This window comes from Paenibacillus silvestris (assembly GCF_009882985.1).
GTDB classification, from domain to species: domain Bacteria; phylum Bacillota; class Bacilli; order Paenibacillales; family NBRC-103111; genus Paenibacillus_E; species Paenibacillus_E silvestris.
In genome coordinates this window covers 1-115,343 of record NZ_WTUZ01000038.1, presented here as the reverse complement: position 1 = coordinate 115,343, position 115,343 = coordinate 1, and the positions used below count along the sequence as shown (strand labels likewise).

Below are 115,343 nucleotides of genomic sequence, written 5' to 3'. Positions count from 1 at the left end.
GATGCCCTGGAGCCAAATCCAGCTATTACACAGCTAATAGAGGGGTATGGGCTTGGCGGCGTTATCTACTTCAGGCGCAACGTGAAAGATGCGCATCAATTGGCACATTTGTCTGCAGAATTGCAAGAGATGAGCCTGCGCAGCGGTGGACAACCGTTATTTATCGCGGTGGATCAAGAGGGCGGTATGGTGTCCCGGATTGAAAAAGGAGCTACTTTGCTGCCAGGGAATATGGCGCTTGGTGCTGCTTTTGCACCGGCAGGGGTGTACGCCAGCTCCAAAATCATGGGCAAGGAACTGCATCAAATGGGCGTGAACATGAACTTTGCTCCATGCCTGGACATTAACAATAATCGCTTGAATCCAGTTATCGGCGTACGCTCCTATGGGGAGACCGCGGCCATCGTCGGCGACATGGGTACGCATGCTGTGAAAGGTTTGCAGGATATGGGCGTTATTGCGACGGTCAAACATTTCCCGGGTCATGGGGATACCTCAGAGGATTCGCATCACGATCTGCCGATTGTTCCGCATAGCATGGAGAGGCTGATGGAGCTGGAGCTTGCTCCTTTCATTAAAGCGATAGAAGGTGGCGTAGACGCCATTATGACCGCGCATGTTGTGTTCGCTGCGTTGGAACAAAACGGTGTGCCCTCAACGTTATCCTACCGGATTTTAACAGAGCTGCTGCGGGAGGAACTGGGCTTCAAAGGGCTTATTGTGACCGACTGTTTGGAAATGAAGGCGATTTCTGAAGGAATTGGAGTAGCTGAAGGTGCGGTTCGTGCCATTGAGGCTGGCTCGGATCTCATTCTGGTTAGCCATACGCTGGATCGCCAAGTAGCTGCCATGGAAGCCGTGATCGCAGCCGTCCAAAGCGGACGTATTCCGGAGTCTCGAATTGATGAGTCTGTTCTGCGAGTAATGACTCATAAATATAAACGAGATATTCAGTTTGACAAGCTGGCTCCGGTTCCTGAGGGTCCTATTTCAACGCCAGAGCACCAACTTTTGGCTAAGGAGCTAAGCCGTAAAAGCATTACGTTAGTGAAGGACGAAGTAGGCAAGTTTCTGGATATGAACGAGTCGCCGCTTGTGATTTGGACGGAAGTGCAGACGGGAACGGAAATCGATGAAGTCGTGGAGCGACAGGGAACACTAGGCAGCACATTGTCTGAACTCACGGGGATACATGCCCAAGAGGTGTATGTGGGATTATCTCCTTCTGAGTCGGAGATTGCTGCGATTCTGGAGGCTGCGGAAGGCAAGAAGCAGGTGGTTATGGTGACTTATAATGCTGCTTTCTCGCGAGGACAGACTCAGCTGGTCAAGGCTTTGGCGAAGAAAGATGATCGGCATCTCGTCGTGGCTGCAGGAAGGAATCCTTATGATTTACTTGAGTTTCCTGAGGTGAAGACGTATTTGGCTTGTTATGAGAATCGTCCATTGGCGATGGTATCTCTGGCGAATGTGCTGCTGGGGCGTGAGAAGCCAGTTGGTCGTCTGCCTGTTACGTTGTCGGAACAATACGCGATTGGATGGAGGCAGGAGGTATGAGTGAGGAGATGGAATGGACGGAGGAAGTCATAACACAAGACGTGTTCCTGCAGGAGTACTATGTTGGAGTGGACCTTGGCGGCACGAAGATGTTGGCCGCGCTCATTAGCAGCGATGGCCGCATCATCGCCAAGGAAGAGATCCCTACCCTGGCGCAGCAGGGTGAGGGAGCTGTACTCGATCGGCTCGGCAGCCTGATCGAGGGACTGCTCGCGACCGCGCCCGGTGGTCGCGGCGTACTCCGCGGGATTGGCGTCGCCACCGCGGGCACGCTGGATACGGCGAACGGTGTCGTCACGTTCGCCACCAATCTCGGCTGGCGCGATGTCGCCGTCGCCGCTGTGCTGACTGACCGCTTCGCTTGCGCGGTCAGGCTGGAGAACGACGCCACCGCAGCAGCGGTCGGCGAATGGCTGGCCGGCGCCGGTGAAGGTGCGCCGGACTGTGTGTTCGTGACGATCTCCACGGGGATCGGCGGGGGCATTATCTCCGGCGGGCGCCTGATCGCCGGAACGAATCACAACGCAGGGGAGCTCGGTCACATTTCCATTGATGGAAATGGGCCGCTCTGCCCCTGCGGGAATGTGGGGTGCCTGGAGCTGTATGCGTCAGGCACTGCCATTGGCCGCAGCGGCGCCGATCACGTGCGCCGGGCTGGCGAGGGCGCGGCGGGCGCCCTCGTGCGGCTCGCGGGAGGCGACCCGAACCGCGTGGATGCGCGGTTGGTCGCGGCCGCAGCCGCGGAAGGGGATGCCGCAGCCAGCGGCATCCTGCGCGAAGCGGGCCGAGCCCTCGGCATCGGGCTCGTGAGCATCCTCCACCTGCTGAATCCGCAGGTGGTCATTCTTGGCGGCGGCGCGTCGCATATCGGGGAGCCTCTGTTAGGGCCGATGCGCGAAATGATCGAGGAGCGCTGCTTGCCTTCGATTCGCGGACCGGTCCGGTTCGCAGCATCTGCGCTCGGTTCCTCCGCAGGAGCCGTTGGAGCCGCGCTGCTTATGTCTCAGTCACGCTGAGGGAATTAGGATGTTACTGGTCATATGACCTATGTCACTAGACGATAGGCACCTTTTTCGTTAAAGTAGAAAAGGTTTATGAAACTTTTTTTCTTCTTGGCACGTAAGAAGAAGGTCCTGTTTTATAAGACTATCTTATTAACGAAGGGGTGTTTTTTTTGTCACAAGCAATAGCTTCGGATACGCCGACGATGCGCTCGTTTTTTGCCAATCGTTTCGTGCAATCCATCATGCTGTCCGGTCTTTTCTTACAAATCGGAATTTGGGTTCGTAACTTTGCGATACTTCTCTATGTCACAGACATGACTAATAATGATCCTTATTCGGTTTCTTTAATCTCGGTGGCTGAGTTTGCGCCAATTTTTATTTTCTCGTTTATCGGTGGTGCTTTCGCGGACCGCTGGAGACCCAAGTTGACGATGGTCTGGTGTGATATTCTCAGTGCTGCGTCTGTGTTTGCCATTATGGTGACACTGTATTATGGCTCTTGGAAAGCAATTTTTTTCGCCACGTTAGTCTCCTCAATCTTGTCTCAGTTCTCGCAGCCGTCCGGGATGAAGTTGTTCAAGGTTCACGTCCCTGAATCCCAAATGCAAATGGGCATGTCGTTGTTCCAATCGATGATGGCAATCTTTATGATCCTAGGTCCTATTATGGGGACATTTGTTTACTATCATTTTGGCATTGAAGTGGCGATTGCCATCATGGGCGTTTGCTTTGTGCTTTCTGCGCTTGTGCTCACGTTTCTTCCGGCAGACCGCAAGAATGAAGAAGGAGCAGAAAAGCGATCCACACATATTTTTACCGAAATGGGTCAAGGTTTTAAGTATGTCATGAATAACAAAATGCTCGTCACTTTAGGCGGCTGTTTTGCAGTAGCAGGTCTGGCGATTGGTTTGATCTCCCCGCTTGGTATCTTCCTTGTAACTGAAAATCTTGGACTGCCGAAGGAAGATCTGCAATGGTTCATGGCAGCCAACGGGATCGCGATGATCGTTGGGGGCGGAGCGACTATGGGCTTCTCCAAAAAAGTGTCCTCGCAAGCCCTGCTAATTATCGGGATGTCGGTAAGTGTCGTGACTTTTGCCGTCATGGGATTGACTCACTTGGTGTGGCTGGCGCTTTTGATGCAATTCTTCTCTGGTCTCGTAATGCCTGCGATCCAAATTGGAATCTCCACCATGATTCTCGGTAACACGGAGGAGTCTTTCGTTGGTCGTGTGAACGGGATTTTGAATCCGCTGTTTATGGGAGCGATGGTTCTAACCATGAGTTTGGCCGGCAGCATCAAAGCCTCCTTCTCATTGGAGTCCATTTATGTCACTTCAGCCGTACTCTTCCTGATTGGCGTGTTTATTATGCTGCCTACTTTGAAATACAAAGTAAGTGCTGCACCTAAGCCGAGCAGCGAGGAAGTTAAAGCTGGATAGGTCTTAGTAAATAGCTTTTGTGAAAAGGTGACTCCTTGAGAGGTCTTTGTGGACTTCTCAGGAGTCTTTTTGCTGTTGGTAGATTGGTCAGCCTGACTCGTCTGGCTTTCACAGTTTAGAGGGAACTATAATCCGCTAATTCCCTGAAAAGACGATTGTATCAATTGAAAGGGAACTACAGTTCGCTATATTACCGATTTGCTCGAAATATGTGGTATGAAGGACGAATAAGACCTTGTAGTTCCCGTCAAAATAGGAAACAGCTCGTTTTCCTCGAATTAGAGGACTCCAGTTCCCTTAGGATGAGCTTTAGCGAAATTTTCACTAGGTTTTTGAAATTTGTTTTTTGAAATTTATTATAGGCCCGGCTGGTGAAGTTGACGTTGAAGTTCAAGTTGTAGTTGAAGATGGCGTAATGGTGAGCAGCAGGAGGGGGCATTACTGCAAGCCCTCGCGATTTCTGTTAGGATAACGGTATGAGAATGCAAAAGGTGTGTGAGTCATGCTTCAACTGATTCAATTGTTCGTTGATATGATGGAACGGGTCGGCTTTCTGATAGCGCTTGCGTTTGCGTTTTCCCGCAGTCGCTGGATGCGCAGCTATATGAGCTATCAAGGCGACAGGACGTATCAATGGCGCTTTCTGTTCTTTTTCTCCGCATATGCGATTCTGGCCACTTATTCGGGTGTGACCGTTTCTGACTACACCTACAGGCCGGCACCTTGGATTGGCGAAGTGTCTCCAACTGCGGCGATTGCGAATGCGCGTACCGTTGGTGTCGTCATTGCGGGGCTGCTTGGAGGTGTCAAAAGCGGATTTATCGTCGGCATCGTAGCCGGCGTGCATCGCTACAGCTTAGGTGGATTTGTAGCTGTTGCCTGTATGATTGCTCCTATTCTGCAGGGCATATTGGCAGGGCTGTGTCGTAATGCGTTCAAGAAACGCTTTCGGAAGATTGCCTCAGTACAGCTCGCATTTCTCGTTGGATTCATGGCAGAAGCGTTGCAGATGATTCTTATTCTTGCCTTGGCCAAGCCTTGGGAGGATGCGTTCAACTTGGTGTCACTCATTGGTTTGCCCCAGACGCTTGCCAATAGCGTTGGCGTCGCTCTCTATTTCGTGTTATACAACACGATGGAGCGGGAAGAGGCCAGAATTGGCGCGGAGCATGCGCATCAAGCGCTGCAAATTGCGGATATGACGATGCCGCTTTGGCGGTTGGATTTCGATAAGGCGGTAGCGGAGATTTCGAAGGTGTTGAATGAGGAAATGAAGTCGGTAGGCGCCTTTTTCAGCAAGGATGGCATGTCATGGATTGCGGAGGGGAGAAAAACGCAGCACTGGAACGATCTCATCATCCGTGTTCCGAATCGGCCCCAGGTTGGGCAATTCCGGCTGTATTATGAGCGGGAGCAGGATGATAATCCGTCCCGCAGACGCATGCTTTCCTCTCTAGCGGAGCTGCTTTCCCAGCAGTACGCGTTCGTCGAGTCGGATCGGCAAACACAGCTTTTGGCGGATGCAGAGATTCGCTCGCTGCAGGCGCAGATGAATCCCCACTTCCTGTTTAATGTGCTGAACACAGTCAAATCTTTTATCCGCACCAAACCGGAAGAAGCTCGTCAGATGGTGATGCATCTGTCTAAGTTTTTACGCAAAAATATGAGCCACGGCAACCAGCGCTTAATCACCATACGTGATGAATATGAGCTGGTTATGTCTTATCTGAGCTTGATCAAATCCCGTCTAGGGGATCAGATGGAATTTTACGCTGAGATTGACGAAAGGCTGCTGGATCATGCGATTCCTCCTTTTACGATTCAGCCGCTGATCGAGAATGCCATTGTGCATGGTATCAAAAACAAGCCCGGTATCGGTGTCATTCGACTTTCGGTGAAGGAGGAACTCGATGAGGGGAAGCTCCATGCGCGTATTACTGTACAAGACAACGGAGTTGGTCTTGAAACCGCTGGAACCGAAGGTCAGTCGGAACACGCCGGGCTGGCTTTGCGGAATATCGAGCAGCGTCTGAGTTATCATTACGGGAAAGAGCATCCTTTGGAGATTGAGAGCAAGCCAGGGGAAGGCACAACCATTAAATTTTGGGTGAGGTGAGGGCTGTTGGGTTGGAATATTGTCATTGCGGATGACGAAGAGCCGGCTAGAGAAGAATTGATTTATCTTTTGGAAAGCAGCGAAGAGGTGGATAAGGTCACCGCGGCAACTGGCGGCATGGATGCCATCAAGAAGGTGAAAGAATTGGCGCCGGATGTGCTGTTTCTCGATATGGATATGCCGGATCTTAGCGGCCTGCAGGTTGCCGAAATCGTAGGAGAAATGAACCCGCAGGTGAAAATTGTTTTTTCCACAGCGTATGATCAATATGCCATTCATGCGTTTAAGCTGCGTGCTTTTCATTATATGCTTAAGCCTTACGATGAGGAGGATATCGCGATGGTGTTCAGGGAGCTGCGCAAAATACAGCCTCAGAACAGTGCCGCAGCAGCTACGGCCCTTGGCCAGTCTGCATCGATTAAGACGAGTGTAAAGCTCGCCTTAGAGTTAGAAGAAGGGATCAGATATGTCTCTCCGAAGGATATTATGTATATCAGCAAGGAGGTTAAGCATGTAGAGGTTCACCTGCATGATAAGGCTTATATTGTCTCGTATACCTTGTCGGAGCTGGAGCAGAAGCTGGAGCCGTATGGATTTTTCCGCTGCCACAAAAGCTATCTCGTTAACCTCGCGGCGATCTCAGAAATGAAGACCTGGGTGAATGGCGCGTACAATCTGCTCATGGAGGATGCTGGGCGAAGCACGATACCCGTCAGCCGAAATTATGTGAAACAGCTGCGTTTGAAACTAGAAATTTAACATCATGGGGCTCGAAAATGGCATGTTGCGCTACAGGTATTCCGCTTGTTCCCCAAACAAGCTATACTCCTTGTAAGCGCTAACAAACATGTTATCTGGAGGGTGATCATAGATATGTCACTATTAAAAAACAAATTTGCTTCCTATGTGATCTGGGGGGTCATTGCCCTGCTTGGCGCGTCAGGCTTCGCGATGCTCGCACTTTCGAGAGGCGAAAGTATTTCTGCGATTTGGTTAATTATTGCTGCCATTTGTACGTATTCTTTCGGTTATCGATTCTACAGTCGGTTTATCGCTCGCAAAATTTACGAGCTTAGCGATAAGCGAGCGACACCTGCTCACGTTCTTAACGACGGCAAAGACTTTGTGCCCACAAACAAGTATGTCCTCTTTGGTCACCATTTTGCCGCGATTGCAGGGGCAGGGCCGCTGGTTGGTCCGATCTTGGCTGCGCAAATGGGATACTTGCCAAGTATCCTCTGGATTATTATCGGAGCGGTGCTTGCGGGCTGTGTACAGGACTTTGTAACCTTGGTAGGTTCCATGCGCCGTGGCGGTAAGTCGCTTGGGCAGATGGCCAAGGATGAGGTTGGCCCATTCAGCGGTACTTTAGCTTCTATTGCAACGCTTGCCATTCTCATTATTATTGTCGCTGTACTTGGGCTAGTTGTTGTGAAAGCGTTAGCAGAATCCCCATGGGGCATGTTCACCATTGCGATGACGATGCCGATTGCTATCTTTATGGGTTTTTATATGCGCTATATTCGCCCAGGCAAAGTTATCGAGGGCTCCATCATTGGTTTTGTTTTGTTAATGATCGTGCTGTGGTCAGGTCAGTTTGTTGCAGAAAGCCCGGCTTTAGCTAGCATGTTTACGTTCACTGCTCCGCAAATTGCGGTTCTGATGGTGATCTACGGTCTTATTGCTTCCATTTTGCCAGTTTGGGTACTGCTTGCTCCGCGGGATTATTTAAGTTCATTTTTGAAAATCGGCGTCATTCTTCTACTCGCTGGCGGCATTATGGTGATTTTACCTGAGCTAAAAATGCCTGCCGTAACGAAGTTTATTGATGGAACTGGCCCCGTATTCTCAGGCAACTTGTTCCCGTTCTTGTTCATTACGATTGCGTGTGGCGCGGTCTCCGGGTTTCACGCATTGATTTCCTCAGGTACGACGCCGAAAATGATTGATAGAGAAAGCCATGCGCCTTTCATCGGCTTTGCGGGTATGGCCGCCGAATCTTTCGTTGCCGTTATGGCATTGATTGCGGCATGCTCCTTGGAGCCTGGTCTGTACTTCGCGATGAATTCCTCACCGGCTGTTATTGGAACCGATCCTGTTGCTGTTGCTGCCAAAATTTCATCATGGGGCTTCACGTTGACGCCTGATCAAATTACGGGCACGGCCAAAGAAATCGGCGAGAAAACGATCCTCTCCCGAACGGGTGGAGCACCAACACTTGCCGTAGGGATGGCTGAGATTTTCTCTTCCTTTTTAAATGGGGCCAAAGCGTTCTGGTATCATTTCGCGATCTTGTTCGAAGCGGTCTTTATTCTGACTGCTGTTGATGCGGGGACACGTGTCGGCCGGTTTATGCTGCAAGATTTAGTCGGCAACTTCTACAAACCTTTTGGCCAAACCAAGGATTTTAAATACAATTTCATCGCTTCTCTGATCGTTTGCTTGGCTTGGGGGTACTTCCTGTATCAAGGAGCTGTCGATCCGTTTGGCGGAATTAACTCTCTATGGGCGCTTTTCGGTATTGCCAACCAAATGCTGGCTGCCATCGCTTTAGCCGTAGCGGTTACGATTATGATCAAAATGGGCAAAGCCCGCTATGCCTGGGTAGGCATGATTCCTTTCGTATTCCTGGCCGTGACGACGTTGACCGCGGGTTACCAAAAAGCCTTTTCACCGAATCCAACGATCGGCTTTCTATCGGCTGCCAGAAAATATCAAGAGGGAATTGATAAAGGCCAAGTCATAGCGCCTGCCAAAAATATGGACATTATGCACCAAATCGTAACGAATAACTATATCGATGCGGGGTTAACGATCTTCTTTGGCATCGTTGTCCTTCTGATGATCATCATTTCAATACGTTTGTGGTTCAACATTATCATTCAAAAACAAAAGCCTCAATTACAAGAATCGCCGTTCGTCCAATCCACGTTTGGAGGGTGATCCCGTGAGAAAGATTACAAGTTTTTCGCACAAGTTTAATAAGACGATCAAAGTCATTTTCAACATCCCAGACTATGACAAATATGTCAGGCACCAGCAGGAACAGCATCCGGGTCATCCCATTTTGACGGAAAAAGAGTTCTACATGCAGTCTCTTCATGAGCGTTATGAGAGCGGTAAAATTAATAGGTGCTGTTAACATGAAAAAAACTCGATCCCCGGTGATAAGCCGAGAGGTCGAGTTTTTCTTTTTAGAGGAAGGGGGCGCCGGCGTCTTTGAAGGCTTCCTTCATTTCTGGCGTTATTTTGGAATCGCTAATAATTCCGGTCGTTTCCTGTACTTCACCGATAACGAATAGGGAGCTGCGACTGAACTTGGAATGGTCTGCCACGAGGTACGTCTCCATGGATTGTTTCATCATGCGGCGATTCGTTTCGGCTTCCAGCTCATTGTAGATCATCATGCCGCGAGTTAAGGAAATGCCGTCTACGCCCATGAAGGTTTTGCGGATGCTGAGATTATCGAGTGTCGCATTGGCGAGTGGTCCCGAAAGTTCAAACGTTTGCGTGCGAATCACGCCGCCGGTCAGAATAAGCTGCAGCCCTTGCGTGCCGATCAGCTCGTAAGCGATATTCACCGCATTCGTGATGACGGTGAGGTTCTTGAATTGGTTTAGCTTCTTGGCGATGAACGTTGTCGTCGTGCCGCCGGTTAGGCCGATAATATCGCCGTCTTCGATGAAGTTAAGCGCTTTGTCGGCGATTTCTTTTTTTTCTTCTGTATAAAGGTCCATTTTGTTGAAAAAGGGGACTTCCACCTTCAAGCTTTCCAGCACGGCGCCTCCGAAGGTGCGGATGCAGCGTTTCTCTTGCTCCAGAATCTCAAGATCCCGCCTGGCTGTTGCTTCCGATACGCCAAATTGCTGAACGATATCGATCAAGGCGATGGAGCCTTTATCTTTGATGGCTTGCATAATGGCATCTCGGCGAATATCTGTCTTTCCCATGGAACCTCCTAAAAAGCTTTCCTCATGGAAAGCTAGCTAACGATGTAAGTAGTGCTAGCTTCTATCTTATCATGTGGATGGATAAGCCGTCCATTGGGTGGAGGGTGAGGAACAGGTGTGGTTGCTTGCTTGATGCTGGCTACGAGAGGAGATCCTCAACAACTGTGCCTTGATGGAAGGAGGAGCCGAGTAATAAGCTGATCAATTTGTCAGCTGTTGCATGGGGGGATGTCAGCATGCCGCGATCTTTTACCATTTTAAAAATATCAGGTGTATTCAATGCCTCGGTGCTTGTGTTCCTTGCCTGTTCTTGTAGACCTGTATCGATCATGCCCGGGTAAACCGAAACGATCTTGACAGCCGTTGATTCAGTACCCTGTTCCAATCCCACGCATGTTGAAAAAATATCGAGACCAGCTTTGGCGGCCGAATACGCACTCATTCCTGGCAGTAACTGTTTGGCAGAGGCCGAGGAAATGTTCAATATGCGCTTTTCTAGCGGTAGGTGCTGCGTTAGGCCAATAAAGCTGGAGGTAAGCGCGATCGGGGCGAGTAGATTGATATGCAAGTTGTCCATTAATTCTTGGGAGGTAGCCTGCTCGATTCGGGAAAAAGGCGTGAGGACGGCCGCATTATTGATGAGATAGATGCCTTCGGCGTTAGCTAGATCGATCTTCTGGAACACTTGATCCATCAGAGCCTCAATTTCGTTTACGTTTCTTAGGTCGAATTCGTAGTAGTCTAGGCTACTACTAGCGGCTATTAAGTTATCGTTCTTTGTTCTAGAAATACAGATCAAGTGATGATCAGGAGAGATGAGCTTAAGCGCCATCGCTTCTCCAAGACCACGGGATGTGCCGGTGATCATAAAATATTTCATTTGGACAACTCCTTATTTAGAGTAAGTGGGGCTAGGCAAATTTATGGAAGGTGGGACACACATAGGTAGGGGGGGGCTGTATGCCTTCGCAGAGCATGAGTCCCAGTTATCTGTCGTATCTCCAAACTTTTTCGGCGAGTGAGGACTATAGTCCTCTATTTCATTCCTTGCCACTCAGTAGCCCAGATTCGGCATCTCAATCGGAGGTCCCTTTGGCACTGGGTGATGTAATCCGGTCATTAACGCCGATTACTCCTGCTATTTGCTACAAATGATGCTGATTTTGGGTAATAACTGGAATTTCTCCGGTTAATATTGGCAAATCAATGTGATTTCGGCCAGCTGCCGACGATTTAGCTGGAGTTTCTCCTGCTAATCTGTTTCCTGCCACCCAGCAAGGCGGATTAACGCCAGTTTTTCCACCTATTTTATTGGAAACATCTCAATCGGATCTTCTCCCTGTCGTAGGGCTACGCTGGGAGGAAGTGAAGCATGTGTGGAGGTGGGGAGTAACTTAGGTGGGAGGAGGATGAATAGTGGTGGGGAGCAACTTGGGTGGGAGGAGTGATGAATAGTGTTGGAGAGTAGCTAAGGTAGGAGGAGTGATGAATTGTGTTGGAGAGTAGCTTAGGTGGGAGGAGTGATGAATAGTGTTGGTGAGTAACTTAGGCGGGAAGAGTGATGAATAGTGTTGGAGAGTAGCTTAGGTGGGACGAGAGATGAATAGCGGTGGGGAGTAGCTTAGGTGGGAGGAGAGATGAATAGTGTTGGAGAGTAACTTAGGTGGGAGGAGCGATGAGTAGCATTGGATTCCTATACTCGACCGTGAGGCAAGGTCGAAGAGTCACCGAGTCTGCTGATGACACGGTGACAGACAACGTGAAAAAGCCCCGGCAATACCCGCCGGGGCTAACCTCATGCAGCTACACCGTAGCCGCAGTCAAATCAAGCCATGCCAACTCCTGCGGAGTGAGCACAAGCTCCGCGCCGTCGCGGCATGAAAGCATTTCGGCCTCGTTGCGCGGTCCGATAAGCGCGCAAGCCGGGAACGGCTGGCTCAGCACATAGGCGAGCGCGATCTGAATCGCGGTTACGCCTTTTTCCTGTGCCAGTTGTTCCGCGCGGTGCAACCGCGACCAGTTCTCGTCGCTGTAGAACACGCGAACGAGATCAGCGTTGTCGAGCACGTCCGGCGAGTACCGGCCGGTGAAGAATCCGCGCGCCTGCGAAGACCAGGACAGCAGCGGCAGCTGCGTGGATTCGTGCCAGCGCAGAGCTTCCTCGTCGACGGAGACGCAGCCACTCCAGAACGGCTCTTTCGCTTTCGCGAGGCTGAGGTTCGGGGAGCTGAAGCTGAAGCCGACAAGGCCGTTTTTCGCTGCGTAGTCGTTCGCTTCTTGCAGACGTGCGTGCGTCCAGTTGGAGCCGCCGAATGCGCGAATGCGTCCAGCTTCTACATGTTCGTTCAGCGCTTCCAAGATGACGCCAACCGGTACGGCTGGGTCATCGCGATGCAGCGCGTAGAGGTCGATGTAGTCGGTGCGGAGACGCTCGAGTGATGTGAAGAGGTCGCTGCGAATCGCCTCTGCGTTCACGCGTGGACCGTTTTGATCATGGTGCGCACCTTTTGTGAAGATGTTAATGTCATCGCGGTTGCCCAGCTCATCCATCCAAATGCCAAGCGCTTGCTCGCTTTGCCCACCACAGTAGATAAAAGCGGAGTCAATGGTATTGCCGCCAATTGCTAAATAATGTCCAAGAACGTCACTGACTTCCTGACGGTTGTCCAGACGGAAAAAATCAGAGCCCATAATCAGTTTGGAAACAGGTTTATCTAAGCCTTTAATTTGAATGTGCTTCATCGCAGTCATCCCAACCTTTCGTATGATAAGTCATTATGGATAGATTACAAAACAATGCGCGAACGCGTTCTTGCTGACTCCAGACAAGCGTCAAGTACTTTCATGTTAAGGATGGCATCATTAGCCGGATAGTTCGGCTGCTTCTCGCCCCAAGCGGCATAAGCCAAGTCGTCAACTTCTAACGCGTATTGGTTCAGGAAAGGAACCGTTTCTACCCGACGCTCATTACGGGAATGGACAATGAATTGACCGGATTCATCCGTAGGGGTGACAAAGGCAGAAGGGACTTCAATACGGCCTGTCGCTCCGACGATTTCAATGGTATTACGGAAACCAGCCCACATGCCGCAGTCAAAAGTTAGTGCAACATTGTCGCTGAATTCCACAAGTCCGGACATCATCATATCGACATCATCATGCTCAGGAGAGAAGAAGGCGTGCGTCGTAACCGCTTCAGGCTCACGGCCTAGAATCATTCTCGCTGCGCTGATTGGATAGCAGCCAACGTCATATAACGAACCGCCGCCCCATTCACGTTTGAAACGGACATTTTTACTGTCGCCAGGGTTGCTGAAGGTGAATGCGCCATGGATGCCGCGAATATCGCCGATTTCACCGGAATCAATGATCTCCTTAATTCGCGTGTATCGCGGATGATGGCGGTACATGAACGCTTCAGCAAACTGAACGCCGGCCTTCTCACAGGCAGCAACCATTTCTTCCGCATCAGCAGCAGTAAGGGAAGCGGGCTTTTCGCAAAGGACATGTTTCCCGGCTTCAGCAGCACGAATTGTCCACTCTTTATGAAGATGGTTAGGTAGAGGTATATACAAAGCGTCAATATCCGGATCGGCAATTAATTCCTCATAACTGCCATAAGCTTTTGGAATATTAAGCTTCTCTGCAACTTCTTGTGATTTCTGCAAATCGCGACTTGCTATAGCGCTTACAATACCAGTTTGTGACTGTACAATTCCGGGAATACACGCCCTAATTGCAATACCTGCACAGCCTAAAATTCCCCAACGAAGCTTTGTCATGACGTTATGATCTCCTTTGAAAAAAATATTTAATAGCGTTATATTGTTATTATAAAACGAGTTATTTAAAATGAATATGATAATATATTGCATCAGATATCGGAATATTGTCATTGAGGGAGGAGGGCTCGACGAATGAAAAGACAAGTCATGCTGCCGAGGCTGCAGCAATGCCCTTATTTTATTTTTCCAGAATCGGTTGGCTGGTATCAGGATTTTCCCGACCATTCGATTTATCGGCAAGAAGGTTATTATGATTCGTACAGCATTCATTTTATCTTGGCAGGCAAAGGCTATGTGGAGATTGAAGGGGAGCAGCATGTGCTTCAAAAAGGCGATGCTTTTCTTTATTTTCCATTTCAAGAGCAGCGTTATTACTCCTCCAAGGATGATCCTTGGGACGTTCGTTGGGTTCACTTTTACGGGAGTCATCTGAAGGAGTTTATGTTGGAAAAAGGCTTTTTGCGTACGTTATGGACACTCAAAAGATGGAGCGAACTGGATGAGGCGTTTCACGAGCTGCTGTTAGAAGCGGAATCGCATAGCATTCTGAAGCCGACGAATCTCTCGACGTTATCCTATAAGATTCTGAGTGAATTCATGAGCTATGCGGCCCCGTTAACGAGCAACCGAGGGATAGAGTCCGTGGACCGGATTCTGGCTATACTTCCAACCATGCAGCAAAAAGCCTGCGAACCGTTCATTCTCGAAGAATGGGCGGAGCTCACAGGCGTAAGTACTTATTATTTCTGCAAATTGTTTCGCAAAGCGACCTCGATGACACCGCTCTCCTTCATTACGCTATGCCGCATTCAATTTGCGAAGCAGCGTCTGATTGAGAAGGAGAGCTTAGCGATCAAAGATATAGCGATTCAAGCCGGCTATGCCAGCGCCAGTTATTTTAACCAGCGCTTTCAGGAGCAAGAAGGGATGACACCAAGCGAATTTCGAAGCTTGTATGGCAAAGGTTTATTTGAATAAGCGCGAGCGAATCGGTTCTCCGTCCCAAATGATTTCGGTCTCGGCTTGACGTTCCTTGACTTCCGGTTCTTCAAGCAGGAGGAAGAAATTTTTGGTTGGCAAATCACCGAGCCCATGTTTGGCAGAGAGCATGTCCAGGAAGGGGCGCATATTGTCTAGCTGGCCTGACATGTTGCTGGTGCCTTGCTGCGCAAAAGCGTAGAGGACGCTCGCAATGGGCGCGCGCTTCACACGAAATTTCTCAGCAGCTCTTAAGAAGAAATCCCAGTCCCAATAGTGGAACACTTCCGTATCAAAAGGTCCCAAAGCTTCAATCAATTCAGGACGGAATATGCAGCCTGATGAGAAAAAGGTAGAAAATCTGCGCATCGCCGGCACATCAAATTCATAAGCGAAAACGAATCGGTTCGTGATCGAGCGGGCGTTATTTTCATAGACATAGTCGAAGATTTCGACATCGGGATACACAAGATCATACCCTTCAATTTCTTGCAGCATACGTTCAATATGAATGGGGAGCAGCAGATCGTCATCATCGCAGAGCATGATGTAATCGCCTTTCACCTCTTGCAGGCCGCGGTTTCGGGCGTGAACATGCTTGAGGTTTTGCGGCATATTAACAATTTGAATGGCGAGCTCCGGGTACAGCTCCTGAATGAAATCTACCGAAGGACCGGCATCGTTGACGACAATGATTTGCAGGTTTTTGTACGTTTGGCGGTATAATGATTCTGCGAGCTCAGCAAGCTCAATGCGGCGATTATACGTCGGGATAATAATGGACACCAAGGGTTGATCAGACAACATAAAGCACCTCCGATTTATCATAGAGTAAGCTTACCTCAAATTCGTCATACTTCTCAAATACATTTGTGCAAGTTGCTGCTTGCGCCAAACGCGAAGGAGGCTCGTGATGCCAAAGGAACCGCATATTCCGATAAGTTCGACTGATCTATTTTTATGGGAAAAAGATCGTTATTTGAGCGTCTTAGCTGGGAAACTACAGGATATTCGGCTATTAAGTCTGGACATTTTTGACACGCTGCTATTTCGTACTTGTGCGAATCCGTCAGATGTATTTTCGGCAATTGCCATGCAAGCCCATCCTAACGGTTCACTGAAAACGCATGTATCCCCCGAAGCCTTCAAAGAAATGCGTATTCGTGCTGAGCACAAAGCGCGTGCAAAGCAAGTCGCTCGAACGGGCTTCGGTGAAGTGACGCTGGAGCTTATTTATGAAGAAATACCGGAAGCGATTTGCCGTAGAAGCGAGCTTGTTCGGCTGGAAGTGGACGTTGAGGCGGAATTTTGCTATGTGAACCCTCACGTAACTTCTTTGCTATATGCCTGTAAAAAAGCGCGGATTCCGGTGGCTTTGTTATCGGATATGTATTTGTCGTCAGAGCAGCTTCGGCGAATTCTTGCATCAGCAGGGCTTGATCTGTCTCAGGTGGATACACTGCTCGTCTCATCAGAGGAGCACGAAGGGAAGTCGTCAGGGCATCTGTTTGCTAGGCTCAAAGAGTTTTATCCACAAATCGAAAGCCAATCTATTGTACATATTGGTGACAATGTGGCAGCAGACGTGGAAGGTGCAGCCAAAGCAGGGATTAGAGGGCTGCACTATCCTGTCATTCTGGAGCATTTTGAAAGCATCCATCATTGGGAATTTGTCAGACACGGGGATGTTCTGCCGGAATGGAAGTCATTGCGGAAGCTGGCTGCCGCTTCGGATTTGGCGGTTGGAAGCCAAGAATACGATCGGACCTTATACCAATTTGGCACGGATGTGATCGGACCCTTCCTGCACACCTTGTGTGAATGGGTGCTTGATATTTGCGCCGAGGAGGGCATCACTTGTGTGAATCCGCTGATGAGGGAGGCGTATTTGTTAGCTCCGATGCTCGAGCAAGCTGCGCATATCAGAGGCGTGGAGCTTCAAGTAAAGCCGATTTATGTGTCTAGACAAGCAACTTTTATGGCGGGGCTGGAGCATTTTGGGGAAGATGAGCTTGCTTATTTGTTAGGGATTCAAGGTTTGAAAGTGGGAGAGCTTTTCGACGTATTGGGTATTGGGTTGGAAGAAGGGCATTTCGAAGCCTACACGAAGGAATCAATTGAAGCATGTAAGTACATAGCTGGTGATAATGGCTTAACTATTTATGATTTTCTGCGCGATTATCTACGAAGTGAAAGAGGACAGAGTAAGCTCTTAGCTTCGATTGAGCGTCATAGGCAGCTTATGGTGGGCTACCTGGCACAGGAGTTTGGTTCCCCGGAACGGTTAGTGACGATTGATATTGGGTTTCAGGGAACGATTCAAGGGGCCTTAGAAAAGATTGTGAGACTCGCAGGAAAGCAGCCGGAAATGAAGCATTTGCTTGCCGTTGGCACGAATCGGCTGGATGAGCTCCGTCTTCAAAGTATGGACATTCGCAGCATGCTCCGTTCAGGCAGTGGTGGAAGTGAGATGGGGAGGCGGATTGCGAGGACGCCGGCTTTTTTGGAGGAGCTAATGATGGGCGGTTTCGGCTCAACGCTGCGTTATGCGGAAGACGAGTCTGGCGGAATAAGCCCGGTGCAAGCACAATTGCACAGAGCGGAGGAAGAATACGCAGGAAAACAAGCGTGTCAAAAAGGAGCGCTCGCCTTCCAAGGCTACTATGCGTACCTGCTTCAGCAGAAAAAAGGACGACTGCCACGAGCGTCCAAGCATCCGGAAGAGTGGAGCAAGCCGCTGCACCGCGTTCTAGCTATGCCGAAGCCAGAAGAGGCAAGAGTTTTGGGGGATTTAACACATCAGGACAATTTCTGTACGGAGTACATTGCCCCGATTTGTGGAGCTGTAGACGAAGAATGGTACCTGGCGGGCCCGGAGGCCTTTCTGAATAGCTGCAATTATGCGCCGTCGGTTTTGAATGTGAATTGGCCGCAGGGGTTGGTAACCAGAAGGTTCCCATACTATTTGTATCATTATTATTTGCAGCTGGCGGATGGATTCGGCAGTCAGGCCATGATTTTCGATACCCTTCAGCGGGTGAAAAAAGACGGTGTTCGCTCCCTACTGCTGTATGGAACAGGTGCATTTGCAGAGCAGGTGCTCAAAGCTGCTTGGTTTCACGGGATCCATATTCCTTATTGGATCGATCCGGTTGTAGGGGCTAATACGGCTCCTTGGGGCCGTTTTACTTATCAATCATTAGCTGAGGCAAGGGCATTGTCAGAGGCGTCCGGAGAGACTGCGCCTGCCTTCCTGATTGCGACGCTATCCGAGCTAGAAGCTTATCCGAATCAGATTCTGCAAGCTTTTGAAGGCTCAGAAATAACACCAAAACTTTACCAGCTGCGTCCTTAAATTAGGTTCAGTACTACATAAAGTTAGTACTTTTGGAAAAGACTGTGGCGAGATAACCTAAGTTTATAAGCTAAACTAGGGGGGCTCAGTCATGAAAGAGAAGGAAAACATCGGGCAGAAACAAGCAAGAACCTTTGGAGCGAATTGGCCTTTGCACGCGATGATCGTCATTTATACCGGATTGTGGATATGGATGGCGATTGCTCCTTATAGCAGGTTCGATTGGGTATTGGAAAATCTGTTGATTTGGGCAGCGCTTATTGCCCTCATCAGCACTTATAAGCTTATAACCTTCTCCAATTTTTCTTATGCATTATTTGGCTTGTTCCTGGCGCTTCATACTGTAGGAGCTCATTATTCGTATAACGAGAACATCGTGGATGTTTGGATGAAGCTGATGTTGCATTCAGAACGCGATAATTATGATCGCTTGGTGCACTTTAGTTTTGGGCTGCTGCTCGCCTACCCGTTAAGGGAAGCTATGAGTGCGTGGACACAGCTAAGCCGCAGATGGCTTTATGTGATGACCTGCGTTAGTATATTGGCGCTGGGAGCTTTTTATGAGCTGATTGAAATGTGGGTAGCTACTCTTGTTGCTCCGGAAATTGGTACGTTATTTCTTGGAACACAAGGTGATCAGTGGGATACGCATCATGACATGGCGCTGGCGCTCTATGGGGCTGTTATCGCTATGGTGGTGACGGCTGTACTTGGGCGCAGGAGAGAGCGGAAGTTCGAGTAATATATTAAACAAATGGAGGCTGATCACTATGTCAATGGAAGAACAGAAAGATTTGTATGGCTACATAGGTTCGTACACGAACGATGTTCAAAAGACGGGAATTACCTTATTTAGGCTCGATAGGCTTAGTGGAGCAATTACATTGTTGGACACGTATACTGATTTGCCCAACGCTTCGTTTCTTGCGCTGAATGCGGACCGGACTGTCTTATATGCAGTTAGTGAGACAGATACTTATCTAGGCGGCTTCGGAGGCTCAGCCGCGGCATATGCTATCGAAGCTGGAACTTGGAAGCTGACGAGATTAAACCAGCAGGCCACTGGCGGGACTGCTCCTTGTTATATCAGCGTTGATCAGACGAACAGCGCTGTTTATGTAGCCAATTATTCAAGCGGAAGTGTGACTTCTTATAAGATTGAAGAGGGTGGAGGGCTGAGCGAGCCTACGCAGTTGGTCAAGCATGAAGGTACTTTAGGGCCGCGAACGGATCGCCAGGAGCGTCCGCACGCGCACTCGATTGTGTTGGCGCCAGACAATCGGTATGCGATTTCCGCCGATCTGGGCCTTGATCGGCTGATCGTGAGCCGCGTTGACGCGGAGGGCGGCACGCTTCAGCCGCACGGTGAAACAGCGGTGAAGCCGGGCGCGGGCCCGCGGCACTTGGTGTACAGCGCGGACAGTCGCTTCGTGTACGCGGTTGGTGAGCTGGACAGCACAGTGACTGTGCTGGCCTATGAGGCGAGCGCGGGAACGCTGACCGCGCTCCAAAGCCTTTCGACGCTGCCGGAAGGCTTCAGCGGCGAAAGCACATGCGCGGACATCCATCTCTCCAGAGATGGCCGGCATGTGTATGTCTCGAACCGCGGACACGACAGTATCGCGGTTTATGCGGTTGACGGACAGAGCGGCACGCTGTCCGTCGTGGGTTGGCAGGCGACGCTGGGGCAGACGCCGCGGAACTTTGCCCTGACGCCGCAGGGAGACTTCCTGCTTGCGGCGAATCAGGGCTCGGACAGCATCACGGTTTTCCGCGTAGACGCGGAGTCGGGGATGCTGCAGGAAACCGGGCAGGCCGCGGCGGTATCGCGGCCGGTTTGCTTGAAGTTTCTCTAAGCGTTGAGCTTCTAAGCTCTAGGCTTAAGGCAATGAGCCTACAGCCAATTGTAATGGCCCCCACGGGCGCTATTTCCAATAAAATAGCCTGATTGTTGAGCTAACGGACACCAGAAGCGTTATTACACCTTGAAGCAGCGGAAAATGCTGCCAACAAGGTAAATAGCGGCTGCTGTGTCCGTTAGATTTTTTAAAGTGCTCTAATTCATGAAATAGAGGCACCTGAGTCCGTTAGCGCGAAAGCAGACGGCTCCATCTCTCGTCGAGCTCCTCCCCACTTAATGCAACAAAAAGCATTGACTTCTCAAGAACAGTTGTTAAAATAGAACTTTGTATGTACATGGTGAACGCGTGTACACAATAATGTTAAGAACAGGAAACCGTTATGGAAACCGCAAAGAAAATGACGTTATTCGGGCTTGTATGGCCGATAATGATTGAATTATTTCTGCAATTTATGATTGGTACGGCGGATACGCTGATGGTGAGCCGGATTTCGGACGATGCGGTAGCTGTCGTTGGGATCAGCAATCAATTTTTCCAAGCTGTCATCATGCTGTTCGTTCTTATTTCCAGCGGAGCGGGCATTGTCATCTCACAGAAACTGGGAGCAGGCAAAGAAGAAGAAGCTCGGAAAGTGGCTTCGATGGCTTTTACATTAACGCTGGGGTTAGGCGTCGTTGTTTCATTGCTGCTCTATTTCGGTGTGGATTTGTTCGTATATTTCCTCCATGTCCCTACATCACTTCATGAGATGACACGGCAGTATATTCAAATTGTGGGCAGCGGAACGATCGTCATGGCTGCCGTATTAACTTTGAGCACAATTATCCGCAGCACAGGAAATACGAAAGGCACGATGCTTGTTGCTATAGGTATGAACATCATCCATATTATCGGCAATTATGTGTTTATTTTTGGTGCTTTGGGGTTACCAAAATGGGGACTGTTTGGCGTTTCCCTTTCAACTGTGGGAAGTCGTGTGATAGCGCTATTTGTACTTTTTTATATTTTCCGCAAAACGTTCAGCACACTGATTACTTGGAGTGACCTGCGCGAATTCCATCGGGGATTATTGAAAGAGGTAGCAAAAGTCGGCCTCCCGATGGCTGTTAGCTCTGCTTCGTGGACCTTGTCCCAGGTCGTCCTTTTTTCGATGGTCGCCACGATGGGCGCAGAGCAGCTAACGGCGAGAACGTATTTAAATACGATGGAGTCCTTCTCCTTCCTGGCAGGCTGGTCATTTGCGATGGCGGTCCAAATTCAGGTTGCACATTTATTCGGTGCAGGGCAGATGGAGAAAGCTTATCGCAGCCTGTATAAAGCATTATTCTGGGGCGAAATAGTCGTGGTTGCCAATACGCTTCTATTATTTTTATTCGGCAAACATATCGTAGGGGCATTCACGGATAATAACCAAATTATCACGATTGTTGCTGGTGTCATGGCCATGAATTTAATTCTGCAGCCGCTCAAAATGTGGAATATGCCGCTCAATAATGCCCTTAACGCCGTCGGAGAGACGAAATTTGTGATGTATGTGAGCATTGGCGTTATGTGGATCTTTGCAGTTGGAGGCACGTACGTATTTGGTCTAAAATTTGGATGGCTGCTCCACGGCGTCTATATCGCTATGATATTTGACGAGGCAATCCGCGGATTCCTCGCTCAGCGACGCTGGATGGCGCGCAAAAAACTGCCGAAAGCCGTTGTTTCTACAAGCTCGATAACCGCTCATTTGTGAGCAACAGCAAGACAAGGCCCCCTAAAAAGGGTCTATTTTAGCCGAAAAATTGGTTGCGCATGCAACTAATCGAGCGTATGATGAATTAGTGGCAAGTGCAACGATTCGGTCAGTCCCATTCATTTTTGCAGGAAGGAAGGAGATAGGATCATGATTGATGCCCGAAACAGCATTCCCAGGTGGATTTCACTGTTATACCGGTATGGACAAATGTACATTGGTGAGCATCTGAAAGAGTACGATATCGGCAAGGGGCAGCATATTTTCCTCAATGCGCTTTATAAGGAAGATGGTTTGACGCAAGAAGATCTGGCGGACTATCTGAAAATCGATAAGGGTACGACGGCGAAAGCACTGAAAAAGTTAGAGGAGCAAGGCTACATAACGCGCACGGTCAGCGAAAAGGATAAGAGATGCAACGAAGTTCATCTGACGGAGAAGGCTCTTTTGATCAAGGAGGATGTGCGTAAGGTACTAACGGATTGGCGGGAGCGTTTGACCGATGGTCTGTCGGAAGAAGAGAAGCAACTGGCACTAACCATTTTGGAGAAAATGGGCAATAATGCAGCAAAGTTCGCAGAGGAGGCGTAAATCAGAATGAATATGAGGGCAGCAGGTTCGGTTTTTATTGATCGACATTTCCATGCGCTAACTCATCGTAATTATCGATATCTTTGGACAGGGCAATGTGTATCGCTTATCGGGACATGGATGCAAAATATCGGGCAGTCCTGGCTCGTTCTAACGCTTACAGGTTCGCCGCTCAAGCTTGGTTTGGTCACGGCTTGTCAATTTCTGCCGATCCTTTTATTTTCACTATTTGCGGGTATTATCGTAGATAAATTTCCTAAGAAGAATATCCTTTTGGTCACGCAGTCGGTTTCCATGATTCTTGCTTTTTCACTGGCGACGCTTGTTTTGACGAACACGGTGAGGTATGAGTATATTATCGTGCTCGCCCTCTTGTTAGGGCTTAATAATACGCTCGATATGCCGACCAGGCAGGCTTTTAACATTGAAATCGTTGGAAAAGAAGATCTGATGAATGCCATTGCGCTCAATTCCACGACGTTCAATATGGCTAGGATTGTAGGTCCTTCCATAGGCGCAGTGATGATGGCTTGGCTTGGTGCAGGCTGGTGTTTCTTGTTAAATGGAGTCAGTTTCATAGCCGTGTTGTATGGGATACTTCAAATTCAAGCAGCGCCTTATGTCCGGAAGAAAACCTCGCGAGAGGGCGTTTTGAAGGAGATTAAAGATGGAATCGTATACATCGCAAGAGATCCAGTATTAGCTCAAACGATCTTGCTCGTTACGGTGATTGGCACTTTAGCATTTAATTTTAACATCCTCATTCCAGTTTTCACGAGAAATGTCTTGCAATTGGGAGAAACCACATACGGTACCCTGATGTCCTGCCTTGGAATTGGCTCTTTTGCAGGGGCGCTAACGATGTCATTTCGCAGTAAGAGAGGCCCAAAGGTCAAAATAAGTATTATGGCTAGCCTAGTGGTTGCCAGCTGCTTGATTCTCAATGGGCTTAGTACGTCAGTTTGGTTGTGTGGTGGGATACTGGCTCTAACAGGATTTTTCAATATTATGTTCGCCACGAATAGCAATTCCAATCTTCAAATGAATGCGAAAGAGGAGTATCGCGCGCGGGTTATGAGTGTCTATGCGCTCGTATTTGCCGGTTCTACACCGTTTGGCAGCTTATTTGCGGGCTATGTCGCAGATCGTTTTGGAGCGAATGGGGCCTTTGTCGTATGCGGGTTACTGACGGGTATTTTATGTTTAATTATTATCTGGAAATTTCGGAAAACAGGCGAGAAAAAATCGCTTGAGGTCGCATAACCATTTTATCCATATTTTGGATTGTCAATTAGAAGCGTTTCCATTACAATATGATTTATATTCATGTCGTTATTGGGGAGGTAATCTTGTGCTAGGGTTTTTGAAAAGATGGATGTATTCACCTAAACATATGCCAAAGCAAGATCCTGCAAACGCTGTGGATTACAAAACGATGGAGATTGACGTGGTTATCAAGTGCTTTGTGTCGGATAAGGACAGGCCTTTTCGTGTCATCTTCAAAGTAGAGAAACAAGGCTCTTTCTTTTCCAAAGATATCTTTGTGCAAAATGTCGATGCTAAGACACCTTACGAGTTGGTTCATAACTTTTCCACGCTGGGTATGAATTATGAAGAGCTGAAGAAGTACGGAAGCACGGATTATGCGGAGTACAGCTTTGCTACTTTGGAAGAAGCCAAGAAGGTAAAAGATACGACGGTGGAATACATACGTTTTCTGATCCGCGAACATCAACAAGAGACACTTGCTCAAATCTCATAGCAGGACCACATAAAGGAGTCAGCGATTTGATCGCTGGCTCTTTTTTTTTGCTCGTTGGTGGGTGGCGGTGGTTGTAGCGGAATAGCTGGAAATTCTCCAGTTAAAAATAGCCCTGAAAGGGGCTACGGAGGAATAACTGGAGTTCCTCCAGCTAATTCGGCTGCTGCGTCCGAATATAGGTGAAACTTGAGGAATTAGATGGAGAATTTCCATCTATTCGCCTGGAACCAGCTGAAATGGACAAATTAGCTCCGTTAGTTCCTGTTAATAATTATCCCCTTCCTCCACAGCCGCAGAAGCCAAGTACTGGCAGACGTACCAAGAGGCCGTGACGGCAACGCCCGAACATCCCACAACAAAAAAGCTTAGCCAGATCCCCAACATGGATCTAACTAAGCTTTTTTGTTGCTGCCAAGCGGCGATTACTTCTTCGCTGCTTCCGCTTTGTGCTGCTGCACAATCTCTTTCAAACGGTATTGGCGAAGTTTGGTAACCGAAGTGTATTTGGAATCTGCTCCTTTGACCTCAAAAAACACTTTGCCATCTTGAATCTGAACAATTTTATGTGTGTTCACATAGCAATCTGTATTCACTTTGAAAAAAGCGCTGCCCGTTGTAATCTCTATAATCTGCTCAGTGGACATCCGTTTTTTGATGTGAAAATTTTTCCCATGAAAAGAGACCAGCCCATGTTCTCCGACCCGGAAGTACATTATATCTTTCTCCAGTACGAAATTTTCATAGCTGTTTCTTGTTTCGAGCGCTACAGTCATTTTATTATCCCCCTTTAAAATGATAACGCTTACAATTGAGAACGTTTTCATTATACCGCATTTATCTGGTTTTTTAAAGTGTTTTTCATGTAAAAAACGGACCTCCATTTGAAAAAAAGGAGATCCGCAATCGTGTATTTCCTAGGAAATATTTAACAGCATTAATGCTTATTTGATTCGTTCGAGCACGTTGCGTGCCACCCATACGCCAGCCGCGCCGGCTTGGGCTAATCCTCTTGTAATCCCTGCACCGTCACCGCCGCAGAACAGGCCTTTAACCTCAGTTTCAAAGCTTTCGCTGAGCTTCGGTCGAGCGGAATAAAACTTCGCTTCAACACCGTAGAAGAGGGTATGTTCAGCCGCAATCCCTGGGGTTACCTTTTCAAGAGCGTGAATCATTTCAATTAAGCTTTTCATTGTATTGTAAGGCAGCACGAGACCTAGATCGCCAGGAACAGCTTCCGCCAAAGTCGGCTCAAGGAAGCCCTCGCGAATTCGATCCGCCGTAGAGCGGCGTCCCCGCATGATGTCTCCGAATTTCTGTACAATGACGCCGCCGCTTGATAAATCGTTCGCATGCTTGCAAATTTCCCGCGCATATTCGTTCGGCTTATCGAACGGCTCAGTGAATTTGTGGGAAACGAGCAGAGCGAAGTTCGTATTGCTGGAGCCAAGGGCCGGATCCTTGTAAGAGTGACCGTTCGCAGCCATTACGCCGCTATGATTCTCAACAACAACATGACCGGACGGATTGCTGCAGAAGGTGCGTACCCGTGTGCCGACAGAGGTATTGTAGATGAATTTCCCTTCATACAAGTGCTCATTGATTTCACGCATCACGACATCTGAGGTTTCTACACGCACGCCAACATCGACTTGGTTGTTGTACATTTTCAAGCGGCGTTTTTTCAGGACTTGTGTTAACCATGCGGAACCGTCCCGTCCGGGAGCTAGCATCACATGATCACTATGGATCTCCGTGCCATCTTTTAGACGGATGCCTTGAATGATATGTTTGTCTTCCCGTTTGACCGTTATGATGTCATCGACTTCAGCTTTGAACTGCATGTCGATGCGTGTTTTCAAATGTTCGTAGATGGATTTCAGAATCATTAAGTTCTGTTCGGTGCCTAAATGCCTGACCTGCGCGCGAAGCAGCTTAAGTCCTGCCGCGTAGGAACGCTGCTCAATATCTTTCACAGCTTCGGTCGTCGGGTCCGTGATGTTCTCCGTAGCACCATGCTCTAGATTAATACGGTCTACATACCGGATCAAATCAATTACCTGGCTAGGAGGTAATATATCCGTCATCCAACCGCCGAATTCCGTGGTGATGTTGAACTTGCCGTCGCTATAAGCACCAGCACCTCCGAAGCCAGCGGTAATGGAACATGCAGGCAGACAGCCTGAGAACTCCTTTTTACCAGCTGGGGGAGGACATAACTTGATTTTGCTTTCCAGTATCGGGCAACTGCGATGGTAAATATCATGCCCTTTGTCGACGAGCAAAACTTTAGCGGCAGGGTGAAGCAGTGTCATTTCATAACAGGCGAAAATACCGGCAGGTCCTGCACCAACTACGATCAAATCATAAGCGTTCATTGCGATCTCCTCTGGAACATTCATTTTTGGACGCAAAAAAACCTAGCCACACGGGTATGCAAAAGCAAGAACCCGTCGTAGCTAGGAAGTTATGGCTTCCTCTAGAGACCCTTAAGCCAATTCTCAAGGATATACGAACGATAATGACGTATGTGGCAGTTTCTTATTGCCTTAAACATCATAATACGAACAATTTATGTTGTCAATCGTATAATGTTCGTCGAATCATTTAAACTTCAATGGTAATTGTAAAGGTTGTTTCGCTTTCCGTTGAGCTTACCCGAACGGTTCCATCATACTTGTCGACCAGTTGTTTGACGATACTTAGCCCTAAGCCAGCGTGAAGGTCATCTGGATTCTTGGTCGAGAAGCCAGGCTCGAAGATTCGTGCGAGAAGTTCACTGGGAATCTGTGCCCCATTATTGATAACAAGGAAGATTAGAGAATGTCCATCCGCATAACCGACTAGACGAACCTGTTTGTCCCCTTCTTTATTAGGCAGGGAGACGGCATCGAATGCGTTATCAACCAGGTTGGAAATGATGCGAACCAAGTCCGTTGCCTTCACGGCTCCAAGTGGGATATCTTTGAGATTGGCAACATCATGCTGAAACGTAATTTTACGCTCAACGGCTTGAATGACTTTGGACTGAACAATGGCTGATAGTGCTGGCACATTGATTTGGATAATATCGTTCAGAGCGGTCGTTTCACCGATCAGTTCAGCGGTATAGCGGCTCAGCTCCTCGAACTCTTTGAGATGGACAAGTGAATGAATCGTCGATACATGGTTATTAAAATCGTGCCGTTGCTCCTTCATGGAACGGAATAGTGATCCGATATGATCAACATATACTTCTTGAACGCTTTCCGCGGTAGCCTCGCGATTGCGGTTAATGAATCGAAAGCTCAAAATGACCAGAATGAAGGCAAGAATAGCGGTTGTGGCGATAAGAAGCAGGAGGTTTCTTTGCTGCTGATTCAGGGAATTTTGCACTTTCTCATAGTCGGCCGTAAGTCCAATTACGACAGGGATATCCAGTTGGAGCGGGATGAACATTTTGAGGTAGGATCTACCGTCAATGTTGGTGAGCAACCGCTGCGTCTGTTTTGATTTTAAAACCGATTGCACCATGTCTTGATCGCGCTTATCTTTCATGGTGTAGGAGCCAAACAAGATTTCCCGGTCAGTGAACCAGGTATAGCCTTCTTTCTTGTACTGTTCCTGTTGTCCAAGGAAAATGGGCGGGTTAAAAACGGCAATTTCTTCGGCGCCATGGTCGGTATAGCCATGGATCATTTCATTGATAACGGCATCCACGCCCGTTTCCCGTTGATAATCACGAAAGAAGGTATCGTGAACATAAGGATCAAGGATGTAATTCGTGCGGCCATCATAATAATAACCCCATTTGTCCACATATTGCGGGTCTGACATGGACGTATTCATCGGTCCCGACCAATAATTCGGTAAGGCCTGGCCAGTTTTGACATTGGTTTCTTTGGTATCTAGGAGTTGATTGAAAGCTTTGAACCAATCTCGGCTCCAGTTCTTGGTGCTCATATTGATTTCCTTCGGCTCCGTAGATTTATAGCCAATGATGTCATCGCCGCTGCGTTTCATGAGTGTAATATGATCGACCATCAGCTCTTTGCTGAGAAGGACAAGCTCTTCATTGGTTACTTTTTCGATGTCCGGATCAAGCTTGTACTGCAAAGCTAAAGAAGCTGTGCGCAAATTTTGCCCGATCAGATTTTCCACATATTTCTCGCCAGCCTTGGAATGTTTAATGGAAATGGCTATGGTATCAGCAATTAACTCCAGTTTGGTTTCAAGCTCCGATGACAGCATCCGCTTCGAGTATGTGTAGAATACGCTGTCGGTTAGTAGTACAATGATTAACGAAATCATGAGGATGAAGAGCGAGGAACGCAGTTGGATTTTTGGCTTAGGTTTGTGCGGTGAAGGTGAAAGTGAAAGCATGATGTCCTCCTAATGACAATTTTCTACAGGTATCATATTACATATTCCTTGGCAATAGCGTATCAATTTAACGGGACTCTGAAGGGAGGCGTGTAGGATGAAATTAACATTTTTGGGCTGTGGTGATGGCTTTAGTGTCGAGCAAGGCCATAACAGCGCTCTACTCACGTTGGGAGATACCAATCTGTGCATCGACTTTCCAGAGTCGAATCATGCAAGTTTGCGTCAGATGGGCATGAAGCTCAATGAGGTTGAGCATATTTTCGTCACCCATTTGCATGAGGATCACATTAATGGCTTGTCGAAGCTGGCGTTGTTTCATCGGGTGTATCCCGGCAAAACCAAGCCGAAGCTTTACGTGCCAACAGGCCTGCTAGCTGATCTATGGCAGGTTTTGCGTCAGGGGCTGGAGCTAACCACGAGAGGGAAGCGGGTTCTTGAGGACTATTTTGACGTGGAATGCGTAGAAACTGCTTTTGAAATCGCGGGTGAGCGGTTCGAGCTTATTCGTACGCAGCATGTGCCGGACATGCTTAGCTACGGCCTGTTTTGTAAGCCATATTTCTATTTTAGCGGAGATACGAGGTTGGATGAGACGTATTTAGCGGAGGTTGCCGGCGAGGTGCAAACGATCTTCCATGAATGCCATATGCAGGAGGATCAGTTGCCGTCGCATACGTCACTTGATGAGCTGCTATCTCTCCCAGCGTCCATTCAGGAGAAGATGCTGCTCATGCACTATGTGGATGATTATGTGCTCGCGGATGCGCGTGACCCGTTTCATGTCAAGCATAAACTTCGTTTGGCTGAGCCATTGCAGGTGTATGAGTGGTAGGACCGCGGGGGTGAATAAGAGTCTCCAAAGACGCTTATCAAATAGCAGTATTGAAATGAACCTAGCGGATAATTCTCCGCTGGGTTTTAATTCATTTACCCTCGCGAAACCCGCGGGAAATAAAGCTTTTTGTCGAATGTTTGGGTTTGTTTTTTTGTGTTGACACTTGGTAATGCAATCGATTACACTACGTTTGTAATCGATTGCATAGCTTGCACGACACAACTGGAAAGGGTTCGTTTATGGCTAATATTTATGACATTGCAAAGTTGGCGAACGTATCCGCCGCCACGGTCTCAAGGGCGCTGGCTAATAACGAGAAGATCAGTGCCGCCTCCCGAGAGAGAATACAGAAAATCGCAGAAGAACTGGGTTATCGCCCGAATCTTGTGGCAAGGAATCTCCGCCAAAAGTCATCTTTGATGATTGGCTTAATTTTGGATGACGTGTCCGATGAGCTTAGTGGATTTATCGCGCGAGGTGTCGAGGATGAAGCCCGCAAGAACGGCTTTAGCGTTCTGCTTTGGAATATTCAGCACGAGCTCGAAAGTGAAGTTGCTGCTCTTGATTTTTTTACCAATTTAAAGCTGGATGGTGTTATTCTCGCCGATACGACGCTGAATGCGGTGGAGGAGTTTCCACACTTGAAGATGCCCACTGTTTTGATTAACCGTACGGGAAGCGATGAGGAATCGATTCATAACGTGCTCACGGATGATTATGCCGGCGGTTATGATGCAACAACGTATTTATTAAACTTAAATCACACAAAAATTGCGTTTATCAACGGACCATTCGATTGGCACGCCAGTGCAAAACGTTTGAACGGTTATTACGATGCACTGAAAGATCACCATGTGGAGCCTAGGGAAGAATTCGTCAAGCATGGAGATTGGTACGAAGAATCTGGATACAAGCTGGCGAAGGAATTGCTGCTTCTAGAGGATCGGCCGACCGCCATTTTCGCCTCAAGCGACATGATAGCTATTGGTGTTATGGATGCGGCGAGAGAGCTCGGGCTAAGCATTCCTGATGACATTTCGATCATGGGGTATGATAACCGGATTATCGCCAAGTATGCTAGACCAAGGCTGACGACAATTTCGTTGCCTTTGTATGAAGTAGGGATGATGGCAGCTAAGACACTTTGCGAGATCATTCAAAACCAAGCTCATAAGGATAAACAAGTGAATTTGCTGGTCAAAGGGAATGTGATTGAAAGAGAAACGACAAAAGCGATCCAAGTTGATTCAGGAATAGATTGAAGCGGGTGAGAGGGAAAGGGGAGCGCCAAGGAAATGAGCTTATATGTGAAGCCCTACTCAGGCATGGTGATTACGGAGGATGTTATCTTCGAGCCTGGCGAGTATGTGTTTAGTGATGGCCTTGGCCTTATCGTCGCTGGGGATGGAATTAGCATTGATGGAAACGGCGCAATCATTCGCGGCCGTGGACGGGAAGGCAATATCCATACGTATAGTGGAATTGGCCTTTTGGCGAGCGGGATCAGCCACGTTACCGTGAAAAACACGACCATTCGCGGTTTCCAAACCGGGATGAAAGTCATGAATGGGTCCAATTGGACGATCCTGAACAATGATTTGTCCTACAACTACTCAGACCCAGACTATGGTTGGGGAGATGGTGAGCCGTTTGGTGCCATACACCTAGAAAGTGTGACACATAGCACGATCAAAGGGAATAAAGGCAATTATAACTGGAACGGTCTTCATCTCAAAAACTGTGAGATCAACGTTATCGAGCATAATGACATGTCTCATTGCACGAATGTGTGCCTGAAATTGTGGCGCTCCTCCAATAATACATTTTCCAATAATAATTTTAGCTATGGCATTCGCATTGCTCCAGGAGAAGTACATGCCAGAGATTCTACATCAGCACTCATTGAAAGCGGTTCCAATAAAAACAGATTTTATGCAAATGATTTTACATATGGAGGCGACGGCGTATTTATCCGTTCATTAAACGGTTGGGTCTCCACAGATAATTATTTTGAAGGCAACGATGCTTCTTATGCGCACAATAATGCGTGGGAGGTATGGGATCCGGGAAACACGTTTGTAAACAACAAAGGTAATCATTCGAGCTATGGCTTCTGGCTAGGGGGTTCCTGTCATGCCGTGCTGATAGGGAATGAAGCAGCCTACAATGGCGTGCGGATTGCGAATGCGCCAGAGCCTTTCGGGAACGCAGGGATTGCGGTCGTGAACGGTTCAAGCAGTCATTTTATCATGCGCAATAATCACATCCATCACAATAAGAGCGCAGGTCTCGCCATCGGGTTCAAGCAAGGGTACGAAGCGTATCACTGGATCATTGAACAGAATGAGATCACGGATAATGACACCTATGGCATTTATATGAAGCATGCGGAATGGATCAACATATCTGCCAATGTGATGGCGAATAATCGGCTTGGCGACGTGCATCCGGATGTCAATGTGAAGAATGTTGCGATTAGCTCCGAAACGACCCAAAAGGCAGCGCCCCAAGCAAAAGTAAATCTATTGACTTCTCAGGCAACAGCAGGGCAGCCTATTTCCTTTACTGCATCTGAAAGTGTGGACGTTGAAGGCGGAGCTCTCGTTTACAGGTGGGAGATGGGTGACGGAACGGTTCAAGAGCAGCCGGAGATCACGCACATTTACGAAAATCCGGGGTTCTATCGCGTTGCTTTGACCGTTTCAAGCGGCCTCTTATCAGACCTTGCTTGGTATGACCTGTATGTGCTGCCTCATCCGGATACGGTCCTGCTTGCTGTGGATGCAGCCTTAACGCAAATTACGCATGTAGTGCCTGATCAATTCGCTTCCATAACGCAAGATAGGGACAATGCTGTTCAAAAGGGGCAATCCGTCTACCTGCGTTCCGCTTCAACACTGACGCGAATTCGTTTGGATATAAGTACGCCAGATAGGCAGTTATTTCAGCTTAATCAGGCGACACAGTTCGCCTTCTGGATGAAGTACCACCATGAAATGTGGGGTGGTTTCACGCAAGACGGCTTGAAGCTGCGGTTCATGCAAGATGACCAGAACAGCATCCATTACCTGTGCAAAGCACCTATCTTCAATTGGAGCAAAATTGCTTCTGAAGCCAGATACGGGTGGTCGTATTTTCAAGTTCCTCTGGTCACGGCGGCAGATGCGCAGACTTTCAATGAGAGCTCAGACACCTGGCACGTCAAAATCACTGGAAATCCTCAGTTCAGCAAGCTGCAAAATGTGGTTATAGAATACTCTTCTCATGGCGGACAGTTTCATGTATGGCTGGATGAGATTGTATTTTTATAATAATTAAAGACGGGGAGTTGGTAGGTTATGGTGAAGACTTCAACAATCGTATTAGCAGGATGTTTGGCTTCAGTGGTTGCCTTATCGGGTTGCAGTGCAGATAAAGATAGTGCAGCAACGACCAGTGGAAAAAGCGGAGAGAAGGTCAAATTACGCATTTCTTCCGGCGCAGCAGTTGAAGAAGCAACAGCGGAACAAGCGGCGATCAAAGCTTTCATGGACAAAAATCCGAACATCGAAGTAGCCTACGAACCGATTCCAGGCGACGACTCTAACCAGAAGCTGCTTGCATCCGTCGCATCCGGCAATGCACCAGACGTATTCTTGATGGATTCCGTCGTACTCCCCCAATTTATTGACAACAATGCCGTGCTGGATATGGGTCCATATGCCAAAAAAGATTCAACGTTCAACAAGGATGTCTGGTATGAAAATGTGTATAATATCGGCGTTCGCGGTGATAAAATCTATGATCTTCCTCGTGGTTTCACACCGTTAGTCGTGTATTACAACAAGGAAGTGTTTGATAAAAGCGGTGTTCCGTATCCCAAAGAAGGCTGGACCTGGAACGATTTTCTTGAAACAGCGAAGAAATTAACGAAAGCAGGCGCAGATGGCAAAACCGAGCAGTATGGTTTCACAGCTGATCCCTACTTCTATAAGTCGGTTCCATTCGTATGGCAAAACGGCGGTGACGTTCTTAGCAAAGACGGTAAAACCGCCAAAGGCTTCCTGAACAGTCCGGCAACTGTGGAGGCCTACCAGTTCTACACGGATCTAGTAACCAAACATAAGGTTTCTCCGACACCATCGGTGAAGAAAGCATTCGGCGACCTTTTCTTCCAAACAGGCAAAATCGCGATGAATATCAGCGGTCACTGGACGTTGCTTGGTTTGAACGATACAGCTAAAGCGGGTAAGTTTAACATCAATAATTTGGGTATCGTTGGATTGCCGAAAAGTAAAGAGAACGTTTCCGTCATGTATGAAGCGGGTTGGGCAGCATCGGCAAGCACGAAACATCCGCAAGAAGCGTATCAATTGGCGAAATTCATGGCGGAGTCGGAGGTAGGCCAGAAAATGCGCATTCAATCCGGCCTCGAGCTTTCAGCCGTGAAATCGGTATCCGAAGAATACGCGAAGGATAAACCGCTGGAGCAGGCATTCGTGAAAGAGGTTCAGTACGCGCGTCAACCTTGGGGCTCGATTCATCCGAAATGGGATCCGATTGAGAAAGAAATCGACAAAGCCATTGAACAGATCATCGTGAACAACACGCCAGTTCAAAAAGCGTTCGACGACGCTGTTCCCAAGATCGATAAAATTATTAACGAGTAGTTAGCTTCGTGTCAGGAAAGGAGAGACACTATGGAAAGCGACGCTGCGGTAAGCCTCCCTTCATCCAAACAGGTCACTAAGCCGAGTTTCTGGAAAAAACTTAGAGGGCAAACAGCTAGCGATGAGAAGCCAATCGGTTATTTATTCATCTTGCCTGCCTCTTTGCATTTGATCGTTTTCATTATTTATCCCATATTGTTCGCTTTATATCTTAGCTTTCATAAGTGGAGCATCCTGAAGCCGGATAAACCCTTCGTTGGCCTAGGCAACTATACAAAACTGCTCGATGATACCGACTTCTGGATTGCCATGAAGCATACGTTTTATTTCGTGGCAGGCAGTGTGCCGACGGGGATTGCTGTTTCCCTCATCGTCGCCATCGTGCTGAATCGGAAAATGCGGGGAGTCTATTGGTTCAGGACGATCTTTTTTCTTCCCGTTATCTCCTCGACCGTAGCTATTGCGATGGTTTGGCAGTGGATTTTGCAGCCGGAGTTTGGCTTATTGAACTTCCTGCTCGCCAAAGTCGGCATTACAGGCATCAAATGGCTGCTGGACCCGAATTGGGCCATGATTGCCGTTATCATGGTATCGGTCTGGAAAGGGATCGGATATCAAATGATCATTTTCCTAGCTGGTTTACAGGGCATTCCCGATCATCTGTATGAAGCAGCCAAAATCGATGGTGCTTCCAGATGGCGCATGTTCTGGTCGGTCACGGTGCCACTGCTGACGCCGACACTCTTTTTCCTGGCCGTAACTTCGGTTATCTCTTCATTTCAAGTGTTCACGGTCGTCTATATGTTGACTGAGGGCGGCCCGCTCGGCTCAACGGATGTAGTTGTCTATCATATTTATGATCAGGCATTCAAGCGCTTTAACATGGGCTATGCCTCGGCGCAGTCATACGTCCTGTTTGCGGTTATTTTCACGGTTACAATGATTCAAATCAAAGTCATGAAACGATTTAATTATGAATATTAAGAGGGGGGAGTGCGAGTATGGCTGCTGTATTAACAAGTAGGAGAAAACCGGTCAACGTGACTCACCTCCTCGCAGGCACACTGACCTACATCATGTTGATTATTGTTAGTTTATCCATGTTGTACCCGTTTATCTGGATGTTTACCACTTCGCTGAAGCAGGAGTACGCTGTTTTCGAATTCCCGCCACGGTTCATACCAGAAACTTGGGAGTGGGTGAACTATGCAACGATTTTTAAAGCAGCCCCTTTCATGACGTTTTTGAAAAATACGGTCTTCGTTACGGGCATGGTTGTTGCCGGGCAGCTATTGGTCTGTTCGCTTGCGGCCTATGCATTTGCCCGTCTTTCCTTTAAGGGTCGGGATATTATTTTTATTATTTTTCTATCAACGATGATGATTCCATCCGAGGTTACGCTCATTCCGACGTATGTGATGGTGTACAAATTCGGTTGGTTGGATAAATATGCGGCCCTCATCGTACCAGGACTAAGCAGTGCCTACGGCATTTTCATGCTAAAGCAGTTTTTTCTGGGGCTGCCAAAAGAAACGGAAGATGCGGCCAGGATTGACGGCTGCAGCGAGCTGCGAATCTACTGGAACATCATTGTCCCCTTATCGAAACCAGCATTGGCAACACTTTCTGTTTTTACCTTTATGGGAATATGGACCGATTTCTTATGGCCTCTGCTTGTGACGAATACGTCTGAAATGAGAACGCTCGAGGTTGGGCTTTCCATTTTCCGCAATGTGTACACGACGAACTGGCCTCTGCAGATGGGTGCTTCTCTTCTAGTGATTTTGCCGGTGCTCATCGTCTATATTTTTAGCCAAAAATACTTCGTTCAAGGAATTTCATTGACAGGAATGAAAGGGTAAAGCATACACCATTAACCCAGAGAGAGGTCGGATAGGATGAATAGCATGGTGCAAAATAATTCACTTTCCACGCATAAGCTGCCATTTCAGCAATTGGCTCAGGTACCATTTACGCAGGTTTTCATAGAGGATAAATTTTGGTCTGCCAGGATGAAAGCTTTGCAAAAAACGACCTTGAAAGCTTGTCTGACCCAGTGTGAACAAACAGGAAGAATTTCGAATTTCGCCAAAGCCGCAGGTTTGATGGACGGTGAATTTGAGGGGATTTTTTATAATGATTCAGATGTATACAAAGTTCTTGAAGGGATCGCTTATTCCCTTATGAACGAGCCGGATGCCGAGCTGGAGGCAGAAGCCGACAAGGTAATTGATTTCATTGCCGCAGCTCAAGAGGAGGATGGATACCTCCAAACCTATTTCACGCTGGCTGAACCCGACAAGAAATGGACGGATATGAACAAGCATGAGGAGTACTGTGCAGGACACCTAATTGAAGCGGCGATTGCTTATTATCAAGCAACAGGAAAGCGCAAGCTGCTGGATGCTGCCATAAAGTTGGCTGATCATATCGATGCTTTGTTCGGACCGAATAAACGTCACTGGGTTTCTGGACATCAGGAAATCGAGCTGGCACTTGTGAAGTTATATCTGGAAACCAAAGAAGAGCGGTATTGGAAGCTTGCTTATTGGTTTCTGGAAGAAAGAGGACATGGGCATGGTGTCGGCTATAGCTGGGATCGGGCAGATTGGGGCGCTGCGTATTCACAGGATCACCTCCCGGTGCGTGAAATGTCAACAGTGACAGGACATGCGGTGCGTGCCGTCTACATGTATGCAGGGATGACTGATGTGGCAGCTTTGACTGGGGATGAAGGTTACTTGGGCGCGCTGGATCGACTCTGGGACAATGTTGTGAACAAAAATATGTACATCACTGGCGGTATTGGTCCTTCCAAGGACAATGAGGGCTTTACGTCGGATTACGATTTGCCGAATCAAAGCGCATATTGTGAAACCTGTGCTTCTGTGGCGATGATCTTATGGAACCATCGGATGAACCTGCTGCATGGAGATAGTAAATACGCCGACATCGTTGAGCGCGAAATGTATAATGGCGCATTAGCAGGTGTTTCCTTGTCTGGCGATAAGTTTTTCTATGTGAATCCGCTCGAGACGGACGGCAGCCATCACCGCGTGGAATGGTACAACTGCTCTTGCTGCCCGACACAAATTGCAAGATTTATCCCGTCAATCGGCAATTATGTGTATGCCGTCAATGAAAGACAAATTGTGATCAATCAATATATTGCTGGGATAGGGTCTTTGCAAGTTGGTAATGAAGGGGTTACGTTGAAGCAAGAAACGAATTTCCCATGGGACGGAACTGTGACGATTCGAGTAGAAGAAAGCGGTGAAACGCCTTATGATTTGCTGTTGCGAATTCCAAGCTGGTGCAAAAACTTCACACTGAAGGTGGACGGCGAAGCGCAGACTCATCCAAGCATGCATAATGGGTACGTAAAGTTATGCCGGGCATGGAAGGCTGGCATGGAGATCGAGCTTGTTCTCGAGATGCCGGTTCAGAAGGTGTATGCGCACCCACTAGTGATTGAAAACACGGGCAAGGTTGCTCTACAGCGCGGTCCGATCGTCTATTGCATCGAAGAAATGGATAATGCGGCGGCTTATGAGCAGACGATTGTGTCGCCACATACACGCTTCCAAGCGGTGTTCGAGCCGAATTTGCTCGAAGGTGTTGTCACCTTATACGCTGTGGGGGGCAGTCCGACCGACACGTTCCAAGCGATTCCGTACTATACGTGGGATAACCGTGATTCAGGGAAAATGCGTGTATGGCTGCCAGAGGCTAAAGTCGAGGCGGCGCTGTACGAGATTCAGTAAATTTAGTTTCTGAAGGATCGGGTGACACACATGACGGATATGAAAATGAATATGCCAAAATCAGTTGACCGTATCAGTTTAAACGGTAAATGGGAAGCCAGCATCGATTTTGCACATGCGTTCAGGGAAGACTTGAATGCTCATACGCAGTGGCGGGACATAATTGTCCCGGGCTGCTGGGAGCAGATAGAGGCTAACAAACAGGCGGACGGTCCTGTGTGGTACCGAAGATCCTTTGATGTGCCATCAGAGTGGATGGGCCGACGAGTGGCATTGGATTTTGGCGGTGTGAACTACTATTGCGAAATCTATGTAAATGGTGGATTAGCATGCAAGCATGAAGGAGGCTGGAGCGGATTCCAGGCTCGGGTGGAGGGACTGCTCGCCTTCGGAGCAGAGAATGAGCTGTTGATTATGGTATACAAACAGGGTGTGAGGTTCCCCCTGCGGGCGAGCCTCGCAGGGTTTTTACCTGATGTTGGCGTTATTTTCGGCGGGATCTGGAAACCGGTGCACTTGCAGCTTGTTCCTGACGTAGTGATACGAGATGTTTTCGCGAAACCTCGCGTTCTTCATCAAGCAGTCGAGGTGGAATTTACTCTACTGACAGTACCTAGTGACACCGAGTGCTCCGTTACCGTAGCGGCCGAAATCAAAGATAAACACGGCAAAGTCGTAAGCCGCAAAGAACAAACGGTTAAGATTCCATCCGCTGTGGAGCGGGTGGAGGATAAGCTATGGTTGATGTTTGAAGACGCGATCTCCTTATGGAGCCCAGAGTCACCGACACTCTACCAGCTGCATGTGGCTGTTCTAGGGGATACCTGCGAAATAAGCAGCCATGATTGTCGATTCGGTATGAAAGAGCTGGAAATTTACAGGGATCAATTTCTCTTGAACGGAAAGCCGATCTACTTGAGAGGCGTGCTCCACTGGGGCTGGTATGCCGATACCATTGCGCCGATACCAAGCAGAGATGAGATTCGCGAAGAACTGAAGCGTGTCAAGGAGAGCGGGTTTAACCTTGTTAAACACTGTCTGTATGTACCTGTGAAGGACTATTATGAATTGGCTGATGAGATGGGGGTACTGTTGTGGCAGGAAATGCCGATGTGGTTACCTGAGGTAACGCCGGAGTTCAAAGAACGTACGTTCGCTCAGTTTGAATCCATTCTTCGTGAAGTGCGCAATCATCCATCGCTCAGCATCTGGACACTCGGCTGTGAATTGGATCAATCCGCGGATTCAACCTTTCTGCAAGAGCTTTATGCCATGGCGAAAAGCCTCACGGATCAAGCCATCATCCGTGATAACAGCGGCTCCGGCGAGTGCTATGGCGGGCTTTTGAAAGAATATGCAGATTTCTATGACTATCATTTCTATACAGATTTTCATTTCTTTCCGGATCTGCTAAGTCAATTTGCAGGGTCATGGCGAGAAGACAAGCCATGGGTTTTCGGGGAATTTTGCGATTATGACGAGTTCCGCAATCTAGACACAACGTTAGCGGATCACGGCGGCGAGCTGCCATGGTGGCTTCAATATGATGAGGCTGTCAACCCCGTTGCCAAAGAAGAGCGTTGGCAGTACAGCCGGCAAGCAGAGAAGCTTGCGAAGCTTAATTTGCCTTTTAGCCATGCGCAGCTGTGGAATAATGCGAACAGAAGCGCTTTCGTGTACCGCAAAGCAGTACTTGAGTTTGTGCGTACATATGCCAAAATTAGCGGATATGTCATCACCTCGATCAAAGACAATCCGATCGCTACCAGCGCTGTTTTCGACGATAAAGGGCAGCCGAAGCAGCTTCCAGAAAAATTCCGGATGATGAATGATGCCACAGTTATGACCCTGACCTGGGATAATCGCCGCAGCTGGATCGGTGGAGGGGACAGACTTGTCCGCTGGGATCCGTTCAATTATACGGCTGGCACGTTCATACGGCCGCATTTGATCATCTCCCATTACGGGAGTAGTCCTCTAGAGGACGGTTTGCTCACGTGGAAAATGGTTGCTGAAGCCGATGGAAACGTGCTTGGCGAAGGCGTGCTTTCCTCCGTCGTTGTACACACCGGGGAAGTTAGAGAGATCGGTGTGCTGGAGATCGCTGCACCGGAAGTTGAGACGCCATCTGCGGTTACGCTCCGTGCAACGTTAACGATGGCGTCAACTTCGGATGAAGCTCCTGTCTGCAACGCGTGGACATTGTGGGTATATCCGAAGCCTGCGCTGACGCTGGAGGAGCAATCGATGCTGGTGCTCGACGATCCCTTCCATGTTTTCGCAGGGCTGAGCACGATATATCCCGGGATTCGTACCCAAACCGGCCTACAAGACAACACGCGAGTGGTTATCACTTCGCAGCTGCTCCCTGAGCATGAATCGTTCATGGAGCAAGGCGGCAAGGTACTCTTCGTACAGAGGAGTCAATACGGTCCTTTCGCCTTGAAACAGCTGTCGTTTTCAAGAGAATCGCTGCAATTGTTCCATGACCATCCGGTGATGAATCGTTATCCACACGAAGGGCATACCTCACTGTCGATGTTCGGTTTGGCGACAGACACCGTGTTTGATTATGCTTCCCTGCCTGCACATCAACCACTGATGGAGCGGCTGGACGCTAGATTGTTTGAACGCGCCGGATATATGTTCGAATCAGCCCAGGGGCAAGGAACATTGATAGCGACTACCCTTCGTTTCGAAGGCGGGCTAGGCGCGCAGCCTCAAGGCATTGTCAACAATACGGGGGCGCGTTATTTGCTTGACACGACGATCAAGTATTTATTGGAGGGATAGGGCTACGATGGAGGGGCATGGACGTTTTACGCACATTGGAAAAACTTACGGGCTAGGCGTCATTGGACTAGGGGAAGGGAAAGGATTGATCAAAGGGCTTCATGGTCATCCGGAGCTAAAGGTAATTGCTATCTGTGATGTGAACGAGACTCTAGTCCGAAAAGTTCAAACGGATTATGAAATCCTGTATGGTTATGGCGATGTGTTACAGATGTTCTCACGGGAAGATATCGATATCGTGGCCATTTATACACCAGATCAGCTTCATTTGGCGCATATCGAAGCTTGTTTTCGCGCAGGGAAGCACGTCATCTGTACAAAACCGTTGGTCAATTCTTTGGCGGAGGCCAGGCAGGTTATGCAGCTAACGGCAGCCTATCCTCACACCAAGCTGATGGTTGGCCAAAGTTCGCGTTTCTTCGGACCGATGCAGGAACAGCGCAAAGCTTTTGAAGCTGGGCGATTGGGTCCGATTTCGTTCATGGAAACTCATTATGTGCATGATATGCGTTGGTTTTATGGTAATAGGCCTTGGGCGATGGAGGGTGGTTTCGATCTTCTTTTTGCCTGCTACTCGCACCCTATTGACCTGATCAAATGGTACATGGGAGAGGTGGAGGAAGTATCCGCGTATGCTAGCCGTTCGCTGATCGCTGAGCAGGCAGATTTCCAGGGAAATGATACGTTCATCATCAATCTCAAATTTACCAGCGGCCGCATTGGCCGAGTGCTTGGTTTATACGGGTTAGAGCAGCCGCATCAGTGCCGGCCATGGATCGAAGTTGCAGCATACGGAACATTAGGAACGTTTATCGCGAAATATCCACAGCTGGAGGCGGTCGTGAAATACAAGGGCGAGCATGAGCATGTGGCGTCTTATTTCGAGGATACGTACCACTACTTTCAGTTTGAAGGGGTCAACCATCATGCCGGTGAATTCGTGAATTACACGGAGCACTTTGCTCGTTGTCTTACGGAAGGCACATCAGCGCAGCCAGATGCTGCTGACGGTTTCACGACGATAGCGACATTAGAAGCGATTCGCGCTTCCATCCAGCGAGGTGTTCCTGTGAGAGTGGAGCGGGTGTAGTGCTTGGAGTTATAACTAACGCCGATTTCTCCTGCTAATTACTGCAATTATTCTACTTCTACCCAATTAACTGGAATTTCTACGGTTACATTCGCTGAATTGAGCAAATCCTGGCCAGATACCTGCGAATTAGCTGGATTTTCTACCGCTATTCCCTTCCCTGCCACTGAGCAGGTGGAGAATAACGGTAGATTTTCCGGCTATTTCGGCTGCGACGCCTGAAAAGTCACCCCATCAAAGAATTCTCGATGATCGTCGTAGAAAGCTGCCTCAACACCATCGAAACGCCTCCATGGGCAACGCCGAGCTCGCCTAAATCAGAACAATAGATCTCCAGACCCAGCAGAAACCGCGCAGGAATCATTTCGCGCAGCGTGTTCCAGATCGAATTAATCAGCGTAGGGCCAAGCAGCGCAAGAAGCCCTCCAATACAGATCACCCTTGGGTTGTACGCATTGATCACGTTGGCTAGGCCGATACCTTGATAATGACCAAGCTCGTGCACGCTACTAGTGATTCTAGAATCACCACGCTCAATACCTGCTACAATGTCTGCAATTGTCATCTCCTGAGGTGTTGTTTCCAATAACTCGTAAAGCGCTTTGATGGAAGCATACATCTCCCAACAGCCTCTGCTGCCGCAGGTGCATTTCTTGCCGTTCATATGAATGGTGGAATGTCCTAGTCTCCCCGCAGTACCTGTCGTACCGGTGAACAATTCTCCCTTGCTGTAGACGCCAACGGACAAGCCCCAAGAGCTTGTTACATAGACTAAATGATCCGCTGCTTTGGCCCCTCCAAAATGAACTTCCCCCATTGCGCCCGCATAAGAAGCAGGATTGACATGAACGGTAAGCCCAGGGACTCGTTTGGCAAGCTCGCTTCGCAGAGGGAAATCGTTCCATTCCTGCAGGTTGGCGCTGTAATCTACGACATCAGTCCGGATATTGTAGTAGCCCGGAATGACAATTCCAACACCTACAATGCCTAACTGACGTTGCGCATGATCCTTTTCTAACTTTCTCAAAATTCCCGAAATCGCATCCACGAAAAAGAAGGGATCTTTGCTTTGAAGCGGAATAATCATGCTGTCCAGCTTTTTCCCGAGCAGATCCGTGACGAGCACGGTGAACTGGTTGATCTCAACATCAATCCCAACACAGATGCCTGCTTTCTCATTCAGATCGACCAGCGTAGGCGGGCGTCCTCTGGAGGTTCCCGTTGTGCCGAGTTCTACGACAAAACCTTTCTGTACGAAGAGATCGACGCAGCTTGAAACGGTCATCTTGTTGAGGCCTGTAAGAGAGGCAATTTTGGCACGAGATAAGGGGCGATATTTCAAAATTGTAGAGATGGCGTGTTCCATATTTATTTTTTTAACAAGATCATAATTTCCGATAGGTCCGTTCGAATGCATAGGGCTCACAACCTTACTTCCTGCAGGGTAGTTATTTAGTATGAATGATATACAAAATAATGAACGGTGTCAAAAAAAATATGACGGTATGCAAAAAATACCGTGCTTTTAATTAGTATAACGTATATACTAAATACCAAGATATTGAAAGCGCTTTATATATTATAGTGGTGGCGTATGGGCTAAATAAGGGGAAAAATTAATTTTTGCAAGAGCTCAAAACTCATTCTTGACTTATTAACGAATAGACTTTAAATTAATATCAACTAAGCCTAGTATTTTACTTGGTATTACGTTTATACTAAATAAGTTGAAAAGGGAGTGTTCTGTTTATGAAAAGAATGAGACTCGCGAGTTATTTGCTGATAGGCCTGCTTCTGCTTTCCGCATGCTCCGCTCAGACTCAAAGCACTACGGCAACCCCATCTAGCGATACAAAAGCGGCCGCCACGCAAAAGCCCGAAGAGGTCACAGGTGAAATTTCATTCTGGTCCTGGTCACCCGAAGATAATGTCTGGCAACCTTTAATCAAAGCTTTTAATGAGAAATATCCCAAAATTAAAGTGAATTATGTGCGCACACCATCGGCGGACTATGACAAGAAAATCCAAGTCGCCATTCAAGGCGGCGAGGTTCCAGATGTTATGGCATTCTCCAACGGGCCCATGATCAAGAACTATTCGCCTATTCTCGAACCATTAGCGCCTTTGGCCGAGAAATCGTTAGGCAAGGATTGGCAAAAGCTATTCAAATCTACGCCAATGGAATCTTCCAAGAAAAACGATTATAAGACGATACCAACAGGAGTTGCGGTGACGCCGTTCCTTTCCTATGATGTGGACCTGTTCAAGAAAGTAGGCGCAGAGCCACCTAAGACGTATGACGAGTTGAAACAAGTCGTGAAAAAGTTTGAAGAGGCCAAATTGCCGGGCATCGTGCCTCGTTTGGGCTTCGCCGGCGGTAAAAGCGCAACGGTAACGGATGTTTTCTACACACTGGTCAACCAGATTGCACCGGGCAAATTGTATGAAGCAGATGCGGGAAAAGTGAAATTTACCGATCCGGTGTTCCTTCAAGCGACGAATGCGTTCAAACAATTTTATACCGATAAACTCTTCCAAGACGGCAACCTGACAACCAAATTCGACCCGGATCTTCGCGATATGTATGAGCAGAAGAGACAACTTCCAATGATTCTCGTTGGGGCATGGATCATGACTGACGTAGCGAATAAGGATGGTTTGAAAATTGGCGACCGCACCTTCGGATTAGTACCGATGCCAACAATTGCTGGCGGCAAAACGAGTGTCCTTATCAACGGCGATGTTCCCCTCGGCATTAGCAAAGATTCCAAGCATAAAGAGGCAGCCTGGAGATTCGTAGAATTCATGGCTACTGGCGAATATCAGACGATTTTGAGCAAAGCACTGCAATTCCTTCCTGTGAAAGAGGGGCTGTCCATGGACAAATCCGCGCTCAAAACCGACATTGAGAAGCAATCCGTTGATGTGGTTCTGAATACACTTACGAATAATGTAGGCGGCATCCGCTTCCTGGATAATGCTTCTATTGAACAAGCGCTTTTTGCTAATTTACAAAAGGTGGCGACCGGAGCAGTGACGCCTGAGCAAGCGATGGCCGACGTGCAGAAAGCTTCAGACGCCGTGAAGCGCTAAGAGGGTGAGGAGGAGATAGCTATGAAAAAGAAAACGATACTCGCCATGGGCAGCTTGTTACTCGCGTCTGTGCTGTCCGTTTCTACCTTTATCCCCAACGCTAAGGCGATAACACCGGATGAATACGTACAGTTGGGCTTTGGATTTTTCCCACACTATGGATTAAACACGTACACGGGTACAGCCGGCGGCGAGGGGAACCCGCAAAACTTCCCTTCCACGCTGTTTGCACCGACAGATTTTGATGCGAATCAGTGGGTAGCGGCAGCGAAAAACGCCGGAATGGACTACGTGATCGCCGTGGCCAAACATCGTTACGGCTGGGCAGCCTGGGATAGCGCGTATACAACCTACGATATTGCCACCAGCTCTGCGCCGAACCTCGATGTCGTCAAAGCCATTGCCGATGCATGCAAGGCGTACGGATTGAAGTTTGCCATCTATTTTAATGCGGATGACAGGTATCATTTTCCGAATGGCGTGATGGGGAATAGCGCGTATACCGATTTTGCCAAAAATGAACTGACTGAGTTATTAACGAATTATGGAGACGTGATTGCGATCTGGTTCGATCATGCCAAAGCGATCAATAACAGCCAAGCGGCTCAGTTGGAAGCTCATGTGAAATCGATTCAGCCGAATACGCTCGTCTTTTTCCATGATGATGATAAAGCAGCTGATTCCGATGTGCATGTGACTGAATTAGTGAATGGCGACCCGCCGGTTGGCAACAGCACTCCGTGGGAAGAAGCTTGGAGTCTCTATACAGATTATTGGTCCTTTACCAATAATGAGTCACCGGCGGCACCATGGAGCAGCGCAGCGTATACAGCAAACAAGGTGCATTATTACAACAAAAGGTATGCCTCATTTGCCGTAAGCGTGCCACCTGGTCCGAATGGGAAAATTTCGCAGGCAGGGCTGGATCTGATGCACAATATTGGATTGATTCCAAGGTGGAAGCAAACCGATGATCGAAGTCCGCTCGTCACCTACAGCGGCACATGGGATGATCAGAGCAATTCCAGCTACTTCAAAAGCACAGACCGAAACAGCGGTCAAGCCGGTGCTTCCGCAGAATATACGTTTACGGGCACAGGCGTAAGGCTGATTACGAAAAAGAACGTATCGACAGGCATCTTCGATGTTTATCTCGATGGGAATAAGGTCTCGACCTTTGATTCCTATTCAGCATCAGCGGACTTTGATGTTGTTGCTTATGAAGCAACGTCGCTCACGAACGCAACACACACGATCAAAATGGTCGCAACAGGCACCAAGAATCCTAATTCAAGCGGCGTTAATGTGAATTTGGATTTGTTCGAGTATTTGGGTACTCCCGTGCAGACTCAAACGGATACAATTGTTGATGATACGAATGCAGCCATCACTTACAGCGGCACTTGGAATCACATTTCCAGGGCTGCAAGCTATGATGGAACGATTTCGTACAGCAGCACGCAAGATGCGTATGCCGAGTACGCTTTTAATGGAACAGGCGTTAAGCTGTATACCCAAAAGGGAGCAGGCGGAGGCAAGTTCGATATCTATGTAGATGGCGTCCTCCAGACGACTTTCGACTCCTATGCGGCGTCGCAGCAGAATAAAGTGCTAGCAATCGATAAGCAAGATTTGGCGGCAGGTAATCATATCATTAAAGTAGTCGTGAAACATACGAAGAACCCGAATTCGAACAACTATTTCGCTCATTTGGACTACATTGCGTTTCATTAATTAAGCTTACATTCATGAGAAGCGGGCCTCTGTGATCTGCAGTTTGGCAGGAGGAGGCCTTCCCTCGTGAAGGTTGTGAGGAGGAGCCAAGTGGATATCGCGTTAGCGGCAACGAAACCAGAAACAGCCAAATCGAAAAAGAAAAAGCGAGGGCGCTTCACAGGCTTATATTTTGCTCTGCCCTTATTGCTTTTTGTCTCGGTGTTCACGTTTTTTGGCATTTTTTATAATGTATATATCGGATTTTTTGAGTGGTCGGGCATTGGCAGCAAAGCGTTCATTGGTCTCGACAATTATGTGAGTCTGCTTCATGATCCTAATTTCTATCAAGCACTTGGCAATACGCTCTATTTTCTAGTTATCACAATTCCGCTCTCGATGGCGCTTGGACTCCTGCTTGCAACCTTGCTTAATGGTGTTTGGGTAGCAGATGGGCTGTTTAAATCGATTTTCTTTTTGCCGCACGTCATTGCTGTTGTCACGGTAGGGACGACTTTCGCCGGCATTTATGAGCCGAATTTTGGCTTGCTGAACACGATACTGCGGTTTGCCGGTGCGGAAAGCTGGGCGCATTCCTGGTTGTCTGAGCCAGCTACAGCGCTGAATGCCATTGCTGCCGTCTACATTTTTGCCAATACAGGATTCTACATGCTGATTTATTACACCAGTCTACTAAATATTGACCAGGAAATATTCGAAGCCTCCAAAATCGATGGGGCTGGGGTTCTGAGGCAATTCCGCCATATTATTTTCCCCATGCTCAGCGGTACCCACATCACTTTACTCATTCTAGGCATTATTCATGCACTCAAAGTATTCGACTTAATCTGGATTATGACAGAAGGCGGCCCGGGAGGAGAGACGGAGCTCATCTCTACTTTCTTATTCCGGGAGTCTCTTCTCAAATATAGAACGGGATACAGTGGAGCGGTTTCCGTTGTTCTGCTGCTTATCGCCTTTGGTTATACGGCTTTCCAGCTGCGCGTCTATAACAAGGTTAGGAGGTAAAAAGATGTTCGGTCGCATGCAACGCTCTGAGAAGATCACGATGAATCTTCTACTCCTAATCCTGGCTGCTATCTGGGTGATTCCTATGGTTTATCTGGTGATGTATTCGTTCGAGGGTGACCAGTGGGGAAATTATCAAGCCGTTGTAAGTTTGGACTTATTTCCGCATTTTCTAATCAATAGCTTCATTGTATCGACTTCGGTCGTGCTGCTGCTGCTTATCGTAGTATCCTTGGCGGCGTTTGGCTTCAGCAAGCTGAGATTTCCTGGGGATTCTTCTGTGTTTGCGATCTGTTTGATTGGTCTGATGATCCCGCCAGTTGCGATGCTCGTTCCTTTATTCCAGACGATTAAATCCTTTCATTGGATGAATACGTATCTGTCCTTAATTGGCCCAGAAGTCGCGATGAGCATTCCTTTCTCCTTGCTGCTTGCTCGTAACGCGTTCGATGAGGTACCTGGCGAGCTTCTGGAAGCAGCAGAGATTGACGGTTCCAATGCGTGGGGAAGATTCGTTCACGTGATGCTGCCTCTGGCCATACCGGTGCTGACAACGATTGGGATTCTTGCTTTTTTAAACTCCTGGAATCAGTACGTACTTCCGCTTGTTTTCATTAGCAAGGAAACGATGTTGACGGTGACCATGGCTCCCAAATTTTTCATCAAAGAGTATACCTCTGATTATCATAAAGTGTTTGCAGCACTTGTTTTAATTACGATTCCGGTCGTGATTCTGTATATCTTCGGTCAAAAGTACATGCAGCGTGGCTTGACGAGCGGCGCCATCAAATAAACATCTGATTCTGGAGGTTACTATGAGAGAACATGAAAATCGGGACAAAAAGCCGAATCTTGTATTTTTAATTGCGGATGATCATCGATTCGACGGGATCGGCGCTTACGGGAATCAGGTTATACAAACACCCGTTCTGGATAGCCTTGCAGCTGAGGGAGTGCGGTTTACATCCATCTACACGATGGGGGGACAAACGGCTGCACTCTGCGTACCAAGCCGAGCCTGTCTTTTGACGGGGACGAATGTGTTTCAAGCAACGATAACGGAGAAGGAAGTTAAGCTGGGTGAGACGGAAAATCAGCAGCTATGGGCGATTAATCCGGCCCTCCCGACATGGCCGGAAGTGTACCGCAGAGAGGGCTATCGGACTTATGGCATCGGCAAGTGGCACAATGGTAAGGAGAGTTTTGCCCGGAGCTTTGCGGACGGGGCGAATATTTTCTTTGGCGGAATGGGCGATCATATTGGCCTGCCGATTCATGAATATGATCCCACAGGCAAGTACCCTGCGGATCATGCGGTACCAAGCGAGAAGTTTTCGACGGAGCTTTTTGCAGAAACAGCCATTGATTTCATCCAGAACTATAAGGAAGAGGAGCCGTTTGTCTTGTACGTGGCTTTTACAGCGCCGCATGATCCACGGACTCCGCCTCAAGCTTATTTGGATCTCTATACGAGAGATCATATACCGCTGCCAGACAATTTCATGGCGGAGCATCCTTTTGATAATGGTGAGATGCATGTACGTGACGAGAAGCTGGCATCTATTCCGCGTAGGTCAGAAGAAATTCGTCAGCATTTAGCTGAGTACTATAGCATGATTACGCAAATGGATGAGCAAATCGGCCGTATTGTGCAGGCACTAAACCAAACCAATCAGCGCGAGCAGACGCTCATCGTATATACGGCCGATCATGGCATCGCTTTGGGGCAGCATGGGCTGATGGGTAAGCAGAGTTTGTATGATCACAGCATCCATATTCCCCTCATCATGCAGGGTCCCGGGATTCCGCAAGGAGTGGTGGCCAGCGGACTTGGTTGCCAAATGGATATCTTCCCGACTTTGTGCGAGCTAACGGAAACATCGCTGCCACAAACGGTGGAGGGTAAAAGCATGATCGGTATGATATCCGGTGAGAGATCGGAGTCAAGAAAAAGTGTGTTTGCTGCTTATAAAAATGTTCAGCGCATGGTGAGTGACGGACGCTGGAAATTAATCCGCTACTTCCGCAGGGACGAAGTGGGGACGAATCGGACGCAGTTGTTTGATTTATCTGATGATCCATGGGAAACACATGATTTGGCGGAGGATTCCGCAAAGCAGGATCAGCTGCAGCGATTGGAACAGGAGCTTCTAGCTTGGCAGCAAAGTGTCCAAGATCCAATTCTTCATGAACGGGAGAAAAGAGGATGAGCCGTCCCAACTTTCTGTTTCTATTTCCAGATACGCATCGTGGAGATTGGATGCCTTACGCATCGGCTGTTGTCGGGGCTCTGGGCATGGACGATTTGCCAATCAGAATGCCGCATATAGAAGCATTAATGAAGCAAGGCGTCACCTTCACGAAGGCGATCACTTCATCGCCCTTGTGCGCACCGGCCCGGGCCTGCCTGGCATCGGGATTACGATACAATAAGCCGGAAGTGACCGGCAATCATCACAATTACGATTTGTCACGTCAAACGTTCTACTCGGTCTTGAAAGATGACGGCTACCGTGTTGGCGGCGTCGGCAAGTTCGACCTGCACAAAGCCACCCACTGGTGGGGGTTAGATGGCTGGATCGATGAGTTAAGCCAGCTTGGTTATACAGATGCCATAGATAATGCTGGCAAGATTGATGCGATTATTTCGGGCAAGGAGTCTCCGAAGGACCCCTATATGAAGTACTTGTATCAGGAAGGGTTAGCTGACATTCACCTGCGGGATATGCAGGATCGCGGCCAACGAACGGATGCCACGGACTTGCCGGATGAGGCGTATTGCGACAATTGGCTGACGCGAAACGGCGTGCAAATGCTGGAGACATTCCCCGCTGACCAACCATGGTTTCTTATGGTGAACTTTGTTGGCCCGCATGAGCCTTGGGATATTACGCACCGAATGAAAGCGGATTGGGAGCAGGTTGAGTTCCCAGCGCCGAACAACAGCAGCGTTCCGGAAGAAACCTGGCATGGGATTCGGCAGAATTATGCCGCCATGCTTGAAAATATCGACCGCAATATCGGTCAGCTTCTTGATGCGGTCAAGCGTAGGGGCGACTTGGCGAACACGGTAATCATTTATTCCTCGGATCATGGCGATATGCTGGGGGATTTCGATAAATTCGGCAAATGCAAGCCTGAGCGTGGCTCCGTGCACATTCCGCTGGTGATTAGCGGGCCCGGCATTCAGAAGGGGCAGTACAGCGATGCGCTGGTGGAGCTGCAGGATTTGGCAAGCACGATTCTGGACTTGGCGAGTCTCACCATGGAAGAAGCGAAGGATTCCATTTCGCTGAAAAGCGTGTTGCACGGGGAAGTGACGTCCAGTTTGCGTGACGTTCAAGTGTCTGGCTTGGACGAAGGACCGCAGCACCCTAGCTCGTGGCGGGTTGCTTCGGACGGAGAGTGGAAGCTGATCGCTGAGCGGGATCGAGAGGATCGTCTGTATCATCTGCGAAGCGATCCTTGGGAGAATCGGAATGTTGCGGACGATTATCCGGACGTGACGGTTAGGCTTAAAGCTGTGCTTCAGGGATTGTGAGTGGAGCGTAGAGGTATAAGAGGTTAACTTACAAGTAGAGTGATTCTGCTTGGGGGTAACCTCTTTTTTGCGTTGGTTAGGGTAGTCTGGCCTGCTGTGCCCGGCCCGGCCCAGCCCAGCTCAAGATAAACCAACCGCCGCAGTAACACGGACGAACTCCGTCTACAGTAGCCAACTAGTTAAAGGTCCATAATCCCCACCAATAGCCGCTCAATCACCAACACTTCAAGTAGCCACAGCTCTGCAACGGACTTAGCAGCCGCTATTCGGCTTCATTACAGCGATAATTGAGGTGCTATCGGACTGAGATGACGTTATTTATACATTTCACCGTTGTTTTAGGCAACTTTACAGCCAATAACGGCACCTGAGTCCGTTAGAGCCTAAACCTTACCCAAAAGCAGCAAATAAGGCCCACTCAGTCCGTTAGCCGACAGCTGCTGATCACACAAGATAAACCAACCGCCACAGTAACACGGACGAACTCCGTCTACAGTAGCCAACTAGTTAAAGGTCCATAAACTCCACCAATAGCCGCTCAACCACCAACACTTCAAATAGCTACCGTTCTGCAAGCGAATCGGAACTACAGGGCGTTATTTTGAGAAAATAGGACTATTTTCGATTAAAACGGAACTACAGGGTCTTATTTCACAGAAAACTCCAATTTTCCGCCGAAAATTAACAAATAAGAGACCGCAGTTCCCCTCACCTAGCTCAAGCACCACTTTTTAGGCAAATAAGGGATCATAGTTCCCTCAGCGCACGCTGTCCCGAGAGTTTGTTGCGAGTAGATCTCCCCTGACTGGGTTTGACAGCCGCCATGTGGTGGTGGCAGCAACGCGCGTCTGAGTTTGGTTTTTCATACATTTTTACATTATTTCTGTATAAACAAAAGCTGATATAATTGATATCATTGTGAGTAAGAGTGATAGCGATTTCAAGGTTGAAAGGAAAGGTGGTGGGCAATGTGTCTGTCGCCCCCGTACGCGTGCTGATCATTGATGACGAATTGCCGTTAAGACAAGAGCTCAGGTCTATGCCATGGTCGACATTTGGTGCTGAACTGGTTGGAGAGGCGGAGAATGGGGAAGAGGCTTTGGAACTCTGTATAGCTTTGGTGCCTGATCTTGTTATCTCAGATATTACGATGCCCATCATGGATGGAATGGAATTATTTCGCAGTGTCAAAAAAAGATTCCCGCACATCCAATTTGTCCTGTTAACCTGTCATAGCGATTTTCATTATGCCCAAGAAGCGCTGAAGTTAGGAGCCTTGGATTATTTTACGAAGCTGTCTTTTGATGAAGAGGATATGAAGACGGCGATTGAAAAAGCGAGAACAGCGATCAGACGTGAAGTCGATCTCAAGCAATATGAACAAGAACGGATACGCAAGGAGGTGGCCAACGCGCCAAAGTCAGGGACGAGTGACGAGCGGAAAATTCGAAAAGAAGTCCAGCTTGCCCAGAGGATCATCGAAACTAAACTGGGTGAGCCCATTACGCTGACCTCCGTCTCGGATGAAGTGGGACTCAGCTCATACTATCTTAGCCGGCTGTTTCGGGAAGAAACCGGGGAGTCCTTCAATGATTATGTAACCCGCCTGCGCATGGAGAAGGCCGTGAATCTGCTTCAGAACACGCAGCTCAAAGTGTATGAAGTTGCTGAACAGGTAGGCATTCCGAGTTACCGTTATTTCTCGCAGCTTTTCCGAAATTGGACCGGCGTTGCACCTACAGATTATAAAAAGGGATGATACCAAAATGAAAGCGCTTATCTCGTGGTTTGGCAGCTGGAGCATGTTGGCCAAGCATTTTTTATTTTTGTCCCTGGGAACACTTGTGCTGTTAGGGGGGCTCGGCTACATCAATTTGCGCGAAGCGGAGGGACTGTTTCGCAGGCAGGTCGTTTCCGACGCCCAAATTATTATTGACCGAACCAATCTCTACATGAATGCCTATCTGGACAATGTGCAGAATATCCTTTTACTTATTTCAACCCGTGAAGATCTGTTAAATGTGGGCATGGAAAAGGAGGCCTCGGGTGTTCTGCGCTCGTATGCGAATATGAACAGAACGCTGTATAAGTCGCTCTATTTGGTGGGGGTAGACGGCCATGTCATTTCCGACTCGCAAACCACTTTTGATATTATTGGAAATCCGGAGATCCCCAAGCTGCTGGAGAAAGCCAAGCAAACCTACGGCATATTTATCACCGAGCCTTATCAATCCCCCATGTCAGGTAAAACAGTCGCCTTCGTGCTGCCCATTCAATCCTCTTCGACGAAGTCATTAAAGGGGATTGCCGTCGTGGAAATCGATCTCGTTCAATTAACGAATATGATCGCGCAATTCATGAATACGAAGAATCAAACCTTTGCTATCCTCACGAACAAAAGGAATGTTGTCCACTCATTTGATGTTGGATTACCGCTTAGCTCCTACCGGCTGCTTCCTTATCATACGTCTGTGTATCCGCCGGAGCTGGATGAAGGGTTCGTCGATCAAGTATCAGATCTTCCCCTCGGAGCATCGGAGATTGCGGGCCCAGAAGGCGATTTGGTTGCGGTCAAGTCCGGCATGAATAATCTTGGCTGGTATTTTATCGCCTTTTATGAGAATAGCTTCTTCTATCAAAATATTGCCAGTCTATATCGAAATTTCAGCACAGCAGGCGTTTTCTGGATTTTCCTCGTTTTGGCCAGCACTTACATGATCAGTCGATATATTACGCTGCCAGTACGCACATTGGTTGCTAAGATGGATCGGGTGCGAGACATGGAAGTCCTTCACACCATACACGCAACTGGAAATGATGAAATTGGCCGGTTGGCGCGAAGCTATAATGCCATGATGGAGCGGATTCATCATCTCATGCAGGAAACGAAGGAAGCGGAACGTCGCAAGAAGCATTTTGAGCTGAAAATGCTGCAGAGTCAAATTGCTCCACATTTCCTCTATAACACCCTTGCTTGCATCAGTTCTTTGGCCAAACAGCACAAAATTTACGAGGTTCGGGAGACGATCAAAACCTTGGTTGGTCTGTTGTCTTTCAGCTTTGATAAAAGCACGGAATTCGTTACTTTAGCGGACGAACTGGAAGGATTGCGCATGTATGCCTACATTCAGAAGGTGCGCTACGGGGATAAGTTCACGATGGAGATTGACGCAGCACCTGTCACGCTATCCAAAACGATCCTAAAGCTGACCCTGCAGCCGCTTGTGGAAAATGCTATTTTCCATGGGATTGTTCCACTCAAACGTGAGGGAATCATTCGTATACGGGCTAAGTCCGTGAAGGATAAATTGGTTATTACAATTAGGGACAACGGGCTCGGAATGAACTCTGAGGTCCTGAACAGTCTGTTCGAAGAGCGGCACAAAGCACCGAGCAAGCATAGATTCACAGGTATCGGGATTATGAATGTCCATGAGCGAATTGGTCTCCATTTTGGAACGACATATGGTCTATCGATTTTCTCCTTGCCCGAAATCGGAACGCTGATTCGAATCGAGCTTCCGGCAATGGAACATGAACGGACAGAAAAAAACAAATAAAGCGTTTGCAAGAATTCGAACATTTTCGCAGGATCACTGTATATTTTCCAAAGAAAGCGCTTGCTATACTTAACTCAACCCGTTAGGAAGCGAGTGATCAGATGGAAAAGAGGTGGCCTCATGGAACAGCAAGTCGTAGTAGGGCAGGATGTAAAGGCGGGTAGAAAAACAAAAGAAGCGAGGCTTAAATTATCTGCGAAGCAGATTTGGGCCTTTCGGGCTTTTTATCTCATGCTATTGCCTGGTGTTATTTATTTCGTTATTTTCCGCTATATTCCCATGTATGGTGTGATTATTGCATTTAAGGATTTTCAAATATTGGATGGCATTCTCGGCAGTGGCTGGGCTAATCCCTGGTACAAGCACTTTGAGACGTTTTTCAATTCCCCGTACTTCGGGCAGCTGATGGTCAACACGTTCGTCATTAGCATTTATAAGCTGCTATTTGGGATGGCACCGCCAATTATCATGGCTTTGCTTCTCAATGAGTGCAGGCTGCGATGGTTCAAAACGGTTGTGCAAACGCTAACGTATATGCCGCATTTCTTATCTTGGGTCATCATTTACGGTATTCTCGTCGCGCTTCTTTCCCAGAACTCCGGGATCGTCAACCGATTTATCGAAGATGCAGGCGGACAGTCGATTGGCTTCATGACTTCGATTGATTACTTCCGGACCATTCTGGTCAGCTCAGAAGTTTGGAAGGACCTCGGCTGGGGTGCGATCATCTACTTGGCTGCGATGACAGCCATCGATCCAACCTTATATGAGGCAGCACGTGTGGATGGTGCAAGCCGTCTGCGGATGATCTGGCACATTACGCTGCCAGGCATTCGGAATGTCATTGTGCTTTTGCTCATTTTAAAACTGGGACATATTATGGATGCTGGATTCGATCAGATTTATATTTTGTATAACATTCAAGTGTATCAAGTTGCGGATATCTTGGATACCTGGGTATTCCGGACAGGGCTGCAGCAGCTCAACTTCTCACTGGGGGCCGCCGTAGGATTATTCAAATCCGCCATTGGACTTGTCTTGGTACTAGGCTCCAATCATTTATCCAAGAAATGGGGTGATGGCATATGGTAAGAGGCTGGGAAGACCGGATCGTCAATACGATCGTCGTTGTCATCCTCGGGCTTGCTGCACTGGCGGCAATTTTACCGCTGATGTATGTGTTTGCCGTGTCCATCACACCGTTCTCCGAGGTACTGAAGAATGGAGGTTTCATCCTCATTCCCAAGTCCATTACGTTTAGCGCATATTACAAGCTTTTTACGGAAACGAATATTCCAAAAGCTTTCTGGGTGACAATTTTCATTACCGTCGTCGGTACGATTGTGAACCTGATATTGACTTCGCTCATGGCTTATCCGCTTAGCCGTCGCAATCTCCCAGGCCGAAGCTTTTTCCTTCTTATGGTTGTGTTTACCATGCTGTTCAGTGGAGGGCTGATTCCAACTTATTTAGTTGTGAAATCCTTGGGGCTGTTGGATTCCGTCTGGTCGATGATTCTGCCGAATGCCATTTGGGCTTTTAACATTTTGATTATGAAAAGCTTTTTTGAAAGCCTTCCTGAAGAGCTGTTTGAATCGGCTCGGATGGATGGGGCGAAGGAATTCAGGATTCTCTGGCAAATCGTATTGCCGCTCTCTATACCGTCTATGCTCACAATTGGGTTGTTCTACATGGTTGGCCACTGGAATGAATTCTTCCAAGCGATTATGTATGTGACGGATCGAGATTTGTTCCCCTTGCAGGTCGTTATTCGCGAAATTCTCATGCTGACCCAGCAACCGCTGGAGAACGCCGAGAATATGCTTCCTACCGAAACGATGCAAATGGCGTCTGTGATTGCCGCAAGCTTACCGATCATTATTGTGTATCCGTTCATTCAAAAGCATTTCACCAAAGGAATGCTGATGGGCTCCGTCAAAGGTTGACCCCGCTCAGTGCATCAGGACTGCAGCCTGATTCGTTCTGTAACGGCGACAATAGAAGCAACTTTTATTTTAAAAGAAAGAAGGGGTATCTATGAAAAAGAAATTGCTCGTACCAATTCTTCTCGCCATGACTTTCGCCGGTGGAACGCTTCTTGCCGGCTGCGGTGCAGCACCTGCTGCGAATAAGCCTGCTGACAAAGCTGCGGAAAGCAGTAAACCGGCTGCTAACGCAAAGCCCGTTAAGCTTGACATTATTGAAATAGGCAGCGGCCTTCCTTCACCTGATCAGGACATTATTAAGCAGGAGCTGGATAAAGCACTGGGCACAGATCTCAACTTGACTGTGTATGCATCCGGCGATGATTACAAAAATCAGTTAAACGTACGTATGTCTTCAGCGAACTTCCCAGATCTATTCGCTGTAGATCGTCAGCAATTAAAGCAATTTACTGATCAGGGTCTTCTGCTTGATCTCACGCCTTATTTGGATAAACTTAAGCCGGTACAAGATTTTATTGGGGCTGACAGTTTGAAGAAGGGGATGCTGAACGGCAAAACGTATGCCATCGCGAAGTCACCGCAAGTTCCCTACAACACGTACTGGATTCGCCAGGATTGGCTTGACAAACTGGGTCTGAAAATTCCAACTACGCCGGAGGAAATGCTCGAAGTTGCTAAAGCATTTACAGAGAAAGACCCGGATGGGAATGGAAAAAAAGATACGTATGGCCTTACCGGCGGCAAACTGGGAGCTTTTGATACCATTTTTGGAGCCTATGGCGTTGGGATGGATGGCGGCACACCTACAGTCTACGTGAAAGATAATAAAGTGGTGAACTCGCTGTATGATCCTGGGATGAAAGATGCGCTTGCTTTTATTCAGAAAATGATTGCTGCCGGTTCTGTAGATCCCGAGCTTTTGGCTAACTCAGGCCTTCAGCATCAACAAAAAGCGATTAAAGGGCAAGCAGGAATCGTCTATCTGGATTGGCCGAATGTGACGAAGGACCAATTTGTTGAGCAGATCAAAGCTGTGAATCCGAATGCCAAATGGGTGCAAGTTGATGCTCTAAAAGGACCTGGCGGCAAATTCGCAAGCGCCTATGACATTGGTAAGGCAGCAGCATTGTACGCCGTACCGAAGTCCCTTGAGAAAAATCCGGAGAAACTGCAGAAAGTCATCGACTTGCTGAATTATGTTTCTTCGAAGGATGGATCTTTGTTAGTGCAATACGGGGTGAAAGGCAAACACTTCAACCTCGATGGCAGTAAAGTTGTTCCAACAGACCTGATGGGCAAAGAAGGCGGTTACTTCTGGCTATACCAATTCGCAGGTCGTCCGGAAATGGAATATTTGACAGTGAAATTCGGTCCGCAGGCGAAGTATATGGAGTATGCGAGCAAACAGCCGCACATTGATGGTTTGGCTGGATTCGTCGATATGCCGAATGGATATAATGCCGCAGATGCGAGTCGCTATATTGAAGAAGAGTTCTCCAAATTCTTGTACGGCAAGCGTCCGCTCAGTGAGTATGACAGCTTCCTTAAGACTCTGGAAAGCTCCATGAATTATAAGGCCTTCTTAGATGCTTCAGATAAAAGGATTAAAGAGCTTGGCTACGTGAAGTAGAAGTTGTAGTTGAGTTGAAGTTGAGGGAGCAGTTGAGGGAACAGCGTGCGGAAAAGGAAGGAGAAATGGGCTTCCTTTTCTTTTAAAAACACTATTTACACGTGTAAATTAAATGGTTACAATTACCATATACAACTAAAAATCGAGGAGTGTGTTCACATGACACAAACAAAATTAGATATTCCTGCACTTATTCAGCAGTTTAACGAAAACGGTTATTTGATCCTGCCAGGCGTTTTGTCAGCAGAAAAAGTTAATCGTTTGAACGCTGCCATCGACCGAGTTGTGGCTGAAGAACCGGATTCATTAGCTTATAACATTTATAACAGCATTGAGAGGGACGATGAAATAGCTTCCCTGATCGATGAACCGACGCTGCTTCCTCTGATGGTTAATCTGCTCGGATATAACATTCAGCTGCATATTTCACATTTAACCGTACGTAAACCGAATCCCAACGATGTGAAGACCGAGTCACACAGCTTCATTAACTGGCATCAAGATGGTCCGCATCCACAGTTTCCGAAGCAAGCTGGCATCACCTCTACCTATTACATTAAAACATGCTATATCTTAAGCGATATGTCCCAGCCGGATCGTGGTAATACCAAAATCGTCCCTGGCTCGCATAACAAGCCGTTTCATCCAGAGAGTCAGGACGTAGATGGTCAGGTGGCAGGGGAAATACAAGTATGCGGCAAGCCTGGTGATGTATTCATATTCCCGCAAAACCTCTGGCATGCCGGTGCGCCTAATCGCTCGGTATTTACACGTCGACAGTTGTTTCTAGGCTATAGCCCGATCTGGATGAGACCAATTGACTACCGCACGGCATCCGATCGACTGCTGGAAAACGCGTCTCCTTATCGGAAGCAGCTTCTGGGGGTCATTGATGAGAATCCGTTTAAATATTATGTTCCTTCCGAATCTATGGTACCATTAAAGGAGCTGTACAATCAGGATGCTGGTCAAAGCATCTACAAATAAGCTCACTTGGAAGAGGTGGATATCTTGGGTTCATCAACAAGATTAGAAGGAAAGATCGCGCTTGTAACCGGAGCATCACGCGGACTGGGGCGTCATATCGCAGCTGCACTTGCAGCAGCAGGAGCGAATGTTGCTGTTAACTATGCATATAGCGTGCAGGATGCAGAGGAAACGGTTCGGCTGATTACTTCCGCAGGAGGCAGCGCTTTTGCTTTTCGCGCTGACATCACCAGCGAGGGAGAAGTTAGCGAGCTCATCGAGCGAGTGGAGAAGCATTTTGGCGGGAGTATTGATATTCTGGTCAACAATGCGACAGGCCCTCAGCCGATGCTATCCATTGAAGAGAGTACATGGCAGACTTACTTGGATCAACTTGATTTCTTCGTGAAAGCGCCTTTACTGCTTGCGAAAGCGGTGCTCCCGGGGATGAAGGTGAAGAGAGAAGGAAGTATTATTCATATCGGCAGCGAAGTCGTGCAAATCGGGAACGCCAACTTCTCCAGCTATGTCACGGCCAAGGCATCCATGGTAGGCATGACGCGATCATGGGCAAGCGAGCTGGGACCGCACGGAATCCGGGTCAATTTGGTTGCACCAGGTTGGATACCTGTGGAGCGCCATGAGGGAGTCAGCACGGAAGGTTACCAAGCAGGTGTGCCATTAGGGCGAGTTGGCGAGCCGGCGGATATTGCGAATGCTGTCGTGTTCTTGGCGTCGTCAGAATCAGGCTTTGTTACCGGGCAATGTCTCTCGGTTAACGGGGGCAACACGTTTGGAATTTGATCACGTTTGTTAGGGTGAAAGCGAATGGTAACTAGGAAGGATGTAGCCGACCGCGCAGGAGTTTCCTCTGCGGTCGTTTCTTATGTATTGAACAATCGGGAGATTGTGAAGGAAGAGACGAGGCAGAAAGTGCTGGAAGCCATTCGTGAGCTGGGCTATCAACCGAATTTGTTAGCGCAAAGTCTGAAAACGAAAAAGTCGCGACAGATTGCCGTGCTGATTAATTACCTCGGAAATCCATTCGAGGCAGGTTTGTTAATAAGTATCGAACAGCATGCGAAAGACAGAGGGTACTTTGTTTTTTTCCAAACCTATAAACAAGAGGAAGAAGATCAGCTCAAGAGCTTGTTCATGGGCAGAGTAGACGGCATTTTACTGCTCGGGCAAGCGCTGAAGCCGCAGGTGGTGGAGCATTTTCAGACGCTCGATATGCCGATTGTCTCCGTTTTGAGGCCGGCGGGGTCGGGCATGAGATCGGGATCGGAAGCTTCTGTAGCCTATTTGGATTTGGATTGGGAAGCTGAGATGAGTAAGCTGATCCGTCATTTGCAGCAGCAAGGCCATACTCGGATTGGCTTCATGGGCAGTGGTGAAGCTGGTCAGCATTATGAAGTGAGGCTGCAGGCTTTTATTCATGTGTTGCGGGAAACAGGTTGTACTTGGTATTCAGAGGATTTGTTGGATGGGGAAGGCAGGTTTGAGCCGGCTGAACGGGTATTGCATGCTGAATTGATGCGTCAGTCAGCTCTCTTCACAGCATTGGTTTGTGCCAATGATTTGATGGCCGCTGGCTGCCTCGCCGCTTGTCGCAAGGCTGGTGTCGGGGTGCCGAGTCAGCTGGCTGTTGCTGGTTGCGAGGATATTCTGATGTCTTCGCAAACCGATCCGCCGCTCACAGCCATCCATTATCCTCGTCCGCAGATCGGCGAAGCCGCTATGAAATTACTGCTGGACACAATAGAAGGAAACACGGCTGAGACGCCTCTCTTTTCAGGAGAGCTGGTTGTTCGGCGTTCTACGGAAGTTTGAGTATGGCCCTGCCGGGATTGTCGGCAGGGCCTATTTACTTAGTTGATGGATGATATGATCCGTCGTCCGGATCGCTAAAGCAACCGTTGTTAATGTAGGATTGGCAGCACCACTGTAGGGTATTACGCTATTGTCAGCCACGTATAGGTTCGATATGCCGTGTATACGGCCATATGGATTCGTTGCCGAAGTAGAGGGATCATTCCCCATACGGTAGCTCCCCATTTCGTGGTAATCTTCTCCCGGTACATAGAAAGATAATTCAGGTTGGCGGTTTTTTGCGCCAATTGTTCCTAGCAGACTGGCGACCATATGGTTTGTGGCCTGCAGCATTTTGCCAATAATGGCCTTATCCTTCTCGCTATAGGAGAAACGAACCTGTATGTCAGGCACCCCATACGCGTCCACGCTAGCGTGGTTTAGAGCGATATAATTTTCAAACTGCGGCTCGACAACACCTAAAGTTTCAATACCGATATCAAATTCCTTGAGGACTTCTTTATTTTCAAAAACGGGGTACCATAGATATCGTTCTAGATCAGGACCGTATAGGATCATTTGATAAGGCTCAATAAGGGTGCGAGGTTTCCATATAAAAAGCGTTCCCAGCACCTCCGGGAAATAGCTGCGATCAATTTTAACAGTCGCCACGATTTTGGAGTGATTCATTAAATAATGACCAATCGCTTTTCCTGGAATGCCGGAAGATAGGAGAAGGCGCGGGGTTTCCCAAGTGCTTGCCGACACGACAATGGTTTTTGCCTTGATGACATAAGACTTCTTATCGGGAGACATGACTCTTAGACCGGTTGCGTTTCCATTTTCGGACAGGATTTGAACAGCTCTTGCATTAACGGCTAAATCAAACGGTCTTTGATTTAAAGCTGAACCCAGAAAGGCAATGGAACTAAACAAAGCGTTGGAATGGACTTGACCGAACTTCGTTGCTGTAAGATCGATGGCTGTCGGGAGCTCTGTAATTTCAGGAAAACCGCTCCCTCTAAGGATTTCGAGCATCATCGTAGTAATCGTGGAATCTTGTGTATATCCTTTCGAAATATTCATTACGCGCTCAGCGATGTTATAGTAAGGGGTCAATTCTTCGTAAGAAATCGGCCATTCGTTAAAGTCGGCGGGATGCATGCGAGGTGAAGCCGTTGACCAGAATAAGGTTTTGCCTCCTAACGCGAAAACTTGTGAGGCTCCTGGATATTCGGGTTGGGATTTGCCCAGCGGGTACGAGATATTTTTGTAGAAATCCCGTTTGCGCGATGCATTTAATGTAGGAATATTCATACTGTGCGTGGGAATTAAGAGATCGCCCCTCTCGACGATGCCAATGCGTTTACCGTTTAGTCCCCACTGCTGGCATAATCTCCATAGAACAGCAGGCCCCCCCGCACCAGCACCAACAATGAGCACATCGTATTCGGTTTGTGACATCTCTTCTAGTGAAGTTAAAGGAATCCACTGTTTTAGATCGGTTTCTGGAGGTTGAGGTGCAGCGATGGGAATATGAATCATTCTTACTAAATTCACTGTCTGTCCAGCTATGTAAGTATCGGGATTTGGAATGTGGGGATTGAGAGATAGTAGTTTTTGTATATCCAGACGCATACGATAGGCGACACTTCTTAAGGTCTCGCCAGTTTGTGCCGTGTAGGAATCCATTGCATGTCACATCCAATCTGCAAGTATGTATATAGCTTATGAGTAGGAGTTCTATTTATGAGGATGGATTTCGCATTTGTTGAAGAGGAGTAGAAAGGGAACATGAAGTAGTGATGATTGGCGCGGAGCTGCTGGGTTCACGAGATTTGTAGAGGTGGTCTTATGGGGGATTCTGCGGAAATAGATGGAAAATCTCCCGCTAATCTGCGCTGTAGAGTGGCTGGGAGTGGAATAGCAGGAGAAGCTCCAGCTAAATCGTCGGCAGTTGGGCGAATCCCCCTGATTACATGAGAATTAGCAGGAGAAAATCCAGTTAGTTGGCCAAAAGTGGAAGAATCGCGGGAAATAGATGGAGAAATCGGCGTTATTTGCAAAAGTAATGAATCTACTCAACTGCCCAGAAAAGGTTAAATTCCTTGGATTATAGTAGAATTTTATTGGTTTTGTTCTATATGAATGCGTTTTCTGGCCAGCAATGGTCGCATTTCTTAGGTGGGCTCGATCTGAGTTATTTTATCTTTTAGGCCCGTATGCGAGTTGTTATACTCATCAGTGAAACTGTGGTTTCAATTTATGTTGAGGGGTGGCTAGATGTCGGCAAAAGGCAGTTTCGTGATTCAAAATGGCACGATCGTGACAGCAGACAGGCTGATCCCGAATGGACTCGTTCACATCGAGAATGGCTGGATCGTCGGTGTAGGAGAAGCGGGCAGCATGGAAGTGCCGACGGGGTGTGAGGTGCTGGATGCGGCAGGCGCCTATATCGCTCCAGGCTTCGTTGATATTCATTGCCATGGCGGTGGCGGAGTGTGGTCGTGGGAGCAGCCTTATGAATTTGCACTTACGCATCTGAAGCATGGGACGACCGCGATCCTTCCTACTTTTACATACAACGAGAGTCGGGAGCAAGTACGGGACGGACTTCGAACCATACTGGCAACGATGGAATCGAGCAAGCCATTTGTGGAGACAATCGTAGGCATTCATATGGAGGGACCGTATATTAATAAAAAATACGGTGCCATCACATCCCCGATCCGTCCGGTTGATCCGCAGGAATATGGTGAAATACTGAGGGCAGCCGGTGATCGAATCAAGGTTTGGACGTTGGCGCCTGAACTCGATGGTCAGGATGTTTTTGTAACCGAAGCGGCCAAATACAATATTTCCTTGTCTGTCGGTCACTCCGAGGCGACTGCGGAGCAGATCTTCCGTTTTGTTCCTCAAGGATTGAGAATCGGTTGTCACTGCACCAATGCTTCTGGCATAACGCCCTCGCCCTCCCGCTACGGAGGGACGCGTGAAGTTGGCGTCGATGAAGCTGTTCTTGTTCATGATGACATCTATGCCGAAGTGATTCCAGATGCCGAAGGCATTCATGTCCGCCCTTTGATGCTGAAGCTGATTCACAAAACAAAAGGGACGGATCGTGTCATCATTATTACGGATGCGATGCCGGATGCCGGCGTTGATAAGGGAGATGCCTCCGACGTGAATTGGAACCATCTTGGCCACTTGGCCGGCAGCCGGCTGACGATGGACAAAGCCGTACGTAATATGATGGTTCATGCGGGTGTCGGAATTGTGGAGGCTTTCCGGATGGCTTCACTCAACCCGGCAAAGGTCATTCACATGGAGGGCCAGATGGGGAGCATCGCGCAAGGCAAACGGGCCAATCTTCTCCTTATTGATGAAGAAATCCGTATTCAGCAGGTTATTTTACATGGCCAAACCGTAAATCTTTAGGGAAAAAGGCGGTGAAGGGATGAAATTCGAGGCGAACATGGATACGCCGGCAATTGTGATTGATTTGGATCGGCTGGATGCCAATCTGAGGCGTACGGCCGAATTAGCGTCCAACGCAGCCGTACGTTTACGGCCACATACGAAGACGCATAAGAGTATTTGGATCGCACAAGAGCAGCTGCGGCACGGAGCCTCCGGCATAACGGTAGCAAAATTAGGCGAAGCCGAGGTTATGGCGAGTGGAGGCATAGACGATATCCTAATCGCCTACCCGATCGTCGGCCGTATTAAGCTTGAGCGACTCGGGCGATTGCTGCAGCAAATCAAGGTATCTATCAGCGTAGATAGCTACGAAGCGGCCAAAGGGTTATCGGAGCTTGGTGAACATCTGAAACTGCGAGTTCCACTCTATCTGGATGTCAACAGCGGCTTGAACCGGTGTGGGAAAGAGCCTGGGGAAGAGACGGCTGAGCTGGCTGTAGAAATAGCGAAGCTTCCTGGCATCCAGCTTGCCGCATTGATGACGCATGCGGGCCAAGCGTACGGCAAAAGCCGTGCCGACGATTGCTTGGAGGTCGCCTTGGCCGAGGCGGAGGCGCTGCTGGAATCGCAGCGCACGCTTAGGAGGCTCGGCGTCGATGTGCCAGACATTAGCGTCGGTTCAACTCCGACGTCGAAGTTCATTGGCGCACTCGCCGGCAGCGGAGTCACTGAGATGCGACCGGGAGCGTACGTGTTTGGCGACGGCTCCCAGCTGTACACAGGGCTGATCGGCGAAGAGGAATGCGCAATGCGCATCTATGCAACTGTCGTCAGCACACCGAGACCGGGCACTGTGATCGTCGATGCCGGCTCGAAGACACTATCGAATGACAGCAGCGCCCATCGCAAAGGTTTCGGGATGATCACGGAATGCCCGGATATCTTCGTGGAGAGGCTCAGCGAGGAGCATGGCATTTTGACCGTTCCAGCTGGTGTTCAATTACAGATTGGCGACACACTCGCCATCATTCCGAATCATTGCTGCGCCGTAACCAATTTGCATGATCAACTGGTGGGGGTACGGAAGGGGCAATTGGAGCGAATTATCACGGTGGATGCTAGAGGCAAAGTGAAGTAGCAAGAACGAACACTGAAATAGCCATATAAAGGAGAATGATACGCATGTCAAAGCACATTCATACGAACCTTGCGCCTGAATTCCCACTTCCTTTTTCCCAGGCGCTCCGAGCTGGCGATTTTGTCTATGTGTCAGGCCAAGTCGGCGTGGACCCCGCTACTCGTGAAGTCGTAGGCGAAACGATTGAGGAACAAACGGTTCAATGCTTGCGCAATATTGAGATCATCTTGGAGGCGGCTGGACTTTCGCTTGACCATATCGTGAAAATCAATGCTTTCCTTTCCAGACAGGAGGATTTCCCTGGTTATAACAGAGCGTATGAAAATGTTATGAAGAAGCCTTTTCCTGCTAGAACATCTATTGGATGCTCCATCGGCAGCTATTTAGTGGAGATTGATGCTATCGCTTACGCCGCTGCGCGTTGCGGAGAAAGCTTTGAGAATGAGTAGCCGTAAGCTGCGGATTGCGGTAGCCGGTATTTTGCATGAGACGAATACGTTCGCTCCGGGTGTAACGGATCTGTCGCATTTTCGCGATCAGTGGACAGTTGGGTTGGAAGCATTTACCTCACGGTACGCGGGAACAAGGACCTCCATGGGCGGGGTGATCGCTGCGGCTGCAAGTCATGGGGTCCAGTTGATTCCAGGGCTGTACGCAGCGGCGACACCTAGCGGAATGGTGGAAGCGGCTGCAGGAGACGCGCTGATCGATGAACTTGTGGAAAGTGTCGACAGCAGTGCGGCGGGACTTGTCATCATCATGCACGGCGCCATGGTATCCGAGCAATATGCTGATTATGAAGGCGAATGTCTCAAGCGTCTGCGAGCGAAACTGGGGACCGATTATCCCATCGCAATGACACTTGATCTGCATGGCAATATTAGTGAGGAAATGGTACGTCATGCGGATCTGATCGTCGGTTACGATACGTACCCACATGTAGATATGTATGAACGGGCTGTCGAGGCCTTTGATTTGCTTATCCGTAAAATCCGAAGGAATATTCGCCCGGTACGGGCATTGGCGCATACGGGAATGCTGGTCGTACCACAAGGCATGCTGACGGATGAGGGCAGCATGCAGCAGCTCATGGAACTTGCGTTCAGCATGGAGCGCATCCCTGCCGTCCTCAATGTGACAGTGGCAGGAGGCTTCCCCTACAGTGATGTGCCTGATGCAGGCATGTCGTTTGTTGTGACAACAGACGGAGATGCGGAGCTAGCCCATCGCTGTGCTTCGGAACTTGCGCAGATGGCCATCGACCTCAAGGCTTCGTTTAATGTCAGCTATCTGACACCACGCGAAGCCGTAGCTGAGGCTCTTGCCCAGCCGGAAGGTCCCGTCATTATCGCAGAAGGCTCCGATAATGTTGGAGGGGGGGCACCGGCTGATGCGACTCATGTGTTAGCAGAGCTGATCACTCACCTGCCGCATAAAGCGTTGATCGTGATCCGCGATCAGGAAGCGGTGGAAGCTGCTAGACACGCCGGCATCGGAGGCGAGTTCGAAGGCTGGGTCGGCGGTAAAAGCGATACGCTGCACGGCAAGCCGGTCCGGGTCAAGGGGAAAGTCCGACTGCTGTTCGACGGGCATTATCGGCACGCCGGGCCTTATATGACAGGGCAACGCGCGGAGATGGGCTTCACGGCCGTGGTCGAATGCGGACAGCTGACGCTTATTTTGACGGAAAAGCGGGTGGCCCCGTGGGACGTCGGTCATGTGCGTTCGGTCGGGCTATGGCCGGCTGATTATCACATCATCGTGGCCAAATCGGCGCTGGCATGGCAGACAGCCTTCGGATTATTCGCCAAGCATGTGATCAACGTGGATTCACCGGGCTGCTGCAACGCGAATCTGGTGCATTTTGACTATCAGAGGGTTCTACGTCCTGTTTATCCGTTAGATGAGACGATTGCGCCAATACCGAGATTCAGGGTGTTCGATGAAGCATGAAGTATGGAATAGGGAGGATTCACGATGAAGCAGGTCCAGAATTCGAAGATGAAATATACGGAATCACAAGCTTACTTGGCTGGCGGAGTGGCAAGCTCCTTGAGAAGTGCGATGAAACCCACACCTTTATTCGCCGCAGGAGGATCAGGTCCGAGAATTCGAGATGTGGACGGTAACGAATTTATTGATTACTTGCTCGGTTATGGACCCTTGATTCTAGGCCATGCGCATGAAACAACTGCCTCACGTGTTTATGAAGCCATGCAGCGCGGGATTACCTTCGGACTTCAGCATGAAGGAGAGATCGCGTTAGCCCGTCGTTTAACAGAAATTTTACCTTGTGCAGACAAGGTAGCATTAAGCGGCTCGGGCACAGAAGCGGTCATGCTGGCGCTCCGATTAGCTAGGGCGCACACGGGCAAGCGCAAAGTCGTCCGCTTTCACGGTCATTATCACGGGTGGTCAGATACGATTTTCACCTCGTTTCCAAGCTCGGATATGCGAAGGTCTGATGCAGCAGCCGGCGCTGTGGAGGATAAAGTCAGTGTCCCGGGTACTGGCGGACAGAGCGAGAGGGCGCTGGAGGAAGTTATTTTGCTGCCATGGAATGACGCTGCCGTGCTGGAGGCGGCGCTCCGTGAGCATAAGGATGACATTGCGGCGGTCATTTCCGAGCCTGTGATGTGCAATTCGGGCTGTGTGCTGCCGAAGCCAGGCTATCTGGAGCGCATGCAGGAGCTGACCCAAGAGCTAGGCATCGTCATGATTCTGGATGAGGTGATTACTGGTTTCCGGCTTGGTCTCAGCGGCGCGCATGGGAGATTCGGGCTAAAGCCAGATTTGATCACGATTGGCAAAGCTTTAGGCGGAGGGATCGCGATCAGTGCTGTGGCCGGCAGGCAGGAAATCATGGCGCTGATTGAAAATGGGACGGTCAGCCATCTGGGCACGCTGAATGGGAATGGCGTTGCGACGGCAGCTGCTCTGGCAACTATTGCGGAACTGTCGCAGGAGGAGGGGGCGGCTTTTGCGAGAATGGAAACGAACGCAAGCAAGCTGGTCGAAGGGATTCGCAGCTTACTCGCGAAACACGCGATTGCTGGCCTCATCAACCATATTGGGCCTGTATTCCATATGATGTTTACGCAGGAGCCGAAAGTAGACGATTTTGCTTCCTTTATGAAGCGGGATGCGGCTAAGTATACCGAGTTTTCAGGGTATATGTTGGAGGAAGGTGTGCTCGTTCGATCCAATGGACTGTGGTACATTTCTGCTGCACATGGCGCACAGGAAATCGAAGAGACGTTAGCGGCTGTTGATCAGGCGCTGGCTCGCTTATAAGGGGGAATCCGGATGAGAATGACAGATAAGATTGCGCTTATCACCGGCGGTTCAACCGGTATCGGGAAGGCGACGGCTGTCCGTTTTGCCGCTGAAGGAGCCAAGGTGGCTATCACCGGGAGGGAGAAGGCGGCACTTCAAACAGCAGCCCAGGAAATTGCTGAACTGGGCGGGCAAGTTATCTGGATTGATGGCGATGTGCAGTACAAAGTGGATGTTGACCGTATGGTAGATACGGTACTAAGTCATTGGGGCACGATTGACGTATTGGTTAACAATGCGGGGATTTGCAGCCCGGCATCCTTTCTGGAGATCGAGGAAGCGGAATGGGACCGGCATATGGCGATTAATTTGAAAGGAACATTCCTCACGGGGCAAACCGTTGCGAAAGTGCTTGTCAAGCAAGCCAAAGGCGGCTCAATTATTAACATGTCCAGTGTGAATGGCCTCGCTGCGGAGAAAGATCAAGCGCACTATAATGCAACCAAAGGCGGCATCAACTTGCTCACCATGTCCATGGCTATTGAGCTTGCGCCGTTAGGCATTCGCGTTAACGCGCTATGTCCGGGCTTTATCGAGACACGGCTAACGAAACCTCTGATTGATAATCCGGGCGCTTTTGGGCCGTATCTCCAAACGATTCCGATGGGACGCGCCGGGGTGCCGGAGGAGATTGCAGACGCTGCGCTTTTTATGGCAACGAACGATTCCCGTTATATGACGGGCCACTGCCTCGTGGTGGATGGCGGGCAGCTCATTAAGCTATCTTAACGAAGGAGAGCGAACCTACCTATGAGCATGGATGTAAGTCAGAAACAGGAACGCTACACCATCCAAACGATTGACAAAGCGTTGGATTTGCTGGAGCTGCTGGCTGAACATGGTTCTCTGAATTTGCTGGAGCTGACGGATCTGCTCGATCAACCCAAATCATCGACGTACCGCATCATTCTGACGCTTGAACAGCGGGCCTTCATCAGTAGAAGCGACGACAACGGCAAGTATTGTCTCGGCTACAAGCAATTAATGCTGACACGAGGGCTGTTGGAGCGCAACACACTAAGAGCATCTGCGATGCATGAAATGAAAAAACTCTCAGAGCGCTATGGAGATACGATTAATTTAGGTGTTTTAGTGGATGGTGAGGTGCTGTATGTGGACATCATTGAAAGTACGCAGCCGCTTCGGATGACGGATACGGTTGGTTCCAGATCCCCCTTTCACGCAACCGCGATGGGAAAAGCCATGACAGCTTACTTGCCGGAGGATGAAGTTATAGAGCTAATCGCACGTCATGGACTGCCGGCGATAACCAAACATACGCTTACTTCCCCTGAATCGATACTTGCTGAATTAATTCAGGTAAGAGAGCAAGGATTTTCAATGGATGATCAAGAAATTGTAGAGGGTGCGCGTTGTATGGCTGCTCCAATCTTTAATATGTACGGGACTGTTGAGGGTGCAGTCAGCCTATCCGGGGCGATGCACCGATTTGCACCAGACGTTGTGCCCGAAATGGCAGAAAGCATCAAGGCGGCTGCGCATCAGATCTCCCGTAAGCTGGGTTACCCCTATGCACCAACCGTAATCATTGATAAATGAGAGGAGAGCTCCTCATGCAACCCTTGCGTATTGCGGTTCTCGGGATGGTGGATGGGAATGGTCATCCTTATTCCTGGAGTGCCATGTTCAATAACTATGATAAAGCAGCGATGGCAGATTGCCCTTATCCAGCTATTCCGGTCTATCTTGCAAAAGAACCGAATGAAAAGCTGCAAATTCCAGGCGCGTCTGTGACGCACATCTGGACTGATGATCCTAAAGACGCGGAGCACGTGGCAAAAGCGTCCCTCATTCCTCATGTCGTGAGCAGGCCGGAGGATGTGATCGGGCACGTAGATGCTGTGATGATTACGACAGATAAAGGCTACGAGCATGTAGAACGCTGTCGGCCCTTCGTCGAAGTGGGAATTCCTATTTTTGTTGATAAACCATTGGTCGATAATGAGTCTGATCTTAGGCAATTCCAGCGATGGGTGCGGGATGGCGCCAGAATCATGTCCTCCAGCTGTATGCGTTATTGCAAAGAATTTATGCCTTACCGCACTTCAATTCATTCTCTAGGAGAGCTTCGTTATACAAGCATCACGACTTGCAAAAGCTGGGAGCGCTACGGCATTCACGCTTTGGAGTCCATTTACCCCATTCTAGGCCCCGGTTTTCTTTCTGCACAAAACGTAGGAACCAAGGAACGAAATATCGTGTTATTTAAGCATCGCACACATGGCGATGTTGCTGTAATTGCGATTGATGATCTATATGGTTCGCATGGTCTCTTGCAGCTGTGCGGCACGAGTGCTAGCGCTACTGTTAGTTCCCAAGATACGTTTTATTCCTTCAAAACTCAGCTTGAAGCTTTTATCGAATACTTGCATACAGATGAGCGTCCTTTTCCATTCAGTGAAACAGAAGAATTAATGCGTATGGTCATAGCCGGCATTCGAAGCCGGGAAGAAGGGGGAAGCATCGTCCCTCTGGAAGAAATCGCTGCGGACTAGATCCGCTTTTCGCATACACATGAAGGAGGACGAAAGGATGACAAACCAGTTTCATATGCGTCCGAGTCGAGTTTTACGCAAGCTTAGATCTGGGGAAACGGCAATTGCACTGAAGTTAAATCTCGCTGACCCTCGAATTACGGAAATGGCTGCCAGGATTTCTGGTGTGGACTGCCTCTGGACGGACATGGAGCATGTCCCCAATGATTGGGCTGTGATTGAGCGGCAAATCTGGGCTGCGAAAGCCTATGATGTGGATGTTCTTGTGCGCGTGGCCAGAGGCAGCTATAGCGATCTGATTCGCCCGCTGGAGATGGATGCGGCGGGGATTATGATTCCACATGTGATGAGTCTGGCGGATGCGAAGCAAATCATTCATCACACGAAGTTTCACCCGATCGGCCGCCGCCCGCTTGATGGCGGGAATGCCGATGGCGCTTTCTGCAATTTGGAGCTGGGCGATTACATCTCACAGGCGAATGAGCAGCGTTTCAATGTGCTGCAGATTGAAGATCCGGAGCCGCTCTCTGAGCTCGAGGAGATCATTGCACTGCCTGGACTGGACATGATCTTCTTCGGTCCCGGGGATTTCAGCCAAGGCATAGGTGCACCTGGCAAGTGGGACCACCCACTGCTGCTAGAAACACGCCAATTGGTCGCGCGTCTTGCGCAGAAGCACGGCAAATTCGCAGGAACGGTAGGCAGTCCAAGCAACCTGTCAGAGCTGACGGCAATGGGCTACCAATTTGTCAGTGTGGGAGCGGATGTCGTTGGATTTGGCCAATATTTAAGCGGAATTGCCACAAGCCTTAACCGCGTGTCTGGAAGCGGTACGGATTCTGTGTACGGCTCAACGAAGAGCAATTAAGGAGGCCGGGAGATGTATACGGATCTATTCTCTTTACAGCAAAAAAGTGTCGTGATTACGGGAGGTTCTGGTTATCTCGGTTCGGCGCTTACGGAAGCGCTGCTGGCTTTTGGCGCCGATGTCACGGTGGCGGATCTGAACTTCCGTACCCATTCAACGCTGGAAGCCGCAATGGAGGAAGGCCGTCTGCGTAACATTGTCTGTGATGTTTCGGATACGGCTTCCATCCAGAATATGCTGCGGGAACACTCCGCTGCCAGCGGACGGTTGAACGTGCTGGTCAACTGTGCTACTTACGGGGCAGGTTATGGCAAAGGGGCAGAGCTGGAATTCATGACAGATGAAGTCTGGCATAAAGGCGTAGACGGAACGGCAGGAACGACGTTCCGCTGTATCCGGGAAGCCATTCCATATTTAAGAGAAAGCGGAGGCGGCTCGATCATTAACTTTGCCTCGATGTACGGCATCGTTTCGCCTGATCCTTCTATTTATGGCGATAGCGGTGCAAACAACCCGCCGAATTACGGCACAGGGAAAGCGGGTGTTGTCCAGCTGACCCGTTACTGCGCCGCACACTTGGCGAAATATCGGATACGCTGCAACAGCGTATCTCCGGGTCCTTTTCCGAACGCTGTCATTGGTCAGAATGACGCATTTCTTGAGCAGCTGCAAGCGAAGACCATGCTCGGCAGGGTAGGGAAGCCTGAAGAAATGACAGGGGCTGTCATTATGCTCGCCTCCGATGCCTCCAGTTATATGACCGGATCGAACCTGATGGTAGACGGCGGATGGACGGCTTGGTAACGATAGGGAAAGCGGTGCTTCCACAAGGGACAGGAGGAATTCGAATTGAATTCGCATGTGATGCAAAGTTTCTCGCTAGTCGGCAAGACGGTATTACTGACAGGAGGCGCTGGGCTCTACGGCACGCAGATTGCGACCGCTTGCGCGCAGGCCGGAGGCAGCGTGTATGTAACGTCTCGGGATGAATCGCGTCTTGAAGCGATTGAGGAAAAGTTCAGGCAAGATGGGTACACGGTGCATGCCATCCAATTTGATCAAGAGAATCTGTCCTCGATTGCTGCGATCCGTGATAAGCTGGAAGAGCGAGAAGGAAAGTGCGATGTCCTCATTAATAATGCGGTTGCTCGCACGATGTCGCACTATAATGATTCACTTGAAAGCTTCGCGCGCAGCATGGCGGTTAATGCGACAGGGCTGTTCGAAATCACGCGCGTCATCGGAGATTGGATGTCCGAGAAGGGATCGGGTTCGATCATTAACATCGGCTCGATTCAAGGCATGGTTGGACCTGATCCTACCCTTTATGAGGGGCTTCCGCTAAACGGCTTGGTCCCGGACTACTTTTTTCACAAAGGCGGCATGGTGAACTTCACCCGATTCATCGCCAGCTATTATGGTGCGCGTCAAGTCAGGTGCAATTGCATCTCGCCGGGAGGCTTCCAGACGGAGAAAAATCTCCCTGAATTTGTTCATCGCTACAACGACAGAACCATGTTAGGTCGCATGGCGAAGTCGGATGACATCTGGGGGCCGATCGTGTTCCTGGCCTCCGACGCTTCCCAATATGTAACTGGCACGAACCTTCCGGTAGATGGAGGTTACACAGCGAAGTAAACACCCATACACAAACGGCATCGACGCATGGTGCCGTTTTCGCGTACCCGCGGTTATGTCAATTTTGGCCTAGAAAAATAGATATTATGGGGGGTGAAGGTTATGAGAAGCTCTATAAATGGGTTCCGGGTTTTTCACGATCTAAAATTGGTAAAAAAGCTGTGGTTATCGTTCTCTCTTGTTACGCTTATTGCGCTCATAATCTTTGCGATGCTTTCTTCAACGTATATCAAACGATTTATGACGGACCGGGAAGGCAATGCGATGCTGCAAAAAATAGAGTATTTCACCGGCAGCATGGATAGTTACATTCAAAGTATTGAAAAGTCCTCACAGCTCCTCGTGTACAATGAAAATATTCAAGACCCCTTAAGCGCTAATGCAGCGAATTTGAACGGCATGAATCGGATACAAGCTTACAATTACATCTATGATCAATTAAGGCAGTTATCTGCCAGGTTTTATGGTATTGAAGCTATTTATTTGGTGGATAAATACCAGAACGTTTATGACAGTGGTGTTGGGATGAATTTCACGCCCAGCTATTTGGTCAGCGATGAGTTCGTAAAGCAAGGCTGGTATGACAAAATGGCGAGCAATAACAGCAGCAATTCGTTATGGTCGTTCATCAAATGGCGTGACAAGCAGACATCCATTGTCATGTTCAAAACGATTTACGATAAAAATAATTTGCAAATCCTCGGGTATCTCATCATTTCCATTTCTCCAACGATCCTTAACAATTATTTGGCCTCATCTAATCTCGACGAAGGTACGAATAGTATCGTCGATTCTAACGGTTTTATTTTCTCCGCTGGGAGCGGAGCAGAGAATCCTCACATTGACATTGCCCGAATGACGGGTACGAAAGGGCATTATACCGAAGAACGTGACAACTATGTTGTCGCTTATTCGAAACACCTTTTGACGAACTGGACGTTTGTTCACACAATCCCAGAGAGCTTGCTGCTTAAAGATTTGAAACGAATAAACAATTTATGGATCGCTTTTCTAGGGCTGTCCCTTGCGCTCATGGTGATTGTTTCGGTGTTCATCTCAAGGACGATTTCTATGCCGATGCGCAAAATGATTCGCATGCTTCGGCATGTCGAGCAAGGTAATTTGAATTTGAAATTTCAACCTTTATATAAAGATGAGCTTGGTGACCTTGGCCGTGCGTTTAATCATATGATTGATAAAGTTCGTGAAGGCGAGCCGCTCATGCGGGAGAAACTGGTTCGTTCTCTTATAGAAGGGAGCATGACGGAGTCAGAAGCGCAGATGTTCGAGGAGCGGCTTGGTTTCCGCCTCAGCAGCACCTCGTTTCGAGTTGTCCTGTTGCATGTGCATGGCGGTAATGACAAAGAGGTCCTGGATCGGGCGGAATCAATTATCCATGAGTTCGAAAATTGGCATGAGATGATTAGCATTTATTTATCGAGCGAACAGTACTGCTTGATTTTTAACGGCACCAATGAAGAAGTATTTAATAAAATCAATGTGCTGATCGCCGTGCTGAAAGAAAGGCTTGGCCTACAGATGTATGCGTTCGTCGGTAACCAATATGAGCATGTGAATCTGATCAAAATTTCGTTCGAGGAAGCCAAGACATTGCTCAATTATCTGGTTGGCGAAAGAATGGATGAACAGACCCATGTCTTCTTCGTCGGTGATTCCTGGAAATTGCAGTACCCTGAAGCGTACGAAAACAAGCTCCTATATTACATGGAACAGCGCGATATCGACAACTGTGCAGCTGTGATGGAAGAGCTGATCGTTTATGCCAGAGCCAGCCATCTCGTGCCGCATGTGCTGTATGCGTTAATGGCTTCGCTCTACAATCACTTGTATAAGCTGCTCATTAAATCAGGTCAATCAGCGGTTCTGAGCAAAAGCTGGTTCGGCGATGTGCAGGAAAAATTGTTGTCGCAGCCGCTGGAGAAGAACGGAAGGCAGTTCATCGCCCTTGTGAGAGAGCACTTAAGTCCGAGTGTTCCGGAGGAGAAGAAGCCTAGCCGAAGTATTCTGAAATCGCTGCAAATAATTAACGAGCACTACAGCGACGTTGGATTGGGCATTGATTCGGTGGTCGAGCAGATCGGCCTAAATGCCAACTATTTCAGTCAATTATTTAAGAAAGAAGTTGGTGTCGGGTTTACGGACTACGTTGGGCAAGTACGCATGGAGCACGCTAAACGATTACTGGAAGAACCCGCTAACAAAATCAAGGATATCGCCTTGCAGGTCGGATTTATGAATCCGCATTATTTCAGTATTTGGTTCAAGGATAACACGGGGCTATCGCCTTCGCAGTATCGCAAGCAGCTTCTTGGGCAAATTGGATAGCACATAGCGATCCAGACAGCTTTGTTATTTTAAGAAACAGGTCGAATTCCTTATATTCTCTTGTGGGACTAACGAAATCAAAGGTTTTCTAATGAATTTCACCTACTTCGGATTAGGGAGCCTATGCTACCTTGTTGGTAGATCACACTACCGATGTTGACAGCGCTGTGCAGGTGGATTCGCAGAGGGGTTCAACAGGTTGACAATCTGATCACACAAGGAGGGCTCTATGAAAGTGATGACGATTTATGCGCACCCCGCTGATACGATTACGAATTGCGGAGGTACGCTGGCGCTTCACGCGAAGCGCGGTGATGAAGTCGTTGCTCTGATTTTGACACATGGCGGACGGCTTCATCCTAACAAATACGCCGAGGAATGGCGAAAAGACAATCCTGACGAGAGCCTTCTACATGCGGGCTTGGAAGAAATTGCGCTGAATAAAAGGCGTGAATTGGAGCGTGCCGCTCAAACGATTGGAATTTCCAAGCTCATTTTACTTGATTATGATGACAACTATTCGGTTGTGAATGAAGAGATCGTGAACCGGATTGCGGAAGAGGTGTCCAAGGAAAGGCCAGATATCGTGATTTGTGATTTTCCGATGAATACGGCCTTCCATAATCCGCATACGATTGCGACACAGATGGCGTTTGCCGGGCTAAGCAAGGTTTCGCTTTTCTTGAAAAACCTGGACGGTCAGGAAGACTATCAAGTGAAGCAAATCTTCTTAACTTCGCTGCCGGTTAGTCCGATCGACGGTCTTAGCTTGTACGGGATGCGCAATGACGTATTTATCGATATTAGCTCTGTTGTAGGCGAGAAGATTAAAGCGATGGATGAGTTCGTAAGCCAAGGCTATAGCGGTTTATTCGCTCGCAAGTTGCTCGAATCCTACAACGGCGAATACGGTCGGGCGGCCGGCGTCAATTTCGCAGAAGGTTTTTACCGCGTTTATAACGAAACGCATTCGCATTTGCCCTTGACGAAAGCTGCGCAAAAAAGTGATTTGCTAATGAGACATCTCTCTTATTCGACCATGAGTATTCGTGAGATGTTTCCCCTCACATGACTTCGTTGTCCACGTATAAATTCAATTCGCTTTACATAGGAAAAGGGGGCTGACGGAATGATCCGTAAAATGAAAAGAGATTCATTTAAATCATTGTTTGTAGCAGCAGCAGGTATCTCGCTTCTCATGGCGACAACCGTAGGGTGCAGTACCGGTGAGAGCTCCAGCAAACCGTCTCCGACAACAGCGCCCGCAAGCAGCGCAAGTCCGGCAGCAGCAGCGTCGCAAGCACCGAAGGAAGATCCTAAGATTGAACTGACAGTCTGGGCTGCGCCGAATGGTACCTACAAGCCAGGGCAGAAGGCCGGCGACTGGTTCAAAGAGGATTTGCTCCCTGAGTGGAACAAAATCCATCCGAACGTCAAGGTAAACCTCGAGCTTATCCCTTTTGACGGCATTAATGAGAAGGTCACGACAGCGATTGCTTCCAAATCGGCGCCTAACGTCTTTTTGGATTATCCGGGGCGTACTTTGGCGTACGGGCAGATGGGCGCGCTAGCTTCCTTGGAGAATATAATTCCGGCAGAAGATCTGGCTCAAGTGAAGAAGAGTGCGGATATGATGAAAATGGTTTCGGTAGGCGGCAACGTTGTGACGATGCCCTACTACTCGACGCAGCTCGGATTGATTCTTGATAAATCCTTGTGGAAAGAGGCAGGCGCTGAAAATTTGCTTCCGCAAGATGAGTACAGAACATGGACGCCGGATCAATTCAAAGCGGCACTGAAAGCCGTGGCGAACAAAGAGAAGGGCGTATACGGACTGACGCTGTTCGCACTCAATGAACAGGGCGATCAGATTTATAACAACATTATCTCCGGTTATGGGGCCAAGTTGTTTAATGCGGATTACACGAAGTATACGGCTGGGGAAAGCCCGGAAACGGAAAAAGCGTTAACTTTCTTCAAATCGCTGGTTGATGAAGGTCTTGTCACGCCGCATCCCGAAACGTTGACCTCTACGAACGCATTAGACTATTGGAAGCAGCGGAAGAACGGGATGGTCGTTGCCTCGGCAGCTCACTCCGATATCATTAAGAACGGCTTGAAAGACGGAAGCGTCAGCGGACCGCATGAATACATGTATGTCAATTTCCCTTCGACAACACCAGGGCAAGCGGCATTAAAGTCTGAAGTAGGCTTCGGAGTCGTGTTCAAAAATACAGATGCGGTCAAAGAAGAATGGGCCAAAAAATTCCTCTATTGGACGATGAAAGATAATACGATTTTTCAAACGGCTATGAAGTCCTTCAACCCGCTTGGCAAAGCACCTGCTTGGACCGAAAGCGACCCTGAGCTGCAGTTCCTGGCGAAGCTGGCGACGAAAACGAAGGAATGGCCGGTGATTGATCCAGGCTGGGGAATCAAAGGGTATCCTGAGATGAGAGCCGCGATGTTCCCTGAAATCCAAAAGCTGTTTATCGGTATGTCAACGCCTAAGCAAACCATTGATACCATCTCCAAGAAGTTTAACGACACCATTGCCAAATACAATAAGTAAACGATGCGGCAGGTTGGCTGTTGTCACCTGCCGTCATTGCCTTATCCTCTCAGCGGTAGAAGGAAGGAGCAGCCAATGAAACAGCGTACATTCAGCAGCATCCGTTTGCGCAGAGAAATCAGCGGTTGGCTATTCGTCCTGCCCATGTTGTTGTTTTTTCTGCTGTTTGTTGTTTATCCCATTCTCAAAGCGATCAAAAGCAGCTTCTATGGCTTTGACTATACCAAGTACTATTGGTCAGGGCTTGATAATTACCGCACGATTTTCACAGATCCTCTCTTCTGGAAGTCGATTCGGAATACGCTGGAATTCGTCTTATATCTGGTTCCATCCATCACCGTAATTGCCTTGATGATAGCGGTTACATTATATGCGTACCCGAAAAAGATGCAATCCTTTTTCAAGGCTGCCTTCTATATTCCGGGCGTAACCTCGATTGTCTCCTTAACTCTGGTGTGGCAATACATCTATAATGGACAGTTTGGCCTCGGCAATTACATCATGGGTCTCGTCGGTTTACAGTCGGTCAATTGGTTGGGAGTCCATTCTGCGACACTTGCGTTATCTTTAATTGTGCTTACGATCTCTGTCGGTTCAGCGGTTGTTGTCTTCTCTGCTGCGCTTGGCGGAATTCCCAAGGATTATTATGAATCTGCTGCACTGGATGGTGCAAAGCCGGGGAAGATGTTCCTCCAGATCACACTTCCAATGCTAAAGCCGACCTTGCTATATGTCGTGGTAACGGGAACGATCGGTGCTTTTCAAGTGTTTGCGATTATTTTGATCATGACAGGCGGAGGGCCGGCTTATCGGACAACGACAATTATGATGCTGATTTATCAGCAGGCGTTCGTTAACATGAACTTCGGTATTGCGAATGCGATGGGGATTGTCCTGTGTGTCCTTATCAGCTTGATTGCCTATGTGCAGTTCAAATTTCTTAAATCGGATATTGAATACTAAGGGAGGGGGAGACGAAGATGCCGAATAAAAAATCACCGCTATGGGGAGGCCATATTTTCCTCTGGGTACTCACTTTGTTCTTCCTCTGGCCCTTTTATTGGATGGTTAGCGGCTCCTTTAAGAATCTGAAGGTCGCCTTGCAGATCCCGCCAGAATGGATACCCGCTCATCCTACTTTTCAAAACTATGCAGCGCTATTCAAGAACAGTCCGGTGTTCACTTGGTTCTATAACAGTATGTTCATCTCGCTAATCGCTACAGTGCTAGTTATTGCGGTCAGTTCTTTGTCAGCCTTTGCGTTAGCCAAAATTCCTTTCAGCGGTTCCAAGTGGCTGTTCACTGTGATGATCGCTGCCATGACGATTCCGCATACGGTTTTGTTTATCCCGCTGTTTCAGCTGCTCAATGATTTAAGCCTCATTAACACAAGATGGGGAGTTTTACTGCCGGTAGTTGGCTGGCCGTATGGAGTGTTCTTGTTGAAGCAGTTCATGGCTTCGCTGCCGACCGAATTGACAGAAGCAGCGAAAATCGACGGTGCCGGCGAATGGCAGACGTACTGGCATATCATTCTGCCACTGGCCAAGCCTGGGATTGGCGTGCTTGCTATCTTTACATTCGTGAATACATGGAACGATTATGTCTGGCAAGTCATTGTACTGAACGGGGAGAAAATGTTTACCTTGCCGGTAGGCATTAAGGTTGCTCAGAAAATATCGGAGCTCGAGACGAATTATGGCATTGCGATGGCCGGGGCGATGTTCGCTACGCTTCCCGTACTGATCATTTTTCTATATTTTCAGAAGTACTTTACGGAAGGTATTACTTTAGGCGCTTTAAAAGGTTGATGGCTGGATGAGTAAGAAAGAGGGGATTGTTGATGTTTCAGGCAGCAGTGATCGGACTTGGCAAGATTGGCTTAACCTTTGACATCCCTTTTCAAGGTAGAGCAAACAGTCATTCGATGTCGTACCTTTTGCACCCAGAGATTGAGCTGACAGCTGCTGTCGGGAGAAGGCAAGAACAGGCGGAACAATTGGTAAAGGTTGCACCCGAGACCACATTCTATTTGGATTCGGAATTGTCTGTCATGCTGAGTCAACATCGATTGGATCTCATCAGCATTTGCACACCGCCAACCGTTCGGTATGAGTTGTTGCAAACCGTGCTGGAGCAATCTAGCAGCAGGCTCATTTTTCTAGAAAAGCCCGTTGCAAACAGTATCGAGGAAGCGGAGCGAATGATCACTTTGTGCAAGCAGCATAGCGATCGGAAGGTCGTTGTCAACTTATCCAGAAGATGGAGCGAAGGGGCGGTAGAAGTCCGAGAAGCCGTCAGCAAAGGGATGTACGGAAGGGTGAAAAAGGTTCATTTGCGATACAGCCGTGGCATTTATAATACCGGTTCGCATTTGTTCGATATGGTTCGTTTTTTGGCAGGTTCGATTGACCAAGTTCAAGTGGTAGAGCGGGTAGCTACTAACTTGGATGCCAAGGAGGATTGGACGTATTCCTTCTTATTTACGGCGGGCGGAGGCTTGATTACAGGTTATGCGGAGGCATTCGATGACCGGTATTATAACCTTTTCGACATCGTGCTGTACTTGGAAAATGGGGTTATCGAGCTGGTAAAAGGCGGTGACGAAATCCGCTATTTCGCGACTGAACCGCATCCCCTACAGCCCGGAATGAAGCAACTGGTGCATGAACGAACGGAGACAGGGATGCTCAGTAAATCCAGCAACATGCAAAATGCGGTTGATCACCTTGTCCATATTTTACATGCCGGCGTGGCGCCGATATGTTCCCTGGCGGATGGCATTGATCCGCTTTATGTAGCAGAAGCCTTGAATCAATCGTATGCGAATGGCGGAGCCTCTGAGCGGGTGCGTTGCAGATGATCGTTTATTATTCTGGCAGAAGGGGGAGCAACGGATGGGTCTGAATCAATTAACCACCGAGCAGCAGCAGTTTTATGAAGATTATGGGTATCTACTCAGTCTTCCCGTCGTATTTTCAGGTGAAGAGGTGAAGGAATTACAACAGGGATACGAACAGCTAACGGCTTTATTACAGGGGGATGAAAATCCTTCGGACATCATGGGTTGGCATAAGACGAGCCGATGGCTGTATGACATTTGTGCTCATCCGCAAATTATTAACTATGTTGAAGGTGTGCTGGGCAGCAACTTTTATTTGGCAGCCAGTGAGTTCATTACAAAATCGCCTCATTCGGACAAAGTAGTTCCATGGCATCAGGATTCCTATTATTGGTCTACTGCGCTAAACAACACCGTCACGGTGTGGCTGGCCTTCACAGACGTAGACGAAGCCAATGGCGCTATGAAAGTGATCCCAGGGACGCATAAAGCAGGTGTGATTCAGCATAAAATTGCCGGTGAGGACGCGATTCTATCTTTCGAACTCGATCAGGGGACATTCAGCGAGAAGGATGCGGTCTCGATGATCATTCCAGCCGGCGGTATTTCTATGCATGTCGATTCACTCATTCATGGTTCCGGTCCCAATACCTCTGAACGCTGGCGCAACGGTTTTGTTATTCGTTATTCCAAGACAATGGTGCAATGGGATCCACAAACGTATCCTGATTTTCAGCTGTATATGATGAAGGGAAAAGACGAATACGGTTACCATCCTCAGGGGGAGCTGCCTGTGGAGGCTTTTGGCCGCCCGCCTTATGCTAAACGCATTCGAAAACGAGAATAAAAGGAATCATCGCCAAGTAGAAAGCGAGATGAGTGTTATTCGTACTGATAAGGAGCAATGGACATCAGTGATCTCTCCGTTGACGCTGGGAACCGTCCAATTGGGCATGCCTTACGGCATTGCGAACCAGCTGGGTCAGCCGGATGAAGCAATGGCAGGGCGCATACTGAATGCCGCCATGAGCGGAGGCATCACCTGCCTTGATACAGCGAGCACCTACGGAAGTGCGGAGCAGGTGCTCGGTTGTTATTTTCAGCAACAAGCACGTGCAGCCACAATCATCACGAAGTTCACTTTACAGGTCAATCAGGCCACAACGCTGTCCGACTTGGAAGTGCAGATTGAAGAGAATGTGAACCGTTCCATGGAGCGGCTTCAGACGGATTGTCTCCCTGCTGTGCTGCTGCATCGGCCGAATGTGCTGGGTCAATTCGGCAAGCAAGTGACAGAGCTGCTGTGCAAGCAGGTGAAGCGGGGAAATATCGGCACCATCGGTGCTTCGCTGCTTTCCTTCGATACGCGAGAATTTGCGGCAAACTGGGCGGAACTGCAGGATGATTGCTACGAAATTGTTCAAGTGCCCATCAATGTCATGGATCGCCGAATGTTTGCGAACGGGACCTTCGAACAGCTTAGACGCTCGAATAAAAAGCTGTTTGCAAGAAGCATTTATTTGCAGGGTTTGTTCTTCATGCAACCAGAGGGATTGCAAGAACGGCTTAAGCCGGCAGAGCCTTGGCTTGCTCGTTTGCGTACCTTCGCTGAGCAAGAAGGTATGTCTGTGGCTGAATTTGCTTTCTCCTATATTCACCACATGCCCGGCATTGCGAGCATTGTCTTCGGAGCTGAAACGCCGGACCAGGTGAGCGCAAACATTGCGCTTCTGAGTACGCCTGCGATTCGGGAAAAGACGCTGCACGAGCTGGCACAGGAATTTGCGCAAGTCCCTGATTATGTGATCACGCCTAACCTGTGGGAAGGCAAGTGACAGCATGGCAATCATCTGAAATTGAATCGTGGAGGAGAGCGCAGTGGGTACCTATTTGAAAAAAGGGGATGTCGTTCAGGCATCTTATGCTTCCAGCGAAGAAGCTGTCTACCATACCGTGAAAGAAGTTATTCAAGAGATTGGAGTCGGCAAAGACGGAGCTGTTCGGAAAATCTCGGAACAATTCGATCACTGGTCGCCTGAGCATTTCCGTTTGAGCGAGGAGCAAATTGGGGAGATTATCGCTCGCGTACCCCAGCAAGTGAAGGAGGATATCCGATTCGCGCAACAGCAGATTCGAAATTTTGCAGAAAAACAATTAGCAACTGTCCAGGACCTGGAAGTCGAGACCTTGCCCGGCGTTATTCTGGGTCATAAACATATTCCTGTTGCCAGCGTGGGCTGTTATATCCCTGGCGGACGTTATCCGATGGTCGCATCTGCGCATATGAGTATCCTTACGGCTAAAGTTGCCGGAGTCAAACGGGTCATTGCTTGCACGCCGCCGATTAAAGGGGAAATACCGGCCGCTACGATTTGCGCGATGGCGTTCGCCGGCGCTGATGAAATATACGTGCTTGGCGGGATTCAGGCCATGGCAGCCATGGCTCTTGGGACAGAAACGATACGTCCTGTCGATATGCTCGTAGGTCCAGGAAACGCCTACGTGGCTGAGGCCAAACGGCAGCTGTTCGGGAAAGTCGGCATTGATCTGATTGCGGGTCCGACGGAAGTTCTAGTGATCGCAGACCATACGGCTGATGCGGAAATGGTTGCTGTGGATTTGCTTGGTCAGGCGGAACATGGTCCGACATCGCCGGCAGCTCTGGTCACGACTTCCGAGTCGCTTGCCAGAGAGACGCTGCTTGAGATTGAGAGGCAGCTCCAAGTGCTCCCTACCGCTGACATTGCTGGTGTCGCATGGCGGGATTACGGTACAGTGCTGGTGGTGGACAGCATAGAGGAAGCGCTCATCGAAGCTGATAAGCTTGCTTATGAGCATGTGGAAGTGTTAACGGAACAGCCGGACTATTTCCTGGAGAACATGACAAATTACGGAGCTTTGTTTCTCGGACCCGAAACCAATGTGGCATATGGTGATAAAGCGATTGGCACGAATCATACGTTACCGACCAAAGGAGCTGCAAGATACACGGGCGGGCTTTGGGTAGGGAAATTTTTGAAAACGTGCACATATCAACGCTGTACGAAGGATGCCAGCAAATTGGTCGGCGAATATGTCTCTAGGCTGTGTGAAATTGAGAATTTCATGGGGCATAAAGAACAGGCGGATCTGCGTGTGCGACGTTATTGATGAACGCCCTTGTGCTCCCCATGTGGAAGAGCCGTAAATCTTTTTTGAAGTTGTTAGGATGAGGACCGGGACTCCGTTGGAGTTCCGGTTTCTTATTTTTGCTTAGTGAAATTGTTGTGAGAGTAGAGTACACACCAATCAAAGGGTGGTTTGTTTGACCTATTCGCTGGTAGTAATTTAGTAGGTATATCTTAATAAATTCCTGGTTTTTTGATTGGTTCGACATTTTTTTCATGAAACTAATACTTTTCTAATTATTTTGTGAGAAAATGACGATATAAATCCTATATCATCGACATTTTTCTACATAATATAGGCATTAAGTAATAGTTTTATAGAACTATTTTTATGTAGGTGTTGATGAAAACTACGAAAAGGGGAATAGAACGTTGAATAGACGTCAGAAAGCCGGATGGGCCAAACTATTAATTGCAGCGCTGCTACTACAGTACATACCGCTCTTACACGGCGGGAATAGTGTAGCTCAGGCTGCGGGAGTGGCTAACGGAACCAACACAGTGCTGCAGAATACATACGGTCCTGCAACACAAATTACGGATTACACTTGGCAGAGAGTAACAACGAATCTATCGCCTGATGCCAGACAAGGTGCATCGATGGTCTTTGACGAGATGGCTGAGAATGTGGTCATGTTCGGAGGTCAGGATAACAACAAGTTTTTCGATGAGACATGGATATGGGATGGCTATGAAAAAACTTGGCAGGAACAGCGGAATCTTAATTCTTCTCCATCAGCACGCAAAGGTGCAGCCATGGCCTATGATCCGGCCAGTGGGAAAGTCCTAGTATTCGGAGGAGAGGGTCAGTCCGGCGTGTTGCTAGGTGATACCTGGCTTTGGGATGGGATGAATGCCCAGTGGGAGCAAGTTACAACGCCTGACTCCCCGATAGCTCGTGGGGGCGCTCAGCTAGCCTTTGACGGCGAACAGTTGGTTCTGTTCGGTGGATATTCGGGCAGCGGAAGTTCTAAGATTCTACAAGACGATACTTGGCTGTGGAATGGGACGGGCTGGACGGAGGCTAATCCTACGGAGAAGCCGCCTGCTGCCTATGGCGGGCAGATGGCTTTTGACGGCGAAACAGCTGTACTATACGGTGGGAATGCAGGCTCTATTACGAAAGAGTATACGAGTGTAGGTACGAAAGTAACGAAGACGGTCACGCACGATGACAGCTCTCCGTTATTATGGAAATGGAACCGGGAAACCAAGTCCTGGAGTTCGACAGCCGGTCCGGAGGGTTACGGCCGATGGGGGCAGGCGATGGCCTATGATGGGCGACGTGTTGTCTTTTTTGGCGGAGAACGCGACTATGTCCATACTTATGATAACGAATTGGTTAAAAAATTAAAGCTGCCGTCGAGCACGTACCCTCCGACGAGGGGGAGTATGGCCTATGGGTGGTCGAAAAGTAAGTGGGAATACGCTCCTTTAAAATTTTCCACTGGAACCATGTACAAAAGTAATATGGATAAGGATGGAAAGGTTTATGAGGTTCAAGGGTTGCCCAATCAGGTACCTTTCCCACTAAGTAATGCAAGCATGGCGTTTGATGGCAAGAATTTCGTCATGTTCGGCGGAAGCCGTGATCAAATTAGTATTATGGATAAAGTTTTCGGCGCAGTAGTTGATTCTGTGCCCGCAGGCAATATGAAGGAAACCTGGCTGTATGGCTATACGCCTCCTACAGCACCTGGTGTTAAGCTTACAGTGGATCCTATCCTTCAATTTGATCCTAAGCATATCGATGACACAGTTAGCGTAGTCACGAATGTCTATGATGACGGAACTAAAGAGATTACCGCACGAGGAGTGGAGTACCGAGAGTACTTTCCAAAAGTAGGTGATATAGAAGAGAAGTTCGGCGAATGGATCAAAGTACCTTACACAGGTACGGAAGAAGGAACAAGCTCCTTTACAGTTGTTTTAAAAGGTCTTACTTGGCATCAAGAATATGAAACACGTGGCTATGCTACGAATGCAATTGGTAAAAGTTATACGGAAATAAAAAAGTTTATCATGAAAGATGATCCTGGTATGTTAAAGCCGGATGTCGATTATGATCGTGTAGGCGCTTCGGTTTTGCACGTGAAAGATAAGAAGAGATTGGTCGCAGTCGGTGTAGGCATTCCTAATTTGCTTCGTAAGCCTCTAGCCGATATTCATTACTATTTACAAAGTAAGGATGGCACCCAATATAACCTTAATTACAATGTTATTAATGAACGTCAGTTGGAATTGACCTGGAAGGATGAATTGCCGCCGGGCAAATACGATGTGCACTTAGAGCATATTTTCTATGGCGATTACATATTCCCAGAAGGTCTTCTTATTACAGCACTAGACTTCTACAAACCAAGAAACTTCGCCAGAGTAGATGTGCCTAGCACATCCGTCAGCAACGAAGTAAACAGTCTTGGTCTACAAGGGTCCTTCACAGAAGAGGCGGAACTCAATAAGGATGGCATCTATTTTCTAAATGACCCATCCGAACCGGTAGTCATCAACGACTCGGTTATGTTCAAGGGCACCAGTCTTGTTGTGAACAAAAGAACTAACCCAGCCACAATAACCGGCGATGGCCGCTTATACGTCAACGGCGGTGGAGCACTCGGATCGAATGTATCTTACACGATTCATGAGGGGCCATTTAGCATCACTTCAGACAAATTTGCTTTGGATTTAAGCGGCTCGGAAGCGACAGACTACTTGAATATGGATATGCCAGTCAAAGCAAGCTCGCTTATTTTCACCAAGGACGGCCTGCGTCTAACCGGCGATCTGGAGATTGGCTTGCAGGTAGGGACTCAAAAGGTTAAGGAAACCGTGCCGTTTGATAGCCTAAAATTCAGCAATAACCGCTTTGATTTGTCGGCAACAGTCATGATGAAGAAAAGCTTTCAGGTGGGTCCAATCAAAGCAAGTGATACTAAATTCGTCTTGGACAGCCGCATTCCTTATGTCGGTGTTCAAGGAACAGGCAGCTTGCCGGATACGAACTTAAGCTTCAATTTGAATATGAAAACCAAACAAGGACGCTTGGATGCCGTAAGCTTCGGCATGTATCAGAAAGTGAAGCTGGCATCAACAGGTCTTCAAGTCAATTATTTATTCGGCAATGTGGACAAACTTGCGGAGAAGTCTCAAATTCCTCAGAAGTTCAGTATCACCGGATCTGTGAATGATCTCATTGTCCCTGAGCTAAAACATCCACAGGCGAATTACAAGTTCAATCTGATCGGTACCGATTCCATTGATATGGATTTATCGACCTATGGTTATAACGGCAGCGGAACTGAATACTACTATTGGCTGCCAGTGAAGAACATGAACATGCAAACAGTAGTGAATCCAGCAACGGCTGGAATCAAAGGCTTTTCATCACCGGGCTTTGCAACGAAAGGCGACATCAATCTTTTTGAAGTCGTCAAAGGAGTAATTGGTACGTACTCTTTTAATCAAAAAGGTTTCAATGGCGCTATTAAAGGAACGGTTTATGTTCCAAAAGGGATTCCGCGTATTGGCGGAGCGACAGTGAGCAACGTTGCACTCAGTGTAAATGAAACAGGTATATACGGCACTTTCAAACATAATGGCGTAGGCGCTAATCTGAAGTATACGTTCAATAACAATACGATTCTGTTCGAAGTGGAAGCAGAGCCGCCTAAGAAGTCCTGGTGGGAAAAAGGTCTGGATTTCGTGAACAATGTTTCTGATTTCATGGACGCAGCAGAACCATGGCTGGACATTGCGGAAGAAATATTCTTAAGGAAGACAGATTCGGGCAATGTGGATAAAGTGGGTAAAGATGGGAATGAGGTCAGGATCGCTGCTGCGAATCCGCTTAAGCGTGTCTTTGATCTAAAACCAGTTAGCCTGACTTTCCAACCGGAGGAGCCGGTGCATACCGATGCGAAAGCGCGCATTGTGAATGGACAGCTCACGTCCCTGGATCAAACACCTCTGATCACAACGGAAACCGATGCTTCGAGCGGAAAGTCGACGGCTTCTTTTGCGGTGGAACGTCCCTTCACGGCACTTATTGCCTTAACAGGAGATCAACAAGCTGCTGTTCTGAAAGCCACAGCATCTGGACAAAGTTATGAGCAGATCTTGCGTCCAGAAATCAGCTATGATGCTGCTAGCTCAACGACCTATATGCGCGTATCGTTGTTTGCCGGCAAATGGCGTCTAACGACAAGCAGTAATACGCACATCCAAGTCAATGAACTGTTATTTGTTAACGAATCGCTAAAGTTGAATGTGTTGGCGCAGCAGTGGGCGCAAACACCGGATCGCTCGGTTACTTCATTTACAGTGAAAGAGCGTGGAAGCTACGTGCTTAAAGTGGGCGAGACTGGGGGCGATATCATTGTTTACAAACCAGATGGACGTCCTTATAGTCTGCACACGGCACAGAACGAACCGGATTGGAATGCTTTCCGTGACGCCAATGGTTACGTGTACACGTTAGTGGATGCGGTCGAGGCCGGAACTTGGATGATCAGCGCAGGTACAAGTCCAAGCGCCGTATTAAGCACAGTACCATCTAATGTGAAAATAGAGGATGCTGCACAGTGGGTGCAGGATCAAGCCTATCCTACCGTGTTTGATATGACTCGGACCGATAATGGTCAAGCGATTGTAGAAATTTACGGGGCAAATGAGCAGACCAAGCTGTATGCGCCAAATGGTGATCTGTACAAGCTTCAACCTGATCCTAGTTTGCCAGGTATGAATGTACTGTATGACGGATCACAGCAAAAGAAAACAATTTGGCTGGACGGTATTGAATTGAATGGACAGTGGAAAGTTGTGAGCAGCAGTTATACAAGTGTTGTTGCGTACAAGTCAACAAGGAAGTTCAAGTCGATTAAACCATTGACGATGGAAGGCCGATTCAGCAAATATTTTGAAATCGCCGATAAGGGCAATTACATGTTAACGGTCAGTGGCGGAAATGCCAACACCGTGATTACAGCACCTGACGGTTCACCATATACGCTGAACTTTGATGCTCCTGCCGGCAACGCTTATTTACAACCGGCGTCAGACCGAGTATCAAGTGCAAACCCGAGCGGAGATCCGCTTGAACAGACGAAGATTTCAACACCAAATCCAGTGAACGACGGTAGGGATACGCTTTACGTTTCACTCCTCAATGCGCCAGCTGGCAAATGGATGATTCAAAATGCGAAAAAGGTTGATCTGCAAATCCAGAAATTAATTCCTCTGCCAGAGATTAAGGCATCCGCAACTGCTGTAGCTGGCGTGGAAAATCGTATTCAAGTAGCGTGGTCCATGGAGAATGCATCCTCTGATGTGCAAGTAACCATGATGCTAACGGACAACGCGGATCAATGGGTTGGAGAAGTGATTCAAAGCGGTCTGCCATCTTCCGGCAGTAAAGCTATTGATCTTCCGACTTCCATGCTGCCTGGAACTTATTATCTTTCTGTCGTAGGTGAAAGTGCAGATCAAGCACCGATTCATGCCATGGCAGATGCAACCGTAGAGGTGACTGCGCCTACTTCGTTGAGCACACCTGAGAAACCCGAGGTGCTTTCTACAGGAAATGGTGAAATTTCCTTGCGCTTCGCTTCTATTGCAGGTGACGTGAAAGCTTATCGTATTTGGGCTAGTGACAGTACGGGTGGCAAAGGGACTGTTCCGGTCATGGATATAACGCCTCAAGCGGGAAGCGAGCAGAATGCCGTAATTGTCGGATTACCTGCTGGAGCAACTTATCAGATTGCCGTCTCAGCTATTGGTAATGAGCAAGGGCATGTTGTGCTCAGCCCAACATCTGCTAGTGTGTCGACGGATCTGCCAGTTCCGCAACCGCCAACGTTAGCCGTTGTGCTTGACGCTGGCGCAAAACCCGTCATTGAACAAACGTACAAGTCATATGACGGAAATGAAGAGACGTTGTTGCTTACATCAGCCGAACAAGCCTCTTTGAAGGTAACGACCAATCAAGCTGCAGCTATGACTTTGTTCGTGAACGGGCAGCAGCTTGGCGGCATCGAGCACGTATCAGCAGGTGGAACTTCCGCGTTTGTTCTGCAAGATTTGCTTCAATCTGCTGTGTTGAAAGAGCGGGAATATAACGTGCTGGTTGAAGCCGTGAATGAGCGCGGCGACCGCAGTACGGCATACCGCAAGGTGTTCATTGACCGCACTGGACCGATGTTGATCGCTTCCGGAGGCAAGGACGCGCAAGGCATGCCGATTGTACTAAATGGGATTGTCACAGAGATAAGCAGGGTTTATATAACCGGTCAAACAGACGCGGGAGCCAAGCTTGTTGTGAACGGTACGAATGTCCCATTGGATGATAAAGGAAGATTCGACTATTACGCACCATTGGAGTGGGGAGCAACGACAGATCGCGTACAGTTCTCGATGACGGCTACTGACGGGGCTGGCAACAAAACCGAGTACGGCTTTGAAGTCATTAGAGGTGTTGCCGAAGCGATTCCGACAACCCCTAGTGATTTAGCGGCACTGACAACAGGCAACGCGCAAATGAGTGCTCCGTATCAATTCGGCACAACCACTTATCAAGCATTAGCTTATTCGGATACCGTTCGTGTTTATGCCATTCCGATGGCAGCTGCTTCTGTGGTGACGATCGATGGCCAAACAGTTCCTGCGAGCGGATATGTCGATATCGCGGTACCTGTTACTGGGAAATCGGTATCGATCAAAGTACATTCCGCTAGCGCTGGAGACAAGTATTACACGCTGAGTCTTGATGGAACAGGTTCCAATGAAGCATTGTTGACTACATTAAAACTGAAGAATGCCACGGCTTCACAGCAAGGAGATGTACTTCCAGCGCAAGCTTTCACAGGGACGGAAGAAAACTATGCTGTTTATGTGGACAACACAGTGGACACAGTAACCTTGACACCTGGCGCTATGAAAGCTGGTTCCATTATTAAAGTCAAAAATCAATCCGTTCAGAGCGGGCAAGCATCCCCAGCGATTCAGCTGCAAGTTGGCGAGAATCAAGTCCCTGTGGTTGTAACTTCTCCAGACGGCTCGGAAACACGTGAGTACCAAGTTACCGTATGGAGGGAAGCAAGCGGCAATGCGCAGCTGCAAAGTTTGGGTCTTGCTACAGATGGAGCAGAGTTGTTAGCTGATTTTAACCCGGCAGTGAAAAATTATGAGGTACTAGTGCCTTACACAACGGGCGAATTTAAGCTTCTGCCAGTTCCCGCACAGTCGGATGCAACGATTCATGTCGATGGTCAAATAGTAACGAGCGCAGCGGTCTTGTCACTTCCATTTAAGAAGGATGCACAAACCTATGCCATTGAGGTAAAAGCTCAAGATGGTTCTGTGCTCACATACACCGTTTCTGTACTGCGTAAGCAAACAGTACCTGGACAGCCGCCATTACTGGCGAGTTTACAGGCAGATACCATGTTGGACGGTGCTTTTACGCCGTACAAGCTTAAATACAGAACGGTTTCAACAACAGAAAACTCCAACGCGACAATCAAGGTATTGACCAATGATCCAGAAGCGACTGTAACGGTGAAGGATGTAAAACAGAAAGGCGGCGGCACATTTACACCTTCTATTGGAATTGGAATCAATACGATTATCGTCAATGTCGAGTCAGCCGATCTTAAGTCCTCACAGACTTATTCCATCGACGTAAAACGTGTAGAGAAGTCCTCTAGTCTTAACATCCGCCAAACGACGGTTGAAGGAAGTTCGGGGGGCTGGACTTTCCAAACCAACATCGAACGGAACCAGTCATCAGATGGCAAAGTGGTTGATACGGTGAAGTTGGATGCTGCGGATGCACATACGATTTTGGAAAAAGCTGTGCAGTATAAGGATCAAGTTGCTCGCATTTATGTAACGGACTTGCCAGACAAACCTGCTGATGAGCGAATTGTCAGCTTAAATGCCGAAACGGTCAGCTTGCTTGCAGCTGGTGGCATGTCGCTGCAGCTGGTGCTGCCTGACGGACAGATTACGGTATCAGCGGAGTCTCTTCAGCAAATGGGCAAAGACGGAAAAGATGCCTACTTCCGAATTGTTCCGGTCCGTGCTGAGGCTGAGCGCAGTGAAGTAACGACACGCGTGCAAGCTGCTGAGCTTGTGCTAAAAGATGCAGCAGGCCGATCTGTCTCTGTGATCGGCCAACCGGTCAAGATTGAGACAAACTATTCGGGATACAAGACGGAAGTCGTGTTTCCGCTGACTAACCTCAGCCTGCCGGAAAATAAAGCAGCGGCCAAACAAATTTTGGATGAGCTGGCTGTGTACATTGAACATAGCGACGGCGAGAAAGTGCTTACGCACGGAGAAATCCGTTATGATGCGGATGGCAAACCAGTCGGTATAGCAATTGAGATTAGTAAGTTCAGTACATTTACCATTATTCAGAAAAATGGAGCGGAAGCGCTGAAACCTTATTTGGCTGGTTACCCGGACGGCACATTCCGCCCTTCACAAGCCATTACGCGTGCGGAATTGGCGACGATTTTGAATCGCATTGGCGTTGGTAAATCCAACAATAATTCGGCTTCGGCACAATCTAGCCCTTATCCGGATGTTGCCAAAGGACATTGGGCTGCAGAAGCCATTGCCAATATGCAACGCACAGGTGTGATGCTCGGAGATGACACCGGCTTCCGTCCTGATGACGCGATAACCCGCGCAGAGATGGCGAGCATTGCTGCTAGACTGCTTCCGGTTGGAGCAACTGGAAGCACCACCTATGCGGGGTACAGCGATACGCAAGAGCACTGGGCTTTCGAAGCGATTAAGCAAGCTTCGCAAGCAGGCATTCTGCAGGGCTATTCCGACGGAACCTTCCTGCCGGATCATCCATTGAATCGTGCGGAAGCCGTGACGATTCTAAACCGAATGTTCCACCGTCCGACCATGAGTGTAAAGACTCCAAGCTGGCCGGATGTACCGCAGGAGCATTGGGCACTGCGTGAAATTGAATCAGCCTCTGGCACTGTGCAAGTATTGTCAGACGGCAGTGTATATGTGGTACCTAATCATTAATAAGATGTAAAAAGGTAAGAGGCTGTCCCAAAGATTAAAAAAAGAGGCAATCCCTTGGTCATTAGTTGACCTGGGACTGCCTCTTTTCGCATTTCGAATAGCAGTTAATTGCTTACTCCTTCTCCTTATACTCGATCGTTAGCCCTTCAACATGACGCTTGCTCATCTGTTTTCGCTTCTTGCGGGTGTCTTTCGATTCGAACACGATGTCCATATCGTAGTCTCCTTCCGGGTATAGGTGGCTGCGCTCGATATAAAGTGACAATCTCTTGTGGTTGATGCGTACTTTCTCTTTCTGGATTTGCACCGTAATGTTTCCGCGATGGTCTGGCTCGCTGCAAACAATGCCTGTGCGGCGCAGGGAGTGCACCCAGACGCAGTCGCCAATAGCGAAATTCGGCACTGGCGCTATCTCTCTTTTTTCTTTCAATGGGAGTTTTACAGGCTTATCTCCTATATCTGCAGCAACTATGACAGGAGCTTCGGGCGAGCGTAGTGTCGCCTCGTAGGTGATCTGCTTCGATCTCTCGATGAGCGCAGGCGGCATACCGAGTTTTTGCGCGATGTAGAAGGCATAGGAAGAGCCTGCTTGACCAATCGTCAACTTGTAAAGGGGCTCAAGCGTTTCGCTATCAAATTCCATACGCGCATTCTCGAAGCCGGGAGCAGCGTCGGCAAATTTCTTGATCTCGTTAAAATGCGTCGTAGCCATGACGATGGCCCCGCGGCGGTACAATTCCTCAAGCACAGCAATCGATAGGCCAATTCCTTCGCCAGGGTCGGTCCCCGAGGCAAGCTCGTCTAGAAGGATCAGCGACGAGGGTCCGGCTTCACCCAGGATGCCGATCACATTCTTGACATGCGAAGAGAATGTGCTGAGCGAATTTTCAAGACTTTGGCCGTCACCGATATCAACCATAACGGATCTGTACACAGCAAACTCGCTTCCTTCTCCGACCGGTACGAGCAAACCTGACTGCACCATAAGGGTCAGCAGACCGACGGTTTTCAGCGAAACCGTTTTACCTCCCGTATTGGGCCCTGTAATCACAAGCGCGCGGTAATTGTCGCCGATGTGGATATCAAGCGGTACGGAATGCCCGCCGAGCAGTGGATGACGGCCGCCGAATATGGAGATCCGGCCGCGATCGTTTAATTTGACTCTTCGTCCGTTGATTATTTTAGCGTATTTGGCCTTAGCGAACATAAAGTCGTAATGGCCGATCGTTTCTAAGTTGATTGAAATTTCGTGCTTACTGTTCTCAATCAGATCTGTTAGTTGGCTGAGTACTCTTGTTTCCTCTGAGGCTTCCTCGGCCTGCAGGTGCATAAGCTCGATATGCATGCCAGTGATATCAGCCGGCTCAATAAATACAGTCTGACCGCTTGCCGACTCGTCCAGCACGGTACCGCCAACTTGTTTGCGGTGTTCCTTCTTGATGGACAATACGTACCGGCCTCCCCTCATCGAGACGACGCTTTCTTGCAAATAGCTGCGGTATTTGGACATGGCTGTGTCGAGCTTCTTGCGAATGCGATCGTCGAGTATGCTCATCTTTTTGCGGATACGCGACAAGGCAGCACTCGCCTCATTATCGATTTGACCGTTGCGAATACAGCGCCGAATTTCGGCCAGCAGTTCGCGCAGGTCGTATAGGGATAGCGCGTAGGAGGCGATGCGCGGGGTGAGCGATTCCTTCTTTTTCATAAAACTCTTAAGCTGCTGCGTACTTTCGATGAATCTGGCGAAGTGCATAAAGTCCTGTGGTGTAAATATGAATCCTTTCCCGAAAGTGCCTATAAGCGCCTCAATTCCTTCGAGGGACGGGATAGGCACACTGGCACCGTGGGCGATGACACTAACCGCTTCTTCGGTTTCTTGAAGTAGTGTTGCGACGAGGTTCATCTCGATGAGGGGTTCCATGTTCATAATATGGGCGCGGCCCAAATAACTCATGGCAAAGTCGGCCAAACGCTGTTTAATGCGGTCGTATTCTAGACGTTGATAAGTGGACTTGTTCAAATGAATGCCTCCTTTTGGGTACAAAAAAACGGACTGGAAACAACAATCGTTTCCAGTCCGCTTAGGGAGAAACTGATGTTCTTAACAGATTCACATGCAACCTGCCACTTGAGCACGACAAAACAAACCTGTCCAATTGAACGGTTTACTCGCGTACGCCAAACATAACGGGGTGCACTATGAAATTACTAGTTAAGAACGACCTCAGACATTAAAATCTCTCCTTTGTTTGCCTTTACTGCTAATATACCCTTATTCTATGCGAGTCCAGTCTGAAAAGCGTGGGATAAAATAGCTTAAATGAAACTTTCCATGAGAAGTTTGATAGGTGCAAAATAAGGAACCACTGGAGGAATATTTACAAGAGTGACGAATTAATTGTTCAATACAACCAAAATAGGCGATGGGTGTGAGGTTGAACAGATGAATAAGCAAATGAGCAAAAGCAGGGGAACTATATATTGGAAAAACTTAGGTATTGTGCTCTTAATTACTTGTATTCCTATTGCTTTTATAGGCGTCATTATTTATTATATCGGCACAGATCGGATCGAAACCGAAGTGAATAAGGCTCATCAGAATCAGCTTCATTCATCGATCCAGCAATTGAATGATTATATGGCTAATCTGGAGCATTCTGTTGTACGGCTTGCTTTCGACCGGAGCTTGGACGAGACACTGAAACAGTTGGATTTCGTCTGGGAGTTCCAAACAACGAACGAAATTATGAAATCGTTTTCACTTATCACGGAATCGAATTCTCTTATTAACAGCGTAAGCCTGTACTTACGTAATTCAGATAAGATTATCGGAGATGAGGCAGGGTTTGAATCTGTGCGAACAGATGAGGATCGAGACTTGTTGAATTCATTGCTTGAACAGGAGCGAACAATCTATTGGGACTATTCCTTAAAAAAGATAAATATGCCGGACACGATAAATAAAGCGATCATTATTAAACTTCCAGGTGGCCAAATGTATGGTTCCTTCGGAATGTTCATTATTTACTTGGATCAAAATAAATTAAACACAATGGTTCAGAAACTTGTTTCAGGGGAAGGTGTCGCTTTTCTGTTTAATGAAAATGGAGACTACTTAACAACGCCGCCAAGTCATGAAGACAGTCAAGGGGTACAGACGCTGGAAGATGCATTAAAAAGTCAAATATCTGTAGAAAATGCCAACGAGAATATGTTCAAATTCGACTGGCATCACAAAAAATATAACGTATCGTACGGGAAGATTTCTAAGTTGGGCAGTAAATGGACGGTTGTCTCTGCCACACCTGTATCGCAAATCATAGCACCTGTAACGGCCTTGTCCACTCTGATTCTCTGGATTAGTATGTTTGGATTGACGATTGGGTTGATGCTTTCATGGTTTGCTTCCAACAAAATATATGACCCTATCTACCGGTTAAAGTCTCTTTTTGAAAATTCCAGAAGTAACCGGTCGAACGAAAAAAACGAAATTACGTATATCGAGCATCAATGGAAGCTGCAGCAACAAGCACAGCAGGACCTTTCTATTCAAATTAAGCAGTCTATTCCTGCGCTAAGAGAGAGTTTCTTGCTGCAATTTTTGCAAGGCCATTTGTACTCACACACGGAATCCGAGCTTCTTCAGAAGTTGAAACAGCTTGATTGGGATGTTCATCAACGCAGATTTGCCATTATGGTCGCGCAGTTTCATGGTATTTCTGAATTAGGTGGTAAATTTTCAGAGCGGGATGCTCAGTTAGTCACCTTCGCGGCGTCTAATATTATTAAAGAACTATGCACGGAGAAATCGAACATGGTTCATATCATTAACTTCCAGGATTTATCCATTGGTGTATTTTTCGTGCTAGATCCTGCCAAGTCGAATGAAGCGATTAAAGCGAACTTCAACAAACTTGCCCACGACTACATCGTGGCGGTAAATAACGTTCTGCACATGAAAGTTACTATTGTGACTAGCCAAATATCTGATTCGATGAAGGATATACCCGAGATTCTGGAGCAGACGAGAAAAGCTCTCCGGTTTCGTGACCACCATACGTCCAATCAAATGTTGGATATGAATCAGTTCTTGCTGACGAATACAAGCCAGAATCAGTTCCCTTTTGAGCTGGAAAGAGAGATTGTACATACCGTCAGTATGGGACTTGAAGAGGAAGCCATGCGGCTCATTAAACAATTCATGCTTGAACTGCAAAGCAATCATAATGCTGAGTTAATGGTTCACCAAGGTATGATGAAACTGCTCGGAACCATTCATAATGAGATTCTGAAGCAAGAAGTAGACCTTTTCGCCCTATATGGAGGGGGTCATCTCTATGAGCAGCTTATGCAGTTGTCCGAGCCTGACCAAATCCTGGAATGGTTCCAATGCAAGTTGATAAGGCCTTTTGTGAAAGCTTTAACCATTACCTACGATAGCAATTTAAGAGAAATGATTGAGAATTTGCTTGTGCAAATGCAGAAGGACATCTTGCTTGATGTTTCGCTTGATATGTATGCAGATCAGCTGCAGATGAGTGCTTCCAAGCTAAGCAAGGTGTTCAGGCAAATCAATGGGATCAATTTTATCGATACGATGGTTCGAATGAGAGTAGAGAAATGCAAGGAGCTGTTAGTGACAACCGATATGAAAATCAATGATATCGCAGAGCAATTGCACTATCAACCGTCCTACCTGATCCGTATGTTCAAAAAAAGTGAGAGCATCACTCCCCGGCAGTATCGGGAAAAGCACACGCAATCGCTGCAGTAAAAGGTTCACCTATCGGCATATTACATATCATTTCTAAAGGCCCTTCCTCCTGTCTAAAGGGCTTTTTTTGCTCATTTCAAAAAAAGACGATAGCCGGAAATTTTTCGAGACATAGTAATAATTTATTATTATTGTGCTCCGTAGACGAGTGCTTTAAATTTAGGCCATCAGCTGATCACAAGTAATGCAGGGGAGGATTGGTACATGGGTATCCAAGTGACGAAGGCAAATCAACAGCAACTTATTCAAAGAAAGGCAAAGACTTCACTGTGGTCCGAATTCAAACGTGATAAGTATTTATATCTACTGGTTCTTCCAGGAGTCCTGTACTTTCTTATTTTCAAATACTATCCGATGTGGGGGCTGGTTATTGCCTTTCAGGATTATTCACCTTATTTGGGAGTTTTGAAAAGCACTTGGGTAGGTTTTGAAAATTTTGTTCGATTTTTTACGAATCCCAGTTTCTTTCTATTGTTTCGTAATACCATGATGATTAGCCTGTTAAGCCTGGTCTTTTTCTTTCCACTTCCTATTCTTTTGTCACTTTGCATGAATGAAGTGACCAACAAATATTTTAAACGCGTTATACAATCTGTTGTCTACTTACCGCATTTTCTTTCTTGGGTCATTATCGCAGGGATTACCTTTCTAATCCTTTCGCAATCGAATGGGATTGTGAATATGCTGCTCGAGCATGCTGGTTTTTCCAAAATTGATTTTTTGACGAACGAGAATTTCTTCTGGGGTTTGCTTACGGGTCAAAATATTTGGAAAGACACGGGCTGGGGAACGATTATTTTCCTCGCAGCCATTACAGGCATTGACTCGCAACTGTATGAAGCAGCGAAGATTGATGGCGCCAGCCGGATTAGACAAATGTGGCATATTACCTTACCAGGTATCCGTAACGTCATTATTATTCTTTTAATTTTGCGCTTGGGGCAAATCATGGATGTTGGCTTTGAACAAGTGTTTTTGATGAGTAATGGCGCAGTTGCAAACGTTGCGGACGTCTTCGAAACGTATGTCTATCGAAATGGGATTCAACAAGGACAATTCAGCTATACAACGGCAGCCGGTTTGTTTAAATCCGTGATTGGACTAGTACTTGTTGTTGGGGCTAACTGGCTGGCCAAACGCTTCGGCGAAGAGGGTGTGTATTAAAAGCGTATGCCGAAGCATCTTTCTACGAAAACTCGGAGGAGGTTATGCAATGAGAGAAAGCTTGGGAGATCGTATATTTGGTATGGCAAATATCCTGCTGCTTGTTGTAATTGGGATTATTACGTTATTTCCCTTGTACTACGTATTCGTCGTTTCCTTTACGGAACCTAGTGAATACATAGAGAAATATGGCTTTGTCCTGTTCCCGAGCAAATGGAGTGTAGGTGCTTATGAATACTTGCTTTCTACTTCTGCTTTCATTCGTGCAACTGGGGTCAGCGCTTTTCTAGCTACGGTGGGAACCATGTTAAGTCTCATGATAACATCAGCCTTCGCATTCGGACTTTCGCGCAAAAGACTGCGTGGAAGGAAGGCCATGATGATCATGGTCATGTTTACGATCCTTTTCAATCCGGGAATCATTCCTACCTATCTATTGGTCCGCGATTTGGGTCTTATCAACAGTGTGTGGGCGTTGATTGTCCCTGTGTTGACCAGTGGTTGGTATGTGATATTGATGAAAAGTTTTTTTGACAGCATTCCTGTAGAACTGGAAGAAGCTGCAATGATTGATGGTTGTAATGACCTCAGCATCTTTTTTCGAATTATTTTACCGCTTTCTGTCGCATCGCTCGCCGCTTTCGGGTTATTTTATGCTGTGGCCTATTGGAATACGTTCTTTAGCGCCGTACTGTATATTAATGATTTTACAAAGGTGCCTTTACAAATTGTCCTGCGCAACATGCTCATTGATTCCGATACGTCGGTCGGCGGAGCAGTGGCGGTCGAGATGGCTTCGGATAAGCAGCTGCCTACTCAAACCATTAAGATGGCCGCAGTTGTTGTATCTACACTTCCCATTTTGATGGTATACCCGTTTTTGCAAAAGCATTTTACAAAAGGTGTTATGTTAGGCTCTGTTAAAGGATAATCTGAACGGATTAACCCGGCAGGCCTGTCAATCAAATAAATAGTATCTTAAAGGAGACTAGGATAACATGTATAACTTTTCTGACTTGGAAAAAAATTGGAAGATTGAGAAGATCGAACAGGTGCTTATGAAGGGTGAACGCAGAAGATTGGCTGGCTGCAATGCAAGGCTTGGTGTACACGGAAAAGAGGTCAGTTTTCCTCTGGTTCGAATTACGATTGGGGGCATCACAGGTTACAGCTGGTCACGTATCTCTAGGGAAGCTGCCGAAGCCATGATCGGAGCTTCAGTCAGCGAAATATTTTGTGAAGAACAATGGATTAAAGACCGTTTTCAAAGCATTCAATTCCCGCTAATAGATTGGCTTGCAAATGTAAGAGAAATGCCCGTGTATAAACTATTGAGCCAAAAAGAGTGGACATCCCCTTTAACGGTTCCTTGCTACGATACATCGTTGTATTTCGACGATCTGCATCTGAGTTCTGAACAGGATGCGGTCGCACTGCTCCAGGAAGAAGCCATGCAAGGATATAACGAAGGTTTCCGCGGTTTCAAAATTAAAGTAGGCCGTGGCGCCATGCATATGGATTTAATGGAGGGAACCAAAAGGGATATTGCGATTGTGAACGGGATTAGGGAGGCCGTTGGCCCACAGTGTAACCTTTCTATTGATGCGAACAATGGGTACAATTTGAACCTGACCAAACAGGTGTTGAAAGAAACAGCACAGTCCAACCTGCTGTGGATAGAGGAAGCTTTTCACGAAGATGACAGGCTCTACCGTAATCTGAAGGATTGGATGCACGAGGAGAAATTGAATGTGCTGATCACAGACGGTGAAGGGTTAGCTGCCGGACCAATTGTGGAATGGGCGGAACAAGGCTTGATTGATGCTATTCAATACGATTTGAAGGACTATGGCATTGTGAACTGGTTGAAGTTAGCCAAAAGATTGGCGAAAAGCGGAGTAAAAGCAGCACCACATAATTACGGTGGTTTTTACGGTAACTTTGCTTCAGCTCAGGTCTATCCAGCCATCGAAGGGTTCATGTTTGTGGAGTGGGATGAGGCGCAGATTCCGGGTATTGACACTTCCGGTTATGTCATTAAGGATGGTAAAATCTCAGTGCCTTCGACCCCTGGCTTCGGATTACATATTGACACTGCTTATTATGATAGGAAAGTTAGTGAAAGTGGCTGGACCGTGTAACGTATGGCATGAAAACAACAATTATGTAAGCGCAATCTAGGCAAGGTGAACGAGTCTATCAACTACATTTATGGGAGATGAGTTAAAAATGAAAAAGTTTCTCGTTTTATCTACGTTAGTTGTATCCTTTTCCCTTACAGTAGCCTGTTCCTCACCGCCCTCTTCAGCTCCGGCGAAGGATGGAGTGACAACTGCGAAAGAAGAGACCAAAGCGCCAGCGAAGCCTACCGAGATCAAAATCATGACGGACTTTACGATAACCCAGCCTCCAGGTGCCGATAATCCGGTTCTGAAAGAGTTTGAGAAAAGAACGAATACGAAGCTGACAGTTCAATGGATTCCAGGGAGTGATTATGCGGATCGGGTGAATGTAGCGCTCGCGGCTGGAGATATCGCGGATTTGATTAAAATTCCGGATATCACGACAGCTTTATTCCGCCAAATGGTGAAGCAGGGAGCATTCTGGGATTTGACGCCTTATATCAAAGATTATCCAAACCTGGTGTCCATTAATCCAAAAACGTGGAGCAATACCAAAATTGATGGCAAAAGTTTTGCCGTTCCTGCTGGGCGGCCGCTGGATGGAGGCGGATTTTTCGACATTCGCAAAGATTGGCTGGATAAGCTTGGGCTTAAGATGCCGACGAACATGGATGAGCTTTATACGGTGATGAAGGCTTTTAAGGAGAACGCGCCAGATGGTAAAAAAGATACGATTGGTTTCACGATGCGGGGATCAGCAACCATTGACGAAGTATTCTTAGGGACAGTTGGCATGTGGAAAGCTGTAGACGGTAAGCTGGTTAATATGTATCTGGAGCCGGAAATGAAAGAGTCACTACTTTACCAACGTAAATTGTACCAAGAAGGATTAATTCCGCAGGACTTCCCGGTTTTGAAAGAAAATCAATATTGGGAACTCGCTACTAGTGGTAGAGCCGGAATTACGAATGAAACGCCAGAGGCACTATTCCGATATACAATGGACCAATGGAAGAAAGATCCGAAGGTAGAATGGACGCCAATGATCTCTTTAGCTCCCAAAGCTGGAGGCAAACCTTATGTGCCCCAAGGAACAGGGATGAATGGTGTACTGGCTATTCCGAAATCAGTCCCGGAAGAAAAGATGAAGGCCATTTTAAACTTCGTGAATTATGGTTCCGGCGGTGAAGGGCTGGATTTAACCTTGTACGGTATTAAAGATGTTCATTATACGCTTAACGATGGTTTAAAAGTATCTAATGATAAAGCAGTGGCAGACAGTGTAGGAACAGCAACGTGGGGTAAAATGTTCAGTACGCCTGTCGTTGATTTGTGGCAGTATGCGGCTGGCATGCCCAAAGAGACTTATCAGAGAAACATGAAAATCACGGAAGAAAGAGCGAAGGTTTCCGTTGGTAATCCGGCGATTGGCCTTGTTTCCAGTACGGATATTAAGATGGGTGCCGACTATAAGAAAAAAATCGCTGACATGAAAACCCAAGTCATTATTGGGAAAATTACAATCGAAGATTGGGATAAATATATGGACACGCTGAAGAAGGATCCAAATTACCAAAAGATTACGGAAGAATTCAATGTCGAATATCAAAATCGGCTAGCTCAAAAGTAAAGTTTATCGATAGAACGCCATATTTGCATGAGGTAAGGACTTCCTTGCCTCTTTGCTATTCAACTAACTTATAAGGGTGTGAACAATATGGAGTATGTAGAATTCGGAAAAACGAAGGCAATGGTGAGTCGAATAGGTTTTGGCGGCGCTCCAGCTGGATTGAGGAATTATTTGGGGGCGTACAATCCGGATTTGCCGGAAAATAATAACAACATTATCGGAGCCATTGACGCAGCACTAGCAGCAGGCATTAACTATTTCGATACAGCCCCCGGATATGGCAGCGGTAAAAGCGAAGAGCTGATTGGATACGCCTTGAAGGGCAGCCGAAACTCTGTATTTCTGGCAAGCAAGGCCAAGATTTGCGATCCCGATGAACTCCGGCGATCTCTCGAACAGAGCTTGAACCGATTGCAGACAGATCACTTGGACTTCTTTCAGCTTCACGGTACCAGCTATACGGATCAAGATGTACAGAAAGTGTTGCACGACGGGGTATTGGAGCAAATGCTTCAATTCAAAGCGGAGGGCTTGGTTCGTTTTATTGGTTTTACCAGTGAAGACTCGAACCGGGCTGTTTATGATTTCATCCAATGTGGACAATTTGATATTATGCAGATTTGTTACAATGTCCTCATGCAGCATCCGTATGATCCGAACAGACCCTTTGGAAGCATCCTTGAAGCAGAGAAAGCGGGTCTGGGTATTGCTGTTATGCGGGCTTTTACTTCCGGGGTTTTTCAACGTTGGTTGGCTATGGTTCATCCAGAAAACCATTTTGATTATACCCAGGCATTAATCCAGTTTGTGCTTTCTAATCCGCATGTAGATGTCGCCTTGATCGGGATGCGAAATGTTGAGGAAGTCCAGAAAAATGCGGCAACTTGCGATAATCTTTCTGGTAGAGTCGATATTAGGCGTATGTTTACTTATTATTAAAACGGCAAGGTTAGTAACCTAGTGTGGTACCACGAGCGCATTCGTCCCTTCGAGTGCGCTCTATTTGCATCTATGCAGAAGATTTTTTTGTCAGAACATGTCGATTTCTTTACCAAAGCTTATTATGACGCTTATGCAGCCAAAATATAAGTGAATAGAATTATAGTAGTAATTGATTTTGGGAATATAGGAAGTGGACGAATGAAGAAAAGTATCATTTGGGTGCCAATTATCATTTTCATTCTGGCAGCGATAATCATAGGTATTCAAGCTGTAAACAAGAAGAACAATGAAAAAGCATTATTATATCCGATACAAGTCGATGGAAAATGGGGCTACGTAAATAAAAGTGGGAAGATCGTCGTAGAACCAACTTATGCATGGGCCGATGATTTTCATGATGGAGTCGCCATCGTTCTATTAAATAATGATTCAGATGGCAGCAAAGATATGAAGGAGCAAGATAATGTAAAATATGGTGCTATCGATACGACAGGAAAAATGGTCGTAAAGCCGGATTACTCCTATATAACCAAGTATAACGAGGGTGTAGCTGGAGCAATTCAAGTAGATGCGATGACGTATGATCTTACCTACTTCATCCTGGATAGAAAGGGTAAGATATTATACACGTTACCTCCTGAAATGCAGATCGTTTCTATGTTGTTCAATGGAACGGGTTTGCAGACGCAAAGTGAAGGTCTGATATTAGTACAAGACGATAAAACGGAAATGTATGGGTATATTGATCGTTATGGAAAGATGATCATTCCATTTCAATATTATGAAGCTAGCAGCTTCTCAGATGGCTTAGCTATAGTTAAGAATGATAAGCACTACCAGTATATTGACAAAACAGGAAAAGTAATGATTGACGCTAGTCCGTATGTTTCCGGCAAGAGCTTCTCGGGAGGATTAGCAGCCGTAGCTGTTCAGAATAAGGATCAATCCACTGTTGAGTACGGATATATTGATACAAAGGGCAATATGAAGATCGAACCTAAATATGCAAAGGCCTATAGTTTTTCAGAAGGGCTTGCAAAGGTATGTGTGGGCGACAGCATCAATCACTATTCAATAGGATATATAGATGAAACTGGAGCATATAAAATTGGCCCTACCTTAAATGATAGCTATGACGAAACGTTGATTTCAGAAGGCTTAGTTGCAATTGCTGATGGGGCTGGCGGGTATATGAACAAGGAAGGGAAACTTAGTGTTGCCCCGGTTGTTACGAAAGATGAGAGTAATTATTTAAAGCACAATATGGCTGGAGAATTTAGAAATGGTATTGCAAAAGTAAGCTTGTCCGATGGAAGGATTGGATACATCGATAGGACCGGAAAATATATCTGGGACCCGCGTAAGTAATTGGACAGTGAATAGTTCTCTTCTATTGAACTTAATAATTTAATAACAAGTAATTGACCTGGATATAACAATTGAATGATAGATTTGGTAGGCATCGAATACTACTACCGATTTCTGCAGAACTAGAAGCAGAAACAGAAAAGGAGGGCATATATGGCGGTTTGTCGATGGCGTTTCTTTCTCTCAATTTGCATGGCGCTGATCGTGCTTCTGTCAATTGAACATCGAGCGGATGCTCATGCCTACAGCGCGACTTATTCGACATTGGAATTCTATAAATCCAAGACGGAGCTTACTTATGCACTCGATGACTTATCGGTCATAGAGCTAGTGGGGGGCGATACAAATAAGGACGGAACACTCGATTCAGGAGAATTCGCTGCAGTGGATCAGAAGCTGTTGTCGGTCCTGCAGAGCAACCTCGTTGTGAAAATTAACGGGGAAAGCGCGGTGTGGCCCCAAGTTGAGAGTTTCGGTATGTACCGCAAAAGAGCAATTATGAAGGTCTCTTTCCCAGCGGTAGCATCGTCCCAGTCGATTCAGCTGACCGATCAATTGTATTTGAACGACACAGCGAGCAACTATGTGAACCTGATGACGATTTATTACGGAGCCCAGAAAAGCTCAGCGGCACTCTCGGGCAACAACCGGACCTGGACGCTGCAAATGACGGAAAATGATTTTGCCGGATTGCAGTCGGGCGATGCGACACCTCAGCAGCAAGAGCCTGAGGAGGCAGCTTCGTCAAGTACGATGGACGGCTGGCTGTCTTTTTTTGTGCTGGGCATGAATCATATCTTATCGGGATACGACCACCTTTTGTTCTTATTCTCCCTGCTCATCGCAAGACAAACGTTCAAGCAGTATGCGGGGACGATCACAGCGTTCACGATTGCGCATAGTATTACTTTGGCCTTGACAGTCACAGGTGTGATCCATGTCTCCTCCCGTATTGTGGAACCGGCCATTGCGCTGAGCATATGTTATGTCGCTATGGACAATTTGATTCGCAAGAAAGTCAGCTACCGGTGGGTATTGACCTTCTTCTTCGGAATGATCCATGGGATGGGTTTTGCGGACATCTTGACAGAAATGGACATTCCGAAGAGCGAATTGGCGGTGGATCTGATCAGTTTTAATGTAGGAATTGAAACGGTTCAAGTGATCATCGTTGCCCTGGTGCTGCCCGCGTTAGCTCTTCTTTATCGCTGGAAACACGCGAGACACGTTGCCGTTGCCTGCTCCGCTCTGGCGCTGGTGCTAGGCGGACTGTGGCTTGTCGAACGGGTGATTTCTAATGTGTAATCATTAGTTGGATTAATTATTAACTAATTATTAACCCTTGTTTAATTAGATTTCCACGGAAACGAGAGGACAAGTTGGCCTAATAGGGACATTTCATAATGTCCCCATTCATGTTTGTTAAAATATTTGCACAAATGAAACAATCGGAGAGGCAGCAAGACAAAGCGGGGGTCATTTCGACATCCTGCTGGCACTTCAGATCCTTTCATTTCAAGCGAAGATTTTGCAATAAATAAAATTGATACAAGGAGCGAGGACATGAAAGCATTAAAAAAAGCGCTGTGGCGTATAGGCATGTCAAGTTTACTATTAGTGAACATGATATCGCCTGCATTGCCAGCAACAACAGCATTCGCCGCAATTAGCGGAAGCAATTCTGTTGAAAATCCACCGCAAAGTGTCGTGGGAAAAACGGATATTGCAACCTGGAACTATACCAGTGCTGCACAAGTTACTGCTGCGGCGCCAAGCTTTGCAGCAACAAGCGGTTATTATTCCAATTCAAGTTCAACTTTGCAATTATTTAAAAGTAACGCCCAAGTAACTTCAGGATTAAGCTATGCTACTGGAGGGATCTCAAACGCTAATTTCAGTGGACAGACGGATAAAGGATATTGGTACATTAAGACTTCCACCGTTGGATTTAAGGATCTGATTTTTAATTATGGCACACGTTCTTCAGCCACAGGTCCTCGTGATCTTAATACAGAGTGGAGTACTGACGGAACAAGCTGGACTGTATTCGGAAATAAAGTTGCAGATACAGGCTATACCGTTAAAATCGAGAGCACGTCTCTCGAACAATTTGGTATGACTTTGCCGGCAGAGGCAGCGAATCAAAATACGTTATATATCAGAATGATTCAGAAATCGGATACTTCTGAAGGAAATGGTGCAATTGGCACAGGTGGTACCTACACAGTTAACGGGCTTCAACTCTACGGAGCCAAGGATCCTGCCTATACTACACCTGCCGTAACAGCGTCGCCAGATACAACTGGTGCGATATTAGATGTTACGCCTATTACTTTAGCTAATACAGATACTAACGCACAAATTTTTTACACAACAGATGGTACAACTCCAGCGACAACAGTTGGCGGTTCCACAAAATTATACTCAGCGCCTTTTACAGCTCTTTCCGAAGGCGGTTTTACAGGAACGAATCCGTTTGTCGTGAAGGCTGTAGCGAAGTCGCCGACGATGCTTCTGCCATCCGATGCGGTTACATTTTCCTTTAATCAGCAAACCATCACATCGAATGCTGATGCGAAAAAGCTTGATGCTGGGAAATATGCCTGGGTAAAAGGCATCGGTACGTACTCAACTGCCACTAATACTCTGTACGTGCAAGACGGTATGAATGCCGGCAGCGGTCTCGTTATTTTTAAATCCAGCGCAAATATCTCCTCCTATGTAGGCAAAGAAATCTATGTCTATGGGAAAGCAACGCTTTATAACGGCTTGATGGAGATTGTTCCAGATGATGTAACAACGAACATTGTTGTACGCAACGCTAGCCCGACTCTTCCAACTCCGACCAAAATCATGTTCAGCCAGCTTGCTGACCGAACATACGAAGGCATGTTGGTTTCCTTCGATACGGTAAAGCTCAACACGGTCGCTGGAACAACTCCAGGAACTCTTTATAATCACACAGTAAGCCAAGCAGGTATACAAACGACATTGCGCAGTAATGGTATTACTAGTGCAGTTGGCGTTTCAGGAAGCTATGTTAACATTACAAGGTCCATAGCCAGTTATTTCAACGGCGCACAGCTGCTTTCTACAAATGTTGCTGATCTCATCGCTGTTGCAGCGCCGACCGTTGAGTTTATAACACCTAGCGCGCCTATCGGAACGGCGATCCCGCTTAATTCCAAGGTGACGCTTGCCACAACAACAACAGGCGCGATAATAACTTATAGCTTAAATGGAGGCGCCCCTGTAATTAGTACAACAAATTCCGTTGATATTACAGTTGATGCCTTCCAAAACGGAACAGCAACGATTACAGCATCAGCGTCAGACGGCACCTATACAACGGCGACTCAAACTTTTACCTATACACAAAGCCAGGTCGCAAAAGTATTAGCAAGCCCAGGGAGCTCTGCAATTAATCCCGCAACACCTATCACATTATCATCAGCAACGGCGGATTCAACAATCATTTATTCGGTATACAAAAATTCCTTTTCTTCCACAGACGGTACTCTGGTGGGAACAGCCAATCAAATCTATACGGTTCCTATCACATTGGATGCCTCGTACTTCCCGGTAAGAATAGCTGCAAAGTCAACACTTCAAAACTATTTGGACAGTGCTTCTGAGAATTTCTCATATACAGCCAAGAAAGAAGTCGGTGGGGAAAAGAACTATTACGGATCCCTTCACGCGCATACGATGAACTCAGACGGTCAAGGAACCTTGCCAGAGGCGTTCACGTATGCAAGAGACCAGGGCAAATTTGACTTCTTTATCGTAACAGACCACTCGAACTCTTACGATTCAGCAACTTACAACGTCGCCAATGATCAAAATATTAATAATTACAACACAACCAACGCCCCTTGGCTTGCCGGCAAAAAGGCGGCGATGGACGCAGCTACTTCTGCATACGTGACCGACTACGGTTATGAGATGACATGGTCCGGCGGTCCAGGGCACATGAATACGTTTAACACAACAGGTTTTGTCAGCCGCAACAACGCGACTTTAAATAACAAAACAAATGATGGTGGTCTTCAAACCTATTATCAAATGCTTCAGAGTACGCCGGGCTCCATTTCACAGTTGAATCATCCGGGAGCTACATTCGGTAACTTTGCAGATTTTGGTTATCATAACAATGCGATTGACGATAAAGTCACTCTTGTTGAAGCAGGTAACGGCGAGGGCGCCATCGGCTCAGGCGGGTACTTCCGATCTGTCGACCAATTCATTCTGGCATTAGACAAAGGCTGGCACGTAGCCCCGACCAATAACGGCGATAATCATAAAAAGGGTTGGGGAACATCGAATACCGCTGCAACGGTCGTTTATACGAACGATTTTACATTGAGCGGAATTTATACGGCGCTGCACGACCGTTCGGTATGGTCGACAGAAAACAGGGATTTGGATGTCACCTATCATCTGTCCGACGGGACGAACAGCTATAGCATGGGTGCTATTTTGAATGCTCCCCCTGCGACCGCAAACATTACGGTAACAGCAGCCAATAAAAATCCAGGCGTAGCGACTAGTAATATCGCATCTGTTAAGCTGATAAGCTACGGAGGAAAAATTGTAGATCAGCAGACGTATCCTGTAGGAACCAGTAACGTTAATTACACCTATTCAATGACGGCGCCTGCTGCCGGCTATTACTTCGCGATCATCACGGACAACCAAGGTTTCGTAGCTGTCACTGCGCCGATATGGCTTGGTTCAGCGCCGAAGGTCGGAATTACCTCGGTAACCAACAGTTCCGTCATGCCTGTTACAACAGAGGCGTTGAATGTAACAACAAATTTCTTCAATAATGAAAGCACGCCCGTCACACTTAAGTCTATTTCTTATACCGTAGACGGAGATTCGGGAGCCAACAAAACGTATACTCCCGGCACAAACATCGCGTCTTCCGGTGTCGCAAAGCATGAATTCAGCTATACACCGACAACCCCCGGAACCAAAACAGTCACGATTAGCGCTGTACTTACGGTGAACGGCGTCGATAAGACTTATACGGGGACCAATACGATGAAGGTCGTAGATATCAACTCCGTGTCTTATGTCGGGCTTGACGCCTCACACGGCAATGAGTACGTCAGCGGAGGCAGCTATCCGGATACAATGGCCAATATGATGACTCTCGCGGGTGCAAACAGTGTGAGAGTTGTACAATTGAAAACGTCGGCGGAATTAATTGCTGCTACCAGCAATCCTAAATACAAAATGATCATTTTGAATGCACCGTCAAGAAAAAGCGTTACCGCATGGCCGACTCCGGCAAATTACACGTCGGCAGAAGTTGCGGCGTTGAAAGCATTCTCGGAAAACGGAAACACGCTTGTCTTCGGAAATATCGCGGACTTTGGTGAATCCACAAACACGGATCCGTCTTCGCCGAAGAAACATATGTCCGAGCTGCAGAACGATGTCCTGACAGCCATCGGCTCCACGCTGCGCGAAGGCGACGATGAGGTGATGGACGATGATAAAAATGGAGGACAACCATACAGGTTGTATCCGACAGAGTTCAACATGGCTAATCCGTTGCTGCAAGGCGTCGTCGACGGGCAGACCTACAGCCAATACTCAGGCTCAACCATTTACGCTGTAGACCCGGCTACAGGAGAGAGAACCTCAACGCTGCCGACAACGGTCAGCCCACTTGTTTTTGGTTTCCCAAGCACGTATTCGGCTGAAACTGACAATGACAACTTTGGGTACGGGGCGACCAAGGATACTTTTCAATACGTTACAGTCGGAACGAATAAAACCGATAAGGGAATAAGTAATTCACAAGGACTTTATATACCGAAATATGTAAATCCAAACAGCAAGGTTGCAACAAGCCCGGAAGAAAAACTGCTGGCGGCATCTGAAACTGTTATGCATTCGAACGGTAAGACTTCTCTTGTCGTCGTTGCCGGCGGATCATTCATGAGTAATTTCGAAATACAAGTAACTTTGGACAATGCAGGGACATTGCCTTATGCCAATTACAATTTAATGGATAATCTTTATAAAATGGTTAATCCGATGACGATTACAACCATTGCCAACGCCAAGAATCTGCCGGATGGGACAGATGTCATCATTGAAGCAACAGCGACGAGTGAGGTAAATACTCAAAGCACGAATCCTGATACAAATAAAGGCTTTTTCGACTCTATTTATGCGCAGGACGCAACGGGTGGCATCAATCTATTCCCGGTTGCTTCAGGCATACAGGAAGGACAAAAGGCAAGGTTTGAAGGTAAGATCACGCATTATCAAGGTGAAGTAGAGTTGACGGTCAGCAAAATGACTGTTTTGGATCCAAGTATCCAAAAATTCGCGCCTACTACTCTTACGACAGCAGTTTCCATGTCATCCGCAAATACTGGACTTTTGGTGAAAACACAGGGCGTCGTGTCAAATATTTATAAAGACACGGACGGAACCATTAACCAATTTACGATTAACGATGGATCTGGCCCGGCAATTGTATTCATTAACGGATATATTACAATGGGAACAGCGCTTCCGTTCGTTACAGACGGAGCCAATGTTTCCATAGTCGGTTTGGCTTCTATCGGCGAGGTTTCCAGCGATTCGGATATGCACCCGAGAATCAGAGTCAGAGACCGTTCCGAGATCTTGAACGTTTCATTAACTGTGGATAAAACCGTATTAAACACAGCAATTACTAGTGCGCAGACGCTACTCGTAAGCAAAACGGTAGGTACAGCTAATGGCAATGTATCTCAAGAGGGTCACGATGCGCTTCAAAATGCCATTACAGCTGCCTTAGCCGTACAATCGGATGCGAATGCGACGCAAACGCAAGCAGATGAGCAAGTGAGTGCATTGGCAACAGCAACTGTAACATTTAACAATTCAATTGTTTCAGAAGTACGATTAACGATTAATGGTCCGTTGACAATGAACGTAGGCGAGAACTCTGTTGCTGAAGCAACATACGGTACTACGAAGCTAGATGCGACATCGGGAGTTATCTTTACGAGCAGCATCACGGCGGTTGCAGGAATCGACAGTACGAGCGGGCAAATCACCGCAATCAACAAAGGTCAGACTGTGATTACAGCAACATATGGCGTACTAACCAATGCATACATGCTAACAGTCAATGCTGCGGCCAGTACGAATGCCAACCTTGCATCGCTGAAGCTGGACAATTCGACTATCAGCCTCACGTCAAACCAAACCGAGTATTCGGCTAACGTGGACAATAGCATAAACAGCGCTACAGTAAGTGCAGCAGCAGAAGATGCCAATGCTATTGTGGAAATCAATGGTGAAGCGGCAAGCAATAAACTAGTTAATCTTTCCGTGGGCTTGAACATAATCACGATAAACGTGACAGCTCAAGATGGAACGACACAGAAGGAATACAAGCTTCAAATTACTAGAGCAGATCGACAGTCTAGCGACACCCCATCCTCTGGAGGTGGATCCGCTCCTAGCGGCACTCTGATCTCCTCTACTAACGGAGGAACGGTGAAGGACAACGGTGTGATGATCGTGATTCCAGTTGGAGCAGCTAGCAAGGATTTCCGGGTAACGGTTGAGAAAGTAACAAATACCGATGAAATGCTAAAAGACGCATCTGGTAAGCTAATCAGCGATGTGTTTGAGATCAAGAAAGATTTGACAGGTAATTTCACTGCTAATCTAACGATTAGTTTGCCGTTTGACCCGGCGAAGGTAGATCTGACTAAGTCTGACGTGGCAGTCTACTGGTACGATGAGACTGCGAAGAAGTGGCATGCACTCAGCAACCCAAGCATTGATAAAGACAAGGCTATGGTTAGTGGTATAGTCAACCACTTCACGAAATTCGCCGTATTGGCAACAGATAAGCAACCGACGGATCCAACGAATACCGGTTCTACAGGTAAAGGTAACTTGTCCGATATCGCCGGCCATTGGGCGGAAGCGAATATTCGCGAGCTCATTCAAGCCGGAGCGATCGAGGGCTATCCTAACGGTACTTTCGGGCCGGATCGTACGATTACCCGTGCGGAATTTGCATCGATTCTTGTCAAAGCATTCAAGCTTCAAGAGAAAAGCGGCAAAGGTTTTGCCGACACGAACAATCACTGGGCTCGCAAAGCAATTGAAACAGCGGCAGCCTATGACATCATCTCCGGCTACAGCGATAGCTCCTTTGGACCGGATGATCAAATCACCCGCGAGCAAATGGCGGTAATGATCGTACGTGCAGCCAAGCTGCCTGCAGCATCGGCAGGCCATACATTCACGGATCGCACAACGATCTCCGAATGGGCACTAAGCGCCGTTGCTTCTGCATCGGCTAGCCATGTGATCGACGGCTATAGCGACGGTTCATTCAAGCCGCAAGCGAACGCTACGCGTGCTGAAGCCGTTACTGTGATCATGAAATCGATCAAAAAGTAATAGGCAAGCTGAATAAAGTCTCGGATCGCGAGCCTGAAGTTCCTTTATGGAGCGGCAGGACGCGGTCCGGGGCTTTTTTTGTTGTCAGGAGAGATTAAAGTTTTGAAGTAGCAACTTAAGTTTTTAAAAAAGGCTTTCACTCAAACGTACAGGATAGTTCAATCATTTCGCGAATATATCATTCTTAGAACAACAAATTCGGATGGGGGTACTTGCAATAATGACCAACGAAATAATACTTGAATCGCATCGGTTAGTTGAAAAAAAATATTCTTTAAACGGATGGTGATCTTGTTGGCATTTTTGAAAAGCGTTTCATTCTGGCTTTCTATTTTAAGTTTCAGTGTTTGCCTAAGTGATTACCTGGGCAGTGAATTATCTAATGCATGGATTAGAATTACTCCTCCAATAAATGCTCTTGGCGATATTGAATCAATAAGACACATGATTTTTAATTATGATAACAATAAGTGGAAAGCAAGTAGTAGTTTCCTTTTGCAGTTAACGTTTTTATCCTACTGCGTTTATATGTTGTTTTACTTCCTATTAGGTTTTTTGATTGACGTATGCATTCTACGATTAAAAAGAAAAAAATTACCTGTCTAACTGGATTCAACAAAGAGGATGCACTTCAAAGTATAGGAAAGAGTGAATATATATTTATATTGGAAAAATAAAACATTGCATTTCAGTTATCATGCATGGTATATTGCAAATCCACCATTTAACGCGGATGAATAACGAGTTTAATTCATATAGCGCGTTTATAGGTCAGCATGAAATAGTCAGACTAATCGTTAAACTATACATGTTGAGAACTTGAAAAATGGTTGAAAAAAACACTTGCAATTGAAATTCTTACATGGTATATTACTTCTCGCTGCTTCGGTAACGCGGCAGAGAACGAAAGAAATTGATCTTTGAAAACTGAACAACGAGTGAGTAAGCACAGTCGAGTAATCGACTATAAAGAGATGAATAATCTCGCTAGCAAGTCAATGAGTACAATTAAGCTTTTCTACTATGGAGAGTTTGATCCTGGCTCAGGACGAACGCTGGCGGCGTGCCTAATACATGCAAGTCGAGCGGAGCACT

The 115,343-nt window shown here is 47.7% G+C and carries 79 protein-coding genes, 1 rRNA gene and 1 riboswitch (1 of these 81 running past the window's edge); of the genes, 69 read left to right on the top strand and 11 right to left on the bottom strand.

Translation table 11 applies throughout. The annotated features are described in order from the left end of the window. From nagZ to GQF01_RS28995, 7 genes are all read left to right on the top strand, one after another. On the top strand, positions 1–1,557 hold the 3' portion of the coding sequence (nagZ, locus tag GQF01_RS29025) for a beta-N-acetylhexosaminidase (RefSeq protein ID WP_161410436.1). It extends 78 nt beyond the left edge of the window; only the last 1,557 of its 1,635 coding nucleotides appear in the window; its start codon lies off the left edge, out of view; its stop codon occupies positions 1,555–1,557. Next, positions 1,554–2,573 (top strand): ROK family protein, encoded by a 1,020-nt coding sequence (locus tag GQF01_RS29020; RefSeq protein ID WP_161410434.1) that lies wholly within the window; start codon positions 1,554–1,556, stop codon positions 2,571–2,573. Before nagZ ends, GQF01_RS29020 begins: the two co-directional genes overlap by 4 nt. Positions 2,574–2,764: 191 nt before the next feature. Further along, positions 2,765–4,003 (top strand): MFS transporter, encoded by a 1,239-nt coding sequence (locus tag GQF01_RS29015; protein ID WP_161410571.1) that lies wholly within the window; start codon positions 2,765–2,767, stop codon positions 4,001–4,003. A gap of 502 nt (positions 4,004–4,505) precedes the next feature. Then, positions 4,506–6,119: a LytS/YhcK type 5TM receptor domain-containing protein gene (locus GQF01_RS29010; protein ID WP_235960624.1), complete on the top strand. Its 1,614-nt coding sequence runs from the start codon at positions 4,506–4,508 to the stop codon at positions 6,117–6,119. A 6-nt stretch (positions 6,120–6,125) separates the two neighbouring features. Then, entirely contained in the window at positions 6,126–6,878 is a 753-nt protein-coding gene (locus GQF01_RS29005) for a LytR/AlgR family response regulator transcription factor (protein ID WP_161410432.1), read from the top strand. Positions 6,879–6,992: 114 nt separating this feature from the next. Continuing rightward, entirely contained in the window at positions 6,993–9,062 is a 2,070-nt protein-coding gene (locus tag GQF01_RS29000; RefSeq protein ID WP_161410430.1) for a carbon starvation CstA family protein, read from the top strand. 4 nt (positions 9,063–9,066) lie between these two features. Further along, positions 9,067–9,261, top strand: a complete 195-nt coding sequence (locus GQF01_RS28995) for a CstA-like transporter-associated (seleno)protein (RefSeq protein WP_161410429.1) — start codon at positions 9,067–9,069, stop codon at positions 9,259–9,261. Positions 9,262–9,313: 52 nt separating this feature from the next. Here GQF01_RS28995 and GQF01_RS28990 read toward each other — a convergent pair whose 3' ends face one another. From GQF01_RS28990 to GQF01_RS28975, 4 genes are all read right to left on the bottom strand, one after another. Then, positions 9,314–10,069, bottom strand: coding sequence for a DeoR/GlpR family DNA-binding transcription regulator (locus tag GQF01_RS28990; protein WP_161410428.1), 756 nt, complete (start codon positions 10,067–10,069; stop codon positions 9,314–9,316). Between the two features lie 139 nt (positions 10,070–10,208). Next, the gene (locus GQF01_RS28985) at positions 10,209–10,949 is read right to left on the bottom strand and encodes a (S)-benzoin forming benzil reductase (protein WP_161410427.1); all 741 of its coding nucleotides are present in this window, start codon (positions 10,947–10,949) and stop codon (positions 10,209–10,211) included. 923 nt (positions 10,950–11,872) lie between these two features. Further along, positions 11,873–12,811: an aldo/keto reductase gene (locus tag GQF01_RS28980; RefSeq protein ID WP_161410426.1), complete on the bottom strand. Its 939-nt coding sequence runs from the start codon at positions 12,809–12,811 to the stop codon at positions 11,873–11,875. A 44-nt stretch (positions 12,812–12,855) separates the two neighbouring features. Beyond that, positions 12,856–13,851 (bottom strand): Gfo/Idh/MocA family protein, encoded by a 996-nt coding sequence (locus GQF01_RS28975; protein ID WP_161410425.1) that lies wholly within the window; start codon positions 13,849–13,851, stop codon positions 12,856–12,858. 135 nt (positions 13,852–13,986) lie between these two features. On the opposite strand from GQF01_RS28975, the gene GQF01_RS28970 reads away from it, so the two are divergent. Next, positions 13,987–14,832, top strand: a complete 846-nt coding sequence (locus GQF01_RS28970; RefSeq protein WP_161410424.1) for a helix-turn-helix transcriptional regulator — start codon at positions 13,987–13,989, stop codon at positions 14,830–14,832. On the opposite strand, the gene GQF01_RS28965 is transcribed toward GQF01_RS28970, so the two are convergent. Then, positions 14,821–15,639 carry a glycosyltransferase family 2 protein gene (locus GQF01_RS28965; RefSeq protein ID WP_161410423.1) on the bottom strand — a complete coding sequence of 273 codons (819 nt, stop codon included), beginning with the start codon at positions 15,637–15,639 and terminating at the stop codon, positions 14,821–14,823. The genes GQF01_RS28970 and GQF01_RS28965 overlap by 12 nt on opposite strands. A gap of 106 nt (positions 15,640–15,745) precedes the next feature. Here GQF01_RS28965 and GQF01_RS28960 point away from each other — a divergent pair, with 106 nt between their 5' ends. From GQF01_RS28960 to GQF01_RS28930, 7 genes are all read left to right on the top strand, one after another. Further along, positions 15,746–18,187, top strand: a complete 2,442-nt coding sequence (locus GQF01_RS28960; protein WP_161410422.1) for an HAD family hydrolase — start codon at positions 15,746–15,748, stop codon at positions 18,185–18,187. A gap of 91 nt (positions 18,188–18,278) precedes the next feature. Continuing rightward, entirely contained in the window at positions 18,279–18,929 is a 651-nt protein-coding gene (locus GQF01_RS28955) for a DUF2238 domain-containing protein (RefSeq protein WP_161410421.1), read from the top strand. A gap of 28 nt (positions 18,930–18,957) precedes the next feature. Next, positions 18,958–20,043 (top strand): lactonase family protein, encoded by a 1,086-nt coding sequence (locus tag GQF01_RS28950; protein WP_161410420.1) that lies wholly within the window; start codon positions 18,958–18,960, stop codon positions 20,041–20,043. Positions 20,044–20,428: 385 nt separating this feature from the next. Then, on the top strand, positions 20,429–21,787 hold the full coding sequence (locus GQF01_RS28945; RefSeq protein ID WP_161410419.1) for an MATE family efflux transporter: 1,359 nt from the start codon (positions 20,429–20,431) through the stop codon (positions 21,785–21,787). Positions 21,788–21,937: 150 nt separating this feature from the next. Then, positions 21,938–22,378, top strand: coding sequence for a MarR family winged helix-turn-helix transcriptional regulator (locus tag GQF01_RS28940; RefSeq protein WP_161410418.1), 441 nt, complete (start codon positions 21,938–21,940; stop codon positions 22,376–22,378). A gap of 6 nt (positions 22,379–22,384) precedes the next feature. Further along, positions 22,385–23,641: an MFS transporter gene (locus tag GQF01_RS28935; RefSeq protein ID WP_161410417.1), complete on the top strand. Its 1,257-nt coding sequence runs from the start codon at positions 22,385–22,387 to the stop codon at positions 23,639–23,641. Between the two features lie 130 nt (positions 23,642–23,771). Further along, positions 23,772–24,140: a hypothetical protein gene (locus GQF01_RS28930; protein ID WP_161410416.1), complete on the top strand. Its 369-nt coding sequence runs from the start codon at positions 23,772–23,774 to the stop codon at positions 24,138–24,140. 422 nt (positions 24,141–24,562) lie between these two features. Here GQF01_RS28930 and GQF01_RS28925 read toward each other — a convergent pair whose 3' ends face one another. The 3 genes from GQF01_RS28925 to GQF01_RS28915 form a co-directional block, all read right to left on the bottom strand. Then, positions 24,563–24,913 (bottom strand): LytTR family transcriptional regulator DNA-binding domain-containing protein, encoded by a 351-nt coding sequence (locus tag GQF01_RS28925; protein ID WP_161410415.1) that lies wholly within the window; start codon positions 24,911–24,913, stop codon positions 24,563–24,565. A 168-nt stretch (positions 24,914–25,081) separates the two neighbouring features. Then, entirely contained in the window at positions 25,082–26,515 is a 1,434-nt protein-coding gene (locus GQF01_RS28920; RefSeq protein ID WP_161410414.1) for an NAD(P)/FAD-dependent oxidoreductase, read from the bottom strand. A 58-nt stretch (positions 26,516–26,573) separates the two neighbouring features. After that, positions 26,574–26,672: riboswitch (purine riboswitch) on the bottom strand. A 72-nt stretch (positions 26,673–26,744) separates the two neighbouring features. Next, a complete protein-coding gene (locus GQF01_RS28915) occupies positions 26,745–28,499 on the bottom strand; it encodes a sensor histidine kinase (RefSeq protein WP_202556762.1) in 1,755 nt (584 codons plus the stop codon). Between the two features lie 97 nt (positions 28,500–28,596). Between GQF01_RS28915 and GQF01_RS28910 the strand changes: the two genes are divergently transcribed. The 9 genes from GQF01_RS28910 to GQF01_RS28870 all read left to right on the top strand — a co-directional run bounded on the left by GQF01_RS28910 (position 28,597) and on the right by GQF01_RS28870 (position 41,633). After that, on the top strand, positions 28,597–29,334 hold the full coding sequence (locus GQF01_RS28910; RefSeq protein WP_161410413.1) for an MBL fold metallo-hydrolase: 738 nt from the start codon (positions 28,597–28,599) through the stop codon (positions 29,332–29,334). Between the two features lie 242 nt (positions 29,335–29,576). Further along, positions 29,577–30,599 carry a LacI family DNA-binding transcriptional regulator gene (locus GQF01_RS28905; protein WP_161410412.1) on the top strand — a complete coding sequence of 341 codons (1,023 nt, stop codon included), beginning with the start codon at positions 29,577–29,579 and terminating at the stop codon, positions 30,597–30,599. Positions 30,600–30,632: 33 nt separating this feature from the next. Continuing rightward, positions 30,633–32,648 carry a right-handed parallel beta-helix repeat-containing protein gene (locus GQF01_RS28900; protein ID WP_161410411.1) on the top strand — a complete coding sequence of 672 codons (2,016 nt, stop codon included), beginning with the start codon at positions 30,633–30,635 and terminating at the stop codon, positions 32,646–32,648. 27 nt (positions 32,649–32,675) lie between these two features. Further along, a complete protein-coding gene (locus GQF01_RS28895) occupies positions 32,676–33,986 on the top strand; it encodes an ABC transporter substrate-binding protein (RefSeq protein ID WP_161410410.1) in 1,311 nt (436 codons plus the stop codon). A gap of 30 nt (positions 33,987–34,016) precedes the next feature. Then, the gene (locus tag GQF01_RS28890) at positions 34,017–34,970 is read left to right on the top strand and encodes a carbohydrate ABC transporter permease (protein ID WP_161410409.1); all 954 of its coding nucleotides are present in this window, start codon (positions 34,017–34,019) and stop codon (positions 34,968–34,970) included. Positions 34,971–34,987: 17 nt separating this feature from the next. Beyond that, the gene (locus GQF01_RS28885; RefSeq protein WP_161410408.1) at positions 34,988–35,848 is read left to right on the top strand and encodes a carbohydrate ABC transporter permease; all 861 of its coding nucleotides are present in this window, start codon (positions 34,988–34,990) and stop codon (positions 35,846–35,848) included. A gap of 36 nt (positions 35,849–35,884) precedes the next feature. Continuing rightward, on the top strand, positions 35,885–37,750 hold the full coding sequence (locus GQF01_RS28880) for a glycoside hydrolase family 127 protein (protein ID WP_235960621.1): 1,866 nt from the start codon (positions 35,885–35,887) through the stop codon (positions 37,748–37,750). 51 nt (positions 37,751–37,801) lie between these two features. After that, positions 37,802–40,543, top strand: a complete 2,742-nt coding sequence (locus GQF01_RS28875) for a glycoside hydrolase family 2 protein (protein WP_161410407.1) — start codon at positions 37,802–37,804, stop codon at positions 40,541–40,543. Positions 40,544–40,550: 7 nt separating this feature from the next. Further along, positions 40,551–41,633: a Gfo/Idh/MocA family protein gene (locus GQF01_RS28870; protein WP_161410406.1), complete on the top strand. Its 1,083-nt coding sequence runs from the start codon at positions 40,551–40,553 to the stop codon at positions 41,631–41,633. A 226-nt stretch (positions 41,634–41,859) separates the two neighbouring features. On the opposite strand, the gene GQF01_RS28865 is transcribed toward GQF01_RS28870, so the two are convergent. Beyond that, the gene (locus GQF01_RS28865; RefSeq protein ID WP_235960639.1) at positions 41,860–43,050 is read right to left on the bottom strand and encodes an ROK family protein; all 1,191 of its coding nucleotides are present in this window, start codon (positions 43,048–43,050) and stop codon (positions 41,860–41,862) included. Positions 43,051–43,382: 332 nt separating this feature from the next. Here GQF01_RS28865 and GQF01_RS28860 point away from each other — a divergent pair, with 332 nt between their 5' ends. The 14 genes from GQF01_RS28860 (at position 43,383) to GQF01_RS28795 (ending at position 60,944) form a co-directional block, all read left to right on the top strand. Beyond that, positions 43,383–44,726 (top strand): ABC transporter substrate-binding protein, encoded by a 1,344-nt coding sequence (locus GQF01_RS28860; RefSeq protein ID WP_161410404.1) that lies wholly within the window; start codon positions 43,383–43,385, stop codon positions 44,724–44,726. 21 nt (positions 44,727–44,747) lie between these two features. Continuing rightward, a complete protein-coding gene (locus GQF01_RS28855; RefSeq protein ID WP_161410403.1) occupies positions 44,748–46,460 on the top strand; it encodes an alpha-L-fucosidase in 1,713 nt (570 codons plus the stop codon). A gap of 90 nt (positions 46,461–46,550) precedes the next feature. Beyond that, positions 46,551–47,468, top strand: a complete 918-nt coding sequence (locus tag GQF01_RS28850) for a carbohydrate ABC transporter permease (RefSeq protein ID WP_161410402.1) — start codon at positions 46,551–46,553, stop codon at positions 47,466–47,468. A 4-nt stretch (positions 47,469–47,472) separates the two neighbouring features. Then, positions 47,473–48,261 carry a carbohydrate ABC transporter permease gene (locus GQF01_RS28845; RefSeq protein ID WP_161410401.1) on the top strand — a complete coding sequence of 263 codons (789 nt, stop codon included), beginning with the start codon at positions 47,473–47,475 and terminating at the stop codon, positions 48,259–48,261. A gap of 22 nt (positions 48,262–48,283) precedes the next feature. Next, complete coding sequence (locus tag GQF01_RS28840; protein WP_161410400.1) at positions 48,284–49,678, top strand: sulfatase-like hydrolase/transferase; 1,395 nt, start codon at positions 48,284–48,286, stop codon at positions 49,676–49,678. Further along, positions 49,675–51,009, top strand: coding sequence for a sulfatase family protein (locus GQF01_RS28835; protein ID WP_161410399.1), 1,335 nt, complete (start codon positions 49,675–49,677; stop codon positions 51,007–51,009). The genes GQF01_RS28840 and GQF01_RS28835 overlap by 4 nt, the downstream gene beginning before the upstream one ends. 970 nt (positions 51,010–51,979) lie before the next feature. Continuing rightward, positions 51,980–52,768: a response regulator gene (locus GQF01_RS28830; RefSeq protein ID WP_161410398.1), complete on the top strand. Its 789-nt coding sequence runs from the start codon at positions 51,980–51,982 to the stop codon at positions 52,766–52,768. A gap of 7 nt (positions 52,769–52,775) precedes the next feature. Further along, positions 52,776–54,569 (top strand): cache domain-containing sensor histidine kinase, encoded by a 1,794-nt coding sequence (locus GQF01_RS28825; protein ID WP_161410397.1) that lies wholly within the window; start codon positions 52,776–52,778, stop codon positions 54,567–54,569. Between the two features lie 231 nt (positions 54,570–54,800). Then, entirely contained in the window at positions 54,801–55,661 is an 861-nt protein-coding gene (locus GQF01_RS28820; protein WP_235960633.1) for an ABC transporter permease, read from the top strand. Further along, positions 55,655–56,515 (top strand): carbohydrate ABC transporter permease, encoded by an 861-nt coding sequence (locus tag GQF01_RS28815; protein ID WP_161410395.1) that lies wholly within the window; start codon positions 55,655–55,657, stop codon positions 56,513–56,515. Before GQF01_RS28820 ends, GQF01_RS28815 begins: the two co-directional genes overlap by 7 nt. Before the next feature lie 91 nt (positions 56,516–56,606). Beyond that, positions 56,607–58,145: an extracellular solute-binding protein gene (locus GQF01_RS28810; protein WP_161410394.1), complete on the top strand. Its 1,539-nt coding sequence runs from the start codon at positions 56,607–56,609 to the stop codon at positions 58,143–58,145. A 159-nt stretch (positions 58,146–58,304) separates the two neighbouring features. Continuing rightward, positions 58,305–59,132, top strand: a complete 828-nt coding sequence (locus GQF01_RS28805; RefSeq protein ID WP_161410393.1) for a phytanoyl-CoA dioxygenase family protein — start codon at positions 58,305–58,307, stop codon at positions 59,130–59,132. A gap of 15 nt (positions 59,133–59,147) precedes the next feature. Next, a complete protein-coding gene (locus tag GQF01_RS28800; RefSeq protein ID WP_328803558.1) occupies positions 59,148–59,915 on the top strand; it encodes an SDR family oxidoreductase in 768 nt (255 codons plus the stop codon). A 24-nt stretch (positions 59,916–59,939) separates the two neighbouring features. Continuing rightward, a complete protein-coding gene (locus GQF01_RS28795; protein ID WP_161410392.1) occupies positions 59,940–60,944 on the top strand; it encodes a LacI family DNA-binding transcriptional regulator in 1,005 nt (334 codons plus the stop codon). Between the two features lie 30 nt (positions 60,945–60,974). On the opposite strand, the gene GQF01_RS28790 is transcribed toward GQF01_RS28795, so the two are convergent. Next, complete coding sequence (locus GQF01_RS28790) at positions 60,975–62,483, bottom strand: GMC family oxidoreductase (protein WP_328803554.1); 1,509 nt, start codon at positions 62,481–62,483, stop codon at positions 60,975–60,977. A 723-nt stretch (positions 62,484–63,206) separates the two neighbouring features. Between GQF01_RS28790 and GQF01_RS28785 the strand changes: the two genes are divergently transcribed. The 21 genes from GQF01_RS28785 (at position 63,207) to GQF01_RS28685 (ending at position 93,811) form a co-directional block, all read left to right on the top strand. After that, a complete protein-coding gene (locus tag GQF01_RS28785; RefSeq protein WP_161410390.1) occupies positions 63,207–64,361 on the top strand; it encodes an N-acetylglucosamine-6-phosphate deacetylase in 1,155 nt (384 codons plus the stop codon). 19 nt (positions 64,362–64,380) lie between these two features. Continuing rightward, positions 64,381–65,481 carry an alanine racemase gene (locus tag GQF01_RS28780; RefSeq protein ID WP_161410389.1) on the top strand — a complete coding sequence of 367 codons (1,101 nt, stop codon included), beginning with the start codon at positions 64,381–64,383 and terminating at the stop codon, positions 65,479–65,481. A gap of 44 nt (positions 65,482–65,525) precedes the next feature. Continuing rightward, positions 65,526–65,930, top strand: a complete 405-nt coding sequence (locus GQF01_RS28775) for a RidA family protein (protein ID WP_161410388.1) — start codon at positions 65,526–65,528, stop codon at positions 65,928–65,930. Further along, on the top strand, positions 65,923–67,434 hold the full coding sequence (locus GQF01_RS28770; RefSeq protein WP_235960618.1) for a M81 family metallopeptidase: 1,512 nt from the start codon (positions 65,923–65,925) through the stop codon (positions 67,432–67,434). Before GQF01_RS28775 ends, GQF01_RS28770 begins: the two co-directional genes overlap by 8 nt. A 24-nt stretch (positions 67,435–67,458) precedes the next feature. Further along, a complete protein-coding gene (locus tag GQF01_RS28765; protein ID WP_161410387.1) occupies positions 67,459–68,775 on the top strand; it encodes an aspartate aminotransferase family protein in 1,317 nt (438 codons plus the stop codon). A 12-nt stretch (positions 68,776–68,787) separates the two neighbouring features. Further along, positions 68,788–69,546 (top strand): SDR family NAD(P)-dependent oxidoreductase, encoded by a 759-nt coding sequence (locus tag GQF01_RS28760; RefSeq protein ID WP_161410386.1) that lies wholly within the window; start codon positions 68,788–68,790, stop codon positions 69,544–69,546. Positions 69,547–69,567: 21 nt separating this feature from the next. Further along, a complete protein-coding gene (locus GQF01_RS28755) occupies positions 69,568–70,377 on the top strand; it encodes an IclR family transcriptional regulator (protein WP_161410385.1) in 810 nt (269 codons plus the stop codon). Between the two features lie 14 nt (positions 70,378–70,391). Beyond that, positions 70,392–71,333: a Gfo/Idh/MocA family oxidoreductase gene (locus GQF01_RS28750; protein WP_235960617.1), complete on the top strand. Its 942-nt coding sequence runs from the start codon at positions 70,392–70,394 to the stop codon at positions 71,331–71,333. Positions 71,334–71,370: 37 nt separating this feature from the next. Next, positions 71,371–72,201, top strand: a complete 831-nt coding sequence (locus GQF01_RS28745; RefSeq protein ID WP_161410383.1) for an HpcH/HpaI aldolase family protein — start codon at positions 71,371–71,373, stop codon at positions 72,199–72,201. 12 nt (positions 72,202–72,213) lie between these two features. After that, positions 72,214–73,005 carry an SDR family oxidoreductase gene (locus GQF01_RS28740; RefSeq protein ID WP_161410382.1) on the top strand — a complete coding sequence of 264 codons (792 nt, stop codon included), beginning with the start codon at positions 72,214–72,216 and terminating at the stop codon, positions 73,003–73,005. A 45-nt stretch (positions 73,006–73,050) separates the two neighbouring features. Next, positions 73,051–73,839 (top strand): SDR family oxidoreductase, encoded by a 789-nt coding sequence (locus GQF01_RS28735; protein ID WP_202556760.1) that lies wholly within the window; start codon positions 73,051–73,053, stop codon positions 73,837–73,839. A 102-nt stretch (positions 73,840–73,941) separates the two neighbouring features. After that, entirely contained in the window at positions 73,942–76,185 is a 2,244-nt protein-coding gene (locus tag GQF01_RS28730) for a helix-turn-helix domain-containing protein (RefSeq protein WP_161410381.1), read from the top strand. A 229-nt stretch (positions 76,186–76,414) separates the two neighbouring features. Beyond that, positions 76,415–77,257, top strand: coding sequence for a PIG-L deacetylase family protein (locus tag GQF01_RS28725; RefSeq protein ID WP_161410380.1), 843 nt, complete (start codon positions 76,415–76,417; stop codon positions 77,255–77,257). 57 nt (positions 77,258–77,314) lie between these two features. Beyond that, complete coding sequence (locus GQF01_RS28720) at positions 77,315–78,757, top strand: extracellular solute-binding protein (protein ID WP_161410379.1); 1,443 nt, start codon at positions 77,315–77,317, stop codon at positions 78,755–78,757. A 75-nt stretch (positions 78,758–78,832) separates the two neighbouring features. Continuing rightward, the gene (locus GQF01_RS28715) at positions 78,833–79,720 is read left to right on the top strand and encodes a carbohydrate ABC transporter permease (RefSeq protein WP_161410378.1); all 888 of its coding nucleotides are present in this window, start codon (positions 78,833–78,835) and stop codon (positions 79,718–79,720) included. Between the two features lie 17 nt (positions 79,721–79,737). Then, positions 79,738–80,568: a carbohydrate ABC transporter permease gene (locus tag GQF01_RS28710; RefSeq protein ID WP_161410377.1), complete on the top strand. Its 831-nt coding sequence runs from the start codon at positions 79,738–79,740 to the stop codon at positions 80,566–80,568. A gap of 32 nt (positions 80,569–80,600) precedes the next feature. After that, positions 80,601–81,620, top strand: a complete 1,020-nt coding sequence (locus GQF01_RS28705) for a Gfo/Idh/MocA family protein (protein WP_161410376.1) — start codon at positions 80,601–80,603, stop codon at positions 81,618–81,620. Between the two features lie 34 nt (positions 81,621–81,654). Further along, positions 81,655–82,446: a phytanoyl-CoA dioxygenase family protein gene (locus GQF01_RS28700; protein WP_161410375.1), complete on the top strand. Its 792-nt coding sequence runs from the start codon at positions 81,655–81,657 to the stop codon at positions 82,444–82,446. A gap of 28 nt (positions 82,447–82,474) precedes the next feature. Continuing rightward, a complete protein-coding gene (locus GQF01_RS28695; protein ID WP_161410374.1) occupies positions 82,475–83,434 on the top strand; it encodes an aldo/keto reductase in 960 nt (319 codons plus the stop codon). Positions 83,435–83,462: 28 nt separating this feature from the next. After that, positions 83,463–84,749: a histidinol dehydrogenase gene (gene hisD, locus GQF01_RS28690; RefSeq protein ID WP_407945433.1), complete on the top strand. Its 1,287-nt coding sequence runs from the start codon at positions 83,463–83,465 to the stop codon at positions 84,747–84,749. Positions 84,750–85,138: 389 nt separating this feature from the next. Continuing rightward, positions 85,139–93,811, top strand: coding sequence for a cadherin-like beta sandwich domain-containing protein (locus GQF01_RS28685; protein ID WP_161410373.1), 8,673 nt, complete (start codon positions 85,139–85,141; stop codon positions 93,809–93,811). Positions 93,812–93,923: 112 nt separating this feature from the next. Here GQF01_RS28685 and GQF01_RS28680 read toward each other — a convergent pair whose 3' ends face one another. Beyond that, positions 93,924–95,834: an endonuclease MutS2 gene (locus GQF01_RS28680; RefSeq protein ID WP_235960616.1), complete on the bottom strand. Its 1,911-nt coding sequence runs from the start codon at positions 95,832–95,834 to the stop codon at positions 93,924–93,926. Between the two features lie 435 nt (positions 95,835–96,269). Between GQF01_RS28680 and GQF01_RS28675 the strand changes: the two genes are divergently transcribed. The 10 genes from GQF01_RS28675 to GQF01_RS28630 form a co-directional block, all read left to right on the top strand. Continuing rightward, a complete protein-coding gene (locus GQF01_RS28675) occupies positions 96,270–98,588 on the top strand; it encodes an AraC family transcriptional regulator (RefSeq protein ID WP_161410372.1) in 2,319 nt (772 codons plus the stop codon). Positions 98,589–98,792: 204 nt separating this feature from the next. Then, positions 98,793–99,752, top strand: coding sequence for an ABC transporter permease (locus GQF01_RS28670; protein WP_161410371.1), 960 nt, complete (start codon positions 98,793–98,795; stop codon positions 99,750–99,752). 49 nt (positions 99,753–99,801) lie between these two features. Further along, on the top strand, positions 99,802–100,683 hold the full coding sequence (locus tag GQF01_RS28665) for a carbohydrate ABC transporter permease (RefSeq protein ID WP_161410370.1): 882 nt from the start codon (positions 99,802–99,804) through the stop codon (positions 100,681–100,683). A gap of 67 nt (positions 100,684–100,750) precedes the next feature. Next, positions 100,751–101,893 (top strand): enolase C-terminal domain-like protein, encoded by a 1,143-nt coding sequence (locus GQF01_RS28660; RefSeq protein ID WP_161410369.1) that lies wholly within the window; start codon positions 100,751–100,753, stop codon positions 101,891–101,893. A gap of 88 nt (positions 101,894–101,981) precedes the next feature. Beyond that, a complete protein-coding gene (locus GQF01_RS28655; protein WP_161410368.1) occupies positions 101,982–103,505 on the top strand; it encodes an extracellular solute-binding protein in 1,524 nt (507 codons plus the stop codon). An 87-nt stretch (positions 103,506–103,592) separates the two neighbouring features. Next, positions 103,593–104,444 carry an aldo/keto reductase gene (locus GQF01_RS28650; protein WP_161410367.1) on the top strand — a complete coding sequence of 284 codons (852 nt, stop codon included), beginning with the start codon at positions 103,593–103,595 and terminating at the stop codon, positions 104,442–104,444. Positions 104,445–104,645: 201 nt separating this feature from the next. Further along, positions 104,646–105,815, top strand: a complete 1,170-nt coding sequence (locus tag GQF01_RS28645; protein ID WP_161410366.1) for a WG repeat-containing protein — start codon at positions 104,646–104,648, stop codon at positions 105,813–105,815. Positions 105,816–105,968: 153 nt separating this feature from the next. Further along, entirely contained in the window at positions 105,969–107,120 is a 1,152-nt protein-coding gene (locus GQF01_RS28640) for a HupE/UreJ family protein (protein ID WP_161410365.1), read from the top strand. 258 nt (positions 107,121–107,378) lie between these two features. Further along, positions 107,379–114,248, top strand: coding sequence for an S-layer homology domain-containing protein (locus GQF01_RS28635; RefSeq protein WP_161410364.1), 6,870 nt, complete (start codon positions 107,379–107,381; stop codon positions 114,246–114,248). A gap of 1,020 nt (positions 114,249–115,268) precedes the next feature. Then, positions 115,269–115,343: ribosomal RNA gene (locus tag GQF01_RS28630) — 16S ribosomal RNA — on the top strand; the annotation flags it as partial.

Coding starts and splice junctions, on each gene's coding strand:
- GQF01_RS28960 (WP_161410422.1), top strand. CDS start 15,746: ATGCCAAAGGAACCGCATATTCCGATAAGTTCGACTGATCTATTTTTA.
- GQF01_RS28795 (WP_161410392.1), top strand. CDS start 59,940: ATGGTAACTAGGAAGGATGTAGCCGACCGCGCAGGAGTTTCCTCTGCG.
- GQF01_RS28955 (WP_161410421.1), top strand. CDS start 18,279: ATGAAAGAGAAGGAAAACATCGGGCAGAAACAAGCAAGAACCTTTGGA.
- GQF01_RS28820 (WP_235960633.1), top strand. CDS start 54,801: ATGCTATTGCCTGGTGTTATTTATTTCGTTATTTTCCGCTATATTCCC.
- GQF01_RS28840 (WP_161410400.1), top strand. CDS start 48,284: ATGAGAGAACATGAAAATCGGGACAAAAAGCCGAATCTTGTATTTTTA.
- GQF01_RS28925 (WP_161410415.1), bottom strand. CDS start 24,913: ATGACTGTAGCGCTCGAAACAAGAAACAGCTATGAAAATTTCGTACTG.
- GQF01_RS28640 (WP_161410365.1), top strand. CDS start 105,969: ATGGCGGTTTGTCGATGGCGTTTCTTTCTCTCAATTTGCATGGCGCTG.
- GQF01_RS28985 (WP_161410427.1), bottom strand. CDS start 10,949: ATGAAATATTTTATGATCACCGGCACATCCCGTGGTCTTGGAGAAGCG.
- GQF01_RS28745 (WP_161410383.1), top strand. CDS start 71,371: ATGACAAACCAGTTTCATATGCGTCCGAGTCGAGTTTTACGCAAGCTT.
- GQF01_RS28650 (WP_161410367.1), top strand. CDS start 103,593: ATGGAGTATGTAGAATTCGGAAAAACGAAGGCAATGGTGAGTCGAATA.
- GQF01_RS28890 (WP_161410409.1), top strand. CDS start 34,017: ATGGAAAGCGACGCTGCGGTAAGCCTCCCTTCATCCAAACAGGTCACT.
- GQF01_RS28910 (WP_161410413.1), top strand. CDS start 28,597: ATGAAATTAACATTTTTGGGCTGTGGTGATGGCTTTAGTGTCGAGCAA.
- GQF01_RS28965 (WP_161410423.1), bottom strand. CDS start 15,639: ATGTTGTCTGATCAACCCTTGGTGTCCATTATTATCCCGACGTATAAT.
- GQF01_RS28715 (WP_161410378.1), top strand. CDS start 78,833: ATGAAACAGCGTACATTCAGCAGCATCCGTTTGCGCAGAGAAATCAGC.
- GQF01_RS28770 (WP_235960618.1), top strand. CDS start 65,923: ATGAGTAGCCGTAAGCTGCGGATTGCGGTAGCCGGTATTTTGCATGAG.
- GQF01_RS28940 (WP_161410418.1), top strand. CDS start 21,938: ATGATTGATGCCCGAAACAGCATTCCCAGGTGGATTTCACTGTTATAC.
- GQF01_RS28780 (WP_161410389.1), top strand. CDS start 64,381: ATGAAATTCGAGGCGAACATGGATACGCCGGCAATTGTGATTGATTTG.
- GQF01_RS28760 (WP_161410386.1), top strand. CDS start 68,788: ATGAGAATGACAGATAAGATTGCGCTTATCACCGGCGGTTCAACCGGT.
- GQF01_RS28665 (WP_161410370.1), top strand. CDS start 99,802: ATGAGAGAAAGCTTGGGAGATCGTATATTTGGTATGGCAAATATCCTG.
- GQF01_RS28675 (WP_161410372.1), top strand. CDS start 96,270: ATGAGCAAAAGCAGGGGAACTATATATTGGAAAAACTTAGGTATTGTG.
- GQF01_RS28855 (WP_161410403.1), top strand. CDS start 44,748: ATGAAAAAGAAAACGATACTCGCCATGGGCAGCTTGTTACTCGCGTCT.
- GQF01_RS28825 (WP_161410397.1), top strand. CDS start 52,776: ATGAAAGCGCTTATCTCGTGGTTTGGCAGCTGGAGCATGTTGGCCAAG.
- GQF01_RS28775 (WP_161410388.1), top strand. CDS start 65,526: ATGTCAAAGCACATTCATACGAACCTTGCGCCTGAATTCCCACTTCCT.
- GQF01_RS29015 (WP_161410571.1), top strand. CDS start 2,765: ATGCGCTCGTTTTTTGCCAATCGTTTCGTGCAATCCATCATGCTGTCC.
- GQF01_RS28750 (WP_235960617.1), top strand. CDS start 70,392: ATGCAACCCTTGCGTATTGCGGTTCTCGGGATGGTGGATGGGAATGGT.
- GQF01_RS28930 (WP_161410416.1), top strand. CDS start 23,772: ATGCCAAAGCAAGATCCTGCAAACGCTGTGGATTACAAAACGATGGAG.
- GQF01_RS28900 (WP_161410411.1), top strand. CDS start 30,633: ATGAGCTTATATGTGAAGCCCTACTCAGGCATGGTGATTACGGAGGAT.
- GQF01_RS29010 (WP_235960624.1), top strand. CDS start 4,506: ATGCTTCAACTGATTCAATTGTTCGTTGATATGATGGAACGGGTCGGC.
- GQF01_RS28785 (WP_161410390.1), top strand. CDS start 63,207: ATGTCGGCAAAAGGCAGTTTCGTGATTCAAAATGGCACGATCGTGACA.
- GQF01_RS28725 (WP_161410380.1), top strand. CDS start 76,415: ATGAAAGTGATGACGATTTATGCGCACCCCGCTGATACGATTACGAAT.
- GQF01_RS28695 (WP_161410374.1), top strand. CDS start 82,475: ATGAGTGTTATTCGTACTGATAAGGAGCAATGGACATCAGTGATCTCT.
- GQF01_RS28755 (WP_161410385.1), top strand. CDS start 69,568: ATGAGCATGGATGTAAGTCAGAAACAGGAACGCTACACCATCCAAACG.
- GQF01_RS28860 (WP_161410404.1), top strand. CDS start 43,383: ATGAAAAGAATGAGACTCGCGAGTTATTTGCTGATAGGCCTGCTTCTG.
- GQF01_RS28895 (WP_161410410.1), top strand. CDS start 32,676: ATGGTGAAGACTTCAACAATCGTATTAGCAGGATGTTTGGCTTCAGTG.
- GQF01_RS28905 (WP_161410412.1), top strand. CDS start 29,577: ATGGCTAATATTTATGACATTGCAAAGTTGGCGAACGTATCCGCCGCC.
- GQF01_RS28990 (WP_161410428.1), bottom strand. CDS start 10,069: ATGGGAAAGACAGATATTCGCCGAGATGCCATTATGCAAGCCATCAAA.
- GQF01_RS28700 (WP_161410375.1), top strand. CDS start 81,655: ATGGGTCTGAATCAATTAACCACCGAGCAGCAGCAGTTTTATGAAGAT.
- GQF01_RS28845 (WP_161410401.1), top strand. CDS start 47,473: ATGTTCGGTCGCATGCAACGCTCTGAGAAGATCACGATGAATCTTCTA.
- GQF01_RS28920 (WP_161410414.1), bottom strand. CDS start 26,515: ATGAACGCTTATGATTTGATCGTAGTTGGTGCAGGACCTGCCGGTATT.
- GQF01_RS28980 (WP_161410426.1), bottom strand. CDS start 12,811: ATGAAGCACATTCAAATTAAAGGCTTAGATAAACCTGTTTCCAAACTG.
- GQF01_RS28810 (WP_161410394.1), top strand. CDS start 56,607: ATGAAAAAGAAATTGCTCGTACCAATTCTTCTCGCCATGACTTTCGCC.
- GQF01_RS28935 (WP_161410417.1), top strand. CDS start 22,385: ATGAATATGAGGGCAGCAGGTTCGGTTTTTATTGATCGACATTTCCAT.
- GQF01_RS28950 (WP_161410420.1), top strand. CDS start 18,958: ATGTCAATGGAAGAACAGAAAGATTTGTATGGCTACATAGGTTCGTAC.
- GQF01_RS28635 (WP_161410364.1), top strand. CDS start 107,379: ATGAAAGCATTAAAAAAAGCGCTGTGGCGTATAGGCATGTCAAGTTTA.
- GQF01_RS28870 (WP_161410406.1), top strand. CDS start 40,551: ATGGAGGGGCATGGACGTTTTACGCACATTGGAAAAACTTACGGGCTA.
- GQF01_RS28645 (WP_161410366.1), top strand. CDS start 104,646: ATGAAGAAAAGTATCATTTGGGTGCCAATTATCATTTTCATTCTGGCA.
- GQF01_RS28815 (WP_161410395.1), top strand. CDS start 55,655: ATGGTAAGAGGCTGGGAAGACCGGATCGTCAATACGATCGTCGTTGTC.
- GQF01_RS28975 (WP_161410425.1), bottom strand. CDS start 13,851: ATGACAAAGCTTCGTTGGGGAATTTTAGGCTGTGCAGGTATTGCAATT.
- GQF01_RS28670 (WP_161410371.1), top strand. CDS start 98,793: ATGGGTATCCAAGTGACGAAGGCAAATCAACAGCAACTTATTCAAAGA.
- GQF01_RS28710 (WP_161410377.1), top strand. CDS start 79,738: ATGCCGAATAAAAAATCACCGCTATGGGGAGGCCATATTTTCCTCTGG.
- GQF01_RS28880 (WP_235960621.1), top strand. CDS start 35,885: ATGAATAGCATGGTGCAAAATAATTCACTTTCCACGCATAAGCTGCCA.
- GQF01_RS28915 (WP_202556762.1), bottom strand. CDS start 28,499: ATGCTTTCACTTTCACCTTCACCGCACAAACCTAAGCCAAAAATCCAA.
- GQF01_RS28765 (WP_161410387.1), top strand. CDS start 67,459: ATGAAGCAGGTCCAGAATTCGAAGATGAAATATACGGAATCACAAGCT.
- GQF01_RS28945 (WP_161410419.1), top strand. CDS start 20,429: ATGGAAACCGCAAAGAAAATGACGTTATTCGGGCTTGTATGGCCGATA.
- GQF01_RS28730 (WP_161410381.1), top strand. CDS start 73,942: ATGAGAAGCTCTATAAATGGGTTCCGGGTTTTTCACGATCTAAAATTG.
- GQF01_RS28865 (WP_235960639.1), bottom strand. CDS start 43,050: ATGCATTCGAACGGACCTATCGGAAATTATGATCTTGTTAAAAAAATA.
- GQF01_RS28885 (WP_161410408.1), top strand. CDS start 34,988: ATGGCTGCTGTATTAACAAGTAGGAGAAAACCGGTCAACGTGACTCAC.
- GQF01_RS28970 (WP_161410424.1), top strand. CDS start 13,987: ATGAAAAGACAAGTCATGCTGCCGAGGCTGCAGCAATGCCCTTATTTT.
- GQF01_RS28720 (WP_161410379.1), top strand. CDS start 77,315: ATGATCCGTAAAATGAAAAGAGATTCATTTAAATCATTGTTTGTAGCA.
- GQF01_RS28705 (WP_161410376.1), top strand. CDS start 80,601: ATGTTTCAGGCAGCAGTGATCGGACTTGGCAAGATTGGCTTAACCTTT.
- GQF01_RS28740 (WP_161410382.1), top strand. CDS start 72,214: ATGTATACGGATCTATTCTCTTTACAGCAAAAAAGTGTCGTGATTACG.
- GQF01_RS29000 (WP_161410430.1), top strand. CDS start 6,993: ATGTCACTATTAAAAAACAAATTTGCTTCCTATGTGATCTGGGGGGTC.
- GQF01_RS28655 (WP_161410368.1), top strand. CDS start 101,982: ATGAAAAAGTTTCTCGTTTTATCTACGTTAGTTGTATCCTTTTCCCTT.
- GQF01_RS28875 (WP_161410407.1), top strand. CDS start 37,802: ATGCCAAAATCAGTTGACCGTATCAGTTTAAACGGTAAATGGGAAGCC.
- GQF01_RS28805 (WP_161410393.1), top strand. CDS start 58,305: ATGACACAAACAAAATTAGATATTCCTGCACTTATTCAGCAGTTTAAC.
- GQF01_RS28835 (WP_161410399.1), top strand. CDS start 49,675: ATGAGCCGTCCCAACTTTCTGTTTCTATTTCCAGATACGCATCGTGGA.
- GQF01_RS28660 (WP_161410369.1), top strand. CDS start 100,751: ATGTATAACTTTTCTGACTTGGAAAAAAATTGGAAGATTGAGAAGATC.
- GQF01_RS29020 (WP_161410434.1), top strand. CDS start 1,554: ATGAGTGAGGAGATGGAATGGACGGAGGAAGTCATAACACAAGACGTG.